Raw genomic sequence first — 114,821 nt, 5'->3', positions numbered from 1 at the left:
ATTTACTTCGTTGGTGCTGGCCTTGCTGCAAGTTGGCGGTCACCCTTCGAAAGCCAGTGCTGAAGTGCTGGAGCAGATTCGCTCGTTGAAGGGCGAATTCAATTTCGAAACCTACTTTTCGCTGTCCTGCCAGAACTGCCCCGACGTGGTCCAGGCACTGAACCTGATGGCGGTGCTGAACCCGAATATCCGCCACGTGGCCATCGACGGCGCGCTGTTCCAGGACGAGGTCGACGAGCGTCAGATCATGGCCGTCCCCAGCGTGTACCTGAACGGCGTGAACTTCGGCCAGGGCCGCATGGGGCTTGAGGAAATCCTCGGCAAGATCGACACCAGCGCGATCGAGAAACAGGCCGAAAAAATCAACGCCAAAGACGCCTTTGACGTGCTGGTGGTCGGCGGTGGCCCGGCGGGCGCCGCAGCAGCAATCTACGCGGCTCGTAAAGGCATCCGCACGGGTGTCGCCGCCGAACGTTTTGGCGGCCAGGTGCTGGACACCATGGCCATTGAAAACTTCATCTCGGTGCAGGAGACCGAAGGCCCGAAACTGGCTGGAGCCCTGGAAGCCCACGTTCGTCAGTACGATGTCGACATCATGAACCTGCAGCGCGCCAGCGCCCTGATCCCGGCAAGCGAAGTGGGCGGGTTGCATGAGGTGCGCTTTGAAAGCGGTGCCAGCCTCAAGGCCAAGTCGCTGATCCTGGCCACCGGTGCCCGCTGGCGTGAAATGGGTGTGCCGGGCGAGCAGGAGTACAAGGCCAAGGGTGTGTGCTTCTGCCCGCACTGCGACGGCCCATTGTTCAAAGGCAAGCGCGTAGCAGTGATCGGCGGTGGCAACTCTGGGGTTGAAGCGGCCATCGACCTGGCGGGTATCGTCAGTCACATGACCTTGCTGGAATTCGACGGCAAGTTGCGCGCCGATGCGGTGCTGCAGCGTAAGCTGCACAGCCTGCCGAACGTCAAGGTCATCACTAGCGCCCTGACCAGCGAAGTGAAGGGCGACGGCCAGAAAGTCACCGGCCTGGTCTACAAGGACCGTGATTCGGGTGAGTTCAACACCGTCGAGCTGGAAGGGATCTTTGTCCAGATCGGCTTGCTGCCCAACACGGACTGGCTCAAAGGCACTGTCGAGTTGTCGCCACGGGGCGAGATCATCGTCGACGCTCGCGGTGAAACGTCTCTGCCCGGGGTGTTCGCTGCCGGTGACGTCACCACGGTGCCGTACAAACAGATCGTGATTGCGGTAGGCGAGGGGGCCAAGGCATCTCTCAGTGCTTTCGACCACTTGATCCGGACCTCGGCTCCGGCGTAAAGCGGTGACGCAAAAAACAAAACCCCATGAGCCAGGCTCATGGGGTTTTTATTTGCCCGTTAAAACGAGTTGCTACAGCGGGGCCGGCTGGATGATTTCGACCCAGTAGCCGTCCGGGTCCTTGATAAAGGCCAGGCTTTTCATGCGGCCATCGGTCAGGCGTTTCTGGAAGTCGCAGCCCAGTGTTTCGAAACGCTCGCAGGCGGCAACGATGTCCGGTACCGAGATGCAAATGTGGCCAAAGCCGCGAGGGTCAGTGTTGCCATTGTGGTAGGCGAAATCCGGGTCGTTTTCGGTGCCGTGGTTATGGGTCAGTTCGAGAATCCCCGGGATCGACTTCATCCATTGGGTACGCGCTGCGGCGTCAGCCGGGATCTGCGCCTTGTCCACCAGGGCCAGGAAGTACAGGCTGAATTCAGCCTCGGGGAAGTCGCGTTTTTCTACCAGCGAGAAGCCCAGGACACGGGTGTAGAAATCCAGGGATTGAGTGATGTCCTTGACCCGCAGCATGGTGTGGTTGAACACAAAGTTGGCGGTGGCGGAGTCAGGCTGGGCGGTAACGCCAGGGAAAGTATCAAGTTCGTGCAGGCTCATGGGCCCTCCGGAAAAAAGTGGGGCAAACGGCGCTCGGGCAAACGAGCGGTGCCTTGGCTTGCGATGATTCAGGCATCCTTGGGATGCGCAATGATACGCAACAGCCGTCCTTGGCGCCAAACCCAAAGCTCCTGATCTATTGCCCAATCCTGGCGTCACCTGCAAACTTTGAGACCCGTTTCTCAGGTATTGCTGACAATGCCCTTTTTCGTAAAAGCCGCCGCCCTCACATGCAGCCTGCTGCTCTGCGCCCTGGCCCAGGCTGCGGAGCCGGTGATTGCCTGGCCCAGCGGGTGGCAAGTGGAGGCGTTGCCCGAACAGCCGGCCGAACCGAGTTCAAAAGTCTCTCGTCAGCGCGCAGTGAAAAATGATGCCGGCGGCACCCCGGTACTGGTTATGGAGTTGACGATGACGGAGGTTGAAAGTGGTCATGCAGTGAATCTTCAAGGTGTGCTGCTGGAGATGCGCAAGTCAGTGCAAAAGGACTTTGCACAAGGTGGCTATCAAAGTGTGTGCAATCGGATTCATGAAGCGCAATTGAGTCGCCTCTCTGCTCTTGAAACCACCTGCACCATTACTCAGAACGGTCGGCATGTGTTGTCGCAAACACTGGTGGCGGCGTTGGATGCCGATAAGGCCTATGTACTTTCTTACGCTGGCCAGGCGACGGCTTATGCAGAGAGTCAGGATGAAATACTCGCTACCCGAAATAGCTTGAAACTTTAACCTTGCTCTTGGCAGGGTATTTCCATTGGCAGAGAATGCTCCGCATCCATGACAACGAATTAAGCACAAAGTTATGGGGTGGCTCTTGTGCAATGCGCGTGATCTGGAACGCAGGTGCCGATTCTCGCCAAACCTTATTGCGGATGCTTGAGGTTGTGAATATTTAGCCTGTTGTAACTAATGCAATTGGCTATAAACGAAACTGCTAAAAAGCAAAGGCCCCGCCAATGCGGGGCCCTGGTGACCGAAGCGTTGTTAACCGCGTAGCCAGGAATCTACAGTGGCAGCGCCATACTCTTCTTTCCAGGCTTTGAGCCCGCGATGATTGCCGCCCTTGGTTTCAATCAGCTCACCGGTGTGTGGATTCTGATAGACCTTGACCACGCGAGCGCGACGTTGTTTCGGGGCAGAGGCTGCTGGCTGGGACTTGCCCGGGTTCGGATCGAGAATCGCGATGATGTCGCGCAGGCTCTTGCCGTAGGTTTTCATCAGGCCCTGAAGTTTTTCCTCGAACTCGATTTCCTTTTTGAGCCCGGCATCGTTCTTCAGGGATTCCAGCTGCGCGAGCTGTTCTTGAAGTGCTTTTTCTGCTGCACGAAATTCAGCGAGTCTGGACAATATCTTTACTCCAATAAGGTATTTGGCTGATACCAAGCACATACAAAACGATGAGGCCAAGAGCCGTGGAACGACTCAATTTAATGACCTATCGGTGAATCTTGTACAGGCCAGAAAAATTGTAGTAGTTAACGGGGCAAGAGTAAATCATGTTGTTCTTGCAAGAATCAATTGCTAATGATGATTCAAATTGGTGCATGACAATGGCAATGCATTGTGTGTTTTTTTGCGCAAATGGCTATTTAGTGGCGCGCCAACTCAGTTAGGAATTCATCCCCCGCCATCGGTCGACCAAACAAGTAACCTTGCAGGAAATCGACGCCTTTCCCCGCCAGATAATCCCGTTGTTCTAGTGTTTCAACACCTTCGGCGACGATGCCCAAGTCCAGCTTCGCCGAGAGCTCGATGACACTGTCGAGTATATGACGCGAAAGGGCGTCAATACCGATCATGGCAACGAAGCTCTGATCAATCTTCAGATAGTCGACATTAAACTGACGCAAGTACGCCAGGCTGGAATGCCCGGTTCCGAAGTCGTCAATGGCGATCATTACCCCCAACTTGTGCAATTCTTCGAACAGTTTGTGGGTCATGGCGGTGGGTTCCACCAACTCGCGTTCGGTCAGTTCCAGCACCAGCACCACCTTGCCGGCGGGGAACTGGGCGAGAAAGTCGCGGCAGTCATCGAGCAGTTGCAGGTCATGGCAGTGGCTGGCGGTGATGTTGATGCCAATGTGAAAGTTATCGCTGAAGCTTGAGGCGTTGGGCGCCAGCAGCTGTGCGGTCTGCTGCATCAGGGAGCGGGTCATGGGTACGATCAGGCCGGAGTGCTCGGCAAACGGAATGAACAAATCCGGGCGCACCAAACCTTCCTTGGGATGCTTCCAGCGCATCAGAACTTCAAGGCCTGCCCACTGCTCGGTATCGCCACGCACCACCGGCTGGAAGTAGGGAATGAACTCCGCGGCGCCCAGGGCCCGCTGCAGCTCGTGACTGGGTGATGACGAGCGCTTTTGCCACCAGTGGCCGGCGAATCCCGAGAGAATTCCAAAGAACAGCAGCAGGCTGAACAGCGGCGGGTACTGGGCCTTCATATAGAGCCAGACATCGCCTTCGGGAAAGCCGGCGCTGACGCGGTAGGGGTAGCGCGCGGAGTCCAACTCCTGGTGGGCCACCGGCGCGGATGGCACAGGTAGCCCATGGACCTTGCCGTCCGCTGACAGCCAACTGTTACCCACTTGCAGTTTCAGGTCGGCGTAACGGCTGATCAGGCGCAGGGCGTTCGTCAGGTGATAGCCGTCGATGGTCGCCAGCGCGGAGCGCTCGCCTTGGCTCAGGCGGTAGATCAGCAGGGCAGTATCGGGTGTGATCGGGTTGCCATTCATCAACCACAACCGACCGTCGACATAGTCTCGTGGGTCCAGGGCGGCTGAAAAACGCCCGAGCAATGAACTGCAGTAGTTGTCGTTCCGCCAGACCAGGTTGGTCGAGCGCACGAACGGACGGCGTGTGACTTGGTCGCGCAACGCCAGTTGCCGGGTCTCATCGCAAGGCTCGCCAACCAGAGGCAGCAACACGCGGGCGGCGATATCGCTGTTGTCGAGCATCAGGTCGAACTGGCGGATCGCTTCCTCGGCGGTTTGCTGGCTGCTCTGGAGCAGCGCCCGCTCAGCCTGCAGGTACAGGATGATCATGCCCAGCAGCACCGGCAGCAAGCCGATGAGCAGCGTGCGCAGGGCACGGGTCGAGCGTTTCTGCGGACCTTTTACGGTCAATGGCATAGACCAAACCTATAACGGGACGGCGCCTGGACACTGGCGCCAGAAGAAGGGGGATCGCAGTGGGTACATATCGAACCCGGGTGAGGGGGAGGATAGACGGGATGCCTATTTTGCGCCCTGGGATCTTGGGTACAGGCGCTGGGCCTGCTCGATAAACGCCAGCGTCGCCGGCGATGACTGGCGCCGATCCAGCACAGCCATGCCGATCTGGCGTTTGGCTGGCTGGGTCAGGGGCCTGCGTACATAGCGCGGATCGTGCATGGTCGGCAGTGCCAGCTCGGCCACCAGGCTCACGGCCTCGGCACGGGCTACGGTTTCCAGGGTGCTGAGCAACTGCGAGTTGCGATAGCGGATGTTGGGGCTGAGGCCGGCCTGATGAAACAGCCGGGTCACCAGCTCGGCTGACCCGGCCTCGGTGAGCACGAAGGGGTCGACGCACAGCTGGGCCAGGCTGACGGCGCTTTCATTTGCCAGTGGGTGTTGAGCCGGCAACAGGGCCACCCATTGATCCTGCAACAAGGCAAAGGTATCGAAGCGCTCCTGGGGCAGCACCACGAAACCCACGTCGATGCGCCGCTCCTCGAGCCATTGCACGACCTGTCGATCCGGGCCTTCGTCGATGTGCACTTCGATGCCGGGGTATCGGCTGCGGTACTCGGCGAGAATGGCCGGCAGCAGTTTCATCGAAGAGGTTGGCCCAAACGAGCCGATGCGCAGGGTGCCGCGCTTCATGCCTCGGGCATCGGCAGCTTCCTGGTGCATGGTTGCGGCCAGGCCCAGCATGGTCCGGGCACGCAGCAATAGTTGCTGGCCAATATCGCTCAGCTCGACCTGTGCCTGATGGCGGCGAATCAGCTCCACACCCAGCTCTTGCTCCAGCGCCTTGATGGCGTGGGACACCGCTGACTGGGTGATTCCCAGGCGGCTGGCGGCCGTCGTGAAACCACGCAATTCGGCGACCAGGGAAAAAATCTCCAATTGAGTCAGGGTCATGAGTGATTGCTCATTTTACGATGATCTTTGATTAGACAAAGAATAAGCCCATCCCAGGTAAGCCGGTGCTGAAATCTTATGAAAACGTTCGACCAAACACCCTCCGGTCCTTCTGACAGAGCGGTCTATTGCAAACTCATCGCGGTCACCATGATCTGGGGCGGAACCTTCGTTGCCGGACGCCTGCTGTCAGGGGCGCTGGAGCCGCTGCTGGCCGCCAGCTTGCGATTTCTGCTGGCGAGCCTTGCGCTGTTGCTGTTTATGGCTTGCAAGCGGATCCCGCTGGTGCGGCCGAACCTGCGCCAGTGCGTGCAACTGCTGATCTTGGGGTTTTTCGGGATTTTCTTTTACAACCTGTGCTTCTTCTACGGCTTGCAGCGGATAAGCGCGTCGCGGGCGTCCTTGATCGTGGCCTTGAACCCGGCGGTGATTGCCTTGGCTTCGTGGCTGCTGTTTCGTGAGCAACTGAGTCGGCGCCAGGTTCTGGGTATCGTTGTTTGCGTACTGGGCGCCGTGCTGGTGATCCTCACTCGAGACCCGCAGGCGTTGCAGGGCACGGCCGACGGTGGGCTCGGCGACCTGCTGATCTTTGGTTGCGTGCTGGGGTGGGGCGTCTACTCGCTGTTTTCCCGAGGGCTCAACCAGAGCCTTGGGCCGCTGCACACCGTGACGTATTCGATTGTTCTGGGGACCCTCATGCTGGGTGCCGCTACCGCCCTGCGCGGCGAGCTGAATCCGCAAGCGTTACTGGACTTGAGTGCGGTGCAGAGCCTGAGTCTGCTGTACCTGGGCCTGATGGGTTCGGCGCTGGCCTACATCTGGTACTACGATGGCCTGCGCCGGATCGGCGCCACGCGCTCTGGCGTTTTCATTGCGCTCAACCCGCTGACGGCGGTGATCCTGGGGGCACTGCTGTTGGGCGAGCAGTTGACCCTGAGCATGGGCCTGGGCGCAGCCTTGATCCTGCTGGGGATCTATCAGTGCAACAAACCCCTTGCGACTTTGGGCAAAAAGCGGATTTTATAGAGATTGCGGACAAAACTATTTACGCTGTGTAGAATCTGGTTACGCATACAAGAATAATGTCTTCTGGCAGCAGAAGCCTCGCCCGCAGCCTGTAAGCAAGTCAGGGTCGAAATGAAGATACTCGGGTTCCAACTGATCTACGGTGATTTCCTCGCCCGCAGCGTGCGTGGCATCTCTTGCGCGCCACCTCCAGCCCTCAGCATTGATAGCAACTAGCAGCCCGCGACCGCGGACGTTAATTCTAAAAATAATGATGAGGCGCCAACCATGGCAGATATCTTCGAAAACCCAATGGGCCTGATGGGCTTTGAATTCATCGAATTCGCATCGCCTACGCCAAACACCCTCGAACCGATCTTCGAGATCATGGGTTTCAGCAAAGTCGCGACCCATCGCTCTAAAGACGTGCATTTGTACCGTCAGGGCGCCATTAACCTGATCCTCAACAATGAGCCCCACAGCGTGGCCTCGTACTTCGCCGCCGAACACGGTCCGTCGGTATGCGGCATGGCCTTTCGCGTCAAGAATGCCCAGCAGGCGTACTCCCGTGCTCTGGAGCTGGGGGCTCAGCCGATCCATATCGCCACCGGCCCGATGGAGCTGAACCTGCCGGCGATCAAGGGCATTGGCGGCGCGCCGCTGTACCTGATCGACCGCTACGGCGAAGGCAGCTCAATCTATGACATCGACTTCGTGTACCTGGACGGCGTCGACCGTAACCCGGAAGGGGCGGGCCTGAAGATCATCGATCACCTGACCCACAACGTGTATCGCGGGCGCATGGCCTACTGGGCCGGTTTCTACGAGAAGCTGTTCAACTTCCGCGAGATTCGTTATTTCGACATCAAGGGCGAATACACCGGCCTGACCTCCAAGGCCATGACCGCGCCGGATGGCATGATCCGTATCCCGCTCAACGAAGAGTCGTCCAAGGGCGCGGGGCAGATCGAAGAGTTCCTCATGCAGTTCAACGGTGAGGGGATTCAGCACGTGGCGTTCCTGACCGACGATCTGGTGGATACCTGGGACCGCCTGAAGAAGATCGGCATGCGCTTCATGACCGCGCCACCGCAAACCTACTACGAGATGCTCGAAGGCCGTTTGCCGAATCACGGCGAGCCGGTGGACGAACTGCAATCGCGGGGCATTCTGCTGGATGGTTCGTCGGAAGCCGGTGACCGCCGCCTGCTGTTGCAGATTTTCTCGGAAACCCTGATGGGCCCGGTGTTCTTCGAATTCATCCAGCGTAAAGGCGACGATGGCTTCGGCGAAGGCAACTTCAAGGCGCTGTTCGAATCGATCGAACGTGATCAGGTTCGTCGTGGCGTACTCGCCACCGAGTAAGCCAGTGACCGCTTGAAAACAGGCCCGATCGAAGGTTCTTCGATCGGGCTTTATTTTGCCCGGGAATTGCTGATAGTGAATGTGTTAATGTTTATTTCCGCGACGCCTAGCGTTGATTCCCAGCCTGTTGACCGACCTTTAGATGACGACGCCAAGACCTTCCCTGACCTTAACGCTGCTCCAAGCCCGTGAAGCGGCCATGGCTTTTTTCCGGCCGTCCCTCAACCAGCATGATTTGACCGAACAGCAGTGGCGGGTGATCCGCATCCTGCGCCAGAACGGCGAACTGGAAAGCCATCAATTGGCCAAGATGGCGTGCATCCTGCCTCCAAGCATGACCGGGGTGCTCACGCGCCTGGAGCGTGACGAGTACGTCAGCCGCCGCAAATCACCCGAGGACCAGCGCCGGCTGTTCATCACCCTGACTGAAAAGGGTCAGGCCTGCTTCGAGTCCATGAGTGGCGACATGGAAATCAACTACCAGAAGATCCAGCAGCAATTCGGCGAGGAGAAGATGCAGGCGTTGCTGGCCTTGCTCAACGAGCTGAAACAAATCAAGCCTTGAGTTCGCTCGGTATGTGAGGCGTTGTCTGTAGCCGCTGCCGTAGGCTGCGCCGGCCCTGACACTCGTCTCAGGGCCAAGCGTACCAAGGGCGTCTCAAGCCCGACGCTGACGCACCAGATGTTTGAACCCTTCAAACACCAACACCAGCACCGCCATCCAGATCGGCACATAGGTCAGCCACTCGCCGGCCTTGATGCTTTCCCCCAGCAGCAGTGACACCCCCAGCAGCAATACCGGCTCGACATAGCTCAGCAGGCCGAACAGGCTGAACGCCAACAGCCGGCTGGCGATGATGTAGCACACCAGTGCCGAGGCGCTGATCACCCCCAGCAACGGAATCAACAGATACAGCCAGGGCCACAGGTCGAACACCGCAAAGCCTTGTTCGCCGCTCTGTACAAACCACAGGGCGACAGGCAACAGCAGCGCCATGTCCAGCCACAGCCCGCCGAGGTTGTCTGCGGCCAGGCGCCTGCGCAGCACGAAGTAGGTTGGATAACCGATGGCCACCAGCAGCGTGGCCCAGGAGAAACTACCCACCTGATACAGCTCGTTGAGCACCCCCAGGCAGGCGAAAAACGCGGCGATCTTCTGCAGGCGCGACAGGCGTTCGCCATACACCAGGCGCCCGGTCAGGACCATGGTCAACGGCAGCAGGAAATACCCCAGGGACACATCCAGGCTGTGGCCATTGAGCGGCGCCCACATAAACAGCCATAACTGCACGCCCAACAGCCCTGACGACAGCAACAGGCCCAGCAGCAACAGCGGCTTGCCCGCCACTCGCAGCAGCACTTCGCGCACCCGGCGCCATTCCCCGGAAACCACCATGAAGACCGTCATGCACGGCACCGTCAGCAACATTCGCCAGCCGAAGATTTCCACCCCGGTCAGCGGCTCCAGCAAGGACGTGTAGAAATACATGACGGCAAACAGCACCGACGCCAGGACCGATAAAACAATACCTTTAGACACACTGTCCTCGTACGACCAGAGTCATTGAGCGAATGGAAAAAGCGGTGATGAACCGTGGGGGGAATATAGAGGGTTTGGCCCGAGAGGTTTACTCGGATTAAGCGTGGGTTACGGGAAAATATCTCGTTTGCCCGCTGCCTTCGACCAATGCCTGCGCAGAAAGAGCGAACAAGGTGGAAAAGACGGTGGCCGCTGTCAGGCAGCAGCCACCGTCGAGTATCAACTTGGGAAAGGCGTACGTCCGGAAACGAAGTGGCTGACATCGTTAAAACCAGGAGTGGAAGCGTGGCCCGGGGTCACCAGCGAATCGATAAAGGCTTCGTCTTCAGCGCTGATGCGCACGCTCAGGGCCTTGGTGTAGGCATCCCACTGTTGCTCGGTCCGTGGGCCGACAATCGCCGAACTGACGGCGGTATTGTTCAGCACCCAGGCGATGGCGAACTCGACCATGCCGACCCCGCGTTGCTGGGTGTACTGCTGAATCTGCTGGGCAATACGCAGGGATTCGACCCGCCACTCGGTTTCGAGGATGCGCTTGTCCTGGCGCCCGGCGCGGCTGGCGCTGTCTGGCGTGACGTCCGGCGCATACTTGCCGCTGAGCACCCCTCGGGCCAGCGGGCTGTAGGGCACCACACCCAGGCCATAGGCCTGGGCGGCGGTGATCTGTTCGGTCTCGGCCTGACGATTGACGATGTTGTACAGCGGCTGGCTGATCACCGGCCGCTCGATACCCAGCTCGTCGGCGAGGCGCACCACTTCGGCGATCCGCCAGCCACGGTAGTTGGACAGCCCCCAGTAGCGGATCTTGCCCTGGCGCAGCAGGTCACCGATGGCCGCCACTGTGACCTGCAACGGCGTGTTGTGGTCTTCGCGGTGCAGGTAATAGATGTCCAGGTAGTCGGTGCCGAGGCGGTTCAGGCTGGCTTCGATTCCGTTGAAAATATGCTTGCGGCTCAAGCCGCTGCGGTTAGGCACGCCGTCGGCCGGACCGAAGCCGACCTTGGTCGCCAGGATCCAGTCGTGGCGATGCCGGGCGATGGCTTCGCCGACGATCTCTTCGGAGCGACCCTGGGTGTAGACATCGGCGGTGTCGATGAAGTTGATGCCCTGGTCCCAGGCCTTGTCGATGATGCGCAGTGACTCTTCGGTACTGGTCTGTTCGCCGAACATCATGGTGCCCAGGGTCAGCGTGGAGACCTGTAGACCGGAGTGGCCGAGGAGGCGATAGCTCATGGACGAATTCCTTGTGCACGGGGTTGGAGCCAGGCGAAAGGCGCCTGGCCAGGCCGTCCATCAAATACCAGAACAATCGGCTTGGGCAAACTGAATCGGCGTTGGGAGGCTGCGGCGTGTTGGCGCGCAGAAGGGGCCAGACGGCGTTAGGGGCCGGGTGCGCGGGCATTATCCGGCCCTGGATTCGCTTGCGAGGGGGGGCGCCGGATTTGAAAAAACCCGGCGCCCCGCGTGCGCAATCAGCTGTTGCGCAGGTTGCGGGTCATGCGCAGGGCCAGCAGGCTGCCGCCAATGATCACGCCTGCCAGCAGGTACAGCGCCAGGTTGGTAGAGCCGGTGGTGTCTTTGACCCAGCCCACCAGGTACGGGCTGAGGAAACCGGCCATCTGACCCATGGAGTTGATCAGCGCGAGGCCACCGGCGGCAGCGCCGGCGCTGAGGAGTGCGGTCGGCACCGGCCAGAACATCGGCAGGCCGGTGAGGGCGCCCATGGTGGCGATGGTCAGGCCGAGGATGGCCAGCACCGGGCTGGCGGCAAAGTTGACAGCAATCAGCAGGCCGACGGCGCCCATCAGCATCGGTACCACCAGGTGCCAGCGGCGTTCTTTACGCAAGTCCGCAGAACGCCCCACCAGCAACATGAACACAGCGGCCAGCAGGTAAGGGATTGCGCTTAGCCAGCCGATGACCAGGTTGTCGCTGAACCCCAGGTTCTTGATGATCGACGGCAGCCAGAAGTTGATCGCATACACCCCGCTCTGGATGCAGAAGTAGATCAGGCCGAACGCCCAGATCGCCGGGTTTCTGAACACCGCGGCCAGTGAATCGGTGGCCGTCCTGGGTTTGCTGGCCGCGTCCTGGGCCTGGTCCGCTTCGAGCACCGCGCGCTCTTTAGGCGTCAGCCACTGGGCACTGGCGAAGTTGTCGCTGAGCAGGAAGAACGCCAGCGCGCCGAGGATCACGGTCGGTATGCCTTGCAGCAGGAACATCCACTGCCAGCCGGCAAGGCCGCCCTGACCGGCGGCGAAGTGGTTGAGGATCCACCCGGAAAACGGGCTGCCCAGCAGGCCCGAGACCGGGATCGCGGACATGAACAGGGCCATGATTCGGCCACGGCGAAAGCTTGGGAACCATTGCGAGAGGTACAGCACCACTCCCGGGAAGAAGCCGGCTTCGGCAGCGCCGGTGAACAGGCGCAGGGTGTAGAAGCCGGTCGGCGTGGTGACGAACAGCAGGCAGGTGGAGAGGGTGCCCCAGGTGATCATCATCAGCGCGATCCAGCGCCGGGGGCCAAACTTGTTCAGCGCCAGGTTGCTCGGCACGCCGCACAGCACATAGCCGATAAAGAAAATCCCGGCACCCAGGCCGTACACGGTTTCGCTGAATTTCAGGGCATCGAGCATCTGCAGCTTGGCGAATCCAACGTTGACCCGGTCGAGGTAGTTGAACAGGTAGCAGATGAAGATGAAGGGGATCAGGCGCAGGGTAATGCGCTTGTAGACGGCATTTTTGTCGTCATCGGTGGCCAGGGTAGCGGCGGCGCTCTGTGACATGGCGGGTCTCTCTTTATTATGATTTTTTGCGATGCAAGGGTAACGTTGATCGCCCTGAGAGTCTCGACCACAGCCCCGGCTGCTGTCTTTGTGCCCACGCACAGGGTTTGCAGGCTAACCCTGTGCTGCTGAACAACCCCACGGGCCTGTTGGTGGCCCGCCTTCAAGGAACACGCTGCTATGTTCGAACTGGACCATGACCTGGCACAGGATATTGTCGACCGGACGATGGCGATTCTGCCGTACAACGTCAATGTCATGGACAGCCAGGGCCTGATCCTCGGCAGTGGCGAGCCCGAGCGCATCAACACTCGCCATGAAGGCGCGCAACTGGTGCTGGCCAACGGTCGGGTGGTGGAAATCGACGCACAGACCGCCAAGCACCTCAAGGGCGTGCAGCCGGGCATCAACTTGCCCTTGCTGCATGACCAGAGGTTGATCGGCGTGCTGGGCATCACCGGCGAACCGGAACTGCTGCGCACCTACGCCGCCCTGGTGCAGATGACCGCCGAAATGCTGGTAGGCCAGCGCCATCAGCAGGCCGAACAGCAATGGCGACGCCAGCGTTGCGATGATTTGCTGGCGCTGTTGCTCAGCGATGAGGGGGATTCGCCACGGCTGGCAGACGAAGCCCAGCAGATGGGCCTCAAACCCCAGCTGGCGCGCACCCCGTATCTGTTCGAACTGGGCCTGGAACACGGTGTCGGGCAAACCGCCGAAGCCTTGAGTGCCTGGCTGATATCGCGTTACCCGGACAGTTGGTGCGTCAGCTCGGCCCAAACGTCGCTGCTCTGGTGCCGGCCCGCCACCTTGACGGTGGACAACCAGCGGCTGCTGGAAAAACTCGACGGCCTGGGTTGGAACATTTTGCGGATTGCCGTGGGTGGCCAAGCGGATGGGTTGGCCGGGTTGCGGCGCTGCTACCGGCGGGTCAGCGATTTGCTGGCTTACGGCCGAGACCTGCTGCCGCATGCCCGGTTGCTGACCCTGAACCGCTTTCGACTGCCGGTCATGCTCTGGCGGCATCGAAACGACGACGCTCTGGATGAGTTGCTCAACCCATTGCGCAAGGTGCTTGCCAAGGACGGCAATGGCCAGTTACTGGCGACCTTGCGCAGTTGGTGCGAACACGACGGCCAGAGCCAGGCCTGCGCCGACGCCCTAGGTATCCACCGCAACAGCCTGCGCTATCGCATGGAGCGCATCGCCGAACTCAGCGGCGTCGACCCCCTGCGCCTGGACGGCATGCTCGCCCTGTACCTGGGCGTGCAACTGCTGCCACACACCACCGCCCCCCAATCCCCGGAATCCCCGTAGCCGTTGCCGAACCCGCGAGGCTGCGCTGGCCAGCATCGGCGCCGCGGGATGTCATGTTTCAAGCCAGTGCTGGCCGCTGTTGTAACAATGAACAATAAAGCCCATGCACTCTTGTGCAGCGGACAGGCGTCAGCACTGTCGCCAAGTGGCAGCATGGGCCGCATAAGAACTGGAGATAGCCTATGAAAATCATCATCGCCCCCGACTCGTTCAAGGACAGCCTGAGTGCCGAAGGGGTCGCCGCGGCCATTGCCGAAGGCCTGACCCGGGTCTGGCCCGAGGCGCAGTTGGTGCTGTGCCCGATGGCCGATGGCGGTGAAGGTACGGTGGAGTCGGTTCTGGCCGCCTGTGAGGGCGAATTGAGGACCACTGCGGTGCAAGGACCGCTGGGTACTTCGGTTGAAGCGCATTGGGGTTGGTTGGCGGCAAGCCACACGGCCATTATCGAAATGGCCGAGGCCAGCGGTTTGCAGTTGGTTCCTGTAGGTCAGCGAGATGCGTGCACCAGCAGCACGTTCGGCACCGGCGAGTTGATCCTGGCCGCGCTGGACGCCGGTGCCCAGCGGATTATCCTGGCGATTGGCGGCAGCGCCACCAATGATGGCGGTGCCGGCGCCTTGCAGGCGCTGGGCTTGAAACTGCTCGACGACCAGGGCCAAACCCTGGCCCGCGGCGGCCTGGCGCTGGACGCATTGGCCCGGATCGATCTTGAAGGCCTGGACCCACGCCTGGCCCAGGTCCGTTTTGAGATAGCCGCAGACGTGAACAATCCTCTGTGTGGCGAGCACGGTGCGTCGGCGATCTTCGGCCCGCAAAAAGGCGCTTCGCCACAACAGGTGCAGCAACTGGACCGGGCCCTGGGGCATTTTGCCGATCACTGCGCGCACGTCTTGCCTCGGGACGTGCGGGACGAACCGGGCAGTGGCGCTGCTGGTGGCCTGGGGTTCGCGGCCAAGGCATTTCTCGGCGCGCAGTTTCGTCCCGGGGTGGAGGTGGTGGCCGAACTGGTAGGCCTGGAGCAGGCGGTGCGTGGCGCCGACCTGGTGATCACCGGCGAAGGCCGGTTCGATGCCCAGACCCTGCGTGGTAAAACGCCTTTCGGCGTAGCTCGGGTGGCCCGGCAGCATGGCGTGCCGGTGATTGTGCTCGCGGGCACTTTGGGCCAAGGGTATGAGCAAATGTACCAGCACGGTGTCGAGGCCGCGTTCGCCCTGGCTTCCGGGCCCATGACCCTGGAGCAGGCTTGCGCCGAGGCTCCACGGCTCTTGAGCGAGCGCGCCGAGGCGATTGCCCGGTTGTGGCGGCTGGCGGCGCAAAAGGTCAACTGAGCTGTCGATTGCGCTGAACCCGAGACAGCTTTCGCGGGTTCAGCGTTGTTTGTCGAGTCAGCGCCCATCGCACCTGGCGGGGAGCGCCAGGAACCTCAGTAAACCCCACCACCACTGGTCGGTGCGACATGGCCCTTGTACTGTCCGGCCAGGCTTTGCAGGCCTTTCATCAGGACAGTGGTGTCCACTCCGACCGCGACAAAGTGTGCCCCCAGCTCGATATAACGTCGCGCCAGTGTCGGGTCGGCACTGAGAATTCCCACTGCCTTGCCGGCCTGGCGAACCCGCCGGATTGCATCTTCTATCGCGGCAGCCACATCGGGATGCCCCGGGTTGCCGCGATGGCCCATGGCGGCCGAGAGGTCCGCCGGACCGATAAACAACCCGTCGACGCCGGCCACGGCGGCAATCGCATCCAGGTTGGCCAGGCCTTCGAGGTTTTCGATCTGCACCAGCAGGCACATCTGTTCATCGGCCTGATCCAGGTAGCCGGGGATGCTGTTCCAGCGCGACGCCCGGGCCAAAGCGCTGCCGACACCGCGCACACCTTGCGGCGGATAGCGCATGGCACGCACCAGTTGCTGCGCCTGGGCGGCAGTCTCGACCATCGGCACCAGCAGGGTCTGGGCGCCGATATCGAGTAACTGCTTGATCAGCGCAGTGTCGCCAATCGGCGGGCGAATGATGGCTTGCGACGGATAGGGCGCAATCGCCTGGAGCTGGGCGAGCAGGCTGCGCAAGTCGTTGGGGGCGTGCTCGGCGTCGAGCAGCAGCCAGTCGAAACCGGCATTGGCCGCCAGTTCGGCACAGTAGGCATTGGCCAGACCAAGCCACAGACCAATCTGTGGCTCGGCCTGGAGCAGGCGTTGTTTGAAGGTGTTGACTGGCAATTGCATGGCAGCGTCCTCAGACAAAACGGCAGGCGATGGAGCCGAGTTGATCGTAGTCGACATGGAAGGTATCGCCGGGGCGCGCTGCCACCGGCCGGGTGAACGAGCCGCCGAGGATGATCTGCCCGGCTTCAAGGCCAACGTCATAGGCCGCCAGTTTGTTGGCCAGCCAGGCCACGCCTTTGGCCGGGTGGTTGAGCACCGCCGCCGAGACCCCGGACTCTTCGATCACCCCGTTGCGGTACAGCACCGCGGGCACTTTGCGCAGGTCAATATCGCCAGGCCGCACTGCGCGGCCGCCCATCACCACCCCGGCGTTGGCCGCATTGTCGGAAATGGTGTCGAACACCTTGCGCGTGACCTGGGTCTGCGGATCAAGCTGCTGGATTCGCGCGTCGATGATCTCCAGCGCCGGAATCACCCATTCAGTGGCATCGAGAACATCGAACAGCGTGCAATTCGGGCCCTTGAGGGGTTTGCCGAGGATAAACGCCAGCTCCACTTCGACCCGCGGCACGATAAAGCGCTCGAAGGGGATGTCGCTGCCTTCATCGAACAGCATGTCGTCGAGCAGCGCGCCGAAGTCCGGCTCGGTGATGTTCGACGACACCTGCATGGCGCGCGAGGTTAGGCCGATCTTGTGCCCGACCAGCTTGCGACCGTCGCGGATCTTCTGCTCGACCCAGCAGCGCTGGATGGCGTAAGCGTCTTCGAGGGTGATGCCGGGGAATTGCAGCGACAGTTGGCCGATCTGTTCCCGGCTGCGCTCGGCCGCGTCGAGGCGGGCGGCGGCCTGTTGAATGTCCGAGGTGCTGAGCATGATTATTTCTCTCGTGGATTGACAATAAGGGCGGGCACCCGCAGCACCAGCCAGGCGCCGCAGGCGATCAGCAGGGCCAGGGCATACAGCGCCAGGCTGGCACTTTGGGTGGCGTCGCGGACAACGCCGATCAGGTACGGCGCGAGGAACGAGGCAATGCTGCCAAACGAGCTGATCATCGCGATGCCGGCCGCCTGGGTGCTGCTGGCCAGAAAGGCCGGGGGCAGTTGCCAGAACATCGGCAGGGCAGCGCTGGCGCCCATGCCGGCGATCATCAGGCCGCCCATGACCAGCCAGGCGTTGTCCGGCGCCAGGCCGGTGAGGACCAAGCCCAGGCTCGACATCAGCAGCGGCACGCTGAGGTGCCAGCGGCGTTCGCGCAGGCGATCCGAAGAGCGCCCGATGCCAATCATGAACAGGCAGCCGGCCAGGTAGGGCAGGGCACTGAGCATGCCGACGCTGCTGTCGCGGGCGATGCCGGCGTGGTGGATCAGGGTCGGCATCCAGAAGGCGATGGTATTCACCGCCAGCATCACCGCGAAGTAGATGCACACCAGCAGCCAGATGTATTTGTCCTTGAGGATCCCGCCGAAGCTGGTGATCGACTTGTGCTGCTCTTCCTGCTTGAGCGCAGCGTGCAATTGTTGCTTCTGTTGCGGGCTGAGCCAGCTGACCTGATCGATGCTTTCCGGCAGGGCCTTGAGTACCACCAAGCCGAGAAACACCACAGGCAGGCCTTCGATCAGGAACATCCATTGCCAGCCCCGCAGGCCGCCGAAATCATGGAAGCCTTCGAGAATCCAGCCCGACAACGGTCCGCCGATGACCCCGGCCATGGGCACGGCAATGGCGAACAGGGCCGTGACCTGCCCGCGTTTACCGGCCGGGAACCAGCGGTTGAGCAAGACCAGGATGCCCGGGAAGAAGCCGGCCTCGGCGACCCCCAGCAGAAAGCGCAGGACATAGAAGCCGAGCGCGCTGTCGATCAACAGCATGCTTGCCGACAGCAGACCCCAGACCACCATCAGGGTTGCGATCCAGCGCCGGGGGCCGACCCGGTCCAGGGCCAGGTTGCTCGGCACGCCAAACAACGCGTAGGCAATGAAAAACAGCCCGGCGCCAAAGCCGTAGACGCTGTCGCTGAACCCCAGGTCCTGGGTCATCTGCAGCTTGGCGAAGCCGATATTGATGCGGTCCAGGTGGGCGAAGATATAACAGGTAAACAGCAGCGGCATCAGGCGCCAGGTGATCTGACGGTAGGTGTCGTTGACTGCTGTTGCGGTGTTCATGGCAAGTGTCGAGCCGGGCATTGGGAGTGATCTCCTTATTGTTATTTTGCTTAAAGCCGGGACAAAGGCTCCCCATACCCACGGCGAGAAGGCTGCGGGCGTATACCTATTGCGCGACAGGTTCAGGCCCGCTGGATGAACATCCGGGGCACCGTCTGCGGTTTGGCTAGGGGGCGCTGTCAGGCCTGGTTCTTGAGAAACTCGTGCACGTTGTTGTGCTTGAAGTTGAGCTCGGCATCCAGCTCGGTCATCTCGAATGACAACGCCAGCAGGCGCTGGGCCTGGAGCTTCGCGAAATGGCCCTTGATGATCTCGAACAGGTCCTCGGCCACCTGGCGTCGGGTGGCCAGGTCGCGCCCGGCACCGACCTGTAAGCGCATATGGACAAAGGCGTAATCGTGCTTGCCATCGGCCATGCGCCAGGTGTCCAGGCGCACGCCACGGCTGCGGATACCGCCCAGTGGGAACACGCCACTGGCGCCCAGGTAGTGATGGACCTTCTCGAACAGGGCCGGCAAGTCGGCGGCCTGTTCGATGTTGTCGGTGTATTCAGCAACGAAATGCGGCATGGAACCTCCTTTGGAGGCAGCTGCAAACTTGAAGCTGCAAGCGGCAGGAGTTTTCCTGCGGCTTGCAGCCTGTGGTTTGGCGCTGCTTCAAACCTCGAAAATGGCGTTGATCTGGCCGGTGCCGGAGCTGCCGAATGGCGGGGTGATGATCTGCGCCGGTTTGTTGTATTCGGGCCCGCCCAGCAGGCCAAGCAACATCGCGGTGTCGTGCATCTTGCCTTCGCCATAGCAGTGTTCGGCGTAATCCGGCAGCATCGCGCAGAACTCGCGAAAGCGCCCTTGCTGCCACAGCTCCACCACCCGCATATCCACCTGTTTGTCGAACTCCCGGGTCCAGCTATGGATATTGGCTTCAGCCACTCGGTCGTCTGAAAAGCGATGGGACAGCGAGCCCGAGGCCAGCACCAGCACCTTGCGATCGCTCTTTTCGATGGCGCGGCGCACAGCGGCGCCGAAGGTGAAGCTGTCCTGGAGGGTGTGCCAGGCGCACCAGGCGGCAATCGACACCACTTTGAAGTGCTGTTCCGGCGGCACGTCCATGTGCATGTAGCGCATCGGGACCAAGGTGCCGTACTCCAGCTCCAGGCTGGGAATGTTGTGGGCCAGGGTGCGTACATCGGCGGCCACGGCTTCGGCCGCGATCAACTCGCCCAGCTCGGTGCAACCCTGGTAGTCATACGTCATGTTCTTGATGAAGTGCGGCAGCTCGTTGCTGGTGTAGGTGCCCTGGAAATGCTCACCGCAATTGACGTGGTAACCGCTGTTGACCAGCCAGTGCACGTCGAACACCACCGCGGTATCGGCCCCCAGCTCCCGCGCGCGGCGGGCGATTTCCTTGTGCCCGGCAATCGCCGCTTCGCGGCAACCGTGGTGCTTGCCCGGCAGTTCGGACAGGTACATCGATGGAACGTGACAGACCTTGGCGGCTAGAACGACTTCGCCCATGGTGCTTCTCCTGAAACATCTTATTGTTCGACCTGTAGCCGGAGCCCCTGGCTGCGCTGGGGCATGCAGCGGCTACAGACTGTGCAAAACCTTACACGCCCCAGCGCGGGATGTGGTGGCTGCCCATGGAAAGGCAGACGTTCTTGATCTCGGCAAAGACTTCGAAGCTGTACTCACCGCCTTCACGGCCGGTGCCTGAGCCCTTGATGCCGCCGAATGGCTGGCGCAGGTCGCGTACGTTCTGGCTGTTGATGAACACCATGCCGGCCTCGATGCCACGGGCCAGGCGGTGGGCCTTGCCGATGTCCTGGGTCCAGATATAGGACGCCAGGCCGTATTCGGTATCGTTGGCCAGTTGCAGCGCCTCGGCTTCGTCCTTGAACGGGATCAGGCACACCACCGGGCCGAAGATTTCCTCCTGGGCGATGCGCATCTTGTTATTGACGTCGGCAAACACCGTCGGCTGGATAAACTGGCCGCGGCTCAGGTGCGCCGGCAGGTTGGCCGGACGCTCCAGGCCGCCGGCGAGGAGGGTGGCGCCTTCTTCGAGACCGATCTTGATGTAGCCGGTGACCTTGTCGTAATGGGCTTGGGTGATCATCGAGCCGACCTGGGTCTTGGGGTCCTGCGGGTCGCCGACGATCAGGCGCTTGGCACGGGCGGCGAACTCCTTGATGAACTCGGGGTAGACGCTTTCCTGGATGAACACCCGGCTCCCGGCGGTGCAACGCTCGCCGTTGAGGGAGAAAATGGTGAACAGTGCAGCGTCCAGCGCACGCTCAAGATCGGCGTCTTCAAAAATCAGCACCGGCGACTTGCCGCCCAGCTCCATGGAGTACTTTTTCAGCCCGGCGGTCTGCATGATCTTCTTGCCGGTGGCGGTGCCGCCGGTAAAGGAAATGGCCCGCACGTCTGGGTGGCGAACCAGGGCGTCGCCAGCGGTGGCGCCATAGCCCTGGACGATGTTCAGCACCCCGGCCGGGATCCCGGCTTCATGGGCCAGGCGCCCCAGCTCATTGGCCGTCAGTGGCGACAACTCTGACATCTTCAGCACCGCAGTATTGCCCAGTGCCAGGCATGGCGCGGTCTTCCAGGTGGCGGTCATGAACGGTACGTTCCACGGCGACACCAGGGCGCATACGCCCACCGGCTGGTACAGGGTGTAGTTGAGCATCTGGTCATCGACCGGATAACTGTGACCGTCCATGCGGGTGCAGACTTCGGCAAAGAAGTCGAAGTTGTGGGAGGCGCGGGGGATCAGCACGTTTTTGGTCTGGTGAATCGGCAAGCCGGTGTCGAGGGTTTCCAGCTCTGCCAGGTGCGGCACGTTTTGTTCGATCAGTTCGCCGAGCTTGCGCATCAGCCGCGCGCGCTCCTTGGCCGGGGTGTTGGCCCATTTCGGAAAGGCTTCCTTGGCCGCCGCGACCGCCTGGGCCACTTCCTCGGCGCCGCCACTGGCGACTTCGCCGATGGCTTCACCGGTAGCCGGGTTGTAGTTGGTGAACACGTCTTGGCTTTCGACCTCACGGCCGTTGATCCAGTGTTTGATCATTTATGCATGCTCCTTGGCCGCGCGAGCCGGGTGATTGAGGGCAAGGCTGGCGAAAAAATCGGTTTCACTGACGATGCGGTTGACCAGGCGCCCAACGCCTTCGACTTCCACCACCACTTCATCGCCGGGTACCACGTCGGACAGGCCTTCGGGGGTGCCGGTGGCGATCATGTCGCCGGGTTGCAGGGTCATGAAGCTGGAGAGGTACTCGATCAGGTAAGGGATGTCGAAAATCATGTCGGCGGTGCTGCCTTCCTGGCGCAGCTCGCCATTGACCCAGGTCCGCAGCTTGAGGTTGGACGGGTCAGGCACGTCGGCCACATCGACGATCCACGGGCCGACCGGGGTGGTGGCGTCGCGGTTTTTTACCCGCAGGTTGGGCCGGTAGTAGTTCTCGAGGTAGTCGCGGATCGCGTAGTCGTTGCACACCGTGTAGCCCGCGAGATAGTCCAGGGCGTCTGCACGCTTGACGTTGCGTGCGGTCTTGCCGATGACCGCCACCAACTCGCACTCGTAGTGCATGTAGGCGACATTGTCCGGGCGCCAGGTCACCTGGTTGTGACCGGTGTAGGTCCCGGGTGACTTGATGAAGGCCAGGGGTTCGGTCGGCGGCTTGAATGCCAGTTCGGCGGCGTGGTCGGCGTAGTTCAGGCCCAGGGCAAACATGCTGCCGGTGGCCGGTGGCAGCCACTCCACCTGGTCCGCGGCGACCACCCGGCCGTCGGCCAGGGTCAGAGAGTCGGTAGCAGTGACCACGGCGTGGTGGACCTGCCCCTGGAAACGGATGCGTGCGTGTTTCATGTCAGTTCCTTATTCGGCAACGATGGTGTTGGACAGCCGGCCCAGGCCGCTGATGTCCACCTCGACCCGGTCACCGGGCCGCACGTCGACGCGGCCTTCGGGGGTGCCGGTGATCAGCACATCGCCCGCATGCAAGGTCATGAACTCGCTGAGTTCGACGATCAACTGCGGGATGCTGCGCACGAAGTTCGCGGTGCTGTTTTCCTGCACCAGTTCGCCGTTGACGAACAGCTTGAGGCTCAAGGCGTGGGGGTCGCTGACCTGATCGGCAGGCACCAGCTCCGGGCCGAGCGGGCAAAAGCCGTCACGGCATTTAGCCTTGACGGCAGGGCGGTAGTAACTGTCTTCCGGCAGGCTGAACTCATTGACGATGGTGTAGCCGGCCACGTGTTGCATGGCGTTTTCCAGGCTGACGCGGCTGGCACTCTTGCCGATCACCACCCCCAGTGCCGGGCCCGGCTGCAGGCGTTCGACCCCCTTGGGGTACACCACGGGCTGGCCGTCGGCGTTGCGGGTATTGGGCGTCTTGATGAACAGCACCGGCTTGACCGGTGGCTTCTGGTAGGGCGGCTGGGTGAAGGATTGCAGGTGGTCTTGCAGCAGGCCCTGGTAGTTCAGCGCCACGCCGAACAGGGTGCCACCGGCGAGGTCGTTCAGTGCACGACTCATTGTTGTTTTCTCCATGAGCGTCGCGGAAAGAGCGTCAGCCGCGAGTCGTTTTCGTTAATGTGTTAACGTTATATTTAATATGTTAACGATCGTCAAGCGTCGGCCATCGTCCGGGTGTCCGGTACTGGTGAACGGGCCATGAATCACGCAGGATGTGGACGCGTCGAAGGTCAGAAAATAAAAATGAGAAGCCGCTCATGAGCGATCGCCAACCGATTCCCAACATCAATATCGGGCAGGTCTACGACCAGCGTTATGCCGACTCCCAGGTGCACTACGACAAGCTGAGCAACCTCGCCGGTTTTTTCGGACGCAATATGCGGGTGCATCGCCATGACCGGTTTTTCCAGGTGCACTACGTGCAAAGTGGTGCGGTGCGGGTCTACCTCGACGACCAGCAGTACCTGGAGTCGGGGCCGATGTTCTTCATCACGCCGCCGACCGTTCCCCATTCCTTCGTGACCGAAGCCGACAGCGAAGGCCATGTGCTGACGGTACGCCAGCAGTTGGTCTGGGAACTGATCGAGGCTGACCGCAGCCTGGCGCCGGCCCCGCAGATACCGCCGGCCTGTGTGGCCCTGGCACGCCTGGGCCCGGAGTTCGGCGCCGAGGCGCGACGCCTGTCCCTGCTGTTCGAGGAACTGCAACGCGAGGCCGCCGAGCAGGCACCCGGGCGCGAGCAGGCCCTGCTGGCCCTGACCCGGCTGATCCTCATCAGCCTGCTCAGGTTGTCCGCCAACTCCCTCGAGGCGCGTCCGGCGCGCCACGAAGACTTGCAGATCTTCCACCGCTTCAATGAGCTGATCGAGGCGCACTACCTGCAACATTGGCCGTTGTCGCGCTACGCCCGGCAGATCGGGGTCACCGAGGCGCGCCTGAATGATGTGTGCCGGCGCATCGCCGACTTGCCGTCCAAGCGCCTGGTGTACGAGCGGCTGATGCAGGAGGCCAAGCGCCTGTTGCTGTTTACCGCCAGCACGGTGAACGAAATCTGCTACCAGCTGGGGTTCAAGGACCCGGCCTATTTCAGTCGTTTTTTCCAGCGCAATGCCAAGCTCGCCCCGGGCGAATATCGTCTGCGCCAGGACCGTGCCGAGCGTTCGGCCTAGCGCGTGCGGGGCTGTTGGTGCAGCGCCGGGCGTGGGAGAATCCGCGCCTTTTCTCGACAAGGAGCGTCGCCATGCTGCGCCTCACGCTGATGACCCTGATGCTGTTCGGCAGCGTCGCCCAAGCCCGGGCGGCAGCGGAGGAGGTGCCGCTGCTGCGCCAGACCCGCGAGTGGCTCACCGCGTGTGACAACCTGCGCAACTGCCATGCCCTCAGCGCGCCCAGCGGCCAGATGGGCTCGGAATACAGTTCCCTGACCTTGCACGTCACACGCCGCAGTGGGCCGCAAGAGTCGCTGCGGCTGCGCCTCGATCATCGCGGGCCGGCGCTGGGCAGCTTCGAACTGTTGCTCGATGGCCAGCCCCTGAGCCTGGAGTTGCAGGCCGGGATGACGTTGGAGCTGGACGACCAGGGCACTGATGCCAACCTGCAAAGCTACGCCGTGATCATGGAGGACGATGGGCGCAAATGGTTGCAGCAACTGCGCAACGCCCAGCGGTTGCAGATGGTCGGCGACCCGCAGGCCAGCGTGTCCCTGAGCGGCTTGTCGGCCGCCTTGCTGCTGATGGACTCGGTGCAGGGCCGGGTGGAGGGCGTGACTGCTCTGATGCGTCCCGGACCGCGCCTGGCCAATGAGCTGCCACCACGTCAGTTGCCGCCAGCGCCGCGTACTTATGCTGCGCCGCCGCCGGCGTTGACCGATCAGGAACGCGCACGCATCACCGCCGCGGTGCTCAAGGACCAGGCCGGCGCCATGGCCGAGGCCGATAAACCCCGGGTCGAGGTCTATCCGCTCACCGCAGAGCGGGCGTTGACGGTGCTTTACAGCGCGTGCGCCGCCTATAACTGCGACTACCAGATCGGCAGTCGTTCCCGCAGCAACCCGGCCAAGGTCCAACCGCTGAAGCGCCAGCCGCCACCGTTCGAGGTGGAGGACTCCGGCGCAGTGTCCTACGACCCCAGGACCGGGCTCCTGCGCACGTTTTACAAGCTGCGCGGCATCGGTGATTGTGGCGACCAGAGCCAGTGGGCGTTCGACGGCCAGGGTTTCCAGCTGACGGATTTTCGCCGCATGCCGCTGTGCAGTGGTCTGCGCAGCGGGGACTGGCCAGCACTGTGGAACAGCCGCGACTAGCCTTCAGCCCGCTATAGATTGGCCTGGTGCTGTTCCCAGCCGGCTGCCTGGCGTTCGACCCACTGCTGCTGAAAGGCCAGGAACGCCGCAGTGGGCTGTTGCATCTGCACGAACTCCAGCATCGGATCGCTGACCACCGTGCGGATGCCCGCCAACTCCTCAATCACCGCCAGCCCGCAGAACGGCACGTAGGCCTCGGAGTAGCCGCCCTCGTGGACCAGCACCAGCCGGCCCTGGCACAGACGTTCGGCGGCCTGGCGCAGCAGGCGGGTCATGGTGCGGAACGAATCACTGTGCAACAGCATGCGCGCCAGAGGGTCGACGGCGTTGGCGTCATAACCGCAAGCGACGATGATCAGCTCCGGTTCGAAGCGCTCCAGTGCCGGGATGACCAGGCGCTGCATGGCCTGAAGATAGGCCTCATGCCCGCTGCCCGGTGGCAGGGGAATATTGAGGTTGGCGCCGAGCCCGGGCCCGCGGCCGCGATCTTCTTCACCGCTGTAGCCCGGCGGGAAGCACCCGTCCTGGTGCAGCGATATCGTCAGCACGTCGCCGCGCGCTTCAAATATCGATTGGGTGCCGTTGCCGTGGTGCACATCCCAGTCGATCACCGCGACCTTGCCCAACCCGCGCCGAGCCTTGGCGGCTTCGATGGCGATGGCGATATTGGCCAGAAAACAAAAACCCATGGCGCCGTCCGCCAGGCAGTGGTGGCCCGGAGGCCGGGACAGCGAGTAGGCGTTGTCGGACTCGCCCGCCAGCACCCGGTCCACCGCCGCCATGGCCAGCCCGGCGGACAGTTTAGCGATCTCGTAGCTGCCCGGGCCGATGGGCGCCTGGGGCCCGAGTTCGCCGCCCCCGGCGTCACTTAAGGCCTTGAAGCGCTGCAGGTAGCCCGGGGTGTGCACCCGCAGCAAATCTTCCTCGCTGGCGGCGCTGGCGCTCTGGACGTGCAGCTGACGGGTCAGCCCGGACACATCCAGCAGGCTTTTCAGCCGGCGTTTGGTTTCCGGTGATTCGGCGTGGCCGGCGGCGGCCGGTGGTTGCACCCAGCCGCCGACCGGCAAGGTCAAGGCGTGCAGCCCGGCGCTGTGCCAGAGGCTGAGTTCATCGAAGAAAAAAGCAGTTTTACGGGTCATTGACGCGGTGCTCCAGTGGGGTAAGGGAAGCATGGGTTATGCCTGGGGGATTGTTTTCACACGGCAAGCCAGCATCAGCCCCAGGGACAGCAAAGTGATGCAGGCCCCGCCCATCAGCAGGGGGGAGAAACTCGCGCTGTTTTCGATCAGGCGCCCGGCGATAGCCGGGCCTATGGCCAGGCCGCCACCGATCACCAGGTTCGAGGCGTTCATCAGTTTTCCCGAGCGATCCAGGTCAGCCAGGCACGCCAGGATCAGCGGCAGGATGAAGGTCCAGGTGAACTTGAACGCCAGCGCGGCCAGGGCAAAACGTGCCAGAGGCGGCTGGCCCAGAAGCAACAGCACCGAGCCGGCCATCAACCCGTACCCCAGCACCAGCAACAGCTGGCGTGGCAGACGATTGCCGATCAACGAGGCGCAGCCGGCCCCAACGATGCCCATCAGGGTGGCGATGGCGAGGATTTCACCGCTGTGTTCCGCCGTGATCCCGGCCTTGGCGCCGATCGAGCCGATAAAGGTCCAGATCCCGCTGAGGCTGATGTAGAAGCTGAGGATCCCGAGAACGCCCAGGGCGGCCTGCCATTTTGAGTGCTGCGGCCCTTGCTCCACGGCCTGGGCGGCGGCCGGCGCAGCCTGGGGGAAATAGCGCGCCAGGGGCAGGAACAGCGCCATCAGTGCGGCGAGGATCAGGTAGCACGCGGCCAGACCGTAGTGCTCGAACAGCCGGGGCAGGATGCTCAAGCCCAGCGCGCCGACCACCAGTTGCCCCATCACCCATAGGCCATAGACACGGCTGGGGTTGGCGCTGGAGGCCGCACTGGAAAGGCAGATGATCATCAGCGAACCGCCTGCCAGGGCGCTGCAAAAACGCAGGGCCAGCAGCGCGCCGTAATCCGTGACGAGCATCGATAGCAGGTTGGCGGCAATAAACAGTACGCCGGCCAGCAGTGCGGCGCGGCGCCAGTCGAAACGTTTGAGCCACCATAGAGCGGGCAGGGTAGCCAGGCTCATGGCGCCCAGCTCGGTGGAGAACAGGTCGCCGATCTGCGTCGGGCTCAGGTGCCACTGGCTGGCCAACTGCGCCGCAATCGCCGGCGCGGTCATGAGGATGGTCGGGACGATGGCGGCGAACAGCACAATCGCCGCCAACCGGGCCAGGGGCGAGACGCTCAAGCCCTGGTCGCTGTTCAAGGTGTGGCTGTGAGTGGTCATGGACAGGCTCCGGGAGGGCGCTTCAGAACACATGAACCAGGCGCAGCAAGGCGTCGGTCCCGTGGTAACCGTTATCGGTGGCAACGTTCTGCGACAGGCTGAACATCAGCTGGTTTTGCTTATCCAGCCAATGGCCGACCTCGAAGCCAACCTGGGTGTAGCGCTTGTGGGTGTCGTCGATGCGCTGGTCATTGATCCGCAGTTCACCGCCGTCGGCGTGGATCAGGCGCAGGGCGCCATAGGTGCTCGGGGTGAAGTCATAGGACGCGAAGGCTTGCAGCCGATAGAGCGGGTCCTGCTTGAGTGAGCTGCCAAAGTAGTCGTCATTCTTGGCGTACAGCTGGGCTTCGAGGTTGGCTTCCAGCACCCACTTTTCGCCGATGCCCTGGGTGTAGTTGTAAACAAAGGTCGCGCCCCAACGGTTGGCCCCCGGCGACACATCGGGGTCCCGGCTGTGGTACTCGCCTATGGGCAGGGTGATCAGCGTCAGCAGGCCGCTGTAGGTACGCGATGCCGGGTCGTTGATGAAAAACAGGGTGCCGCCGACCTGGGGATCGCCGAAGCCGCTTTCACCGGTGTGCTGGCTGGCACCGGGCAGGCGAGCGTTGATGTCGGCAAAGGGCACGATGAATTGCGGGGTGCACAAGGTGCCGCAGATGTCGCTGAAAAACACCTGGCGGTATGCCATGGCGTTGACCCGCAGTTCGGCCTTGCCGGTGCTGTCAGCCGGGCCGTGGAAGTCGCCGGCGCGGGTGGTCGGCAAGTACAGCACGCCCAGGGTGGTGCCCGAGGGCGCGCCAAAAAAATCCCGCGCGTTAAGGTCGGCGGCACCGGCTTGCAGGCTCAACAGCCCCGTGGTCAAGGCCACGGCGGTGGAGCAGGTGGTGAATCTGTGCATGGCGTTACGTCTCTGTTTTAGGTTGTTGTGCGGCGAGCAGCTCGCCATGACGTGGCAGTGGGGGATAAAAAACCGGCAAAAAGGTGCCCGAGGCCGCCAGGGTGGCAGCAAAAAATCAGTCGGGATCAGCGCTGGAGATCAGCTGGGAGGGGCGTGCAGTAACTGGGCGATGCGGGCCTTGTCCTTGACTCCGAGCTTGCTGTAGATGGCGCGGATATGGTGGCGCACGGTGTTGGGCGACATGCCCAGGTCCCGGGCCACTTCCTTGTAGGTCTTGCCGTCGCCGAAGCATTGCGCGACGTCATTTTCTCGCGGGCTCAACTGCGGCAGCACGCTGCGGTTGCGCGCAGCCAACAGATACAGGTCGCCCACGGCCGAGGCTTCGACCTGTAAATGCTTGCCTTCGAAGCCGTCACCATTCAGTGCCACCGGTAACTGCGGACCGCTCCATTGCGGCCATTCGCTGAGCAGCAGGTCGACAAACCCGCGCTCGGCGCAATGCAGGGTGCCGCGCTGATCGCAGACCGCCAGTGCCAGGTTGCGCGGGCGGGTAAGTTTTTCGCGCATGGCCACCAGGGTGCGGATCTGGTTGGCCGACACCGCGGCCACCAGGTGCAGCATGATGTTGTTCAGCAAGTGGCAGTCGTCCTCGCGAAAGCGCGGCGCACCGGGCTTGCGGTACAGCGCCAGGTGATCGCTGAGGTGGGTGTGGGGATCGATGTAGACCACGCACATCAGCTCGCCGATGTCATAGGTCGCGCCCAGCCAGTTCAGGCCGGGGCCATTGGCCGGATTGCGCATGTCGATGATCACTGCCTGCCCGGGGGAGGCGTGCACGCGTCTCACGGTGACGTCGATATGGCGGATCGACTGCCAGTCCGGCAGGTAGCTGGGCGGCAGGTGATACAGGTAGGAACTGTGCTCCTCGGGCAAGCCGTCGATCAGCGCGGCGCGTCCCCACCAGGCGCTGTCAAAGGGCAGCACCTGGCTGATACGGGCCAGGGCGTGCGGGTGCAGGGTTTCGATGTCCTGGTGCTGGGCCAGGCGTTGCAGTTCGAGTGTCAGCGCGCTGAAGGCTGCCAGCAGGCCGGCGTGACCATGATCATGACCGCTCATTGGGGTGTACCTCTGTGCGACTTTCTTATTATTTTCGTCACGAAGTAGTGAAGGACCGGAACGTCGCGAAGACGTGGGCAGGGCCTGAAATCGAGTATCGGCGGGTTGCGGCACCCTCGCCATCCTACAGATGCAGGAGGCTGGCCGAGAGCGTCGCGCTGCCCAACCTGCCGGCCAAGGCGCTGTATGCCCCGGGCCAGAGCGCTCCCGTGAAACCTGCGGTTATGCTCGGCGCCAAGGCAGCAGTCAAGGCCGTTGATTGATTGTGACTACCCGGTCACAACTGGAAATATTTTTTGCCGGGGGACGCATTAAACCTCAAGTCCGGCCGATATCCATTACAGGCTCGCAGACCAACTACAACAGTCGGGCCGACCTGTCACACCTCCAGCACGGCTGGCCGACAGGGCTATTGGCATGGATGCGCGCAACCCCTTATTTCCCGAGAGTCGTCCTATGTCCCTACGTAATATCAATATCGCGCCCCGCGCTTTCCTCGGTTTTGCGTTCATTGCGTTGCTGGTCGTGGTGTTAGGTGTGTTTGCGGTCAACCGCATGTCAATCATTCGCCAGGCGTCCATCGATATGGACACTATCCAACTGCCGAGTGTGAGGTACCTGGGGAACATGACCGAGAACGTCCTGCGCATGCGCATCCTGTCGTTCCGCATCCTGGTCAACCGCGAGGCGGCCGGCCTGGATGAAGCGCAAACCCGCATCGGCGTGCTGGTGGACAAGCTCAAGCAGGCCCAGGCCAGCTACGCAGCGTTGCCGGCGGGCAACGAGGAAGCGGCGCTGTACAAATCCTTTGCCGCCACCCTGGAAAACTACCTGCAAGCCCAGAATCAGATGCTGGAGCTGTCGCGGCAGAACAAGCTGGAGGAGATGCGCAGCCTGATCAACACCCGGATCAAGGACGGCACCGACTTGATGGGTGAACAACTGAACAAGCTGGTGGCGATCAACACCGCCGATGCCACGGCGGCATCAGCCGATGCCGGCAACCATTACGACAGCGCGATCACCTGGATCATCCTGGTCGCCCTGGCGGCGGCATTGATGACGGTGCTCCTGGCGCTGTTGCTGACCCGCAGCATCGTGCAGCCGCTGAACCGGGCCTTGAGCGCCGCGCAAACCATTGCCGGCGGCGACCTGACCAAAGTCATCGAGGTCGACGGCAAGGACGAGTCGTCGCGGCTGCTCAGCGCCCTGGCCGATATGCAGGGCAATCTGCGCCGTACCATCGAGCAGATCTCGGGCTCTGCCACCCAGCTGGCGTCAGCCTCGGAAGAACTCAGCGCGGTCACCGAGGAAGCTTCCCGTGGCCTGCAACAGCAGAACAACGAAATCGAACAGGCCGCCACTGCGGTGAATGAAATGACCGCCGCCGTGGAAGAGGTCGCGCGCAACGCGGTGTCGACTTCGGAGGCCTCGCACCAGTCAACCCAGGCCGCCCGTGAAGGCCGTGATCGCGTGGTCCAGACCGTCGACGCGATCCAGACCATGACCCACGACGTGCAAAACACCTCGGTGATGATCGAAGGCCTGGCCACCCAGGGTCGAGACATCGGCAAGGTGCTGGATGTGATTCGGGCCATTGCCGAGCAGACCAACCTGCTGGCCCTGAACGCCGCGATCGAAGCAGCCCGGGCCGGTGAGGCCGGACGTGGTTTCGCGGTGGTGGCCGATGAGGTACGGGCCTTGGCCCACCGCACTGCGCAGTCGACCCAGGAAATCGAAAAAATGGTCGCCGGGATCCAGAACGGCACCGGCGAGGCGGTGCAGTCGATGCAGCAAAGCAATCAACGCACCCAGAGCACCCTGGAAATGGCCCGCGCCGCCGGTGTGGCCCTGGAGCAGATCGCCGAGTCGATCAACCTGATCAACGAGCGCAACCTGGTCATTGCCAGCGCCTCGGAAGAGCAGGCTCAAGTGTCGCGGGAGGTCGATCGCAACCTGGTGAACATCCGCGACCTGGCTACCCAGTCGGCGGCAGGAGCCAACCAGACCAGCGCTGCAAGCCATGAGCTGTCGCGCCTGGCGGTGGATTTGAACAGCATGGTGGCGCGCTTCGTCATCTGACCAGGCGTGAACCCGGCGCCCGTCACGGCGCCGGAAGCCGGTTTAACCGGCGGCTTGCGGCCACAGCTGTTGATTGACCAGATTGGCCGGGCGTTGTCCGGCCAATGCCGCCAACAGATTGTCGACGGCGCAGCGGGCCATGGCTTCGCGGGTTTCATGGGTGGCCGAACCGATGTGCGGGGTGGCCACCACATTGTCCAGTTGCAACAACGGTGAGTCGTGGTCCAGCGGCTCGCGCTCGAACACATCCAGCCCGGCCGCGCGGATCTTGCGCTGCTGCAACGCCTCGATCATCGCCCCTTCGTCCACCACCTTGCCCCGGGAAATATTGATAAAGATGCTTTCCGGGCGCATCAGCTCGAATTCCTTCGCGCCGATCAAGCCCTGTGTCTGGGCGGTCAGCGGCAGGGTCAGGCAAATGAAATCGGCCTGCTGCAACAGTTGCTCCAGGCTGCAATAGCGGGCGTTGAAGCGCGCCTCCACCGCCGGTTTCGGCGAGTTGCTGTGGTAGATCAGCGGCATGCCGAAGCCAAAGTGCCCGCGCTGGGCCAGGGCCTCGCCAATGCGCCCCATGCCGATGATGCCCAGGGTCTTGCCATGCACGTCGCTGCCAAAGTGCCGCGGGCCGATGTTGCTGTTCCACTGCCCGGCGCGGACCAGGGTGGCCAGTTCCACCACCCGCCGCGCGGTGGCCAGGATCAGCGCAAAACCGGTGTCGGCGGTGGTCTCGGTGAGCACATCCGGGGTATTGCTGAGCAGGATCCTGCGCTGGCTCAGGTAGTCGATGTCGTAGTTGTCGACGCCCACCGAGACGCTGGCGACCGCCTCCAGCTGCGGTGCCAGGTCCAGCAGTTCGGCGTCCAGGCGCAGGCTTGCGCCGAGCAGGCCCTGGGCCCGGGGCAGGGCTTCGCGCAGACGGTCCATGCCGGCGGGGCTCAAGTCTTCGATCAGCGTGACCTCGGCCTGGGCTTGCAGACGCGCCATCAGCTCCGGGGACAGTTTTTTGTAGACAACAACCTGTTTTTTCATCGGGTTCACCACCGTGTTCGGTTCAGGAATGGGCCAGGCGTCGACGGGCAGGCAAGGCCGGCGCCGTGCGGTCACTGGCGCCGGGCTTGAGGAAAATCGTCAGGACCACCGACAGCAGCAACGCGCCGCTCATCAGCAGGTAGGAAGCGCCGGGCGAGCCGGTGGCGCTGTTCAGGTAACCCACCAGGTAAGAGCCGCCGAACGAGCCGAGGGCGCCCATGCTGTTGATCAGCGCCATGGCGCCGCCGGCCACGTTGGCGGGAAGAATCTCCGGCACGATGGCGAAGAACGGCCCATAGGGCGCGTACATGCAGGCCCCGGCGATGACCAGCAAGGTGTAGGACCACCAGAAGTGTTCGGCGCCCAGCAGGTAGGAGCCGTAAAAGGCCACGGAGGCGATCAGCAGCGGCGGCCAGACAAAGCGTTTGCGCTTCTGGATCCGGTCCGAGCCCCAGGACACCCCGAGCATGGCAATCACCGCCGCCAGGTACGGCAGCGCCGACAGCCAGCCGGCCTCGACCATGTCCATCTGCGCGCCGTGCTTGAGAATCGACGGCAGCCACAGCACAAAGCCGTAGACGCCGATGCTCCAGCAGAAAAACTGCAACGCCAGGATGATGACCTTGGGTGAGCGGAAGGCTTCGGCGTAGTTCTTTACCGCTTTCATGCCCACCTGTTCGGCGTCCAGGGTGCTTTGCAGGTCCTGTTTTTCCTGCGAGGTGAGCCATTTGGCTTCGCTTGGGCGGTCATCCGCCAGGCGCCACCAGATAAACGCCCAGAGTACGGCCGGCAGACCTTCGATGATAAACATCCAGCGCCAGCTGAAATGCTCCACCAGGTAGCCCGAGACTACCGACATCCAGAGCATGGTCACCGGGTTGCCGAGAATCAGGAAGGTGTTGGCGCGGGAGCGCTCGGCACGGGTGAACCAATGGCACAGGTAGACCAGCATCGCCGGCATCACGGCGGCCTCGACCACGCCGAGCATGAAGCGGATGACGATCAGCATATAGGCGTTGGAGACGATACCGGTCAGGGTCGCCAGGGCGCCCCAGAGAATCAGGCTGACAAAAATCAGCTTCTTCACGCTGTGCTTTTGCGCGTAGATCGCCCCCGGCACCTGGAAGAAGAAGTAGCCGAGGAAGAACAGGGCGCCCAGCAGCGACGACAGTCCCGGGGTGATCATCAAGTCGGCGGCCATCCCTGAGGCAGCGGCAAACCCGTAGTTGGCGCGGTCCAGATACGCCAGGCTGTAGGTGATAAAGACGATGGGCATGATGTACCACCAGCGGCGGGTGGCGAGTTTTGCGGTGTGCATGATGGAACTCCTGAGCTTGTTGTTTTTGTCGCAGCAGGTAACGCGTCACGGGTCAATCGGGTGCGGCGGTCAGGCGCTGGATCGCAAGCGAACGGCAGCGGGCGGGGGCAGTTCTTCACGGCGCGGCAGGCCTTCCATATCGCCACGGCTCTGCACCGCGCGGCTGCCGATCCAGTTGGCGCGCTGTACGGCCTCGGCCATGCCGAGGTTTTCCAGCAGGCCGCTGATCAGGCCCACGGCAAAGCCGTCGCCGGCGCCTACGGTGTCGACCACCTCGGCCACCGGCACGGCCTCGACAAAGCCTTGATCCAGTTGGGTGCGGTAATAGGCGCCGGCGGCCCCGAGCTTGATCACCACGGCCTCGACCCCCTGGTCCAGGTAAAACGCGGCGATATCGGCCGGGTCTTGCAAGCCGGTCAAAAGGCGACCTTCACTCAGGCCCGGCAGCACCCAATGGGCTTGCACGGCCAGGCGGTTGATCTCGCTGATCATCTGTTTTTCGCTGTCCCACAGGCTGGGGCGCAGGTTGGGGTCGAACGACAGGCTGCGTCCGGCGGCGCGCATCTGGCTCATCAGCACCTGGGACAGCTCCCGGGCCGAGGCCGAGAGAGCCGGCGGGATGCCGGTGGCGTGCAGGTGCCGGGCCTTCAACAAGGCCGGCGCGATGTTGTTGACCGAGAGCCGGCTGGCTGCCGAGCCACGGCGGAAGTACTCGACCCGGGGGTCGGCGCCGTGTTCTTCGAGGGATTTGAGCTGAAACCCGGTGGGGTGCGCGGGGTCGGTCTCGACAAAGCGGCAGTCCAGGCCCTCGGCCTTCAGGGTGTCGACCACAAAACGGCCGAATGAATCGGCGCCGACCCGGCTCAGCCAGGCCACGTTGAACCCCAGGCGAGACAGGCCAATGGCAACATTGCTGTCGGCGCCGGCAATGCGTTTATGGAAATGCCCGACCTGGGCCAGGTCGCCGCTGTGCTCGGCGACGAACATGGCCATGGTTTCACCGAACGACAGGATATCGATCTCAGACATGGGCGTTCTCCAGGCGTGACTGGCCCAGGCGGGCGAGGGTGCCGACGTGGTCACGGGTCAGTTGCACCAGGTCCTCGCCTTGCAGCGGGTATTCCACCGCGCGGTTAATACCTTGGGTCATGTGCCGCAACAGTTGTTCCCACAGATGCAGGTCGGCTGCGCTCGGCGGGATGGCCACCAGCTTGCCGTCGGCGCGGCGCGCCACGGCTTTGCAATGCACATAGCCGACATGCCGCCCCAGCAGGCGCGCGGCGGTGGCGGCCGACTGGTCCTGCCACTGCCAGTTGCCGATGTCGAACGTCATTTGCACCGGCAGTTGCAGGCGCTCGACCTGATCGAAAAAACGCTGGAACGGTTCGATTCGCCCGCCGTGCAGGGTCTGGTCGTTTTCCACCAGCAGCCGCACCGGGTGCCGTGCCAGCAAGGCGCCGAGGCTCTGCAGGTCGTTGTTGTCGGTGAAGTAGCCCAGGGACACTTTCAAACTCGTGGCGCCAAAGGCATGGGCGCGCAACAGGGCCTGTTCCAGCTGCGGATTGGCCTGGGACTGGCCGGCGACCCACAGTTCCAGTGGCGAGGAAAACAGGCTTTCGAGTTGCTGCGCCGCAGTGGCCTGGGCCAGTTCGGCCGGGACTTCGTCGGTGAGCAGCTCTTCACGCCATTCGATTCGCGAGGCCCCGGCGGCGGCCAGCACCTCGATGAAATGGCCTTGGCCCTGGGTGCGGACCAGGTCGGCACCGTAGCTGGAGAGGCTGATGGAAACGGGTGATTTATGCATTGTTCTGACCTCTGAAACCGGTTTCATTTTTGTTCAAAAATTTTTGCTGAAGCGCATCCAACGTCTGGCGGCAGCGACTACCGCGAAATACTGTGTTTCACCGACCCCGGGTCGATCCCCGCACAATCAACTGCGCCGCAAAATCCAGCACCCGCAGCGGCTGGGTGTCACCGCGCAGGCGCTTGAGCAGGCATTCGAACGCGCTCGCGCCTATGGCCTCGGTGGGTTGGGCGAGGGCGGTGATGCCATTGCCCACCAAGGGGTACCAATCCAGGTCATCGAGGGCGATCAGACCGATCTCGTCGAACAGGGGGCAATCCAGTTCGCGCAGGGCCGTGGTGGCCGCCAGCGCAGCGACGCCGTTGGCGCAGAACAGGGCTTTGGGCCCCGGGCCCGGGGCGGCGAGGAAGTGCTTCAGGTGTTGAGTCAGGGCGCTGCCGGTTTCCAGCACCTGGCCGTGCAGGCCCGGGCGCTGGGCGATTTCGTTGTGGAAGCTGGCGACCCGCTCGATCCGCGAGCTGGTGCCGTCATGGGGTTCGCTGACCAGCACGATGTCGCGGTAACCGCGCTCCTGCAGGTGGCTGAGGGCGGCGTTGACGGCCGCGGGGTTGTCCAGGCCCACCAGGTCGCTGTGCAATTGCTCGACCTTGCGGTCCACCAGGACCATGGGCATTTCCTGGTGCAGTTCGCGCAGTTGGTCCAGGTGGTGGCCGAGGGTGTTCACGATCAGGCCTTCGATGTTGTACGAACGCAGGTTGGCCAGATGCTGGCGTTCCTGTTCGTCATCGCGGTCGGTGTTGCACACCACCAGGCTGTAGCCGTGCTGGCGACAGGCGGTTTCCACGCCATGCATCACGGCAATCGAATAGGGGTTGCGGATATCGGCCACCAGCATGCCGATCAGGCGGGTGCGCCCGCGTTTCAGGCCGCGAGCCATCTGGTTCGGGCGGTAGCCCAGTTCCTCGATCGCCTGCTCGATGCGCAGGGCAATGGCATCGGAGAGCAGGGCGCGGTCGTCGCCGATAAAGCGCGAGACACTGGCCTTGGAGACTCCGGCGCGCTCGGCCACATCAAGCATGGTGACGCGGCTGCGCTGGGCGGCGGAAAAACTGTTCACGGGCAACGACCTTATTTTTTTGATTATTGGATTTCACCAAGCTTGAACTTGCACTGAAACCGGTTTCAGGAAACAGCAAAGCGTAATCGGCGTCAAGTCCGATCCACTGCGGCATCTGACCAACGGCGGGCGCCGTGACTCAAGCCCACAGACTCAGCCAGGCCGAAGCCAGCAACAGCAGGGCCATGCCCCGGTTGAAACGCTGCATGGCAATAGGCGAGCGCAGCACCTTGCTCGAACCGGCACCGAGCATGGCCCAGGCTCCCAGGCACGGCAGCGAGATCAGGAAAAACGCCAGGGACAGGTACAGCACATGGCTCTGGCGCTCGGCGCCTTCACCGGCGAATACGCTGACCACCGCCAGCGCCATCATCCAGGTCTTGGGGTTGACCAATTGCAGGCTGGCACCCCCCAGCAGTCCCAGGCGGCGCGGGTTGCCGCTATCAGTTGTGGGGACGAGGGCTGTGGCCGGTGCGCGGTAGATCTGCCAGGCCAGGTAGCTGAGCCAGAGGATGCCGATCCCTTGCATGGCGTGTTGCACCGCAGGCAGGCGAGTCAGGGACTGGCCGAAGCCGCTGCCCACCAGCAGCACGATAGTGGCCGCCGCGGTGCCGGCACCGAGGATGATCGGCAACGCCGCCTTGAAGCCGTAGCGGGCGCTGTTGCTCAGCACCAGGATATTGGTCGGCCCGGGGGTGATGGAGGCGACGAAGGCAAACAGTAAAAACGGCAGCAGGGTGGGGAAAGACGACATGGCAGGCTAGCTCCGGGGAAGATCGAGACGCCATCTTCGCCAAGCAGCGCCTCAGGCGTCTGGAAGCTTTGTGCAGCGCTTGCGGTACAGCGCCGGGGTCAGGCCGTAGGCGCGGACGAACCAGCGCCCCATATGGCTTTGATCGGCAAACCCCAGGGCCACGGCCACCTCGGCGGTGGGTTCGCCACGGGCCAAGAGGCGCCGTGCCCGAGCCAGGCGCAACTGCACCAGATAGGCGTGGGGCGGCAAGCCAAACGCCGCCTTGAACGCGCGGCTCAGGCGAAAACGGTCGACGCCGCAGGCCTGGCTCAGTTCATTGAGGCTGATGTCCAGCTGGCCGTGGGCATGCAGGTACTCCCGAGCACGGTGGGCCACCAGCGGCAGGCGCGGGTCATCGCGATAACGCTGGCGCCAGTGCAGGTGCCCGGTGAGTTGTTCGAGCAGTTGGTCGAGAGCGCTCTGGCGCACGATCCGCAGTTCCCCGCTGTGCAGACTGTGGAAGGCGTTGCAGGTGGCCTGGGCCAGGCGCGGGTCACTGGCCAGAGTGCTGGCGAAGCTCAGTTGACTGTCGGCCGGCGCCTCTTCGAACAGTGCGCCGAGTTCGCGGGTCAGCCATTGCGGGTCGAGGTACAGCATGCGGTAGGTAAAGCCGCCGGCGCTGGGGGCCTCGCCGTCGTGCAACTCGCCGGGTTCAAGCAGGAATACCTTGCCCGGGGTGCTCTGGTGCCGCGCACGGCGGCAGTTGAACTGCTGCACCCCTTGCTCGGTCACGCCCACCAGGTAGCTGTCGTGCCAGTGTGGGTCGTAGGCATGGCCGGTGAAGTGCGCACGCAGGGTTTCAATGCCGGTCTCGGCGTCCTGGGCCAGATCGATCCAGTTGTGCGCAGTCATGGGCGCTCCGCGAAAGGGTCAAGGTCGTCAGTTAGCGCCCGCCGCCCAGGGCGGGTCTAGAAGATTTGTGCGCGGTCAACTGAACAGCCCGGCGGCGATGTTGATCGAGAAGCCGAGGATCGCGGTGTTGAACAGAAAACCGATCAGCGACTGCGCCAGCACGATCTTGCGCAAGCCACGGGTGGCCACGCCGACGTCGGCGGTCTGCACCGCCACGCCGATGGTGAAAGAGAAGTACAGGAAGTCCCAGTAATTGGGGGTGGTCAGGTTTTCGGCAAAGCGCAGGGCCGGTTCCTTGCCATCCCAGGTGTAGTAGAGCCGCGCGTAGTGCACGCTGAAAATCATCCCGATCAACAGCCACGAGCCGACCACGGTCATGCCGGTAAAACCGTAGTGCAACAGGCGCCGGGTGCTTTCCAGGTCCTTGCTGCCGCTGAGCTCGAAGGTGATTGCCGCCAGGCTGGCCAGGGCGGCGATGCACACCATGAACAGCACCAGGCTGGCGTTTTCATCCTCGACTTCGGCGATGCGCTTCACATCGTCGGCCCTGGCCCGCACGGCGAGCCAGAACATCAGCACCAGGTAGCTCCAGACCCCGGCGTTCCAGCCGATGAGGATCTTGCTGATCACCGAGTCGGCCGGGGCCAGGATCCCGACCGCCAGCCCGATCAGGGCACCGGCAGTCAGGCGGGGATGGGTGCGGACGATATGCGGCATGGCGACTCGCTGAGGGTGGCTGGGGGCTGGCGAACTCTAGCATGAACACCCCACGGCGCCCTCAAGGGCAAACCACGCTGGCCATCCGTAACACCACGTATCAGCCTGATAATCCTTGGCGTTCTCGAGGGCCAGCGCAGTCTGCGGCAGCGGCTACAGGCCAGATCCGGGGTTTGGATCACTCGGGGAGGCGAATAAGGCCGGGTTGCAGGCCGAACACTTCCACGCCTTCGGCGGTGGATTTGCCGGCGGTGACCGGCAGGCGCTGCACCGGTTGGTCCGGCCCCTGGCGGTATTCCACGCTCATGCCGTCGGGGCCGCGCTGGATCGCCGCGGGCGGCAGGATGAACGCCTGGTCATTGCGGTAGGTGACGATCGTCAGGCGCGCACTCATGCCCAGGCGCACCCGTTGCAGCTGTTCGCGGGTCAGCTTGGGGATCGACAGGGTCACCGGAAACTGCGCGCTGCCTCCGGCGCTGTCGCCGGAGGTCGCAAGGCTGCTGACGATATCCACCGTGCCATTGAGGCGCTCACCGTCGAAACCGTCGCCGAGAATCTCCACGCTTTGCCCCGGGTGCAACTGGTTGATGTCCAGCTCCGAAACCTTGCTGACGATCTTCAACTGCTCGATGTTGGCCAGGCCGAACAACACTTGCCCCTGGTTGACCCGCGCACCGGCCTGAACCGGCCCCGAGGCCATGGCACTGGAGTTTTGCCCGCCCGTCGAGCCCGGCGCCGGCACCACGATTCCGGCAAAGGGCGCCCGCACATTGCGCCCTTCAAGCAGGGTGCGCAGGGCCTGGTATTTCACGGTGGCGTTGGTCAGTTCCATTTCGGCGATCTGCAGGTACTCGCCTTTGCCCTGGGCCAGGGTCTGCTCCAGCTCGCCCTTGGCCGCCTGCAGGTCGAGGCGCTGGACCTGCAACTGCTGGTTCAGGTCGTCCAGTTCATTGCGCGCGACGATGCCACGACTGAACAGGTTCTGGCTGTCACTGAGCTTGCGTTCCGAGTTGCTCAGGGCCATTTCCGAGGTCCTGACCGCGCGCCGGGCGCGGGTCACTTGCTGGCTGCTGTCCCAGTCCTGCAGTTCCTGCACCGCGCGGCGCGCCTTGAGTTGGGTCGACAAGGCATCGCGCAACTGGATTTCCAGGAGTGCCGGGTCCATCTGCAACAAGGTCTGCCCAGCCTCGACCCGCTGCCCCTGTTCCACCAGGCTGGCCTGGACGTTGCCGTCAAAAGGCGCGGTGAGGGTGATGGTCTGTTGCGGCTCGATCTTGCCCACCAGGCCGATCTGATGGCTCAAGGGTTTTGGTTGCACGGCAATCCACTGCGCGCGGGCCGGCTGTTCGGCAACGGGTGTCTGATAGCGCAGCACGGCAAACCCGGCCACGCCCAGTACCAGCAACAGCGCGCCAACCTGCAACGTGCGCTGGTGACGGCGGATAACACCCGTCTTATCAATAGTCGTTGAGCGCAATGTCCCAGCTCTCCAAAGTCATGCCCAGGGTCAGATCCAGCTGGGTCTGGGCGTTCAGGTAGGCAATCAGTGCATTCAGGCGGGCGTTTTCGGCGTTTCGCAGGTCGCCTTCGAAACTCAGCACCTGGAAGTTGCTGGAGCGTCCGGCGCTGAGTTTTTCCCGTTCGATGTCCAGTTTGCGCCGCGACAGATCCACTGCGCGCTGGGCGATCTCGTATTGCCGCCAGCGCGTGCCGAGGTCACGCACCACATCGTTGACGCTGCGCTCCAGGGCCTGGCGGGCATCGGCCAGCACCAGCTCCTGGTTTTCCACGTCGACCCGCGCATGGACCTCGGCCTGCCGGGTACTCAGATCGCCGATAGGAATCTGCACCTGGACCCCGGCATAGCTGTCCCAGCGGCGCCCGGGGCCGTTGCCGTTATCGTTGTCATAACGGTCGCTGATCTGGTTGGCCCCGGCGACCAGCGACACATCCCAGCGGCTCTGGTCCTTGGCGATCACCAGGTTGAGGTCGGCCTGCTGGCTGCCCAGCAGGGTGGACAAGTATTGCGGCTGCTGCACCTGGGCCAGGCGTAGGGCCTGGCCCTTGTCGATGCTGACTTTGCTGGCCTCCAGGGCCTCGCTGGCGCGAATCGGCGTGGACAGGTCCAGGGCCAGCAAGCGCAGCAGCGACAGGCGATTGATGTCCACCTGGTTCTGCGCCTCTTCCACCCCCAGTTCCTGGGTGGCAATGTCGGCCTCGGTTTGCACGATCTCGAATTCCGCCATGCGCCCGGCGCCAATCAACGCCTTGTTCACCTCCAGCAGGGCCGAGGCGCGCTTGAGGGCTTCCCGGGCAATGGCCAGTTGCTCCTGGGACCTGAGCAGTTCGCGGTAGGTGGTGATCACGTCGGAAATGGTCTGGGCCACGCTGGACTTGAGGTTGAGGCGATTGGCCTGCTCCGAGATCCGCGCCAGGCGCAGCGGGGCGGTGGTCACGTCCCAGCCGGCGCCGCGCAGCAGTGGCTGGATCACGGCCAGGTCCAGGCCATCGCTGCGATAGCGCCCGGCCCGGTCGGCGTTGTTCAGTTGCTGGGTCCAGGCCATGCTCAGGCGCGTGCCGTATTCACCCAGCAGGCTGGTGGTTGGCGCGACCGTGGCGTTGCGGCTGCGGTCGGCGGTGCCTTGGGCAGTGCGGTAGTTGCCATTGAGCAGCAGCTTGGGGTTGAAAGCGTCTTCAGCCACCCGCAGGTCGAACTTCTGTGCCACCCGCTGCAGGTAGGCGCTGCGAATCCCTCGGTTATTGCGCAACCCCAGGTACACCGCATCGCCCAGGGTCAGGTCGGTCATTTGCTGGCTCAGCAGCACACTGCGCGCCTGGGCGTTGCGCAATGAGGGCGCGGCGGCCTGGCTGGCCATGCTGGGCTCGGTGGCCGCGAGCAGGTGGGTGTTGAGCAGGTAGAGGACGCAAACCATCCATGGGCGCCAGTCACTCATCGCGCAGGGCCTCCACCGGTTGCAGGCGAGACGCCGAGACGGCCGGATACAGACCGAAAAACAGCCCCACCAGCAAGGTACTGCCGACACCCAGGGGTAGGGCCGCCGCCGCCAGGGTGAACTGCCAGCCGGACAGCACCGCATAAATGGAAGCCGCCGCGACGCCCAGCACCGCCCCGCACAGCGCGCCGACGGCGGTCAGGGTCACGGCTTCCAGCAGGAATAGATTGCGGATATCCCGGCGGCGCGCGCCCAAGGCCATGCGAATGCCGATTTCCCGCCGGCGCTCGGACACGTTCATCAGCATCACATTCATCACGCCAACCCCGCCGCCAATCAGGGAAATGCCGCCCAGGGCCAGCAGCAGGTAGCTGAAGGTGCGGCTCTGGCGGGTCATGCCGTCGATGATCTGTTGCGGCAGTTGCACGGCGATATCCCTGCCTCGCAGTTGCTGCTTCAAGGCCTGGGTCAGGTCTTCGGCGGCCTGGTTCATGTCCTGGCCCATGGCCGCTCGGGCGATCACATTGCTGATCTGCGGCGCGGGGTAGATGCGGCGCATGCCTTGCAGGGGGATGAAGATCGAATCATTGGCCTGGACCGGAACCATCAGCGACGCCGGTTGTTCCTGAAGGATGCCGATCACCAGGAACAGGTAGTCGTTGACCCTGAGCCGGTCGCCGAGGCGCAGCGGATCCCCGGGGGTACTCAAGGCCTGGGCGACCTTGTGCCCGACCACGGTGTAGGTCTCGCCCTGATCGAAGTCCGAAAGAAAGCGCCCCTCGCGCACATTGAAACGCATGGCCCCGGCCAGTTCTTCGGTACTGCCGACCAGACCGGCGCCGGTGGAGCGGCCGTGGAAGATCAGCGGGCCGCTGGCCAGGGTCACGGGGGCGATAAACATCATGTTTGGCGCGTCCCGGTGCAGTTGCTCGACATCCAGCATCGGCGGCAGCGGTACACGGCTATCGGCAGCGCCGGGGAACTGCACAGACAGGGTATCGGTGCCCATGTCCTTGAAAATCGCCGCGGCTTCCTCGGCCGCGTTGTTGCCGATATTGATCAGCGCCACCACCGAGGAACTGCCGATGACGATGCCCAGCAGCGCCAGGATCGAGCGCTTGCCCAGGGTGCGCAGGCTGACAAAAGCCTCATGCAGCAATTGGCTGGCGCTTTGCTCGACCCTCAGGCTCATGCCGGGCACGCCTCCTGCACCACACCGTTGTGCACGCGGATCTGCCGTTGCAGGCGGCGGGCGATGTGCGGGTCGTGGGTGACGATAATCAGCGTCACGTGACGCTCGCGGTTGAGCGACAACAACAACTCCATGATGTCCTGGGCGGTGTGGCTGTCGAGGTTGCCGGTGGGTTCGTCGGCGAGGATTACCGAGGGCTGGCCGACCAGTGCCCGGGCAATCGCCACCCGTTGCCGCTGGCCGCCGGAGAGGTCGGCGGGACGGTGTTCGGCGCGTTCTGCCAGGCCCACCTGGTCCAGTATGTGCATGGCCCGTTGCAGTGACTCGCGGCGCGCCACGCCGCGATAACTCAAGGGTAGGGCAACGTTGTCCAGGGCACTCAGGCGTGGCAGCAGGTTGAAGCTCTGGAACACAAAACCGATTTTTCGGTTGCGAATGGCCGCCAACTGGTCGGGGCTGGCGCGGAAAATGTCATGGCCGGCGAAGCGGTACTCGCCGCTGTCCGGCAGATCGAGCAGGCCGAGGATATTGAGCAGGGTGCTTTTGCCGGAACCGGAGGCGCCGAGGATGGCGCAGCTTTCGCCGACCTCGATGGTCAGCGAGACGTCCTTGAGAATCTGCAGGTGCTGGTCTGCCAGCCGATAGCTCTTGCCGATGCCTTGCAGGGAGATGAAGCCTTCGTGAGCAATTGTGTCTGTCATTGCTTACCGCGCTGGCAGGCTGGGCGTCGCTGGGCGAATTCCCCAGGGCCGAGAAGGGCAGAGAGGGCATTGCACACAGGATCAGCACTGGTTTTATTTATTATTTTTAAAAATTTGTTTGAATAGTAGCTGTGATCCCAAGGCGACGCTAGCCGTCAAGCTCGGGGAATGGGGCAAATTTCTCCCGTGCTTGCGTGACAATTTGAAACATTTTTTTCGCCCCGGTCGGTGCCAGACTGGCGAGTCGAAAAAAGCCCGGTTTAACCGGCGGCATCCGTCAAAGGCTTGCTTTAAAAGGGCCGCACGGGTATAAAAAATCAAATTTTTTTTTAAAACGCTGTTCGTACGGTCAGTTTTTTACCCCAGCAAAGGTCTCCGCCATGGTCGCAAAGAAACTCAGTGCTCCAAATGTCACCAAGACCCGACTGCTGGAAGCGACGGAAGCATTGTTTATCAAGTTCGGCTATGACGCCGTGCTGCTGCGCCAGATCACCGAGCGGGCCAAGGTCAACCTGGCGGCGGTGAATTACCACTTCGGCGACAAGGACTCACTGATGACCGCGCTGCTGATGCAGCGCCTGGGGCCGCTGAATGACCAGCGCCTGGAACTGCTCGCCAAGTGCGAAGAACAGAGCGACGGTCCGCTGGATTGCGAAACCCTGCTCGGCGTGCTGTTCGCCCCGGCCATGGGCCTGGAGCGCAGTGATGAATCCGGCATTGAAGGGCGTTCGTTCATTCGTTTTCTCGGCCGGGTCTACAGCGACACATCGCCCTTTATCCAGGAATACCTCAAGGAACATTACCAGCCGGTATTCGAGCGCTTCTTCAAGGCGTTCGCCCTGGCATTGCCCGACTTGCCTCGCAATGAACTGGGGGTGCGCTTGCAGTTCGCCCTCAAGGCGATTTCCGGGGTCATGGCCGGTACCGAACTGCGCCTGCTGATGCAGGCCATGAGTCTCGGGCGTCCGGCCACCGATGCCGAGGTCATGGCCAAGCTGATCAGCCTGGTTTCCGCCGCCATCCGCGCGCCGATGCAGGACCCGGAGTCCGAGCAGGCTTTGGAAAAAGTCCTCAATACTCAACGGCTGATCCGTCAGCAAGGCAGCCACGGCGCCAGCTGAGCTGTGCGTTAACGCCAGGGGCCCATCATTCGATCGCCGAATGATGATTCAGAGCCAAGGATGGTTCTGCTAGCGTGCAGAAACCTTACGGCCCATGGACACCCATCGATGATTCCCTACCAAGCGCATCGACTCTCAGTCAACGGCATCGACCTGTGCGTGCAGGTCGCCGGCCCGCAGGACGGGCGCCCGGTCTGGCTGCTGCATGGCTTTCCCGAGTGCTGGTATTCCTGGCGCGAGCAGGTGGGGCCGCTGGTGGCGGCGGGTTACCGGGTATTTGTGCCGCAGATGCGTGGCTATGGTGCCAGCAGCGCACCGCAGGCGGTGGAGGCCTATGACCTGCTGACCCTGTGCGCCGACATTCAGGCGGCCATGGACGCCTTCGGCCATCGCCAGGTGTGCATGGTCGGCCACGATTGGGGCGCGGTGGTGGCCTGGTACCTGGCGCTGCTCGAACCGCAGCGGATACAGGCGCTGGTGACCCTCTCGGTGCCCTTCGCCGGTCGGGCCAAGCGCCCGGCGATCGAGGTTATGCGTGAAGTTTTCGCCGATCGCTTCAATTACATCCTGTATTTCCAGGAGCCTGGCGTCGCCGAGGCCGAACTGGATGCCGACATCGACGCCAGCCTGCGCCTGTTCATGGGCGATGCCGGGGCCTTGCTGCAGCCCCGTCCCTCGGATGCGCGGCTGTTCGATGGGGTGCAGATTCCCGAGGTATTGCCTCCCTGGTGCTCGGAGCAGGACTTCCAGGTCTATCGCCAGACCTTCGCCGAACACGGTTTTCGCGGGGCCTTGAACTGGTACCGCAATTTCGAGCGCAACTGGCAGCGCAGCGAGTTCCTCAGTGGGGCCAAGGTCCAGCAACCGACCCTGTTTCTGATCGGCGACCGCGACCCGGTCGGGGTCCTGGAAGCGCACACCCTCAAGCGCATGCCTGACAGCGTGCCGCACCTGGAGCAGCACCTGCTGGCTGATTGCGGGCACTGGATCCAGAGCGAGCAGGCGCCCGAGGTGAATCGCCTGCTCCTGGACTTTTTGCAGCGCGCCTACGCCTGAAGCAATGGAGCCCGGCTTGGGCTTTCCTGGGGTGCCTCGTGCAACTCCAGGGTGCGCTGGAACAGGCCGGCTACGCTGGCCTGGTGGCTGATGGCGATGACCAGGGTCTGGGGCAACGCTCGGCGCAGCAGTTGCAGCAACTGACAGGCGCTGGCGTCGTCCAATTGATTGGTGGCCTCATCCAGGTACAGCGTGTCCGGTGCGTTCAACAACGCCCGAGCCAGACCCAGGCGCTGTTGTTCACCCCCGGACAGCTCACGACTCCACTCGGCTTCCTCGCCCAGGCGCGACTCCAGTTGTGCCAGCCCAACCTGACGCAGCACCTCGACCAGACGCTGGTCCTCAGGCCAATGGGTCGCCGGGTAAGCCAGCAACTGACGCAGGGGCAGGGTCGGCAGGTACGGCTGTTGCGGCAGCAGCAGGCTGCTGCCCTCGGGTAATTGCCAGGCACCGGTGTAGTAGGGCCACAGCCCTTGCAAGGTACGCAGCAGGGTGGACTTGCCCAGGCCGCTGCGACCGTCGATGCGTAACCACTCGCCCGGCCCGGCACTGACATTGAGCAGCTCGAGCAAGGGCTGGCCATCGGCGCGGCGCACTCGCAGTTGTTGCAGTTGCAGTGTCGCGGCGCGTTCGATCTGCGGCACCTGGCGCCGAGTGGCGTCGATGGCCTGCTGGAACTGCCCGAGGCGCTCCACCGTGGCACTCCAGATGGCCAACCGCACATAGGCGTCGATAAACCAGCTGAGGGACCCCTGCACTGCACTGAAGGCACTGCGGATCTGCATCAGCCCGCCCAGGGTGATGGTCTTGGCCAGGAACGCCGGCAAGGCGGCGAACACAGGAATGATCAGGCTGACGCGGTTGTAGCTGACGGTGAAGAAACCCAGCTTGCGCCCGCGATCCATCAGCTTCCACCAGTTCTGTGCAATGCCTTCGAAGCGCTCGGCCAATTGCCGCTGCTCGGCCGCTTCGCCGTGATACAGGGCGATCTGTTCGGCATGGTCGCGCTTGCGCAGCAGGCTGGCGCGAAAATCCGCTTCGCGCCGCTGGCGTTCGTAGTTCAACGGTTGCAGCGGTCGGCCGATCAGGTGGGTCAGAGCTGTCCCGAGCAGGGTGTAGATCACGGCAATCCATAGCAGGTAGCCGTGCACGGTCACCGGGCAGCCGAGGATCTCGACATTCAGCACACCGGAAAGGTTCCAGAGGATGGTGGCGAACGCCGCGACCTGGGCCAGGTTGATGATGAACGACACCAGCAGCTCGACACTGCGCTCCACCAGCATTTCCACGTCTTCGGCGATGCGCTGGTCGGGGTTGTCCGGCTCGCCGTTGAACCCCAGGCGGTAGTAGGCCTGGCCTTCGAACCAGGCGCTGATGGTGCTCTGGGTCATGGCCCGGCGCCAGCGCAGCACCAGGGCTTTGCGCAGCCAGTCCATGTACACCACGATCAGCACATAGGCCGCGATATACATCGCGTACTGCCCCATCAAGGCATACAGCGCCTCGGTCTTGAACTCGCCGAGGGTGTCGTAGAAGGTCTTGCTCCAGGCGTTGATCAAAACGTTGATCTTGACGATCAGCAGGCCCATGCCAATCACGCTGGCCAGCAGCAGCCATGACTGCCATTGCCGGCGGTCGCGCCAGTAGGGACTGGCCAGGGCGTAGAAGGTTCTGAGGGTTTTCATCGTGCGCCGTCCTCGATCGCCGGGGCTGGCAGCAACCGCAGTTGCACCAGGTTCTGCGGGTTGAACAGGCGTTTTGCCAGGGGCTTGAGCGCGGCGCTGTGGATGGCCTGGGGCAAGTCGTGTTGCTGACTCAGGTAGCGCGGGTCGCCCCATTGACGTTCGCTGAGCACCAGCCGATGCAGTTGGGTCTCAGGGTCGGTGCGGCGTAGCGCTTCCTGGGTCTGCAACTGCTTGCGCGCCTTGGCCACGCTGGCGACGTCGATGCTGTCGGGCAGGTTGGCCAGGGTGCGTCGGGCCAGGCCCCAGAGTTCTTCTACTCGGGCCGGGTCACTGCTGAAACTCAGTTGGCTCTCGATCCGCTGGTTCTGCGGGTTGAGTTCACTGTCGAAGTTCAGCCGATAGACCCCGGACGCCTCGCCGCGCAGTTGCTGTTTCAAGGCACTGCGCGCCAGTTCCCTGAGCACCGCGACCCGTGCGGCGTCCTCGGGGGTCCAGGTTTGTTCGCTGTAGCTGGCAGCCTGCAACAGCGCTCGCGGTTCAAGGCCGATATGGAGTTCGCGCTGGCGTTGCCCGGGAGCCTGCCGGACCCGCTGCGTGGACAACGCCGGGCCCCGGGGAATACTCGCCAACTGGTTTTCCACCAGGGGTTGCAGCCGTTGTGCGTCGACATCTGCCATCAGGTAATAGGTCACCGGCGCCCGGCGCAGGCGCTGCCAATCGGCCTCCAGCTGGGTCGTCTGCAATGTATGGAGTTGCTCCGGGGTGGGTGTTTGCCAGTGATCCTCGCGGTATTGCAGTTGGCGCAGGGTCTGGTCCTGCTGCTCTCGCACATTGTCTCGGGCGCGGGCCAGGCGGCCGAGCATGTCGGCCCGGGTCTTGTCGAAGTCCTGGCGGTCGATCTGCAACGGGCCCTGGCTCAGGCGATAAGCCTGCAATAAGCCTTCGAGGTTGGGCGCCGGCTCGGCAGGCGTGGCCGAGGGCAGGGTGCTGAGCTTGAGTTGCAGGCGCTGCGCTTGCTGGTCAAGGGATAGGCTTACCCGTTGCTCCTTGCGCCAGCGCTGCAACTGCGGCTCGCTCCAGCCCGGGGGCGCGCTCTGGCTCGCCAGTTGCGCGGCCATCTGGTTGCGCCAGCCGAGGCTGCCGAGGGCCATGAACCCGGCGCTGGATTCTGCCAGCAGTACCTGTTGCTCCTGCTTGCCGTTGCGTTTGAGCCATACCAGCCGATCGCCATTGCTCAACTGCCAGTGCTCGACCTGTTGCGCGGCGAACCCTTGGCGTTCGAGCACCCGGCCGGGCGCCAGGGCGACGGGCAGCGGTGGAGGCGTGGTGTCGACCAGGGGCGCGGCGCTGGCGGTGGCCGGTGCGTCCAGGCTGCTGTTGGCGATTTCCAGGCGCAACGCCTGCACCTGATCCACCGTTGGCAGGGTCAGCGGCGTGAGCCCCGGCGCGCTGAGTTGCAGCACCTGGTCCGGGCTGTCGGACCAACGTTTGAAACGCTGGTTGAACTCGGCCAGGGTGATGCCGTCGAGCTCGGCCAGGTGCAGGCGGGCGATTTCGGCCTTGGGCAGCAACGGACGGTTTTGCAGGGTCGCATCATTCAAGTCGTTGACCCACTGCTCGAAGGTCCGGGGGCTGGGTTGGTCGAGCATGCGCCGGGCGATGCCACGAATGGCCTGCTGTTCACGGCTCAGGTCCGACGGCTGAAAGCCATGGCGGCGCAAGCGTTCGATCTCGGTGAGCAACTGGCGCAGTGCCTGGGGATGGGCATCCCCTTCAACGCCGGCGGCCAGCCCCAGAACGCTCGAGTATTCGCCGATCTGGCTTTTCTGCACGGTCAGGCTGCGCACGCCGGGCACCCGGGGTTGCTGGCGCAACTGGGTGAGCAGCGCGGACAAGGTCAGGCGGTCGATCAGGCGTTCACGCAGGCCGGCCTGGGTGTTGGCGCGGCTGGTGGCTTCGTGCAGGCGAAACAACAGCGCCACCTGATTGCCGCCGCTCTGGCTGTCTTGCAACTGGACGATTTTCAACCGCGGGTCGAGTGGCAATTCGCGTTGATCGCGAGTGGCCAGGGCCTGGCTCGGGGCCTGTCCCAGCCATTGCTGGATAAGCCCGGGCAGAGCCTGCGGGTCGATATCGCCGACAATCGACAGCACCATGTTGCCCGGCACGTACCAGCGTTGTTGATAAGCCTTGAGCTGCTCGACGGTGGCCGCACGAATCGCTGCTTCATTGCCAATGGTGCGATGGGCCGGGTAACGCGAACCGATCCGCTGCGAAGCGGTGCGCTGCTGGTTCATGCGCTGGGCCACGCCGAGGCCACCGCGCCACTCTTCGACCACGATCGGCCGCTCGCGCTCCAGGTCGGCAGCACTGTAGTTGGCGGCGAACATCAGGATCGCCAGCGCCTGCAGGGCCTGTTCGGTCTGTTTCGCGCCGGCCGCCGGGCTCAGCAGGTATTGGGTGCGGTCGTAATTGGTCACTGCGTTGTAATGGAGGCCCTGGACCCAGCCCCATTGCTCCATCTGCTGGCGCACGGTGCGAGACTCAGGCCCCTGGCTGTAGAAATTCAAGTGTTCCACCAGGTGCGCCACGCCCACCTGGTCGTCGGTTTCATCCACTGAACCGGCCTTGACCGTTAACCGCACATCGATGCGGCCGACCTGGCTTGCCTCCCGCAGCAACCGGTATTCCAGGCCATTGGCCAGTTGGCCGCGCACCACCTGGGCGTCCCAGGGCAGGGCAGGGCTTGAGCCGGACAGGCTGGCACAGGCACTCAACAGCAACGGGCCCAGCAGGCTCGCAATTATTTTTCTCATCAGGTTTTCTCAAAAAGGCTTTGGCGTGGGCGAATCAGAAGCGGTAGCCGACCTCAAGCCAGTACTGGCGGCCGGTCTCGTAGGTGGTGCGGCCCCGGGAGGAGCTGACAATCGAGTTCACCTGGTCGGCGACGTTGGTCACGTCCACCGCGACGAACAGTGCCTGGTCCTTGGCGGTGGGCAGTTCCCAGTCCAGGCGCATGTCCCAGGTCGGGGCGGCATCGACCCGAGCGGTCTCGTAGACCGGCACCGGCTGATTGTTGACGGTCACTTCCCGGCCGGTGGTGATGATCTGGTTGTAGGCGCCGCGGTAGCGCAGGAAGTTGCTCCAGGTCAGGTGCAACTGCGGGATCTCGGTGATGGTGGTCATGCGTCCGGTCCAAGGACGGTTGAAGTCGGCGGCCGGCAAGTCGCTGTACTTGATCAGGTTGCCATCGAACATCACGTCGTCATCGGCCAGTTCACTGGCGTTGAAGCCTTCCTCGTAGATGCTGTAGGAATCCTGGGTACGGGACCAGTCGAAGGCCAGTTGCAGGCTGGTGCTGCTGCCGAGCAGCTTCAGCTCGCGCAGGGGGGTGATGCTCAGGGTGATGTTGTCGCTGACGCTGGACCCGGCGTTGACATAGGTGAAGTACTCGTTGGCGTAGTTGGCATCCGCATCCAGGCCCTGGGCCCGCGCGGTGGCACGGGCGATCTTGTCCTTGCCCATGCGCCGCACGTACTTCAGGCGAAAATCGGTGTCCAACCAGCGTTGGTCGAGGCCCAAGGTCAGTTCATCGTCGTAGGGGATGTCCAGGCTGCTGAATTTGCTGGTGCTGCGCTGCGGGCGCGCAACCCAGTTGGCAGTCTGCGAGTTGCGGGTGTAGGTGGTGTTGAGCGCACCCCGACCATCGGCCAGGCGATATTTGTAGATGTTGCGCCCGTAGTAGCGGTTGGCACCGAAGATCAGCACCGTGCTGCGGTCGCCGAAGAAGTCGTAATCACCGGAGAAGCGCGGAGCGATGCTCTTTTTCTCCATGTAGTCGTCGCCTTCAAAGCGCAGGCCCGGACGCAGGGTCAGCTTGCCCCAGGTGGCCTTGTCCTGGAGGAACAGGGCGTACTTGTTTTCCGTCAGCTCGATCTTGCCCGCGGCATAGGTCAGGCGCGTGATCGCATATTGGCGGGTAAAACCACCTGGCATCGGGCTCACCGAGCACAGCGGGTCGCTGCTGGCACAGCTGGTGCCGGCGTCGCGGCGAAAAGCCGTGGCCGCGGTGGCGTCATCCGGACGCTCCCAGGTTGCGACCTCATGGCTCAGGTCGATACCGGCGCTCAGGTTGTGCTCCATTTCCCCGAGTTGCATGGGGAACCAGTCGACCTTCACCGCGTAGTCGAGGCCGCGCTGGCTCTGGTTGATCGAGCCGTAGGTCCCTTCGGCGCTGCGCGGGTTGCTGCCGGTGGGGTTGCCCCAGTTCTTGTCCTGGGAGTAGTACCAGTTGATGTAGTCGTTGGATTCCGCGTCCCGAGAGCTGTTGAGGTTGGTCAGCGCCAGCTTGTGGGTCCAGGTGGCGTCGTCGGCTTGCCAGGTCGCCTTGAATGCGCCCTGGTAGCCACCGCTCTTGTTGAGGAATCCGGCGTCCTGGCGGTTGGCCACGAAGTAGTAGTTTTCCTGCGGCGCATAGGTCAGCGAGCCGTCGAGGCTCAACTGATCGTTCACGTTCCAGTAGGTCTTGACCAGGTAGTTGTCGATGCGCCGGGTCTGGTCCCTGGTGTTGTCCTGGGTCGAACTGTTGTAGCCACCGTCATACGCGTTGAGCGGAATGGTCGCGCGCTTTTGCGAGAAGTTGAGCATGGCGCCGAAGTTCTCGGTCACGTGGCCTTCGAGGGTGCCGCGTACCGTGGTCTTCTCGAACTTGGGCTGGTGCTGCTCGTCGGACGCGGTGTCGAAGGCGCTCTCGTCGCTTTCGCTGAGGTGATAGCGGGTCCATTGCGAACGGGTCATGGAGGTCGAGATTTTGCCGTGCAGTTCTTCGGTGGGTTTGCGGGTGATGGCATCGACCACACCGCCGTTGAAGCCGCCGAATTCCGCCGGCACGTTGCTGTCGTAGACCCGCAGTTCCTGAAGCAGGTCGGCGTCCAGGGCAATGCCGTGGGAGCGGCTGGGGGACGAGTCGAACTGGCGGATCGCGTTGTAATCGTGCTCGCCGGGGTCGAGGTCGTTATTGATCGAGACGCCGTCGATCATGAAGTTGTTCTGGTAGTACTTGGCGCCGTTGATGCTGATGTCCGCCGGGTCGATTTCCCCGGCAGTGTTGGAGTTTTGCTGGCTGTTGTTGAACTGCACGCTGGGGTGCATGCGCAACAGGGTGGTGATATCGCCGTTGGCGCCGGGGAAGGCCTGGATTGCCTTGCGATCGATCACCGTCTGCCCCTGGAAACTGTTCTCCGGCGGGTTGCCGAGCACAACCGTGCCTTGCAGTTCCAGCGGCGCATCGAAGGCCTGCTTGTCGCTGCGCTGGAACACCAGGCTGCCGTACTCGTAGCGCCAGCCAATGCCGCTGCCCTGGAGCAGGCGATCGAGGGCTTGTTCGCTGCTCATCTGGCCTTGCACCGGCTGCCCGTAGAGGTTGGTCAGCAGCGCGGGGTCGACGGTGACCTGGAGGCCGCTTTGCTGGCCGAAACTGATCAACGCGGCGGCCAGGCTCTGCACCGAAAGATCGAAGGTGTGACGGGTTTGCAGGATCGGCTCGCGCGCTTGCGTGGCGTCAGTGGCCTGGACAGGCTGGCTGCTGATCACCCAGCACAGACTGAGTGCGCCCAGTTGGCTGGCGTTGGTCAGATGGTTGCGCAGCGCCGTGGCCAAGCGCCGCGACGGCTGAATATTCGGTGTCATCCCGCGTCCCCGTACGGGCCTGAGCCCGCAAATCATTGAATGAGAATTGATCTCAATGTTTGTGCGAAGCAAAGGACGGGACAGCCCGAAGAATTTTCAGAAAAAAACCAAAATAATTTTCAGGTTGTGCAAATCAATGGAAAAAAGCACCGCAAGACCGGCACTGACGACCTCCCTGATCGGTAGCCGCTGCCCAGCCCGCGAGGCTACGCTTGCCCTAACAGATACCGTGAAAATTCAGGCAGATCTGCGGCGCCCTTCAAGGCCACCGCAGCCTCGTGGGCTCGGCAACGGCTACGGTTATTGCGCTTTGGATAACAGCAGCAGGTAAGGCGTCCAGCTCTCGAGTCGACCGCCATAGGGTTGGACCATGGCACGCAGCGCGGCCTGCGGGTTGGCGATGTCGTAGACCCCGGTGATGCGCCGATCCGCCAGTTGTGGATCACGCAGCACCACGGTTCCGGGCAAGTAGCGGCGCAACTGATCGACCATATCCCCAAGCCGGGCGTTGTCTGCCACCAACTGGCCGTTGCGCCAGGCCGTCATGCGTTGCGGCGGCAGGTTCTGTATCAGGGCCTGACCGCTCGCGCGGTCGAACTGCAATTGCTGGCCCAGGGTCAGGCCCGGGCTCAACAGCTGTTGCGACGCCCCCCGGCTGACCTTGACCGAGCCATGCAGCACCGCCACCGCGATGCTGCGTGACGCCAGGTCGACGTTGAATGCGGTGCCGGTGACCGTGACCTCAAGCTCCTGGGCCTGGACATGAAAGGGTTTGCTCGGATCAGGCTTGACCTCGAAGAAGGCCTGCCCCGACAGCAGGCGCACATCGCGGCGCGTCTCGGAAAAGTCCACGGCGATGGCACTGCCGCTGTCGAGCACCACCTGACTGCCGTCGGGTAATTGCAGTTCGCGACGTTCGTTTTGCGCGGTCTGGTAATCCGCTTGCAGCGTCAGGTTCAGGCGCGGGCCCAGGCCCAGCACCAGGCAGGCTGCCAGCGCACTGCCGATGGCCCAACCCAGGACCCGGCGCCGCCGTGGCCGTGATGGCGGGCTGGCCGCAGGTGTCACCGGCGCCGCGACGGACGGGGGCACCACCGGCCATTTGGCTGTGGTGCTGGGGGCCAGTTGCCCGGTCAGGCGCCAGATGCGCTCGGCCTTGCGCAGGGCTTCGGGATTTTCCGGGTCGGCCGCCTGCCACGCGCTGAACGCCGCTTGCAGGCGGGCGTCATCCGGGGCCTGGCGCGTACGCAGCAGCCAATCCAGGGCGACGTCCATGCGGGCTTGGCGAGGATCGGCTTGCGGCATGTCCGGCACGGCTCCAGAGCAGAAAAAGGGCGCAAAGGGTCGCACAGGATATGGACCCTGAGCAAAAGACGTTTGGCCGCCGGTTTTTTTCAGAGGCGGTTGCATGGCGCTGGCGCGGGGCTCAGTCATGATCGCGCTCGAGCCTTGCAGCGCAGTAGCTGAGCGCCTGGTGCACCAACTGATGCGTCAGCCCCAGGGAGATGCCCATGGCCGTGGCTACCTGCTGCAGGGTGTAGCCCCCCAGGCGATGCATCTCAAAGGCGATCCGTGTGCGCTCCGGCAATTGGGTCAGGGCCTCCATCACCTGTTGCAGCTCATCGCAACTGGCGGTTTCCTGCTCGGGGGAGGCCGCACCGGACGGCAGCTCGGCCAGCACCGCATCACTGTCGGGCTGGCGTTTCTCGGTGGCCATGCTGCGGGTCAGGTCCAGTGCCAGGTTGCGCACGATGCGGTAGAGGTAGCCCACCGGGTTGTTGATGGACAGGTTCGGCTGGTCGCGGCCGTTGAAGCGCAGCCAGGCTTCCTGAACCACATCCTCGGCGCGGGAACGACAGCCGACGATAGGGGCGGCGTAGTCCACCAGGGCGGAACGATGGGACAGATACAGGTTGAGTTTGTCAGGTGACGCATCCACGAACGCATGTGCTCAATCGCGCGGGTAGGTGCGACATGTCCTGCCCCAGAGCCGCGAATGCTACCTGTTTTCGATAATCATTATCAATTGTGAGTTGTGCCATTGCCGTGCCATTGGCTGCAAATCCCGTCGCCCAACCCACATCAACGAATAAAGCGCTTCCGTTGGCCAATTTCCCGCACCGCTTCAACCAGCGTCGCTACCGCAGGTGTGTTCTGCTCGGCGAAGGCATAGAAGCGGGCCTGGCTCATGGCTCCCAGGCCGTGCTCGGAGCCCAACTCCTGGAGTCCGTCCAGCCGTTGGCTGCGGGCAATGGGTGTCACCGCAACACCCGCCAGGGCGGCGGCGATACAGCCGGCCATGCTGCTGCTTTCAAAGGCCACACGCCATGGCCGGGCACTGCTGGCCAGTGCCGCAATGGCGGCCTCGCGGTACACGCAGGGTTCGGGAAACACCGCCAGCGGCAGGCTGGCGTCCGGTAGCAGTTTGAGCGTGCTGCTGGAGGCCCAGACCAGCGGCTCCTCCCAAAGCAATTCGCCTTCGTCATCACCCCGCGCGCATTGCTTGCCGAACACCAGGTCCAGTTGACCCAGGCGTTTGTGCTGCAGCAACTCGCTGGTGATGCCCACCTTGAGCTCGATGCTGGCGCAGGGATGGGCGCGGTTGAACGACGTGCAACACGTGTGGCAGCCAGGTACTGGCGAAGTCCTTAGCGGTCGCTATGAACGCCAGGTAGTGCCGGGTGTGGGGCATTTTCCACAGCGCGAAGCCGGGCCGGCCGTGGCCGAGGCGATTCTGCGCTTTATCAGCCACTGAGTCGCCAGGTCGGTGTCACCCCTTCAACCCAACACCTCGCGCAAGCGGTGCCAGAGCATGCCCAATGCCAGCAGCGGCGCGCGCAAGGCCGGGCCACCGGGGAAGGTCATATGCGGCACGGCACTGAAGATATCCAGGCCCTGGCTGTGGCCGGCATGGATGGCCTCGGCCAGCAGCCTGGCGGTCCAGTGGGTGACGTTGAGGCCGTGGCCGGAATAGCCCTGGGCATAAAACACGTTCGGGTACTGCGCCAGGCGCCCGACCTGGGGGAAGCGATTGGCGGTGATACCGATCTTGCCGCCCCATTGATAATCGATGCGCACCCTGGCCAGTTGCGGAAACACCTTGAGCATCTTCGGCCGCATGTACGCCGCAATATCGGCCGGATCGTGCCCTGAATAATGACAGGCACCGCCGAACAGCAGGCGGCGGTCGGCGGACAGCCGGTAATAATCGAGGCCGACCTTCTGGTCGCACAGCGCCAGGTTCTGCGGGATCAACTGCTGCGCCAAGGCCTCGTCCAGTGGCTCGGTGGCGATGATGTAGCTGCCGGCCGGCAGCACCTTGCCGCTCAGGCGTGGTTCCAGGTCATCCAGATGGGCATTGCAGGCCAGCACCAGATTGGCGGCGCGTACCGTGCCCTGGGCACAACGGATTGTCACGGATTCGCCGTGCAGCAGTTGCAGCGCCGGGCTGTTCTCGAAGATCCGCACCCCCAGGGATTCGGCCAGGCGAGCTTCGCCCAGCACCAGGTCGAGCGGGTGCAGATGCCCCGAGCCCATGTCCACCAGGCCACCGGCATACACCGACGAACCCACCACCTGGCCCATGTCCGCGGCACCGACGATGCGTGTCGCGTGGGCATAGCCCATGGCCGCCAGGCTGTCCTGCTCGGCCTGGAAGGCGGCGAACTGCGCCGGGGTGTTGGCCAATTCGCAAAACCCCCAGCGCAGGTCGCAGTCGATGCCGTGTTCGCCGACCCGTTGCCGCACCAGCTCCACCGAGTCGATGCCGGCCCGATTCAGGTAGTTGACTCCCTCTTCGCCGACGTAGCGCGCAAAGCCGCTGACGTCATGGCCGATACCGCGAATCAGCTGGCCGCCATTGCGCCCGCTGGCGCCCCAACCGATCCGCTGGCCCTCGAGCAGGATCACCGACAACCCGCGCTGGGCCAGTTCGATGGCGGTGTTGACCCCGGTAAAGCCGCCGCCGATGACGCAGACGTCGGCCTCCAGGTCCTCATTCAGCACCGGGTAGCCGGCCAAGGCCCTGGCCGAGGCCGCGTAATAGGAGCGGGCGTGCTCGGCAGGCGCCGCCCCGGTGTTTGGCTGATTCATTTGTTGGACTTCACTTTGCTCCAGGACCGGGTCATCAGACGCATGATGGCCGGCGGCTGGGTACTGGAGATGTAGAGCTTGTCCAGCACCTCCTGGGGTGGGTAAACCTCGGGGTTATTCACCAGTTCGGGGTCCATGTACTGCTTCGACGCCGGGTTGGGGTTGGCATAACCGACCGAGGCACTGACCTTGGCGATCACCTGCGGGTCCAGCAGGTAGTTGATAAAGGCGTGGGCCTCCTTGACGTTGCCAGCATCGGCGGGGATGGCCAGCAGGTCAAACCACAGGTTGCTGCCTTCCTTGGGGATCGAGTAAGCGACATTCACCCCGTTTTTCGCCTCTTTGGCCCGGTTCGCCGCCTGGAACACATCCCCCGAATAACCGAAGGCCAGGCAGATATTGCCGTTGGCCAGGTCGGACACGTACTTGGAGGAGTGGAAGTAGGTGATATACGGGCGGATCGCCAGCAGCTTGGCTTCAGCTTTCTTGTAGTCCTCGGGGTTCTCGCTGCGTGGGTCCAGGCCCAGGTAGTTGAGCACCGCCGGGAACACTTCATCGGGCGAGTCCATCATCGACACGCCGCACTGGCTGAGCTTTTTCAGGTTCTCGGGTTCGAAAAACACCGCCCACGAATCGATATGGTCGATCCCCAGCACCTGCTTGACCTTGTCGACGTTGTAGCCGATGCCGTTGGTGCCCCAGAGGTAGGGCACCGAGTGCTGGTTGCCGGGGTCGTTCTTCTCCAGCAGGGCCAGCAGTTTCGGGTCCAGGTTCGACCAGTTCGGCAGTTGTGCGCGATCCAGCTTGAGGAAGGCCCCGGCCTTGATCTGGCGCGCCAGGAAATGGTTCGACGGCACCACCACGTCATACCCGGTGCGCCCGGCCAGCAACTTGCCCTCCAGGGTCTCGTTGGAGTCGAAGACGTCGTAGATCACCTTGATTGCGGTTTTTGCCTGGAAGTCGGCGAGGGTGGTCTCGCCGATGTAGTCGGTCCAGTTGTACACGCTGACGCTCGGCTGAGCCTGGGCGCCGGCGCTGCACAGCAACGCCAGGGCCACGGGAACCACGGATTTCAATAGACGCATGTCGACACCTCTTCGAGTTGTTGTTCGATCGTGATGCAAAGCCCGCTATCAGACGCTGAGCAGCAGGAACTCCCGTTCCCAGGAGCTGATCACACGCTTGAAGTTCTCATGTTCGGCGCGCTTGACCGCGACATAGCCCTGGACGAATTTACGCCCCAGGTACTGCTCGATGGTCGGGCAGCTGTCCATGTGCGCCAGGGCATCTTCAATGGTGATCGGCAGGCGCAGGTTACGCCGCTCATAGGCCCGGCCCTGGACCGGAGCGCTGGGCTCGATGCCCTCGACCATGCCCAGGTAGCCGCACAGCAGGCTGGCGGCAATCGCCAGGTAAGGGTTGGCGTCGGCTCCCGGCAAGCGGTTTTCGACACGCATGGCCTCCGGGGTGGACGTCGGTACCCGCAGGCCGACGGTGCGGTTTTCCTCGCCCCACTCGACGTTGACCGGGGCCGAGGTGTCCGGCAGGAAGCGGCGGAACGAATTGACGTTGGGTGCGAACATCGGCAGCACCTTCGGGATGTACTTCTGCAAGCCGCCGATATGGTGCAGGAACAACGGGCTCATCCGGCCCTGGTCGTCGGCGAAGATCGGCTTGCCGGTGGCGATGTCCACCACACTCTGGTGCAGGTGCATGGCGCTGCCCGGTTCGTCGGCCACCGGCTTGGCCATGAAGGTTGCGGTGACATTGTGCTTGAGCGCCGCCTCGCGCAGGGTGCGCTTGAACACGGTGATCTGGTCGGCCAGGTCCAGGGCATCGCCGTGGCGGAAGTTGATTTCCATCTGCGCCGGGCCGTCTTCGTGGATCAACGTATCGAGGTCCAGGCCCTGAGCTTCGCACCAGTCATAGACGTCTTCGAACAGCGGGTCGAATTCGTTGGCGGCGTCGATGGAGAACGACTGCCGCCCGCTTTCGGCACGCCCCGAACGGCCCAGGGGGGCCTTGAGCGGCAGGTCCGGGTCTTCGCAGCGCTGGGTCAGGTAAAACTCCATCTCTGGCGCGACGATCGGCTGCCAGCCCTTGTCGGTGTAGAGCTGCAGGACCTTTTTCAGCACATTGCGCGGTGACAGTTCGATCGGGTTGCCGAGCTTGTCGAAGGTATCGTGGATGACGATCGCCGTCGGCTCGATCGCCCACGGCACCACATAGGTCGCCGCGGCGTCGGGGCGGCAGACCATGTCGATGTCGGCCGGGTCGAGGAGGGCGTAGTAGATGTCGTCGTCGACAAAATCCCCGGTTACCGTTTGCAACAGCACACTTTCCGGAAGGCGCATCCCGCGCTCGTTCAGGAACTTGTTGGTCGGTGCGATCTTGCCGCGGGCAATACCGGTCAGGTCGCTGACCACGCACTCTACTTCGGTAATCTTGTGATCTTTCAGCCAAGTGGACAGCTGATCGAAAGGGGCATTCATAAAAACCTCGGGGGTGGGTTGATTCGGCGCCAGGGGCTCCGGCAAGGCTTCCCCTGCAGCGCGTTGACGACTATCTTGGTCGACGCTCAAGGTTCCATCTATCCACTTTAAGCAGAACCAAAACGCACCAAACGAGTGCGTAAGGTCCCCCCGATGACAACGTGCAACGCCTTGCAAGTCCAAGCATTCAACTCCGCCGACGTGGCTGAACAGATCCGTGCCACACCCGGCTGGGTCCAGCATTACCAGCAGATGTCACCCGGGCATTTCGCCGGCCAGGTGCGCTACCTCGACCTGCAGGGGGTGGAGATCTACGAGGAATGCATGAACACCCGGGTCGAGCAGAACTTCTGCGCGCCACCGGGGGCACTGGCGTTCTGTTTCGATCGCAGCGACAACGCGCTGTACGTGCTCAATGGCGAAAGCCGCAACATCTGGATCACCCCGGAGAACTACCAGGAAGTGGCGGTGGTGTTCGGTGCCGAGTTCGTCCAGCGCCATGGCCTGAGTGTCGAGCGCCTGGAAGGGTTGTTCATGGCGCCACTCAACTCGGGGCAGAACGCGCTGTTCAGCCGCTGGCTCAGCGGCACTTTGACCCGCCTGTCCCAGACCTTCGATCCGCCGAGCAGGGAAGCCCTGACCCAGCAACTGCTCGAAGACTGCCTGTACATCCTCGACAACGCCTGCGTGCGCCTGGAGCGCGGCGCCATGCAGCGGCGTGCCGAGGAGCGTTCGATCATGAAGCGGGTCGCGGAATGGGCCGCCGATGTGCCCGAAGAGACCCTTAACCTGCTGGAACTGTCCGAGGTTGCCGGGGTTTCCCTGCGTCAGCTGCAACACACCTTCAAGACCTACACCGGCATGGCGCCAAGCCAGTGGCTGCGCTTGCGGCGGCTCAACAGCGCGCACCGCGAACTGCTTGGTCGCAGCACTGCGGACACCACCGTGGCCGAGGTCGCGATGCACTGGTCGTTCTGGCACCTGGGCCGGTTTTCCAGCAGCTACCGGGCCTTGTTCAAGGAGCTGCCGAGCGAGACCTTGAAGCGTCGGCCTGGGGCACGCTGAAAAAATCGCCAGGGCTTGTGGATTTTGGCCCATTTAAACTTCGGTTTCGACGAGTTATAGGACTGGTCTGATTTAGATCCTTTGAACTTAGGTTATATGCTCCGGCTCCCCGACTAAGCGGGGCGTTGTATCCCCATCTGGATGCATTAACTGTTCAGTAATAAGGACGTTTTATGAATGCGCTTTTAAAATGTGTAGCCTTGGCAACCGTTATTGCGGGTGCAAGTGGTTGTGTCAGCTACAACATCAGCCAGCCGTCGGCTCCGATCGACAGCGTAGTAAAAACCGACCTCAAGGCGGACGTGACAGTCGGTGAAGCCATCTCCGGTCAATCCTCGGTCAATATCCTGTTTGGTTTCCTCAAGTTCGGTGGCGACAGCGAATTTGCCGACGGCGTGGCCTATGGCGGCGACGGCGGCGGGGCCCTGGGCGGCCTGGGTTTCGACCCTGTCAGCGCAGTCAAATCGGCTGCGGCCTACAAGGCGGTCAAGGCTTCCGGCGCTGACCTGATCGTCGCTCCGCGTTATGAAGTCAGCGAAGAAAACTACTTCGTGTTCAAGAAAGTCGCGGTCACCGTGAAGGGCAATAAAGGCAATATCCGCAGTATCCGCTAAGGGTATTTGCACACCTGCATACGGCTAAAAGTGAATTGATCTGTATACATGGAACGCTCGAGTTAAATCGAGGGTGAAAAGTTCAAGGCAAGCAGTTAAATGGAATTTCCTGCTTGCTCTCGGTATTAATTTTTTGAATGGAATATAAGTTCAGGAAGAATCTTGTCTCTTGAAGCAGTGGTCTGTTTAGTGTGAATTAATGAGATTCAAACAGTTATTCCAGCCCGCCGACGCCTCCTTCTCAACGCCCAAGGCCGCCCGCAAGCTATTACGCCTTTTCGCCTTGGTGTTGCAGTTCGCTTTATTCAGTGCGCTTTACGCCTACCTCATTTCAAGTTTCGAGGACGAAGTGTCGTTGCGACGGGGTTACCTGAGCGGGTCGATCTCCGTTGCCCAGCGTTTTTTCACCGGCAATGAGGTGCTGCTGCGCAATCTGAGCCTCTCGGCAGTGCGCAATCGAGGTGTGCAAGAAACCATACCTACGGTTTCTGATGAGGAGCTGCATGTACGCCTGGGGCGCGGCGAGGTTTTCTGGAGCCTGTGGCTCACGGAGCGCAAGCTCGATTACCTGCGCCAGAACAAAATCAGCCTGCTATACGTCGAGGCCGGCTCGAAACCGCAGATCCTGCATCTGCCGGGCGCCCTCCAGGAAGAGCGGGTTGTGCCACAGTCGGTGCTGCAAAAACTCGAACAACTGACATCCCAGGGCCTGCCGCCGGAAGGCGAGCTCTGGCTGCATGACACCTCCAGTCGGGCGCCGGAGTCCGGTTCTTCGCTGTACCTGTTCAGCTTGCTCGATGAGCGTGAACCCAGCTCGGGATGGCTCGGGTTGGAGATTGAAGATGGTGATGTGCTGGCAGCCTTGAGCAGTGATCGGGTGGGTGAGTTTCTGGTGCTCAATGCCCAGGGCAACGAGGTATTCGCCAGCGCCTCGTACCCCAGCCTGAGCCAGGCGGTGTCGCAGCTGCAGGGTGACAAATATTTCGGCTTTGTCGGCCAGGGCTGGTTGCCCGACAGCATGATCATGCGCAAGCACCTGGGTTACACCGATCTACAGGTGATCTATGCCATCGATTTTCGCTCTGTATTCCTGGCATTGCGTGGACCCTTGCTGCTGGTCGTACTGTTGGGCATCGCCAGCGTGGCGGCCACCTGGCTGCTGGTGACGCGAATAGAAAAGCGCCTGATTGCCCCGGCGATCTATCGCGACAAGTCGCTGGTGGAAAGCGAAGCCTTCAGCCGCGCGGTGATCCAGACTGCTCCGGTGGCGCTCTGCGTGCTGCGCCGCATGGACGGTGCGGTGGTCCTGCAAAATCACCTGTCCGAGCAGTGGCTGGGGGCTGGAGATGTTCGCGAACAACGTCGTCAGGGGTGGATTGGTCAAGCCTTTGACAGCCCGGCGGGAGAGGGCACGGATGAGTTCGAAACCTGTGGCCGACACCTGATCCTGAGTTATTCCGCGACCCGCTACCGTGGCGAGGATGTGCTGTTTTGCGCCTTCAGCGACATCAGCGCCCATAAACAGGTGGAAGCGGCGCTGGAACATGCTCGGCAATTGGCCGACACGGCGAACGAGGCCAAGACCCAGTTCCTGGCCACCATGAGCCATGAAATCCGCACGCCACTGTATGGCGTGCTCGGCACCTTGGAGCTGCTGGCACGGACCACCCTCAATACCCAGCAGACCAACTACCTGCATGCGATCGAAGGCTCGTCATCGACCTTGCTGCAGTTGATCAGTGATGTGCTGGATGTGGCCAAGATCGAGGCCGGGCAACTGTTTCTGGAAGAGAGCGAGATCTCTACGCTCGATCTGATTCAGGAGGTCATCGAAGGCTTTTCGGCAGCTGCCATCAATAAAGGGCTGCACCTGTATGCCCAGGTCGACCCCCAGCTACCCGAGCGCTTGAAGGGTGACTTGACGCGCATCCGGCAGATTCTGAACAACCTGCTGAGCAATGCCGTGAAGTTCACTGAAAGCGGGCGAATCGTGTTACGGGTCAAGGTCGAAAGTCGCGATGACGAGCGCGTCTGCGTGCTCTGGCAGGTCTCCGATACCGGCGCGGGTATTTCCGCTGAGCACCAGCAACTGCTGTTCGCGCCGTTTTATCAAGTGGGGCACAACACCGGCATGGTCGCCGGTACAGGCCTGGGCCTGTCCATCTGCCAACGCCTGACCTCGCTGATGAATGGCAGCCTGCGTGTGGTCAGCGAGCCAGGGCTGGGCAGCAGTTTTATCTTGAAGCTGCCGCTGGAGCAGGATTTGAGTGGTGATGCTCCGACCGCCCCACGGCTGCTGCTCGAAACGGTTTACGTGGTTTCTCCGTCACGCGAGCTTGCCGAGAACATCTGCGGCTGGCTGCGTCGCTGGGGTGCCCGTGCGCAAATCGGCATTCATTCGGAGCAAGGGCTGGAAGCCTCCGCAGTCCTGGTGCAGGTGCAGGCTGGCGACCTTGAGCAACCCCGACCAGGCTTGAACATTCCGCTGGTCCAGGTGTGCGACAGAGTGAGTGTGAGCAGCGGTGATCGCAAGACCGCGTCGTGGCAGGTCAACCTCAGCAACCTGGTGGACCTGCGCCGCGCAGTCGGCCAGGCGCAAGGCAGTTACAGCCAGGCGGATGGCGCCCAGGCCGGCGCCGTGGTGTTGCCGCAACTGGGGCTGCACCTGCTGGTGGCTGAAGACAACGCAATCAGTCGGCTGATCCTCAAGGACCAGCTGGAGGAACTGGGCTGTACGGCGCAGCTCGCCGCCGACGGCCACGAAGCGCTCGCACTGTGGCACGAAGGCGCATTCGACGCGGTGCTGACCGATATCAACATGCCCAACATGAATGGCTATGAATTGGTCGCCCAACTGCGCCGGCTGGGCTGTGACCTGCCCATTATCGGGGCCACGGCCAATGCACTCAGCGATGAGCGTGAACGCTGCCTGGCGGCCGGCATGGATGAGTGTCTGATCAAGCCGTTTGGCCTGCGTGCGCTGTCCAATAATTTGCAACACAACCGGAGTAAGAGCCGTGCTTTATAACGTCCTGATCGTGGAGGACCACCCTTTCCAGTACGAGTACCTGCTGAACCTGTTCAAGGAATTCGGCGATGTACGAGTTGAAGCCGCTTGCGATGGACAGAGCGCGCTGAAACGCCTGGATGAGGTTGATTTTGACCTGGTCTTGACCGACCTGGTGATGCCCGGCATGGACGGCGTGCAATTCATTCAGCAACTGGCTTCCAGGACGTTGAAGCCGGCATTGGCAATCATGAGCTCGGCTTCCCAACGCATGATTATCAGCGCCAGCCTGGTCGCCCAAAGCCTGGGCCTCAAGGTGATAGGCCAGTTATCGAAACCGGTGCTGTCCGGCTCGGTTCATAAATTGATGAAGGAACTCGACACCTGGCTCGGGGCCAGCCGCACCCTGGATATCAGCCTGCCGGTCTTCAGCCGGGAGATGCTGCAAGAGGCATTGGCTGCCGAAGTATTGCAGGCCTGGTTTCAACCGAAAAAGTCCTTGGCCAATGGCCGCATCATCTCGGCCGAGGCATTGGCCCGCTGGCCTCATCCGCAGCATGGCTTGCTGATGCCGGCAGACTTTCTACCGGCAGTGGTGCGCTTTGGCCTGGAAGAGCCATTGCTGATGCTGTTCGTCAAACAGACGATTCTGGCCCAATCCCGTTGGCGCAAGCAGGGCTATGACATTCCGGTCTCGATCAATCTGCCTACTCATCTGCTAGACAGCGACAACCTGGCTGACCGCCTGTTCGACCTGGTGATCGAGCACGACGGCGTGCCGGGCATGATCGGTTTCGAGCTGATGGAGTGCTCCACCACCGACAACATCAGCAAGTTCTATGCGGGCGCCTGCCGCCTGAGGATGAAGGGCTTCGGCCTGGCCCAGGACGATTTCGGCCAAGGCTACAGCTCCTATTTCAATTTGGTCTCGACCCCTTTTACCGAACTGAAAATCGACCGGGCGCTGGTGCAGGGCTGTGTCGAGAACAAGAGCCTGGCCCTGGCGATTGCCAGCATCGTCGCTCTGGGCCAGCAACTGGGCCTGGAGGTCGTGGCTGAGGGCGTCGAAAGCCAGGATGAGCTGGTGCTGCTGCGCCAGCTCAAATGCGACGCCGTGCAGGGGTTCCTGATTTCCCAGGCCGTGTCATCCGATCAATTCAACACCTTGTTGAGTGAGGACGGACCTCCGGCGAGCCATTGATTACCACCCTGACGCAGAGCGTGCGCTGCCTTGTTCGCGGGGAGTGCTCCAGATGACCTTTTGTACTGCAAAGGGTTGCCGAACAGGGTGTCAGTCGACCGCTCTTCCTTTCCATTCTGGAACCCACCATGACTTCCGATAACGTCTCACCAGGCACTGTTGCCTCAAACTCCGGAATGCGCCGGGCCTCCTTCACCCTAGGAGTCGTCCTGTCGCTCTCGGGAGTCTGCTACTGGGCAGTGGAGCGCTTGTTGGACGAGCAGGTGCACAGGGCCACCCGCCATTTCGAACTGCTGATGGCGCAAGTGGGTGAGAACCAGGCGTTTTTACAGCGCCTGGCGAGAAAAGTGACCGCCCCTCAGGAGTTGCTGGAGCAGAACCTGACGCCGCTGCGCATTACCGAACTGTTTCAAACGCCGCAGCAGGTGATCTACGAAGGCCGGGAGGTTTCGTTCTCACTGCCTTTCAGCGTCATGGTGCCGGCGCACGCTAATCAGGCGATGCCCGATCAGGCGCCGTTCGTATTGGGTATGCACCTGGCCAACGACTACGGCGCGTTCTGGTCCGGCTCGCCTTATTCGCCGCCCCAGGTATTTGTCCTTACCCCGGGAGATGAATTCACCCTGGGCATTCCCGCGCTGGGTGAGAGGCGCGCCGATGGTTCGGTCCTCGACCCTGCCAGTTACCAGAAGGCCAGCGCTGAACTGCGCCTTTTGCTGCAGCAGGCCAGTGCTCCGAAGCTACGCGATGGTGTGCACTGGAGCGGTATGCAAGCGCCGGATAACGCAGCTCGGCAACTACAGGCTTATATCAGTATCGATATGCCGTACAAGCTGCTGCCGTTGGAGGCACGGGGTCGTGAAGTGCTGGTAGTGGCGCAACCCGCGCTGACTCAAGTCAGTGGTTTTGCCCTTAGCCGGGAGGCGGCCTTTTTCGATGGTCTGAGCTTGACGCGACCCGACGGCAGGGTGCTGCTGGGTCCGCAAACGGATGTCCGACCATTGCCCGAAGGCTTGAGTTTTTCCAGCCGCGGCCTGCACATAAAACTGGCCATGACCCAGGGCGAGCATTGGACCGCGGTGTATGACATCAGCTACCAACGCTTTGTGCATGACGCCCGGTGGCAACTGTTGGGGCTGCTTGGCCTGATCGCTGGCAGCCTGGCCCTGGCCTGGCTGGTCAATCGTTGGTACCAGTTGAAGGTCCGCCGGCCCCTGCAGCGCGCTCATGCCCGAGAGATCGAGAGCACACTGTTCAATCACGCGGTGATCGACACGGCACCGATCGGACTGAGTGTGATACGCAAGCGTGATAACCGTTTGCTGTTGGAAAACCACCTGGCGCTGGGCACCTCCCAGTGGCTGCTGCAGGTGCTGGATGAGCTTGGAGACGGTGACATTGGCGAGTCCTGCTTCAAGGTCGATGGGCGTTATTTGCACCTGCGCTTCAGTACGGCCCGCTATCAGGATCAGCAGGTACGGATATGTGCCTTCAGCGATATCAGCCATCACGAGCAAAGTGCCGCCGCCCTGACCCTGGCCAAGCGCCTGGCCGAGGAGGCCAGCCGGGCCAGGACGATCTTCCTGGCAACCATGAGCCACGAGATTCGCACCCCGTTGTATGGCGTGCTCGGCACCCTTGAATTGCTGGAGCGGACCGCCCTTGATCCGCGCCAGCAGGATTACCTGAAGACCATCCAGTGCTCGTCTTCAACCTTGCTGCAGTTGATCAGTGACGTCCTCGACGTGTCGAAGATCGAGTCGGCGCAGATGCCGTTGGAGCTGGGCCGGTTTTGCCCGTTGGACATGGTCGAGGAGGTACTGGAAGCCTGCGCGGCGGCGGCGAATGCCAAAGGGCTGCAGATGTACGCCTGCATCGATGTCCAGGTGCCGGAGCACCTGGAGGGCGATCATGCGCGGATCCGGCAGGTGCTTGGCAACCTGGTGACCAATGCCATCAAATTCACCGATTTCGGGCGGGTAGTGCTGCGTCTCAAGGTGCTGGGGCGCGAGGCAGGCAAGGTCAGCCTGCAATGGCAGATCACTGATACCGGGGTGGGCATTTCCCAGGCTCAGCAGGTGCTGCTGTTTGAACCGTTCTATCAGGTACGCCAGGGCAGTACCGACGGCGGGGCGGGTCTGGGCCTGTCGATCTGCTGGCGTCTGAGTCAATTGATGAACGGGCAGATTCACATGGTCAGCGAGCCAGGGTTGGGCAGCAGTTTCAATTTTTTCGTCGAGTTGGCGGTGTTGCCAGGCAGCGAGATCGATCACGGGGTGCCACTGCTGCGAGCAAGACCGGTGTACGTCCGGGCGCCGATCAAGGAACTGGCGGACAACGTCTGCGAATGGCTGAAACACTGGGGCGCCAACGCGCTGATAGCGCCAAGCCTGGTGGCCGAGCCGTTGCCTGGGGCGGTATTGGTCGACCTGCTGGGCCCACCGGGTAATGACTGTTGTTGGGGTGGCCCCAGGGTGATCGCCAGCAGCCAGGCGCGAGATGCGGTCGAGCCGGAACAGGGGCGATGGCCGGCCCGGATATATGCAATCAGGGACATCGCTCGGGCAGTGGCCGAGGCGCAAACCGGTGCCGGCGTAGCGCCTGCGAACAGAGGGCCTGTCGAGCGCGGCAAGTTGCCGTTACGGGTGCTGGTGGCCGAAGACAATCCGATCAATCAAGCCATCATCAAGGAGCAGCTCGAGGAGCTCGGCTGTCGCGTGGTGCTGGCTGCGGATGGACAGGAAGCCCTGCATCTCTGGTTGCCGGGTGCATTCGACGCGGTGTTGACCGACGTGAACATGCCGCTCATGAATGGTTATGAGCTGGCCATCGCGTTGCGTCAGTTGGACAAGCAGTTTCCCATCATTGGTGTAACGGCCAATGCCATGCGCGAGGAGGGCGAGCGCTGCCTGCAGGTCGGGATGAATGCCTGGATGGTCAAGCCCCTGACCCTGCAGGGGCTCTGGGACGGTTTGATGAGAGTCTGCAACGTGCAATACAACCTCGTCGCGGCGGCTTCGCTGGCACCTGGCTCAATGGCTGACGCCGAACTGGTCGAAGCGCCCGATCAGATCCAGGTCTCAACGAAAATGCGTGCGCTGTTCATCAGCACCATGCGCGAGGACATGGTGCGCGCACGCGACGCCCTGGCCGCACAGGACGCCAGTCAATTACGCAGCAGCCTGCATTGCATTCGTGGCGCCCTGGCAGTGGTGCAGGCCCAGGCCCTGGCTGACGCCTGGGGAGCCGTGGAGCAGGCACTGGAAATCAAGACGCTTGATCAACCGCTGGCACGCAGGAGCGAACTGCTGTTCGCACGCATAGATCGTGCTGTTGCAGCCGTGTGAGAGCGCGGCGGGTGCAGGTCGTGATCTGACGAACTTAATCTTTGGACGAATGACTTCATGAAAAAAATCAAGATAGTTTTAGCTGATGACCATCCGGTGGTGTTGATGGGGGTCAGTGAGTACATCGAACGCGACAATCGCTATGAAGTCGTGGCCCAGGTGCAGAACTCAACGGAGTTGGTGGAAAAACTGCAGCAACTCAAGCCAGATGTGATCATTACCGATTACAACATGCCGGGGGATGAGGCCTATGGCGACGGTATCAAGTTGATTGAGTACCTGATCCGGCACTTTCCGGACATCCAGGTACTGATTCTGACCATGGTTTCCAACAACCTGATTCTGTCGCGGCTCTATGATGTCGGAGTTGCCGGGATCGTACCCAAGAGCAGCGACCTGAAGGAGATTCTGGTAGCGCTCAATACGTTGGCCAGAGGCCAGTCCTACCGCAGACCACTGTTTCATTCCCTACCCAGCGTGGTCGAGTGCACGGAGCCCGTCGAAGACCGGATTTCCAGCCTTTCGGTTCGCGAGTTCGAAGTACTGCGCCAGTTCGCCGCGGGCATGAGTGTCAATGAGATCGCCCATCTGCTCAATCGCAGCAAAAAGACCATCAGTGCCCAGAAGATCTCGGCGATGCGCAAGTTACAGGTCACTACGGATCATGAGTTGTTGAGCTTCTGTATCACGATGCGCTTGATTGTGTGACATGCCTTGCCTGAGTTCGTTTCAGAGCGCCTCCAGTTACGGGGAGGGGACTAAGGCTCTTCGGTCAACGGTTTCGGGCCTTGATCACTTCGGTATAAGACGCCTGTGATCATGCAGCATCGACAGTCAAGCTCATCAGCACGTATCACTTCCTGACGAAAACTCTCGTTCAATCCTGTCGGCTCATCAGGGAAGTTGTAATAGGAAGTTACGGGTCGAACGCTTTAGTACGTGTCCCAAGTCGAATGACGGACCCGTTGAGTATCATCCGCAGACCTATCCAATGCCCATGGCAATCATAAAGAAATGAGGTCCTTCATCTCATGTGGGCCTGTGGCGGGCACTTAAATTTTGCAACTCACCGCTCCTTGGTGTGGCAGGGAGTTACAGAGGGTGCATCTATCCGCCTGGTAGTTTTATACAGCGCTTTGTCAGGCCACCAAAGAAACAATCAACGGTCTGCAAATTAATTTCGGAATAGGGGCGGCTATCCATGATAGTCGGCGAGTTATCCTTTTTTGATCGTAAAGGAGGTGTCTGTTAGCGCATGACTGTTGGCAAAGTGAAGGACTGAACTATGCCCCCTCATGATGGCAACTAACGACAAGCGCTAAAGAATAGAAGCTTATGCGTCATGCCCGTATGACGAACCAATAGTGGTGCTCGCTGTTGTATAGAGGTCGGATTACATCTTCGCAATCTACTTGGGGTTTGGCCTTGGGCGGTATGCTTGAAGGGTAATGACGTAATTGGTATGAGAGCCGCTTAGTGCAAATAGGACTGGTCTCATTAATCTTTGTCGGTTTAATTGGTTAAATGACTACTGCTGCATCCATCAACTATTAAAACTCGGTGTCACTATGAAAAGATTTTTTGCTTTAAGCCTTCTGTCTTCTGTTTTGGCTGTGCCTATGGCAGCGAACGCTGCTCTTAGTGAAGGCGGCGGCGGTAACATCAACTTCACCGGCGCTATCAAACAGGATAGTTGCAGTGTTCAAGGGCAAGGCACCAGTGATATTAACGTCCCGCTGGGTAACGTCCAGGCCTCGACCCTCGGCACTGCAGCTGCACCGGGAGCTATCTCCAGCACTGGCCAAGTCAATATTTCGGTGAAGTGCGATAAAGCGCACACTAAAGTTGCACTGAGCTTTGACCCACTGCCTTCTCAGCTTCAGGGCACTAACGTGTTGCACATTGATAACGCAACCGGTGGCGCCAAAGGTGTAGGTATTGTCCTGGTTGACGCCGCAGGTGCCGCAATGGACCTGAAAACCGACAGCTATACGGGCACTAGCGTTAACGGCACTACCAACCTTCAGGTTCGGGCCACTTACGTCATGACGGGTGACGCTGCAGCGGTCAAGCCGGGTACAGCCAACGCCAGCATGCCGTTTGTTCTGAAATACGAATAAGTTGTTTCTCGTTGTGAGAGGCGCTTGCGCCTCTCACACTTTTAGAGTGTTTTTCATGTCGCCTAAGTTTTTCATAAAAGCCATGAGTCTGGCGCTGATTACATTCAGTTTCGGCGCTCATGCTGCAATATCCCTAAGTGGAACTCGGCTGGTTTTTGCTGAAGGAAAAAAAGAGGAAACCCTCGTCGTACGTAATGACGGCAAGGATATCGTTGTTCAATCCTGGATTGAAAGTGAAGGGGAGGCTGATCTGCCATTTGCAATCACTCCACCTCTGGTCCGCGTAGGTGCCAAGCAACAACAACTATTACGTGTACTGTTCTCCGGATCCAGCTTGCCCAGCGATAGAGAGTCGGTGTTCTGGCTAAGTATTCAGGAAATACCCCAGTCGGCAGGAGAGGAAAACACCCTGCAACTTGCGGTGCGTCAGCGGATCAAGGTGTTTTATCGGCCAAAGGGTTTGTCCGGCACAGCCGGCGCAGCACCCGAACAACTGGAATGGCGACTGCTGAATACGTCTGATGGGCAACAACTGCAAATAAAGAATCCGACACCTTATTACACTACCTTGGTCGATCTGGTGCTTTTCGGCGTGAAGGAAAACAAAGTAACTGACGCGCGCATGCTCTCCCCAGGTGAAATCGTCACTCTGCCTATGAATAAAGTAATAGGCAGCAAACATCGCTTGGATTTTGGCAGTATCAATGATTACGGCGGGCGTGATCTATTTACTGTCGATGTCACCGAAGGCCAGTCCGCAAAAGCCAAGGGGCTATAGCGGATAATTCATAGCAATACCAAATCATGCGTTGGCCCTTGCTCTCGATTGTAAATGCAGAGGCATGACTTGGCCTATGTAACCCAACTACTAAGTGAATCATGATGTCGAAAGGTTATTTGCTTACAGGTTTTGGTCAATCTAGCCTCGTTATTACTCTGGAGAGTCGGCAGTCGTTCTGCTGGGCGCTTTTACTGGTTGCACTTCCAATAGTCGCACATGCTGATTCAGAGCAACTCAATACTGAGCCTAGGGTAAAAATCCCACTGTTGGCATTTAATACCGGGTTCCTGCAGGGTGGTTCGGCTCAACCTGCCGATGTATTGGCCTTGCTTCAAGGTGGTAGCAACGTTCTGCCTGGCAACTATCGGGTGGAAATTTACGTCAACGGCGACCTGAATGGCCGACGTGATATCGAATTCAAGCAAGAAGCAGCAGGGGCGGAGGTACAGCCGTGCCTGACACCGGTCATGTTCAAGGACTTCGGTATCGATCTGCTCAAGTTGCAGAACCCGGAGCTGCTCGCACCCGAGAATGCCAATCGCTGCTACCCGTTGGATACGTTGATCGAGCAGGCCGAAGTCAAGTTCGACTCTGCCCGTTTGCACCTGTTGATTAGCGTGCCCCAGGCGTTTATGCAGGCTGGCGTTCGTGGGTATGTCGACCCGGCGCTCTGGGATGAAGGCGTCACTGCAGCCTTTATCAACTATCAGTTCAACATGCGCCGTAATAGCAGCGGCGGGACCAGAAGCACCTCGAAGTACCTGGGATTGCAAAATGGTTTCAACCTTGGGTCTTGGCGCTTGCGCAACGAGTCCAACCTCACCATGAACGAAGGCCAGCCAACCAGATTCTCCAGTAACCGCAGCTTTGTCCAGCGCGATATCACTGCGCTCAAGGCCCAATTGGCCCTGGGCGAGATCTATACCAACGGCAATATTTTTGACAGCGTGCGTTTTCGCGGCGCCCAGTTGACCTCCGATGATGCAATGCTCGCTGACAGCGAACGAGGCTATGCACCGATCATTCGCGGCGTCGCCGAAACCAACGCCACAGTCGAGGTGCGCCAGAACGGCTATGTCATCTACAGTACCTCGGTATCCGCGGGCGCCTTTGAGTTGACTGATATCTACCCCAGTGGCTCCAACGGTGACCTGGAGGTGACGGTGGTCGAAGCCGATGGTCGTCGCCGGGTTACGCGCCAGGCGTTTTCCAGTCTGCCGGTCATGGTGCGCAAGGGGCGCATGACCTTCAGTGTTGCCGGCGGCCAGTATCAGAGTAATGACAACAGTCAGCAGAGCCCTTCATTCGTCAGCACGGCGCTGGCCTATGGTCTCAGCGACGATATGACGGGGACCTTCGGCCTGCAGGTAGCAGAGAACTTCCAGGCACTGAACTTCGGGATAGGGCGCAATACACCGATCGGCGCTCTATCGGTCGACATCACCCAAAGTGCCAGCAAAATCCCGCAGCAGACTGACAAGGGCCAAAGTATCCGGGTGTTGTATGCCAAGACATTTGCCCAGACCAGCACCGACTTCACCCTGGCGGCCTACCGCTACTCCACTGAGGGCTACCGCAGTTTCAGTGACCATGTGCAGGACCTCAATCGTGACCTCACCTCCACGAGAATGGGGCGCTCTCGAGCGCGCCTGGACCTGACCGTGCAACAGAGCCTGGGAGAAAAGCAGCAGTACGGCAGCATCTACTTGAGCGCCAGCGATCAAAGCTACTGGAATAGCAGCACCCGTTCGCAAAGTATCTCTGCCGGTTACGGCAATTACTGGAAAAGCCTGAACTATTCCGTGAGCCTGACCCATACCCGTAATATCGCCGAGCGCGGTTCGGCCAGCAGCAATGACAGTCAGGTGGCGTTGTCCTTCAGCCTTCCGCTGGGAAGCACCGCCCACTCACCGCGGGCCACGCTGCGCATCCTGCGTGATCGCGAGGGCAACCAGAACACCCAGGCAGGCCTGAACGGCTATCTGGGCCCTGCTACCAACTACTCCTTCCAAGGCGGGCGGGACGGTCAAGGTGGTAACAGCGGCAACGCGAGTATTTCCACCGACACCGCGGTGGGCCGGATGGACCTCGGTTACGGCCAGGGCCCCGATTACAAGAGCTTGAACGTCGGTGCCAGCGGTTCGGTGGTTGCTCACGCCGGTGGTATCAACCTTGGCCAGCAGGTTGGCGAGAGCTTTGTCCTGGCCGAAGTGCCCGACACCCCCGGTGTGGGCATCATCAGCAATGCGGGAGTGACAACCGGGCGCAATGGTTTCGCCATCGTGCCCAATGCCCAGCCCTATCGCTTGAACTGGGTCAGCCTGGACACAGGGAACCTGGGAGCAGATATCGAACTGGAACAGGCAACCCAACAAGTGGTGCCGCGCCGTGGCGCAGTGGTGCTTGCTCGCTATCAGGCGCAGATTGGGCGTCGAGTGCAATTTATCCTGCGTCAGGCCGATGGAAAAAAGATGGGCTTTGGGGCCACCGTCGAGGATCCGGAAGGGAAACAGAGCGCCATCTCGGACCCTTATGGCATGGCGCTGATGCTGCTCAAGCAGGACAAGGGCTTGATGAACGTCACTTGGGACGGCAGCACCTGCCAGGCGCCGTATGACTTGCCCGAGCGCAACAAGGAGCTGAACTACGAACAGGCAGAGCTGAAGTGCAAGGGTAACTGACAGGTGTCGTTGCCCAGTACCTTCAAGTTCTGTGGTGGAAACTCAGGCCTGCGTTCGATATCACGCTGACAGCAATCCTTGGACTTCGCGAGCTGCCAGGGGCCAACGGGTTTTCCTGAACTCAGGGTGATACGGGGTAGGTAGGTTATCTCTGAGCGCGTTACCCGGTCCCTGGGACTGAGAATTCACCCTGAACAATTCAGATTTATCCTAAAGAGCTCATAGCGGATACGGCATTAAGCTATCACCTCAGTCATTCATCGAGGTGTTTCCCATGTCCCAAGAGCGAGACAAATTTGTTATCCGGCTTCCCGATGACATGCATCCACGGATCAAGAGCATTGCCCGACTTAACAACCGCAGCATGAATAATGAAATTGTCGCCCGTATAGAGCGCACCTTCACCTTGGACGAAACCATGGAGCTGGAGGCCAAGATCAAAGGGCTGATGCTGCAACGTATTGAGTCGCTTGAAAGTGAGCTGGCGCAGATGCGTGAAACCGTTGAAGAAAAAAAGACCGATTGACCTGCCCGCGACCGCCGTTGAGCAGGTCAATTGCTTTTACTTGCAATGTGCAACAGCTCTCCGCAAAACAGACGCGCCCCGAACCCGCCATTACGGAGCGGGCTTGGGGCGATGGCAGACAACTCTCAGGCAGAAGCTCAGGCGCTCTGCAATGCGTTGGCGATGGCCTGATTGAACGCCGGCAAGTCGTCGGGAGTACGGGAGGTAATAAGTTTCCAACCATTGGCCGTGCATTCCTTGACTTCACTGTCGACCCAACCCGCGGCGTTGGCATTGAGCAAGTCGGTGCGCACGCTGGTGTAGGAAGTCAGGGTCTTGCCCGGGATTACTCCCGCATCGATCAGTAGCCAAGGGCCATGGCAAATCGCGGCGACCGTCTTCCCCGCGTCGACAAACTCATTGACCAGACGCTGGGCCTCAGGGTCCTGGCGCAGGGTATCAGCGTTCACCGTCCCCCCTGGGATAAGCAGGGCGTCGAAGTCGCGGGCATTCAGGCCTGACAGTTTTCCATCGGACTCCACCTGCCGGTCCTTCTCGGTATCGTGCAGGAAGGTCTGCGTGGAACCGCCTTTGATCGAGCCATGGGTCAACGTTGCCCCCAGGCTGCGCAGCGCTTCAAGTGGCTTGAGCAGTTCGTCGCGTTCGATGCCGGTATTGGCCGTGATGATCAAGATGTTTTTGCCATGCAGTTGCGTGGTCATGTATCCGGTCCTCCAGGGTAAGCAAGCCCCGCGCAGGTATCACGCGGCATATCTTTATCTGAGGACCGGGGGCCAAACGAAGTTCAGCTTGATTGCGCTGCACCTGGTCTCGGAACCTTGCGCATCACCTTTATTGACCCCGGGAGGAGAGCAGGGCGGGTAGAGGGTTATAGCGCTTCCTCCTCTTCGCTGTCCTTGGCGGTTGCGGGACGCGGGTTTTGCGCAGACAAGTCGCCCGTTGGGTCCATACGCTCCTGCGCACCCATGCTGCTGTATTGCTTACGCAGTGTTCGAAGCTCCTTGCTTTCCAGTTGATCCAGGCACAAGGCGGCGTTTTGCGCGTCTTTGGTGGCACGCAATAATTCGTCGATTTTGATGTGCAGGATGTCGTTGTCGCGGTTCTGGGTGTTCTGGATCAGGAACACCATCAGGAAGGTGATGATGGTGGTCGAGGTGTTGATGATCAGCTGCCACGTGTCGTTGTAGTGGAAAAATGGGCCGGTCAGGGCCCAGACCACTATCAGCACGATGGCCACAAGAAACGTCTTGGAGCTACCGGCCCATTTGGAAAGCGTGTGGCAGAAGGTTACGAATTTCATGGCAGTGGGTCCTGGTTGTTGGTCTAACAATGGACAGCAATCAGGCCGTGAAATTCTTTGTTACATTTACCGGTGCGACGTTTTTTTATAACGCTCATAACCCGCCAGTAGCGGTTGGGTGCTGAGACCGTGCAGCAGAATGCTCAATGCCACAATCGACAGTGTCAGGTCGGTGCACAGCGCAGCCGTTACCGGAGGTACGCCGTGGTTGAGGGCATAGAACAGGTAGTAAAGACTGCCGATACCGCGGATCCCGAACCAACCGATCAGCCAGCGTTGGCGGCCGGAGAGCAAGCCGCCCCAGGGAATCAACAGCACGCTCAGGGGGCGGATCAACACAAATAATGCGGCCCCAATTGGCAGTGCACGCCAATCCCAGTGAGCGATCAGTACCACCCCCAGCAAGGTGACCATAAAGACTTCCATCGCCCGCTCGACCAAACCGCCGAAGGCCAGCATGTCGCCCATCATGATTCCAGCGGCCACTTGGGTGCCTTCCAGACTTTGAGTGTCGCCATGCAGGGCTTTGTGCGGTTCGACATCCTGGTGCCCCACCAGGGGTTGCACCAGGTGTTCGGCCGGAACCTGAGGGTTGGCCGCCGAATTGACCTCGGCCTGGCGCAACCCGAGGCCGGCAGCGAATACCGATAAAAAACCATAGCCATGCAGGCTTTCGGCGGCCACATAGGCCAGCGCAATCAGGGCAAGGGTCAGGTAGTCGTTGGGCGAGACGGTGCAGTCATCATTCCGGGTATTCAGCAACAAGGTAATGCGCCCCAGGCCGCGCCCCATCCAGTAGCCGATCAGCAACCCCGCCGGAACCGCCCACAGCACATCCCGCCAAAGCCAGTCGTACAAGGCGCCATTGCCACCATCGGCTTTCACCAGCACCAGCCCGAGGATGACAAATGCAAAGGCCACGCCGTCGTTGAGCCCCGCTTCGCCGGAGAGGCCAAATCGCACCGGATCGTAGTCCTGGGCGTTATTGACCTGCACCATCGACGCCAGCACCGGGTCGGTGGGCGCCAGCACCGCGCCAATCAGTAGCGATGCACCCCACGACATTTGAAGCAGGTAATGCAGGACCAAGGTCACGCCGATAATGCTCAGCAACATCACCGGTCCGGCCAGGCCATAGGCCACGCGCCAGATTTTGTGGCCAAGAGGCAGGCGCAGCTTCAAGCCGCAGACGAACAGGGAAAACAGCACCGCCACTTCACTCAGGTGCTCCATCCATGGCGCTGCGTGTTTCAGGTCGAGTTGCAACAACCCCAGACCCGCAGGGCCGATGGCCACCCCCAGTACCAGGCAAACCGCTGAAGTAGTGACCGGCATCCAACGCAGATAGGAGGAGGTCAGCGCGAGCAACAGCAAGACTGCGCCCAGCACCGCCATCCAGACAATGAAACTCATAGGTATCTCTCGTTCCCGGCACTCGGTCGGTGATCGCGTGCAGACCTGCACAGCTATTCGAGGACGCAAGGCAAGTCAGGTTCAACCGGATTTGCTCTGGCGCCGACTGCACGCCAATTCGGCCCCGCGCTGTGCTCTAGCCGGGGCGTCGCAGAATCGGTTGACCGCACGCCGATGGCTCTGGGGCGCGATAAATTTAATGAACCCTCGCTGGCCACCCCGACCTAAGCCTTTATGAATCGGGAGGTAAATCATGCAAATACAACACTATGTCTGGATCGCCCTGGCAGTAATCCTGTTGCTGGTGGAACTGTGGGCCATCAGGAGTGTGCTGCGCAGTACCAAACCCTGGGACAGCAAGGGCGTGTGGGTGGTGGTCATTGTCTTTGTACCCTTGCTCGGGCTGCTGGCATGGCTGGTGGCCGGACCAAAAGGCAGTGCTCGGACCCTGTCCGAACCTGAGCATCAACAACGCTGAGGATTGTGCCCAGCGACAGACAAGGTGAATTGCTTTGCCCAGAATACTGACGTCCCACATGGAAGAAACCGAGCTCACCGAGCACAACGCCAAAATGTTCGGTTCGCCCAAGGAACGCCTGGATTTCTATCGTCGGGAGATCCAGTACGAAACCAGCATCCTGGCCAACCGCACCGATGCCTATTTATCGGCGCAGTCGTTCCTGGTGATTGCCTTTGCATCCTGCATGGCCAATCTCAATCCGGAATGGGGCAAATTGTTCACCCTGGCGGTGCCACCTTTCCTGGCATTGCTGGGGGTACTCAGCTCCCTCAATGCCTGGCCGGGGATCAAGGCCGCCTACGAGATCATCGACCATTGGCATTTCAAACAAAGCGAACTGCTGCGCAGCGAGCCATTGATGGGGCTGGCGTATGACGAGTCGCCCTTGTTCTGCGAGAGCGAGTCCAGCCATAAGGGCTATCGCAAGTCCTTGCTGTTCTCGGTTCGCACGCCGTGGATCTTCGCCCCATTCTGGATGATGCTCGGCTCCTGGGCGGTGTACATCCAGCTCACCAACCCGGGTTCTTGAGTCGTTATTGCGCTTGCGCGTTGATTGACCGGTGCCTGGCACGTTCTCGGCGATAGCCCTCACAAGGTGCCGCGAATCCGTTCGTTCCGGCGGCGCAGGGCCTCCATGGCCAGCAGTAGCAGTAACGCGCCGAGTACCATCATGGTGGCTGCGGCGGCGATGGTGGGATTGAGGTTCTCCTTGATCCCCGCAAACATTTGCATCGGCAAAGTGCGTTGCGTAGGGCTGGCCAGAAACAGCGTCACGACGACTTCGTCGAATGAAGTGGCGAAGGCGAACAGCGCGCCGCTCAAGACGCCCGGTGCAATCAGTGGCAGGGTCACGCGTTTGAAGCCATACCAGGGTGTTGCGCCGAGGCTGGCGGCAGCCCGTGTGAAATTGCGGTCGTAACCTTGAAGTGTCGCGTTGACGGTGATCACCACGAAGGGCACGCCCAGCACCGCATGGGCGATGACCAGGCCTGGGTAGGTGTTGAGCAGGCCCCAGCTGGCAAAAAAGAAATACAGCCCGACGGCGACGATCACCACCGGCGCCACCATCGGCGAAATCATGATCGCCATGATCAGCGCCTTCCCGCGAAATTCACCCCGAGACAGTCCGACCGCCGCCAAGGTGCCCAGTACCGTGGCGAGCAAGGTTGCGGCGGGGGCGATTTTCAGGCTGTTGAGCAGGGCCGGCATCCAGTCGCTGGAGTTGAAAAACTCGCGATACCAACGCAACGACAGGCCACTCAACGGGTAACTCAGAAAAGAGCCCTCGTTGAATGACAACGGGACGATGACCAGGATCGGAATGATCAGGAACATCAACAGAGCAAGGCTGTAGAGGCTCAAAAACGGGCGCAGCACACGGATCTCAAGCGGTTCGACATGCTTCATTGCAGCCTCCTTATGCAGCTCGGTTGGCAGGGCGCGAGATCCGCGCGTAAACCCAATACAGCACCAGCACGATGATCAGCAGTTGGCTGCCCAGCGCTGTGGCCATGCCCCAATTGATGGTGGTGTTGGTGTAATACGCCACGAAGTAACTCAGCATCTGGTCCCCCGGGCCACCCAGGAGTGCGGGGGTGATGTAGTAACCGATGGCCATGATGAACACCAGCAACGCTCCGGCCGTTACCCCGGCATAGGTCTGCGGCAGGTAGACCCTTTGAAACGCGGTAAAGGGGTGGGCACCCAGGGAAATCGCTGCGCGCTCATAGCGTGAGTCGATACCTTTCATGACCGCATACAGCGGCAGGATCAGAAACGGCAGCAAAATATGCGTCATGGAAATCAGCACGCCCGCGCGGTTGAATACCAGTTGCAGCGGTTTCTCGAGAATGCCCAGGTCAATCAGCGTGTTGTTGATCAAACCGCCCGATTGCAGCAGGACGATCCAGCTTGCCGTGCGCACGATCAGCGAGGTCCAGAACGGCAGCAGCACCAGTATCAACAGCAGATTGGCCCGTCGCGCGGGTTGTCGCGAGAGCCAGTAGGCCAGCGGATAACCCAGCAGCACACAAAGCACAGTGACCAGCCCGGCGATCGTCAGCGAGCGCTTGAGGACGTCCAGGTACAGCGCTTTGTCGGGGGCCACGGCCTGGATCTGGCCGGCGTCCAGTTTCAGGTCGAAGGCCGCCAACCAGTAGAAGCTGGTGTAGGGTTGGCCGAGCTGGCTGAGGGTTGACCAAGTCTTGATGTCGCCCAGTGCCGGCACGCCTTTTATCAGGCTGTCACGGACATTGGCGCCGTCGACCGGCATACGCCCGAGAACAGCCGTCGACAGGCTGCGCAAGCCGGCGCTTTCGTAACCCAGTCGGCGGTTGAGCGCAAACAGCTGCCCATTGCTGCGCGCACTGCGCAAATCCTCACCCAGGGCGCTGAACACGGACTCACCCGGCAGTGCCTTGCCATCCCAACCTTTCAATAAACCCAGGGTCTTTGGCAGGGCGTTGGCGACTTCCGGGTTTTCCACGCTCTTGGTCAGCAGTGACCCTATCGGGGTTAAAAAGCCGACCACCAGCAATGCCAGCAAGGGCAGGATGAGCAGCATCGAGCGGCGGGTGTAAGCACGTTTGGCAGCCTGTAGTTGCCTCTGCAAGCGTTGCGTCTGAACCACTGACGGCGCCGGTTGAAGGGCTAGCGCTTCGGACATGGGAGTTCTCCTATCGTCAACATTGCCCGGATGCGCTGGCGACGAGCGCCGGTACCATTCGGGCAGCTGTGGGGCAGTTGATCAGCGAGCGGCCCAGGCATTGAAACGCTGTTCCAGTTCCTCACCGTGATCGATCCAGAAGTTGGTGTTCACGGGCAGGGCGTTTTCCAGGTTGGCTGGCGCCGTCGGCAGTTGCTCGCGGGTCTTGGCGTCGATCAGCGCCAGGGTGTCCTTGTTGGTTGGGCCGTAGGGGATGTTCTGCGCGAACACCTTCTGGTGCTGCGCTTCGTTGGCAAAGGCAATGAACTGCTCCCCCAGCACCTTGTTCGGTGAGCCTTTGACGATGGCCCAGCTGTCGATGTCATACAGGCTGTGGTTCCAGACCATCTTGAAGTCGTGGCCTTCACCCTGGGCGGCGGACACACGGCCGTTGTAGGCAGACGTCATCACCACATCGCCCGAGACCAGCCACTGCAGGGGTTGAGCCCCGGCTTCCCACCATTGGATATCGGACTTGATCAGGTCGAGTTTCTTGAAGGCCCGGTCGACGCCTTCCGGTGTGCCCAGTACCTGATACAACTCGGCAGGTTTTACCCCGTCAGCCAGAAGGGCGATTTCCAGGGTGAACTTGGCGCTTTTTCGCAGGCCGCGCTTGCCGGGGTAGGTCTTGGTGTCCCAGAACGCTTCCCAGCCTTTGGGGGCTGTCTTGAGCTTGGCGCTGTTGTACGTCAGGTTGGTCGACCAGAGGAAAATCCCGGCACCGCATTCGCTGACGGCGCCGCTGACGAATTTGCTGGCGTCGCCCAGTTTGCTCCAGTCCAGAGGTTCGAACAGGCCCTCGGCGCAGCCGCGGATCAAGTCCGGGCTTTCGACCTCTACCACATCCCAACTCACTTGTCCGGTTTCCACCATGGCCCTGATCTTGGCCATTTCACCGTTGTATTCCCCGGCTTGGACCGCCCCTTTGCCCGAAGCGGTGAAGGGTTGGTAGAACGCCTTGTCCTGGGCGTCCTTGTTCAGGCCGCCGAAGGACACAACAGTCAATGGTTGAGCATTTACCTGGCAACCGAAAGCAGCCAGAACAGTCAGTGCAGCAAGACGCTTGAGCATGGCAAATATCCTGATTTCATTAACAAAAAGGGAGGAGGGGGGTCAAGCAGGCATTGCATCGAGCGCCGAGGCGTCGGCGCTATGCCAACAGACGGGAAGGCTGTGACCTTCACGCCAGTGGGATTGCATCTGGGCGATGGGCACCTTGACGTTGAAGTCGCTATTACCCGCGACGTTCAGGCGGATGCGCACGTGGTCCCCCAGATAGATACATTCCTCGATACACCCGGCGAGGCGGCTGTCATAACGGGCGTCGCCATCCAGGGTCACTCGTTCGGAGCGAATGGACAGCGAAGCACGGCTGCCCATGGCCAGGCCCGGCGTCGTACGTGCGTAAAGCTGTTCACCCTGTTCAAGTTGCACCTGGCATCGGTCGGCGTTGAACGCAGCCAAAACGCCCGGCAGGACATTGGTATCGCCCATGAAAGTGGCCACGAAGGAGTTGGCCGGACGTTCGTAGAGCGCTTGCGGGGTGTCGACTTGCTGGATGACGCCGTCGTTGAAAATCGCAATGCGGTCGGACAGGGTCAGGGCTTCGGCCTGGTCATGGGTGACGAATACCACCGTCAACCCGAGCTCGCGGTGCAAGCGGCGAATTTCCAGCTGCATCTGTTCACGCAATTGTTTATCCAGCGCGCCCAGTGGCTCGTCCATCAGCACCAGCTTGGGTTCGAAGATCAACGCTCGGGCGAGGGCGATCCGCTGCTGTTGACCGCCTGACAGTTGCGCGGGGTAACGATTGGCGAGTTCTCCCAGGCGTACCATTTCCAGGGCTTTCTTGACCCGGGTATCTATCTCGTGGCGCTTGATGCCGCGCACCTGCAGCGGAAACGCCATGTTTTCGGCCACGCTCATGTGCGGGAACAAGGCGTAGTTCTGGAACACCATCCCTATGCCGCGCCGATGAGCCGGGACACTTTCAATGGCCTGTCCTTCGAGAAAGATCTGGCCTTGAGTCGGCGTTTCGAAACCGGCCAGCATCATGAGGCTGGTGGTCTTTCCCGAGCCGGAAGGACCGAGGAGGGTGAGGAACTCGCCCTGAGCAACGTCCAGGTCTAATCGCTTAACAACGGTCTTGAGACCGTCGTAACTTTTCTCCACCCCTTTGAAGCGGACGAAGGCGCTTGTACTGTTACCTGTCATCTCAAACCCTCCCATTGTGTTTCATGGTTAAAACATGATGCATCATGTTTTTTAATAAAGCAGATTCTGTGCCACCCGATCCAGCCGGCCTGATTTCAAGGGTTTTATGGGGGACGGGGCCGGTCTGCGCACCATCGGGGTGCCTGAACATTGGAATTGCCGGTTTATTGCCCCGGCCCAGGAGCGCGGGTGCCGGGGCAGGCCAGGTCTGTCTCGGCGATAGGCAGCGTTCAGCGCAGCTCGGTCAGGGTTTCATCCAGGCGTTCTAGCAGCAGGTCCGCGTGCTCGCGGGCAAACACCAGGGGCGGGCGAATCTTGAGGGTATTGGCCTTTGCCCCCGTCGAGCTGATCAACACCTGACGGCGGCGCATGCCATTGACCACGGCCGCGGCGGCAGTCGTCGCCGGTGCCTGGGTTGCACGGTCGGTCACCAGTTCGACGCCGATAAACAGCCCCTCGCCGCGGATATCGCCAATGACTTCATGGCGCTCGGCCAGTTGGCGCAGCCCAGCCTTGAGGTAATCGCCGACGTTCCGGGCGTTCGCTTGCAAGTCTTCTTCGCGCAACACCCGCAGGACTGCATGCGCGGCCTTGCAGGACACCGGGTTGCCGCCGTAGGTATTGAAGTAACGCTGCTGGCGGCCGAATTGATCGAAAAGCGCAGAGCGCCCAACCACCGCGGCAACCGGATGGCCGTTGCCCATGGGCTTGCCCAGGGTGACCAGATCCGGAATCACCCCATCGCGGGCAAACCCCCAGCGCTGACCGCCTGTACGGCCAAAGCCGGGCTGGACTTCATCGGCGATATACAGCCCGCCGGCGCTACGCACGCATTGCGCCGCAGCCGCCAGTTCGCCGTTGGCCGGGCTGAACACCCCATCACTGGAGAAAATGCTGTCCACCAGCAGCGCTGCAGGCTTGATGCCTTGAGCCTGCATATCCTGAACAGCCGCTTGCACGCTGCCGACGAAATCGGCGGTTCGGCGATAGGAGTCCGGAGCATCGACCAGGCGCACATGGCTTGCGGTTGGCAGGCCGGTGGCCAGCGAGGGCGAGACTTCAGCCAGGGCACTGGTCACCCCATGGTAGGCCCAGCGAGTCACGATGATGCCCGTCCCACCGCTGTGACAACGCGCGATGCGCAGCGCCAGATCATTAGCCTCGCTGCCGGTACAGGTCAGGGTCATGTTGTCGAGCTGCGGGGGGAACTCGCTGAGCAGGTCTTCGGCGTAATCCACGATCGACGGATGTAAATAGCGGGTGTGGGTATTGAGTTGGGCACTTTGCTCGGCGATCGCCGCGACCACGGCAGGGTGGCAGTGTCCGACAGAGGCCACATTGTTGTAGGCATCGAGGAAGGCGGTGTTGTCCTTGTCGTACAGCCACACACCTTCACCTCGCACCGGGGCGAAGGGTTCCTCGTAGAACAATCGATAACTGGCCCCCAGCGCGCGTTGACGACGGGCAAGCAGCTCAGCAGTGGACGAACTCATGAAGCCTCCGGTGTGCAGGCGTTGATCAGGCTTTGGGTCAGCAGCCCTTCGGGCATTGCGCTCAGGCATTGCAGGTTGCGCCAGGTTGAGCGCAGGTTGCGCAGGACATAGACGCGGTTTTCTGGATAAAGGCTGGCGCGCCACTGGGCGATGGTGATGGCCATGGCCATGCGCATGGCGATCAGTTCGCCCAGAACCTCCAGTTCCTCTCGCTGCAATGGGATCCGCGCATGGTAGGCGGCAGCAAAGGCCTTGATCTGCCAAAGCGGATCCGCGGCGTCGGCGTCGAACTGGTAGGACAGTGCTGTTCCCAACTCGTTGATCAACGGCGCGTGGAGCGCATCTCCGAAGTCAATGATGGCGGAGACCCGGGTGCCGGTCTCGCAGTCGAGCATGACGTTGTGCGGATTCAGGTCGTTATGGATCACCTGCGCCCGCAGCTTCGCCAGGCACGGCTTTGCATGGGTTTCGTAGCGATTGAGCAAGCGGGAAACCAGCGGCAATTGATCGCTGGCCAGGTGGTCCAGATACGGCCTGACGCGTTCGGCGTGCCCGACATCCCAGAGCAGGTCGCGGTGGGCGGCGGGGTGATGGAAGTCCCTGAGGGCCAGGTTGACCTCGGCCAGGGACGTACCGAGCTCATGCATCAGCGCGGCGCTGGGTTTGCCAAGATTCTGCGAGATCCCGTCCAGGTAACTGACAGTGCGCAGTGTCAGTTGCTGGTCATTGACCCGCACCGTCGGTTCAACCTCACCGTGGCGCGAGGATAGAACGCGTGGGACTGGCAAATGGGCACCGTGCTGCTCGATGTGCAGCAAGGCCTGGGTCTGAAAGCTGATGACGTTGGGGTCTTCGGCGGGATTGATGAACTTCAGGACAAAGGCACCGCGCGGGGTATCAATGAGAAAGTTGGTATCGCGCTCACCGTTCAGCAGTTTCAGCCTGCCTTTGAGGCCGTACACCCGATTGGCGATATCCAGCGCCTCGGCAGCCTCTACCGCCGGTGCTTGTGTGGTCATCAGGTCGTTGCACAGGGCCTTGTCCATGACCGCTTCAGACATGCTGGCCACCATTGACGTGAATTTCCGCGCCGTTCACGTAGGAAGCGCCGCTGGTGCAGAGAAAATAAATCAGCGAAGCCACTTCCTCGGGCTTGCCCAAACGATTCATCGGCACCAGCCGCTGGACGATATCCGCGGTGCCCGGAGACAGGATCGCGGTATCGATTTCGCCAGGAGCAATGGCATTGACCCGCACTCCGTGTGGGCCGAAGTCGAAGGCCATTTCGCGGGTCAGCGCCGAGAGGGCGGCCTTGGACGTGGCGTAGGCCACGCCGGCGAACGGGTGCACCTTGGAACCGGCGATGGAGGTGACATTGATAATGCTGCCCTGTGCTGCCTTCAGCTCATCGAACAAACCGCGAGCCAGAAGCGCGGTGGAGAACAGGTTGACGTTGAACACCTTGAGCCATGTGGCGTAATCGGTTTCCAGCACGCCGAGTCGACCGCCTTCCGGGCCTTTTGGCGATACACCGGCGTTATCCACCAAGGCATCCAGGCGTCCGCCCAGCTTGTCCTTGATGATCGCCAAGCTGGCGCTGACGCTATCGATATCCTCCAGATCCAGATGGATATGGTTGAGCAAACCTTCCGCCCACGGGCATTCGGCAACCCAGTCCTGGCGGGAGGCGGTGAACACTTCCCAGCCGGCGGCGTTGAAGTGCTTGACCGTCGCATGGCCAATACCGCGACTGGCACCGGTCAAAAGAAGCTTTTTTTTCTCGCTCATGGACGCACCTGACTCAATTGATGTTTGATGCATCATCTTTTCAGGTGCAGTGGCTGTCAATAGCCGTTCGCGGGAAAACCGCCTCTAGGAGACCGCTTCCTGACTGACCGCTATGAATTCCAACATTTTTTGATTGCCGTCGAGGATGTCGGTCTGGATCGCGTGCTTGGCTGCCGCAGCGTCCTGATTGCGCAGGGCATTGAGTATCTCGACATGGTGCTCGATGGCCATGGTCAGGGAAAAGTGCGCGTACGCCTGAGCGATCAATGGACCGGCCCGCATCCACAGACTATCCAGGTAACTGCGCAGCAGAGGCATGCGGGCAGCTTCCGCGATCAGGAAGTGAAACTCACTGTTAAGACGCAGCGCCTCGGGAAGGTCATGGTTATTGATGGCCTCAAGGTTGCGCTGGATGTTGGCGTCGATGCGCGCCAGGTCACTGGAAGTTGCAAGCCGTGCGGCTGTTTCGGCGCCCAAGCCTTCGAGATTCAGCCGCAGCGTGCGGATTTCAAGATAAGCGCCACTGTCGAGCACCGGAACCCGGATGTCCTTGGGGGTTTTGAGTACCAGCGCTTTCTCTTTTGCCAGTTGCAAAATGGCGTCGCGAACGGGCGTGACACTCGTCCCCAACTGACTGGCCAGCTCCCGTATGCGCAATCGATCGTCCGGTTTCAGCCCGCCCGTAATCAGTGCGTTGCGCAGCTGGGAATAGACGTTGCTGCCCAGGTAGGTGTGAGTGATGGCGTCAAGGGGGTAAGACATGGATCACCGAGTGAGATGGAGCTGTTGGCCAATGACTATACAACATGATGCATTAGGGGCTTGGCGAAAATTGGCGGCAGTAAGCGTTCGGCCGCAGGGCAGGGGGCGTGACCCGCTGGGCAGCGGCTAGCGAAATAAATCAAATGAGTGCATCGAGCATTAATGAGACTCTGGCAACCCCATGACCGATGCAACGGCTGGTGTATTGAAATTCTCCCCAAAAGCGCAGACGGAGCAGTCCATTGAATCAAGCGTTGTGTGAAGCATGAAACGCCCGCTGTTTATTTCTCTGGATGGCCCCAAGGGAACCGGCAAAACCACACTGTTGGAGGCCGTTACGAAAGTACTGAGGGCAGACAACAAAAAGGTGATCCGACTTTGCGAGAAAAAAAGCGACCCTTATAGAGGGGAAACGATGACCCTCGTTAATAAGCTCGTCAGAAATCCCACCCGGGAATTGGAGCTGGAGGTTTGTGAACGCCTGGCGGATAGCCGCACCTGGATTTCCCAGCACGTACTGACTAAACAGCCACCCGACAGCATCATCTTGATTGATCGCTGGTATCCGTCTGACGCTGCGTTTCGCCGGCTAGTCCCGTTCGCAGAAATTCTACAGTTGAACATTGACCGAAACGTACGAGTACCAGACTTGCATATCGGGGTGGTCACCGCGCCTGACATTTCATGGACCAGAGCAGCAGCACGCCAGCGCGGGCTGAACAGCACGGTGATCCATAGACTGGAAGAACATGTCGCCTGCACCCAGGCATTCGAGCAAGCGATTGCAGATCACGGCTGGGTCCTATGCCGGAACGAAGGAACGATCGAAGCCGCAACGATGCAGGTGATTTCCGAGATTTATAAAGTCCTATGATCCGGGGTGCGTGTTACGTGACCAAACGAATCGAGCTTTGATTGCTGGAGAGTAAGACGGGAGGAAAGTGGATGGGAGGGAAACTGAAAGAACCAATGGACAGTCATCATCCAGAATACATGATTTAACATAATATACATTATGCGTACTTATGGATTGTTATTCGTGTCCTGGCGTGCTCAGCCTGCGAGCCTGCAATCGGCTGTTTGTCCCCCGATCATTGGCAATCCACTTGAGGCTCATCTTTAATCGATTCATCTCGCGCAACGACCTCCACACCATCCTCGAGGGTTTTGCATGAAGCCATTCATTGCTGCGCTTTTTAGTTTGGTGCTGCTCAGCGGCTGTGATGTCAGCCTCAACAAACCTACGCCCAAGGTCATTGCATCTGACGCAGGCACTGAGCAACAACAGCGCCAGGTGTATGAAGCTGCGGTGGAGTTTCTGCAGTTGCTCGACAACGGTAAAACTTCCGAGACCTGGTCGACAGTCAGCCCAGCGCTCAAGGCAACAACCCATGAGATGGTATGGACCGGCTCACTCAAGGCGCTGCGTCTGGGGCTTGGATCGTTCAAGGAGCGAACGCCTGCCGGGATAGGCTTTACCGATCAGATGCCTGAAGCACCTGCGGGAAATTACGCGGTCATCGAGTTCAATTCGACGTTTGCAGCGAGCACCGTCACAGAGAAAGTGTTGTTCCGTGACGATGACAAGCACTGGTTGGTCGTGGGTTACTTCGTCAACAAGTCGGTGATTTTCGATAAAACTGGCCAACAAGATGGGCAAACAGCCCGCTAGACGCCCTGTTCTTCCGCTCTACAATCATAAAAATTATAACTAAACTAAATAACCATTTAGTTTAGTTATAAAAATACTTAAATATACGAGCCTTTCAATACGGCCTTCCCGCCTGCGAATTGATCCGCCCTCTTCCTTCTCCCTCAGCTCCCAGCACCGCCGTGGGCCTCTTCGAAGAAGTAGTCTTTCCAGCTTTGCGCCTTGTTTTTCAGCACGCCGAGCTCCTGCAGTTTTTCGGCGTAGATAAAGGTGCGCTGCGGCACCACGGTGAAATCGATTTCCGGGTCGGCGACGATCTTCTCGACCAGCGCCAGGGGCAGCTTGGATTGCTCGACACGGATGTAAGTCTTGGCCGCCGCCGGTTTGTCGGCCTTGATGATCTGCTCGGCTTCGGCCAGGGCGGCATAAAAGGCCTTATAGGTTTTCGGGTTCTGGTCGTGGAATTTTTCCGTGGTGTACAGCACGTTGAATGTCCCTGGGCCCCCTAGTACGTCGTAGGAACTGAGCACTTTGTACACGCCCGGTTTCTCCAGTTCCTGGTATTGAAACGGCGGACTGGAGAAGTGCGAATTGATTTCCGAACCGCCGGCAATCAAGGCCGCCGTGGCATCGGGATGGGCCAGGCTGACGGAGATGTTGTCGAACTTCTTGAAATTGTCGTTACCGAACTGCTTGGCGGTTTCGATCTGCAGCGTGCGCGACTGGAAGCCCACACCCGCCGCCGGCACCGCGATACGGTCCTTGTCGCTGAAGTCCTTGAGGCTTTTGACCTCGGGGTTGTTGGTCAGCAGGTAGTTGGGCATCGAGCCCAGCGAGGCGATTGCCTTGACGTTCTGTTTGCCCCGGGTGCGGTCCCAGAGGGTCAGCATCGGCGGTACGCCGGCCGATACCACGTCCAGCGCCCCGGCCAGCAAGGCTTCGTTCATTGCGGTGGCGCCGGAGATGCTGTTCCAGTCGACCTTGATCTCCAGGCCCTGCTCCTTGCCATGTTTCTCGATCAGTTGCTGGTCGCGCACCACATCCAGGATCAGGTAACCGATACCGAACTGCTGGGCGATGCTGATCTTGCCCTCGGCCTGGGCACCAGTGCTGAGCAAGGCGCCCAGGGTGGCGGCCAACAATGTCAGGGTGTTGCGTTTGTACGTGATGGCCATGATTAACCTCGTGGTGATTGAACAATGGGCGGGGTTGGCGCTGTCAACGCTGCATGCCCCAACGCTTTACAGTCAGGCGCTCGACATTGGCGAACAGCAGGTTCTCCACCAGCAGCCCGATCAGAATCACCGCTGCCAACCCGGCGAACACCTTGTCGGTGTACAGCTCGTTCCGGTTCTGGAAGATGTACCAACCCAGCCCGCCCTTGCCCGACGATGCGCCAAACACCAGCTCGGCGGCGATCAGGGTGCGCCAGGCGAAGGCCCAGCCGATTTTCAGGCCGGAAAGAATCGACGGCAGCGCTGCCGGAATCAGGATGTACCAGACCAGGCGCAGGCCCTTGAGCCCGTAATTGCGCCCGGCCATGCGCTGGGTTTCCGACACCCCGCGAAAGCCGGCATAGGTATTGAGCGCCTGCGGCCACAGCACTGAGTGCACCAGGACAAAAATCAAGCTGTTCTGCCCCAGGCCAAACCACAGCAGTGACAGCGGCAGCAAGGCAATGGCCGGCAGCGGGTTGAACATCGCGGTCAGGGTGTCCAGCAGGTCGCGTCCCAGCTGGGTCGAAACCGCAAGGGTGGTCAGCGCAAACGCGAGCACGATGCCGATCACGTATCCCTGGAGCAGCACGGTCAGGGAGATCCAGACCTTGCCCGGCAACTCGCCGCTGAGCATGCCGTCGTAGAAGGCGGCGGCGGTCTGCAGGAAGCTGGGCAGCAACAGGTCGTTGTCCTGCACTCGAGCAGCCACTTCCCAGAGCACCGCCAGGACAATCAGGATCAGGCTCTTGCGCACCCAGCCCAGTTGCCAGATACGCAGTGGCCAGGGGATATCGCGGGTCAGGTCGTGCTGGGTAAATGGCTCCAGCGCGACTTCGTATTCTTCACGCACAGGACGGGTAAGGCTCATGCTGGGATTCTCTTGAGATCGGTAGCGCGTTACGCCGCGCAAGGCCAGGCTTCAGTACGCAATGCGCAGGTCCTGGAAGTTCAGCTCGGACACAGGTGCACTGCCCTCCTCCTCGTTGAACAACAACCGGTGAATACGCTGCGCGGTGTTCTGGAAACCCACGCCACCCAGGCTCTGCAGGTCATATTCGTGGCTGTTGATCTCGGCCCGTACCCGTCCGGGGTGCGGTGACAGCAGGAGAATCCGGTTCCCCACCACCAGCGCCTCTTCTATCGAGTGAGTGACGAACATCAAAGTGAATTGCACCTCGTCCCACAGTTGCAGCAGTTCCTCCTGCATCTTGCGTCGGGTCAGGGCATCGAGGGCGGCAAAGGGCTCATCCATCAACAGGATCTTGGGCTGCATGGCCAGGGCACGGGCGATGGCGACCCGGGCTTTCATGCCACCGGACAGGGTGTGCGGGTAAGCATCGGCGAATGCGCTGAGGCCGACTTTGGCCAGGTAGTAATGGGCCCGTTCCCTGGCCTCCTTGCCCTTCAGGGTGCGAGACGCCAATAACGGAAACATCACGTTTTGGATCACGGTCTTCCACGGTGGCAGTTGGTCGAACTCCTGGAACACCACAATCCGATCCGGCCCGGGTTGGGTCACTTCGGCGCCGGCCAGGCGAATCAGCCCTTCGCTGGGCGTGATAAACCCGGCCACGGCCTTGAGCAGCGTCGACTTGCCACATCCTGAGGGACCGAGCAGCACGAAACGGTCGCCCGGATCGATTTCAAAACTGACTTGGTGGGTGGCGCGCACCACGCGCTTGGCGGTGCGGTATTCGAGGCTGACATTTTGCACCTGCAGCAGCGGCTCGGCTGCCGCTGGATCAAGGTGCCGGGTGACCGGGCTTTTGCTGGCCGTGTGGCCTTGCAGAACAACGTTCATGGAAAAGCTCCCAGGTCAGAACGGCGCATCACCCTGGATGGTGGTGCGAAACAGTTTGCGGCGTAGCTGTGCCGGGCATCCGGCAGCCAGGTGGATCAGCGAGCGGTTGTCCCAGAACACCAGGTCATGGGCCTGCCACTGATGTCGGTAGACATGCTCGGCCCGCACGCTGTGGGCATAGAGTTCGGTCAGCAACTGGCGACTCTCATCGGCCGGCAACCCGACGATATGGGTGGTAAACCCCTCACTGACAAACAGCGCCTTGCGTCCGGTTTCCGGATGCACGCGCACGATCGGATGGCTGACTTCCACCACCTGGGCCAGTTGCTCGGCGGTCAGCGTGGGACGCCAACTCGCGGCGTTATGCCCCTCGCTGTAGCGCGCGGTGTAACTGTGCACCGCTGAGCGGCCCTCGACCGCCTCGCGCAGGTGTTGCGGCAAGGTGTCCCAGGCCAGGTGCATATCGGCAAACAGCGTGTCGCCGCCTTCGCTGGGCAATTCCTGGGCATGCAGCATCGAGCCCAGGCTCGGCAGTTCCTTATAGGAAAGGTCCGAATGCCAGTACTTGCCGGCGTCCCCCAGGCCGATCGGCTGGCCGTCTTCGACGATGTTGGAAACGATCAGGATTTCCGGGTGGTTGTGCAGCAGGAACTGCTTGAGCACATGAATCTGCAACACCCCGAAACGGCGGCTGAAATCGATTTGCTGCTGCGGCGTGATGCGTTGATCGCGAAACACCACCACGTGATGGTCCAGGTGGGCCTGGTGCACGCGGGCAAAATCGAGCTCATTGAGCGGCAAGGACAGGTCCAGCCCCAGGATCTCGGCGCCGACCCGTCCGGAGAACGGGCGTACTTCAAACGATTGGGCGGCAATGGCAGAGGTTGAAACGAGGGAGGCTGCTGGCATGAGAACTCCGACTCCGTAAGCGGCGGCTGACTGAATAGGAGAACTTTAGAGGTATAAGAAACTTAATTTAAATACCTTTATTGCATATCAATAGAGCGCGAATGAGTAGTCAGAGGAGCGCTATCGCCAGGTATCGGGCCTCCTGGACCAGGGAGACGGACACTTTCTCTGCTCGAAGTCCGGTGCTAGAGTTCGCGCCATGGAACGAACCCCCACCGACCGCTCGCTGATTGCCTGGATGCTGTATGCCTGCGTCTTGTTCAATCTATTGGCCTGCGGCATTGCTCACGGACAGATGAGCGGTCTCACGCTCAACGGCCTCGGGGGGCAGTTCTGTTCGGTGTCCACCTCCGGTTCCGGCCTCAGCGACCTCGCCGCTGATCCGGCGACACAGGCCCAGAGCGACTGGGCCAGTACCTTCAACTGCCCGATGTGCAGTTCCATTACCCTCGGTATTGTATTTTTTGTCTGCCTGGCCTGGCTGATGCGCTCGCGTAAAGTCCAGCGCCGTCCCGTTGAAACCCGCAGTAAAGCCCCGCCCCGCTATTCCTGGCCCTCGGCCAACCCTCGCGCCTCCCCCTTGCACTGATCGATCAGGGTCATCGCGGCCTGACTTCGCCTGTGTCCGTGCGTCTTGCCGGGCACCCGGTGCCGTCACGCCGATAGCGCCACTTGCCGGCCCTCGGGCCCGCCTCGGTGCGCGCGCTGCTGACCCTTTCCAACCCTGATCACACCCTCGCCTGCGGCGCCGAGTGCGCCGCAGCTGGAAAGTATCAAGCATCAAACCACTGGCCGGTGCGGCTGCATGGGCATCGGCCCGGGTGCATGACAAGGAACGCAAGGCATGACAAACAAGGCAATTTGCTACGGTTTATCCCTGACGCTATGGGGCGCCAGCGTCGCGGCGAAGGCACAAGACCAGAGCCTGGAACTGCCGGCAACGCCGGTCATCGGTTCCTCGGTGATCGACCAGAACAGCGTCGATTCATTTGCCAGCCTGACCACCGTGGTCGGCCAGCAACAGATCCGCGACCTCAACGCCCTGGACCTGGCATCAGCCCTGCGGCGGACGCCTGGGGTCACGGTTTCACGCTTCAACCCGGTGGGTTCGTTTGGCGGTGCCGAAGGCGGCGCGGTGTATATCCGCGGCATGGGAGCCAGCCGGCCGGGCAGCGAAATCAAGACTTACATCGACGGCGTACCTTTCTACATGGGCGTGTGGGGCCACCCGCTGCTGGACCTGCTGCCGATCAATGCGATGCAGAGCATCAACGTCTACAAGGGCCCGCAGCCGCAGAAGTTCGGCAACACCTTTGCCGCCATCGACCTGACCCCACGCACCGCCGACGCTTTGGACAACCAGCACGGCGAACTGCAACTCAGCGGCGGCAGTTCTCGCACCGCCACCGAGCAGGCATCGCTGATCGGCCGCAGTGGCGACTGGGATTATCTGCTGGCCCAGGGCGCGGCCCATTCCGACGGGGACCGGGCGGATGGCGATGGCCGCCTGAACAATGGCCTGGCGCGGATCGGCTACCGCTTGAACGACAACTGGAGCGCCGGCCTGTTGCTGCTGCACGCCAACAACCAGGCCTCGGACCCGGGACAGAAAGGCCGGCCCGAAACCAAGACCGGCCACTTCAATACCCGTGGCACCCTGGCGTCGGTGTCCCTCGACCATGGCTACGAGTGGGGCGACGGCAGCGTCAAGCTCTACCACAACCAGGGACGGGGCAGTGCGTTGGAGCAACAAGGCCTCGACGGCGACACCATCAGCGATTTCACCCTGCAAGGGCTGCGCTGGGAAGAAACCCTGCGCCCCTGGCGCAACGGCGAAGTGGCGCTGGGCCTGGACATTGATGAGAGCAAGGGCAGCGTGGCCTACAAGCGTGTTGCCCCCGCGCCCCGCGCCGACTTCGATGCGCCGACCCTGCGCGTGATCTCGCCGCACCTGGCCCTGAGCCAGGCTTTCGAGCTGAATCAGGACTGGACCCTGACGCCCTCGGCCGGGGTGCGCACCTACGACCACAACGTGTTCGAAAGCGCGACTGCGCCCCATGCCGGGTTGCTGCTGTCCAGCAGCCAGCTGGAGTTTCGCCTGAACCGGTCGCGGGGCATCAACTACCCGGGCCTGGGGGCGCCGGTGATGGCGAATCTGATTCCAGCCCTGGGCGACACCTGGCGCGAATTGAAGCCGGAGCAACTGGATCACCGGGAGTTCGGGGTCAAGTTCAACCTCTTCGATCGCACGACCCTGGACCTGGCGCTGTTCAAGGACAAACTCCAGGACCGCTACCTGTTCGCCTTCCCGCCGGCGGTTTCACGGCCTTCATTCATCAACCTCGGGGACTACCAGATCAAAGGCGCCGAAGCCACCTGGCAACAGCGCTGGACCGATAGCTGGAGCAGCTTTGTCGGCTACACCTGGCTCCAGCCATCGCTGAAGACCCTGCCCTACGCCCCCCGGCAATCGCTGTCGCTGGGGACCACTTACGAAACCGGCCCCTGGCGCTTCAGCACCGATGCCCAGTACCAGCGCGGCATGTATGTACTGGCCGAAGAACGCACGGCCGGGGCGAACAACTTCTCCCAGGTTTCAAGCTTCACCGTGGTCAACCTGCGGGTCGGGCACGCAGTGCCGGCCCTGGGCAAGGTCGGCGAAGTGTTTGTCGCCGTTGAAAACCTGTTCGACCGTGACTACGCCTACCGCACCGGCTACCCGATGCCCGGCACGTCGGCGCAACTGGGACTGAAACTGGGCTTTTGACCTACCGCTACCCCCTTCGCTGCCGGCCTGTCGCCGGTGGCCTCGACTCGAGGAAACACCCCATGAAATTTGCCCCCTTGTTACTGCTGCTGGGCAGCCTCTCCACTGCGGTCCTGGCCGACAATGCCGCCGACCAGCAAAGCATCGAACACCTGATGCGCCACACCTGGGAACGCCCCGACGCGGCGCTGGATGTCGGGCCGGTGACGGTCGAAGGCGAGCACGCCGTCGCCGGCTGGACCCAGGGCCAGCGCGGCGGCCGGGCACTGCTCAGCAAAAGCGCCAGCGGTTGGCGGGTGGTGCTCTGCGCCGGAGACTCGTTACTCGACCCTGCGACCCTGCGCAGCGCCGGCTTGACGCCTGAGGCTGCAGGCCACATGAGCCAGGCAGTGATCCAGGCCGAAAGCGCCCTGCCCCCGGCCCGGGTCAAGCAACTGGCGCTGTTCAAAGGCGTGATGCAGGTCGAGCAGGATCCGGCTCATCAAGGCCATTGATTGAGCACCCGGTTCATGAACTGAGCCTGTGCTGATCTGCCGCCTGGCCGCCGGCTGGTCGACGCCGCGTCAGGCCCGCTCCGTTGGGAGGATCCCCCAGATCCTCCTTGCGCCCGCAGCGGGCTGTAAATTAGCATTGGGAATACTTCTCACTCTCAAAAATAGCCGTCCATGAGCGATTCCCTGCCCGCAGGCCTCCAGACCCACAGGCGCACTGTCGAGGCGCTTTACAGTGGTCATCACAACTGGTTGTACACGCGCCTGCACAGGAAGCTGGGCAATGCCATGGATGCGGCCGACCTGGTGCACGACACCTTCACCCGGATCCTCGCCTCGCGGGTGGAGATCATCGAGGAACCACGCGCCTACCTGAGCTGTGTCGCGCGCGGGATCCTGGTCAACTGGTATCAACGCAAGGCACTGGAACGAGCCTACCTCAGCGCCCTGGCGCAGTTGCCGGAGCCCGAGGTGCCGTCACCCGAACAGCGTTTGCTGGTACTGGAAACCCTGCATGAAATCGACGCCCTGCTCGACGCCTTGCCGCGCCTGGTCAAGCGTGCGTTTCTGCTGTCGCAGATCGGCGGCTTGAAATACGACGACATCGCCAGCCAGCTCGGGGTGTCGCTGATCACCGTCAAACGCTATATGAAACAGGCCTTCTTGCAGTGCCTGAGCCTGGTGGACTGATGCCCATGGCCAGCAAGGCGTCGATCATCGACCCGCAAGTACTTGAAGAAGCCGCCGAATGGCTGATGCGTCTGCACGAAGGCGAGGTCTCGGCCCAGGACCACGCCGCCTGGGAACGTTGGCGCACCAGCAGCGCCGAATGCCAGCGAGCCTGGGAGCGTGCCGAACAGTTGCTGGGCAAGTTCGGCGGGCTGCCGCCGACGGTGGCGATGTCTTGCCTCGACCGCCCTCAAAACCCGGGCCGCAGGGCGGCGCTGGGCAAACTGGCGGCGCTGCTGGCCCTGGTGCCGGCGGGCTGGAGCGCCTGGCAGCTCGCCGAATGGCAACAATGGACCGCCGATTACCGCTCGCAGGTCGGCCAGCAACGGCACCTGACCCTGGTGGACGGCACCCGGCTGACCCTCAATACAGACTCGGCGGTGGATGTGCGCTTCGACGCCCAGCAACGCCTGGTGCTGTTGCGCCGTGGCGAGATTTTCGTCGACACCGCGGTCGACAACCGCTCCAACCCGCGGCCTTTCCTGGTGGCGACTGCGCAAGGTCGCATGCAGGCCCTGGGCACGCGCTTCAGCGTGCGTGAAGAACCTTCGCGAACCCTGCTGGCGGTGGTCGAAGGTGCAGTCCGCGTGGCCTTGGCCGGCGCCGGAGCAATGCCCCCTCTGATCGTCCAGGCCGGGCAGCGCAGCGCCTTCTCCGCCCTCGCCTTCGAAGGCCTGCAAGCCATCGACAGCGCTGCCCTGGCCTGGACCCAGGGCATGCTCCTGGCCGACAAAATGCGCCTGGCGGACTTTCTCAGCGAACTGGCGCGTTATCGCCGGGGCCTGGTGCGCTGCGACCCGGCCATTGCCGACCTGCCCATCTCCGGCTCCTACCCGCTGAACGATACGGGTCGGACTTTGAACATGCTGGTGCAGACTTACCCGGTGGTGGCCAAGACCCATCTCAATGGCTACTGGGTGCTGTTGTCGCCGAGCTGAATCGCCTTCGAAAAAAATAATCGATCCGGGCTGATACTTTTTTCGATCTCGGCTGGCTAGAGGAGAAAGCACTCCTCAACTCGTCAATAAAGGATCCTCCTTCCATGTCCGTTGCCCGTCCTCCCCTGCTGGACCGCAGGTTGCACCTGGCCATTCGTAGCGCCCTGCTGGGCCTGGCCCTGGCATCGGCCAGCCCGAACCTGTGGGCCGCCGCGCCGGTGCAACTGGACAGCGTCGTCAGCCGCCCCTACGAGATTGCCAGCGGCCCTCTGGGCTCGACCCTGTCGCGCGTTGCCGTCGAAGCCGGCCTGGCGCTGTCGTTCGACCCGGCGTTGACCGAGGGCCTGAACAGCCCCGGGGTCAGCGGCAATTATTCCGCCCGTGAGGTCCTGCAGCAGCTACTGGCCGGCAGCGGCCTGGACCTGGTGGGCCGCAGCGATGGCAGCTACACCCTGGTGCCCCGCCCTCGTGACGGCGCCGACCTGACCCTGGAGCAAACCACCATCAACGCCAGCGCCAACCTGGCCGACACCTTGCCCGAGGTGTATGCCGGCGGCCAGGTGGCACGCGGCGGACGCCTCGGCCTGCTGGGCAACAAAGACCTGATGGACGTGCCATTCAACGTGGCCAACTACACCTCCACCATGATCAAGGACCAGCAGGCGGTCACCGTGGCCGACGTGCTTGAACGCGACTCTTCGGTGCGGGCTACCGGCCAGACCGGCGGCGTGGTCGACTCGTTCTTCATTCGCGGGTTTCCGATCGGTGAAGGCAACCTCGGCGAGCTGGCGTTCGATGGGGTGTATGGCGTGGCGCCCAACTACCGGGTGTTTACCGAGTACGCCGAACGGGTCGAGGTGATCAAGGGCCCCGGCGCCCTGCTCTACGGCATGTCGCCCAACAGCGGCGTCGGTGGCGTGATCAATATCGTGCCCAAGCGCTCGCTGGACCAGGACCTGACCCGCTTCACCGCCAGCTACGCCACCGACAGCCAGCTTGGCGGGCATATCGACCTCAGCCGGCGTTTCGGCGACGAGCGCCAGTTCGGGGTGCGCATCAACGGCAGCACCCAGCAGGGCGATACTTCGATCGACAAACAATCCCGGGAAGTCGATATCGGCGCGATCTCCCTGGACTACCAGGGCGAGCGCCTGCGCACCAGCCTCGACCTGATCAGCCAGCAGGAAGAGTTTGACGCACCCTCGCGGCCATTCCTGATTGCCCAGGGCGTAAACATCCCGTCCGCGGCCAACGGCAGCGCCAATGTCACCCAGGACTGGGGCTGGGCCAAGACCCGGGACAAGGCCGCGCTGCTCAGCGGCGAATATGACCTGAACGATGCCCTGACCCTGTTCGCCCATGCCGGTGGCGGCAAGTCCGAAGTGGCGCGGATGTCCGACCAGACGCCGACTATCACCAACGCTGCCGGCGACACCTCGTCGGTGCCGGGCTACTACAAGTTCGAGGTCGAGCGCTACACCGTGGATGCCGGCGCACGCGCACGGTTCGACACCGGGCCGGTGGCCCACAGCACGTCGCTGCAGGTCAGCCGCTATCGCGACGAGCTGTCACGGGGGATTATTTCCGCGCCGGCCGTGTTGTCCAACATCTACCACCCGGTCGATCGTCCGAAACCGGCGATTCCCACCCCGGATGCGCTGAAAGTGTCCGAAACCGAACTCTCGGGCGTGGCCCTGGCCGACACCTTGTCGGTACTCGATGAGCGCGTGCAGGTGACCCTTGGCCTGCGCAATCAGAACATCCGCTCCGACAACTACAGCCCAGCCGGCGCCGTAACCTCGGCTTACGATGAAAGCGCCACCACCCCGCTGTTCGGCATAGTGATCAAACCCTGGGAACATGTGTCGCTGTACTACAACTACATTGAAGGCCTGAGCAAGGGCGATGTGGCCCCGGCCACGGCGTCCAACTCCGGGGAAATCTTCGCCCCCTATATTTCGCGCCAGCAGGAAGTGGGGCTCAAGGTTGACTACGGCACCTTCACTTCGACCCTGAGCCTGTTCCAGATCAAGAAGCCCAGCGGCGAGCTGGCCGCCGGGGTGTACTCGGTACAAGGCGAACAGCGCAACCGTGGGGTCGAGCTGAACATGTTCGGCGAAGTGGCTGAGGGCACGCGCCTGCTCGGTGGCGTGACCCTGCTGGATGCCGAGCTGACCAAGACCGGCACTCCCGCCAACCGTGGCAACAAGCCGGTGGGCGTGCCCGAGGTCCAGGCCAACCTGTGGGCCGAATGGGACCTGCCCTGGGTGGAAGGCCTGACCCTGACCAGTGGCGCGATCTACACCGGCAGCCAGTACGTCAATCAGTCCAACGCCCAGGAGCTCGACCCCTGGACCCGAATCGACGCCGGGGCCCGCTACAGCACCCAGATCGAAGGCCGTCCGACCACCTTGCGCGCCACGGTGCAGAACCTGTTCGACCGTGAATACTGGTCCGGCGTCGCCTCCTATGGCGCCTTCTCCCAGGGCGCGCCACGCACCCTGCTGCTGTCGGCCTCGGTCGATTTCTAAAGCTGCGGCGCTCTGGGACAACGTGTGTCAGGGGTGTTTGCGCTGTTGGACGGTGCCAGTGCAGCCTGCGGCAGCGGCTACAGCTGTAGCCGCTGCGAGCCCGCGAGGCTGCGCTGGCCCTCACAACCACCGTGCTGGCCCAGAACTGTTGCAACTACAGATCGAACCGGTCGATGGCCCGGCGCCGCTCGTTGTCGTCGCGCACATCGTAATTGGCCGTGGTCTGGATATTGGTGTGGTGCGCCAGCTTCTGGGCAATCGACAGGTCATGTTCTTCGATCACCCGGGTGATGAACGAGCGGCGAAAGTCATGGGGCATGATCCGCACCCCGACCTCGGCCCCACGTTGCCGGGCGATGTAGTAGATCGCGTGTTTAGTCAGGCGCTCGCGGCAGATATGGCTGCCCCGGCGGATGCGGTTGAACAGGAACAGATCGTCCTCCTGCTCCGGTGGTAACTGCGAACGGCGGTAATCGAGCCAGGCCTGGAGCTTGGCGAACGCCCACTGCGGCGCATATTTGATCAACTGCTTATTGCCCTTGGCGATCACCTGCAGGCTGCGTTCGGCGAAATCGACCTGGGCCAGATCCAGGTTCACCGACTCCGACTTGCGCATGCCCGAGCCATACAGCACCGCGATGATCGCCGCATCGCGCAGGCCCTGGGGCCGCGGATCCGCCGCGCAGGCCGCCATCAACTCCTGAATCAGCGTGCGCTTGAGGTTGCGCCCCTGGGACAGCCGCGTCCCGGCCATGGGCTTGACCGAGCGCATGCGCAGCAGATGTTCCTGGCTGATCAGGTTCAGGCGCCAGGCCTCGTTCATCACCCCGCGCAGCGCATTGACGTACAACGACGAGGTGTTGGGCGCGTAACCGTCGCTGCGCAGCGCCGCCACCAACTCGATCACATCGGCGGGCTGCAACCGGTGCCAGGCAAGGTCCTCGATATTGCTCTGGTCGTGGCCCAGGCGGTCGGCGGCATCCTGCAGCACATAGCGCATGGTCAACTGGCTCGATGGCGCCAGTCGGGCGAGGTACAGGGTCAAGGGGTTGGCAGCGTGCAAGGGGTGCTCTTTTGTCCGGGTCATGGCGGTGGGGCGAACGTGAGGCACGTTCAACTTTCAGGCGGTTCACGTTGAGCGGATTCAATCCGGGTTGCAAGGTTTCAAGCGCGAATCCATCGCCGCAAGGGATGTTCAGGCATTTGCCAAAGGGGCTTGGCGTGGGCCTTGGCATCCATTTGAAGTCGGCGCGGGGCAAAGTCTGAACACTAGCTGTCTAGGTCAAAGATAAACGCCGCGTTGGCTTTTTTTTCATATTCGTTTCACATTTTTCCGCTTAACCTGAATCCACTCTCAAGCCTGAAGCGTAATGCAAGTCATTCCTCCAATTGAAAAGATAACACCTTGATCTACATTTACTTTTGGCCTCTATGGTCTTTACTGCAACAGAGCATGAATCCCCACGTCGCACTGACTTATGGATGAGACTGAATGACTGTACATGCCCCTCCTCGCCACACACCGGTTACGGCGCGCACCGCGTCCTCGACTTTGTTTGACTCCTGACACTTTTTCACCCCGAGGTCTGCATGAATCAGGTTTTCCTACCTTTCTCACGCCCGAGTATTGGCGATGAAGAGATCGCCGCTGTAGAGCAGGTTCTGCGCTCTGGCTGGATCACCACCGGCCCGCAAAACCAGGAGCTCGAACACCAATTTGCACAACGGGTCGGCTGCCAGCATGCCGTCGCTCTGTCCTCCGCCACCGGCGCCATGCATATCACCCTGCTGGCGCTGGGCATCGGCCCCGGCGACGAAGTCATCACTCCATCCCAGACCTGGGTCTCGACCGCCAACATGATCTGCCTGCTGGGGGCGACCCCGGTGTTTGTCGACATCGACCGCGACACCCTGATGACCGATGCCCAGCGCATCGAGGCCGCCATCACCCCGCGCACCAAGGCCATCATCCCGGTGCATTACGCCGGTGCCGCCTTTGACCTGGACCCGCTCTACGCCTTGGCGGAAAAGCACGGGATCCCGGTGATCGAAGACGCCGCCCACGCCGCGGGCACTCAGTATCGTGGCCGGGCCATCGGCGCCCAGGGCACGGCGATTTTCTCCTTCCACGCGATCAAGAACATGACCTGCGCCGAAGGCGCGATGTTCACCACCGACAACCAGGTATTGGCTGATCGGGTGCGCATGCTCAAGTTCCACGGCCTCGGTGTGGATGCCTATGACCGCCTGACCCACGGTCGCAAGCCCCAGGCCCAGGTGATCGAGCCCGGCTTCAAGTACAACCTGGCCGATATCAATGCCGCGATCGCCCTGGTCCAGCTCAAGCGCCTGGAGCAGATCAACGCCCAGCGCGAGACCCTGGCCCAGGCGTACCTGGAACGCCTGGCCGGCCTCCCGGTGCAACCGCTGCACCTGCCCGCCTACCCGCAGCAGCACGCCTGGCACCTGTTCATCCTGCGCATCGATGCCGAGCGCTGCGGGATCGACCGCGATGCGTTCATGAAAGGCCTGCAGGAACAGAACATCGGCAGCGGCATCCACTTTATTGCCACCCACCTGCACACCTACTACCGCCAGCGCTTCCCCGACGTGCAACTGCCCAATACCGAATGGAACTCGGCACGCCTGTGTTCGATCCCATTGTTCCCCGACATGACCCTCGACGATGTCGATCGGGTCGTCGGTGCCATTGCCACCCTCCTGGACTGAAGCCTTTGAAACCTTATCCGATTCAGTTCGTGTCGATCGTGATCCCGGTCTACAACGAAGAAGAGAGCCTCCCCGAACTGCTGCGTCGCACTGAAGCAGCCTGTCGCCTGCTCAAGCACGACTTCGAAATCGTGCTGGTCGACGACGGCAGCCGCGACGAGTCGGCGAACATCCTGCAAGCCGCCGCCGAGCGCGAAGGCAGCCCGGTGGTAGCGGTGATCCTCAACCGCAACTACGGGCAGCATGCGGCGATCATGGCCGGTTTCGAACAGGCCCGTGGCGATGTGGTGATTACCCTCGACGCTGACCTGCAGAACCCGCCGGAAGAAATCCCGCGCCTGGTGGCCCAGGCCGAGCTGGGCTACGACGTGGTCGGCACGGTGCGCAACAATCGCCAGGACTCGGCCTTCCGCCGCTGGCCGTCGAAGCTGATCAACCTCGCGGTGCAGCGCTCCACCGGGGTGGCCATGAGCGACTACGGCTGCATGCTGCGCGCCTACCGTCGCACCATCGTCGACGCCATGCTCGCCTGCCGCGAGCGCAGCACCTTTATTCCGATCCTGGCCAACAGCTTTGCCCGCCATACCACCGAGGTCCTGGTGGAGCATGCCGAGCGCGAGCACGGCGATTCGAAATACAGCCCGATGCGTCTGGTCAACCTGATGTTCGACCTGATCACCTGCATGACCACGACCCCCTTGCGCCTGCTGAGCATCATCGGCTTCAGCATGGCGGCGCTGGGCATGCTGTTCGCCTTTGCCCTGATCCTGTTGCGCCTGGTGTTTGGTGCCGAATGGGCGGGCGACGGTACTTTTGTGCTGTTCGCGGTGCTCTTCGTATTCACCGGTGGCCAGTTCATCGGCATGGGCCTGCTGGGTGAATACCTGGGGCGCATGTACAGCGACGTTCGTGCCCGGCCACGCTTCTTCATCGAAAAAGTCTTGCGCAGTCAACCTGCCGCCCCTGCTCCCGTTGTCACTGTCGACGGTCTTACTTCCACTCTCTCTGATCAGGTTTCGCCATGAGCAATAAAGCTGTCGTCTTCGCCTACCACGATATCGGCTGTGCCGGCATCGAAGCCCTGCTCGCCGCGGGTTACGAGATAGCCGCGGTATTCACCCATGCCGACGATCCGAAAGAAAACACCTTCTACGGCTCCGTGGCCCAGTTGTGCTCCCTCAAGGGCATCCCGGTGCATGCGCCGGAAGACGCCAACCACCCGCTGTGGATCGAGCGCATCGCCAAGCTCAACCCCGACTACCTGTTCTCCTTCTATTACCGCAACCTGCTGAGCGAAGCCCTGCTGGCCACCGCCGGCAAAGGTGCGTTCAACCTGCACGGCTCGCTGCTGCCACGCTATCGCGGCCGTGCTCCGGCGAACTGGGTACTGGTCAATGGCGAAACCGAAACCGGCGTGACCCTGCACCGCATGGTCAAGCGCGCCGATGCCGGGGCGATCATTGCCCAGGAGCGCGTGGCCATCGACCGCACCGACACCGCCCTGACCCTGCACGCCAAACTGCGTAACGCCGCTTCCAGCCTGCTGCATGACACCCTGCCGCTGCTGGCCCAGGGCAAAATCAGCGAGACCGCCCAGGACGAGTCCAAGGCCACCACCTTCGGTCGCCGTACCCCGGCTGATGGCAAGCTGCTGTGGAAGAACAGCGCCGAGCAGCTGTTCAACCTGGTTCGCGCCGTGACCAAGCCGTACCCGGGCGCGTTCTGCGCCGTGGGCGAGCACAAGCTGATTGTCTGGAGCGCCGACGTGGTCAAGGGCAATGAAGGCCTGGCCCCGGGCCGGGTGATCAGTGTCGACCCGCTGCGCATCGCCTGCGGCCAGGACTCGTTGGTGATCAACGCCGGCCAGCGCAATGAAAACGGCCTGTACCTGAGCGGCCCGCAACTGGCCAACGAGCTGGGGCTGGTAGACGGCTCGGTGCTGCGCGGTGCGGAATCCGGTCGTGCACCACGCCGGACCCGGGTGCTGATCCTGGGGGTCAACGGTTTTATCGGCAACCACCTGTCCGAGCGCCTGCTGCGTGATGACAAGTACGAAGTCTACGGCCTGGACATCGGCTCCGACGCCATCGAGCGCCTGCGCAGCCACCCCAACTTCCATTTCGTCGAAGGCGACATCAGCATCCACTCGGAGTGGATCGAGTACCACATCAAGAAGTGCGACGTGGTCCTGCCCCTGGTGGCCATCGCCACCCCGATCGAATACACCCGCAACCCGCTGCGTGTGTTCGAGCTCGACTTCGAGGAAAACCTCAAGCTGGTGCGCTACTGCGTCAAGTACAACAAGCGCGTGATCTTCCCCTCGACCTCCGAAGTCTATGGCATGTGCCAGGACAAGAACTTCGACGAAGACACCTCGAACCTGATCGTCGGCCCGATCAACAAGCAGCGCTGGATCTACTCGGTGTCCAAGCAACTGCTGGATCGGGTGATCTGGGCCTACGGCGCCAAGGGCCTGAACTTCACCCTGTTCCGTCCGTTCAACTGGATGGGCCCGCGCCTGGACCGCCTGGATTCGGCGCGTATCGGCAGCTCCCGAGCCATTACCCAACTGATCCTGAACCTGGTGGAAGGCACGCCGATCCGCTTGTTCGACGGCGGCGAGCAGAAACGCTGCTTCACCGACATCGCCGACGGCATCGAAGCCCTGGCGCGGATCATCGACAACGACAATGACGCCTGCAACGGTCAGATCATCAACATCGGCAATCCGGACAACGAAGCCAGCATCCGCCAGCTCGGCGAAGAGCTGCTGCGTCAGTTCGAAGCCCACCCGCTGCGGGCCAACTTCCCGCCGTTCGCCGGCTTCCGCGACGTCGAGAGCAAGGCGTTCTACGGTGCCGGTTACCAGGATGTGGAGCACCGCAAGCCGAGCATCGCCAACGCCAAGCGCCTGCTGAACTGGGAGCCGACCGTGGAGATGAGCGAAACCATCGGCAATACGCTGGATTTCTTCCTGCGTGAAGCCATGCTCGAAATCGCGGACAAACGTTGATGCAGGCAGGTCTGCGCATCGATGTCGACACCTATCGTGGCACCCGTGAGGGGGTGCCGCGGTTGCTCGAACTGCTGGATGAAGCCGGGGTCAAGGCGACCTTCTTCTTCAGCGTCGGTCCGGACAACATGGGGCGCCATTTATGGCGCCTGATTCGTCCGCAGTTCCTGTGGAAGATGCTCCGTTCCAATGCAGCGGGGCTTTACGGCTGGGACATCCTGCTGGCCGGCACCGCGTGGCCGGGCAAACCCATTGGCCGGGACCTGGGGCATCTGATGCGCCAGGCCCTGGCCGCCGGTCATGAAGTCGGCCTGCACGCCTGGGATCACCATGGCTGGCAGGCCAACGCCGGGCGCTGGAGCCAGGCGCAACTGATCGAGCAGATCCGCCAGGGTCTCGACACTCTCAATGACATTCTTGGCCAGCGCGTCGACTGTTCGGCAAGCGCCGGCTGGCGTGCCGACGAGCGTGTGATCGAGGCCAAGCAGACCTTCGGCCTGCGCTACAACAGCGATTGCCGTGGCGATTCGATCTTCCAGCCGCGGCTGGCGGACGGCAGCCTTGGTGCGCCGCAGATCCCGGTGGACCTGCCGACCTTCGATGAAGTGGTCGGGCCGGTGGTGGCAGCGCAGGATTTCAACGCGTTTATTCTGGATCGGTTCAGCCCTGACAAGCTCAACGCCTACACCATTCATGCCGAGGTAGAAGGGATTCTGATGGCCAATGATTTCCGTCAGTTGCTGGCCAGTGCCCAGCAGCGCGACATCCAGTTCCAACCCCTGGGACAGCTGCTCCCCGCGGACCTGTCCAGCCTGCCCCATGGGCAGGTGGTGCGCGGCGCCCTCGAAGGCCGTGAAGGCTGGCTGGGAGTACAGGGCGCATGAGTAGACACTGGGCCCTGCCCTTACTGCTGATTGCCTTTGGCCTGTTCTACCTGGCGCCGCTGGCCACCCATGGCCTGTGGATCCCGGACGAGACCCGCTACGCGCAGATCAGCCAGGAAATGCTCCACAGTGGCAACTGGGCCAGCCCGCACTTCATGGGCATCCGTTACTTCGAGAAGCCGGTGGCCGGTTACTGGATGATCGCCATCGGCCAGGCGCTGTTCGGCGACAACCTGTTTGGCGTGCGCGTGGCCTCGGCCCTGAGCACCGGCCTCAGCGTGGTCTTGGCCTATCTGCTGGCCCGGCGCCTGTGGAACGATCCGCGCAAGAGCCTGGCCAGCGCCCTGCTCTACATGAGCTTTACCGTGGTGGCGGCGCAAGCCGGCTACGCCAACCTCGATCCGCAGTTCACCTTCTGGGTCAACCTGAGCCTGGTGGCGCTGTGGTTTACCTTCGATTGCCGCACCCCACGCGGCCAGGTGCTGGCCTGGGTCGTGCTGGGCCTGGCCTGCGGCATGGGCTTCATGACCAAGGGCTTTCTCGCCTGGCTGCTGCCGGTGCTGGTGGCCCTGCCCTACGCGGTCTGGCAGAAGCGCCTGCGCTCGCTGCTGATCTACGGCGGCATCGGCGTATTGGTCGCGATCCTGATCAGCCTGCCCTGGGCCCTGGCGGTGCACGCCCAGGAGCCGGACTACTGGCGCTTCTTCTTCTGGCACGAGCACATCCGGCGCTTTGCCGGGGACGATGCCCAGCACGCCTCGCCCTGGTGGTACTACTTGCCGTTGCTGGTAGGTTTCAGCGTGCCCTGGGTCCTGCTGCTGCCAGCCAGCCTGAAACAGGCCTGGCAACAGCGGCGCCTGAACAGCAGTGGTTTCCTGCTGCTGTGGCTGGTACTGCCCCTGGCCTTCTTCAGCCTGAGCAAAGGCAAGCTGCCGGCCTATATCCTGCCGTGCCTGCTGCCCCTGGCACTGTTGATGGGCAACACCCTGATGGACCGCCTGGCCGCCGGCAAGACCCGACTCCTGGCCTGCAACGGTGTGCTCAACCTGGTGGCCGGCGTCTTGGGACTGCTGGCCCTGGTGTACTTCCAGCTGAAAAAACCGGTGTATGTGGACGAGCCCCAGCACCTGGTATTGGTGTACGTGGTGCTGCTGGGCTGGATCCTCAGCAATCTGCTGCAGGCCATGCGCCCTTTGTCGCTGTGGGCGGCGCCGGCCCTGGGCAGCTTTCTGCTGGTGGCCCTGGCCCCCGCGGCCCTGCCGAATAAGGTGGTCTACAACAAGATTCCCGACCAGTTCATCATCGACCACGTCGCCGAACTGGGTCAGGCCAAGGCCCTGCTGAGCAACGACCTGGGCGCCGCATCGGCCCTGGCCTGGCGTCTGGGCCGCGCCGACGTGACGCTATACAACACCGAAGGCGAAGTGAAATACGGCCTGGGCTATGCAGACACCGCCGCGCGCAAGGTCGACCTGAATCAGGTCCAGCCATGGATCGCCGAAAACCGCCAGCAAGGCACCATCGGCGTGGTGATGCGGGTCAAGAGCAGTGACGAAGCCCATGAGGTCGAATTGCTGCCCAAGGACGCCAAGCGTTACGAGCAAGGCAATATCGTGATCTTCATCATTCCCCAGAGCCAGCCATGAGCCTGTTGCTTCTACTGCTGGCCTGCGGGCTGACCTGCCTGGGCCAGGTGGCACAGAAGTTTGCCGTTGAAAGCTGGCGTGACTGCCCTTCCAGCGCCCTGAAAAAGCTGCGCTCAGGCTGGCTATGGCTGGCCCTGTTCAGCCTCGGCCTGGGCCTGCTGGTGTGGCTGCTGGTGCTGCAACGCATGGAAGTGGGCGTGGCTTACCCCATGCTCAGCCTGAACTTTGTGTTGATCACCCTGATCGCCCACTTCGTGTTTCGCGAGCACATCGACCGCCGTCACTGGCTGGGCGTGGCGCTGGTGATTGCCGGGGTGCTGCTGTTGAGTCGCCACGCATGAGCCGGTCCCGCGGTTTCGCCTTCGCCATGGGCAGTGTGAGCCTGGTCAGCGCCGCCCAGTTGGGCATGCGCTGGAGCATGACCCGCCTGCCCGAGCCGGCCCAATGGCTGGACGCACTGGGCAGCGGCGGCATTGATTATGTGGCCCTGGGCGTGGTGCTGGCAGGCATCTGTGCCTATGCCCTGTCGATGCTGTGCTGGCTGCTGGCCCTGCGCGACCTGCCCCTGGGCCGCGCCTATTCGCTGCTGAGCATCAGCTACGCCCTGGTGTACCTGCTGGCGGCCGGGCTGCCCTGGTTCCATGAACCCTTCACGCTTTCCAAAAGCCTGGGGGTGGCCTTGGTCATCCTCGGCGTGATTACCATCAACTCTCGATCTGCACCCGCGACAAGTCCCAGGAATACCCCATGAAAATCAGCGTATTTGGAAGTGGTTACGTCGGTCTCGTACAGGCCGCCGTGTTGGCTGAAGTCGGCCACGATGTCATCTGCATGGACATCGACGAGAACAAGGTCAAGCTGCTGCAACAGGGGCATGTGAGCATCTTCGAACCTGGCCTCGCCAGCCTTGTGCGCGACAGCCTGGAAGCCAAGCGCCTGCAGTTCACCAGCGATGAAAAACTCGCGGTGCTGCATGGCCAGGTGCTGTTTATCGCGGTGGGTACGCCCTCCAGCGACGACGGTTCGGCGGACCTGCGCTACGTATTGTCGGTCGGCGACGCGGTGGCTCGCCACCGTCAGCAGCCGGTGATCCTGGTGGAGAAATCCACGGTGCCGGTGGGCACCGGTGACACCCTCAAGGCCCACATCGAGCAGGCCCTGGGCGGGCGTGAACTGGAGTTCGATATCGTCTCCAACCCGGAATTCCTCAAGGAAGGCTCGGCCGTGACCGACTGCCGCCGTCCGGACCGGATCGTGGTCGGTTGCGAACGCGAAGAAGTGCGGGAAGTGATGCGTGACCTGTATGCGCCGTTCAACCGCAACCATGACCGCATCATGTTCATGGACCTGCGCAGCGCCGAGCTCACCAAGTACGCTGCCAACTGCATGCTGGCGACCAAGATCAGTTTCATCAACCAGATCGCCGAACTGGCCGAACACCTGGGGGCCGATATCGAATCGGTGCGCCTGGGGATCGGCGCCGACACCCGCATCGGCTACCACTTCATCTACCCGGGCTGCGGCTACGGCGGCTCGTGCTTTCCCAAGGATATGCGTGCGCTGATCCACAGCGCCCAGGCGGCCAATTGCTCCAGCGATCTGTTGCAAGCGGTGGAAGCAATCAACGAGCGGCAGAAACACAAGCTGTTCGAGCGCATCAATGCCTTCTACAAAGGCGACCTGCGCGGCAAGACCTTCGCCCTCTGGGGCCTGGCCTTCAAGCCCAACACCGACGACATGCGCGATGCGCCGAGCCGCGTCCTGCTCGACTCACTGTTTGCCGCCGGTGCCCAGGTCCGCGCCTTCGACCCGGAAGCCATGCAGGAAACCCAAAAGCTCTACCCCGACGAGTCGAAGCTGATGCTGATGGGCACCCCGGAATCGGTACTCAACGGCGCCGACGCCCTGGTGATCTGCACCGAATGGCAGCAATTCAAGGCGCCGGATTTCGAACTGATCGAACAACGGCTCAAGGCCCCGGTGATTTTCGACGGGCGCAACCTGTACGACGCCGAACGCCTGGCGCGCAATGGTTTCACCTACTTCCCGATCGGTCGTGGCGAGTCGCGCAACCTGCCTATCCCCCATCAACAATGGTCTGCACACACGGTCGATGCCTGAATGAATCCGCTCCCCAGTCCCCCTTCGAAAACTCTTCTCTGGCAATCGTTGGGGCTGGGGCTGCTGGCATTACTGCTGTTCTGCGCCGGCGTCTATCAGCAACCGATCATCGGTTTCGACTCGCGTTTCGTGCTGTTCGCCAAGGAGATGCTGCGCCACGGGCCGGGGTTTTTCCCCACCACCTATGGCCAGCCCTACGCTGACTATTCCAGTGCCTCGACCCTGTTGATCTGGCTGTTTTCCCTGCCCTCGGGCCAGGTCAGCAGCCTGAGCGCCTGGTTGCCCACGGCCATCGCTTCGGCACTGATCGTCAGCCTGATCTACCGCCTGCTGGCGCCCTATTCCAGGACCTGGGCCTTGCTCAGCGTCGCCCTGCTGTTGCTCAGCAACACCTTTATCAGTGAAACCCGTGCCGTGTCCCAGGACCAGTTGCTGGCGGCGGTAGCCCTGGCGGTGTTTTACCTGGGGTATGCCCATGACCACTTCGCCGCGCCACGCCGGCTGTGGCTGATCGTCCTGTTGCTGGGCCTGGGTTTCGCCATTCGCGGGCCGATCGGCCTGGTGATTCCCACCGGTATGCTCTGCAGTTATTACCTGCTCAACGGCCAATGGCGGCGCCTGTTCGGCTTCGGATTCAGCGCCCTGTTGCTGCTGGGCGCCTGCGTTGCCCTGCTGCTGTGGCTGGCCAGGCTCAGCGGTGGGCAAGCCTTTGTCGACGATGTGATCCGCATGCAGTTCATGGGGCGCATGGACGGCAGTGAGGGCGCGAGCGATGCCTTCTACTATTTCACCAGCTCTCTGGGCAACTACGCCCTCGCCTACCCCCTGGCGATCCTGGCGTGGATCGCGGTCCTACTGGGCCGCTCCAGGGAATCGGGCCCGGCATTGAGGCTGCTGCGCCTGTGCACCGCTGCCGGACTGGTGGTGATGATCGGCCTGTCGATCCCCCAGGCGAAAAAGGCGCGTTACCTGCTGCCGATGCTGCCCATGGCGGCGATGGTTGCGGCCTATCCCTTCCAGGTTCAGCAGGGCCGCTGGTTCGCCTGGCTGCGCGGCCTGATCCAGGGCCTGTGGCTGGTATTGCCCGGGCTGTTGCTGATTGGCCTGCTGCTGTTACGGCGTAAGTTTCCCGAGCAACTGGAGCACCTGGCGCCGATGCTGATCCTGCTTGGGCTGTTGCAGGCCGTCGCCCTGGCCTGGCTGCTCAAGCCGCGCTGGCGAGCCGTCGGCCTGGCCTACACCGCCGTGCTGGCGGTGTGGGCCAGCTATATCGGAGTGTTCGAGCCGGTGCAGCGCCAGTTGTACGACACGCAAGCCTTCACCGAGGCGGCGCTGCAGCTGATCCAGCGCGACCCGGCGCCGCTGGTGCTGTACGGCATGGGCAAGGACGCCAAGGCGATCAAGTTCATGGTGCACCTCGAACAGGATATGCAACCGCTGTTCACCGATCAGCCGCAAGCTCTGGCGCAGGTGCCGGGCCCGGCCTGGGTGGTGATCGACCGCAACCTGCTGCCGAGCCTGCATGACTCGCCCCTGGGCCAGCTGAAACCAGCCTTGAGTGGGCGCTTCGATAAAAATGACTACCTGTTGCTGCACATACCGGCAGGCTCGACGCCCCAGCCCTGAGGCTATCGGGGCTGGGTGATTGACCCGGGGCACACGAGCATTTGCGTTACGCCATGCGCCGGATTCTGTAGGCTGCGCACAGAAGGTGCCTGTGATGGGCGCTCCAGGGCGGCTCAACGGATGCTGCCCGTATCCGGCACAAGGACTCTGCACGGTCGTGGCTACTTATTCCCTGGTTATCCGGCGCCTGATGATCTGTTCGCTGACCATCGTGATCAGCCGCGCCATCACCAGCCCGTTGCTCACGCTGTTTCTCAGCGAAAAGCTGCACCTCGACCAACAGGACGTCGGCCTGCTGCTGGGCATCGCGGTGTTTGTCGCCACCCTGCTGGCGCTGTACGGCGGCTACATCATCGACCGCCTGGACAAACGCCGGCTGCTGATCCTGACCATGCTCTCCAGTGCTGTCGGCTTCGTGCTGCTGACCTTTGCCCACAACCTCTACCTGACCACCGTGATTCTGGTGGTCACCGAGACCGCCTCGGCGCTGTTCCTGATCGGCTCCAAGGCGATCCTCAGCGAGAACCTGCCCATCAGCCAACGGGCCAAGGCCTTCTCCCTGCGCTACACCTTGACCAATATCGGCTACGCCACGGGGCCGATGCTGGGCGTGGTGATCGCCGGCGCCTGGCCCTTGGCGCCGTTTCTGATTGCCGGTGTTATCGCCCTGTTCAGCACCCTGCTGATGCGCGGCATTCCTTCGGCGTCGGGCAGCGATACCCTGAGCAAACCGCAAAGTTTTATCCAGACCCTGGTCACCCTGAAAAACGACCGCACGCTGATCATGTTCACTGCCGGTTGCCTGCTCAGCACCATCGTCCATGGCCGCTTCACCCTGTACCTGTCGCAGTACCTGCTGGTCACCTCGGACGCCCAAAGCGCCCTCGACACCATGGCGGCCCTGCTGGCCTGCAACGCCTTGTGCGTGATCCTGTTGCAGTACCAGATCGGCCGCTTCCTCAAGCGTGAGCAACTGCGCTACTGGATTGCGGTCGGCACCGGCCTGTTCATCCTCGGGCTGATCGGCTTCAGCCTGGCCGACAGCCTGCTGGGCTGGTGCCTGGCGATGTTCGTCTTCACCTTGGGCGAAATGATCATTTACCCGGCGGAGTTTCTGTTTATCGACACCCTGGCCCCCGATGCTCTGCGTGGCAGCTACTACGGCGCGCAGAACCTGGCGGCCCTGGGCGGTGCATTGAGCCCGGTGATTTGCGGTTACCTGCTGGTGCACTCACCGGCGCCGACCATGTTTTATGCCTTGAGTGCGCTGACTGCCCTCGGTGGGTTGCTGTGTTTCCTCAGTGCCCGGCGCGTGGCCTTGGCTGACCCAGCTTAAATGCAAAAATAATGCAGTTAAGCAGCATCATTATGAATTTGTGTGCAGCAGCAAGGCGCGGCACACTGTGCCCGTTCCTCCCCCAAATGTTGGAACGTTAAAGGGCTTTCTGGTTATCCAGACAGCCCTTCTTTTTGCCCGTCGATTGGATTGCTCTGCTTATGTTTGCACGCTGGAAACCTGCCGCCATCAATACCCGTCCCGCGGAATGGAGCCGCGCCGCCATTGGCATGGCCCTGGGGACACTGATCAGCGTCTGGCTGTGCGGACAAGTGTTCGGCATGGAAGTCGCGGTGCACCTGATCGGCCCGCTAGGGGCCTCGGCCGTGTTGCTGTTTGCCGTGTCTTCCGGGGCGCTGGCCCAGCCCTGGTCGATTCTGGGTGGCTATCTGTGTGCCGCGGTGGTCGCGCTGTTGGCGGCCCATGTGCTGGGACGCAGCCTGGGCAGTGCCTGTCTCGCCGCCGGCATGGCGCTGGTGCTGATGTGCTGGCTGCGCTGCCTGCATCCACCCGCCGGCGCACTGGCCTTGACCCTGGTTCTGGCTGACCCGGCGACCATTGCCCTGGACTGGCGCGCCTTGGCGCCGACGATGCTCGGGGCGTTGTGCCTGCTGCTGTGCGCCCTGGTCTATAACAACCTGACGCGCATCCGTTACCCCAAGGCGGCCAGCGAACCGACGCCGGCGATCCCTGCC

At 61.8% G+C, this 114,821-nt stretch carries 98 protein-coding genes and 3 pseudogenes (1 of these 101 running past the window's edge); 45 read left to right on the top strand and 56 right to left on the bottom strand.

Features of this window, described 5'->3' with window-relative positions:
* On the top strand, positions 1-1,312 hold the 3' portion of the coding sequence (ahpF, locus tag MF4836_RS27605; protein ID WP_078473005.1) for an alkyl hydroperoxide reductase subunit F. 254 nt of this gene lie to the left of the window's left edge; the window shows 1,312 of its 1,566 coding nt (coding positions 255-1,566); its start codon lies beyond the left edge, outside the window; the stop codon is at positions 1,310-1,312.
* A 72-nt stretch (positions 1,313-1,384) separates the two neighbouring features.
* Here ahpF and gloA read toward each other — a convergent pair whose 3' ends face one another.
* Complete coding sequence (gene gloA, locus MF4836_RS27600; RefSeq protein ID WP_078473004.1) at positions 1,385-1,906, bottom strand: lactoylglutathione lyase; 522 nt, start codon at positions 1,904-1,906, stop codon at positions 1,385-1,387.
* 198 nt (positions 1,907-2,104) lie between these two features.
* Between gloA and MF4836_RS27595 the strand changes: the two genes are divergently transcribed.
* The gene (locus MF4836_RS27595; RefSeq protein ID WP_078473003.1) at positions 2,105-2,632 is read left to right on the top strand and encodes a DUF4946 domain-containing protein; all 528 of its coding nucleotides are present in this window, start codon (positions 2,105-2,107) and stop codon (positions 2,630-2,632) included.
* A 255-nt stretch (positions 2,633-2,887) separates the two neighbouring features.
* Here MF4836_RS27595 and MF4836_RS27590 read toward each other — a convergent pair whose 3' ends face one another.
* The 3 genes from MF4836_RS27590 to MF4836_RS27580 all read right to left on the bottom strand — a co-directional run bounded on the left by MF4836_RS27590 (position 2,888) and on the right by MF4836_RS27580 (position 6,024).
* Positions 2,888-3,250, bottom strand: a complete 363-nt coding sequence (locus tag MF4836_RS27590; RefSeq protein WP_020294647.1) for a histone-like nucleoid-structuring protein, MvaT/MvaU family — start codon at positions 3,248-3,250, stop codon at positions 2,888-2,890.
* A 242-nt stretch (positions 3,251-3,492) separates the two neighbouring features.
* Complete coding sequence (locus MF4836_RS27585) at positions 3,493-5,031, bottom strand: EAL domain-containing protein (protein WP_078473002.1); 1,539 nt, start codon at positions 5,029-5,031, stop codon at positions 3,493-3,495.
* Between the two features lie 105 nt (positions 5,032-5,136).
* Complete coding sequence (locus MF4836_RS27580; protein ID WP_078473001.1) at positions 5,137-6,024, bottom strand: LysR family transcriptional regulator; 888 nt, start codon at positions 6,022-6,024, stop codon at positions 5,137-5,139.
* 78 nt (positions 6,025-6,102) lie between these two features.
* Here MF4836_RS27580 and MF4836_RS27575 point away from each other — a divergent pair, with 78 nt between their 5' ends.
* The 3 genes from MF4836_RS27575 to hpaR all read left to right on the top strand — a co-directional run bounded on the left by MF4836_RS27575 (position 6,103) and on the right by hpaR (position 8,959).
* Positions 6,103-7,050, top strand: coding sequence for a DMT family transporter (locus MF4836_RS27575; RefSeq protein WP_078473000.1), 948 nt, complete (start codon positions 6,103-6,105; stop codon positions 7,048-7,050).
* A gap of 267 nt (positions 7,051-7,317) precedes the next feature.
* A complete protein-coding gene (hppD, locus tag MF4836_RS27570) occupies positions 7,318-8,394 on the top strand; it encodes a 4-hydroxyphenylpyruvate dioxygenase (RefSeq protein WP_078472999.1) in 1,077 nt (358 codons plus the stop codon).
* A gap of 142 nt (positions 8,395-8,536) precedes the next feature.
* Positions 8,537-8,959 carry a homoprotocatechuate degradation operon regulator HpaR gene (gene hpaR / locus MF4836_RS27565; RefSeq protein ID WP_020294642.1) on the top strand — a complete coding sequence of 141 codons (423 nt, stop codon included), beginning with the start codon at positions 8,537-8,539 and terminating at the stop codon, positions 8,957-8,959.
* A gap of 93 nt (positions 8,960-9,052) precedes the next feature.
* Here hpaR and rarD read toward each other — a convergent pair whose 3' ends face one another.
* The 3 genes from rarD to MF4836_RS27550 form a co-directional block, all read right to left on the bottom strand.
* On the bottom strand, positions 9,053-9,934 hold the full coding sequence (gene rarD, locus MF4836_RS27560) for an EamA family transporter RarD (protein WP_078472998.1): 882 nt from the start codon (positions 9,932-9,934) through the stop codon (positions 9,053-9,055).
* A 219-nt stretch (positions 9,935-10,153) separates the two neighbouring features.
* The gene (locus tag MF4836_RS27555) at positions 10,154-11,167 is read right to left on the bottom strand and encodes an aldo/keto reductase (RefSeq protein WP_078472997.1); all 1,014 of its coding nucleotides are present in this window, start codon (positions 11,165-11,167) and stop codon (positions 10,154-10,156) included.
* Between the two features lie 239 nt (positions 11,168-11,406).
* Positions 11,407-12,720, bottom strand: coding sequence for an MFS transporter (locus MF4836_RS27550; protein WP_078472996.1), 1,314 nt, complete (start codon positions 12,718-12,720; stop codon positions 11,407-11,409).
* Positions 12,721-12,900: 180 nt separating this feature from the next.
* Here MF4836_RS27550 and MF4836_RS27545 point away from each other — a divergent pair, with 180 nt between their 5' ends.
* Together MF4836_RS27545 and MF4836_RS27540 are read left to right on the top strand one after the other, a co-directional pair.
* Positions 12,901-14,037: a sugar diacid recognition domain-containing protein gene (locus MF4836_RS27545; protein WP_078472995.1), complete on the top strand. Its 1,137-nt coding sequence runs from the start codon at positions 12,901-12,903 to the stop codon at positions 14,035-14,037.
* A gap of 182 nt (positions 14,038-14,219) precedes the next feature.
* The gene (locus MF4836_RS27540; protein WP_078472994.1) at positions 14,220-15,365 is read left to right on the top strand and encodes a glycerate kinase; all 1,146 of its coding nucleotides are present in this window, start codon (positions 14,220-14,222) and stop codon (positions 15,363-15,365) included.
* A gap of 95 nt (positions 15,366-15,460) precedes the next feature.
* On the opposite strand, the gene hpaI is transcribed toward MF4836_RS27540, so the two are convergent.
* The 8 genes from hpaI to MF4836_RS27500 all read right to left on the bottom strand — a co-directional run bounded on the left by hpaI (position 15,461) and on the right by MF4836_RS27500 (position 22,900).
* Positions 15,461-16,261, bottom strand: a complete 801-nt coding sequence (hpaI, locus tag MF4836_RS27535) for a 4-hydroxy-2-oxoheptanedioate aldolase (protein ID WP_078472993.1) — start codon at positions 16,259-16,261, stop codon at positions 15,461-15,463.
* A gap of 10 nt (positions 16,262-16,271) precedes the next feature.
* Positions 16,272-17,075, bottom strand: a complete 804-nt coding sequence (gene hpaH / locus MF4836_RS27530; RefSeq protein WP_078472992.1) for a 2-oxo-hept-4-ene-1,7-dioate hydratase — start codon at positions 17,073-17,075, stop codon at positions 16,272-16,274.
* 2 nt (positions 17,076-17,077) lie between these two features.
* Positions 17,078-18,385 carry an MFS transporter gene (locus MF4836_RS27525; RefSeq protein WP_078472991.1) on the bottom strand — a complete coding sequence of 436 codons (1,308 nt, stop codon included), beginning with the start codon at positions 18,383-18,385 and terminating at the stop codon, positions 17,078-17,080.
* Between the two features lie 158 nt (positions 18,386-18,543).
* On the bottom strand, positions 18,544-18,933 hold the full coding sequence (locus MF4836_RS27520; protein ID WP_078472990.1) for a 5-carboxymethyl-2-hydroxymuconate Delta-isomerase: 390 nt from the start codon (positions 18,931-18,933) through the stop codon (positions 18,544-18,546).
* 87 nt (positions 18,934-19,020) lie between these two features.
* Positions 19,021-19,878, bottom strand: a complete 858-nt coding sequence (gene hpaD, locus MF4836_RS27515) for a 3,4-dihydroxyphenylacetate 2,3-dioxygenase (protein ID WP_020294632.1) — start codon at positions 19,876-19,878, stop codon at positions 19,021-19,023.
* 91 nt (positions 19,879-19,969) lie between these two features.
* Positions 19,970-21,430, bottom strand: coding sequence for a 5-carboxymethyl-2-hydroxymuconate semialdehyde dehydrogenase (gene hpaE / locus MF4836_RS27510; protein WP_020294631.1), 1,461 nt, complete (start codon positions 21,428-21,430; stop codon positions 19,970-19,972).
* Complete coding sequence (locus MF4836_RS27505) at positions 21,431-22,231, bottom strand: fumarylacetoacetate hydrolase family protein (protein WP_078472989.1); 801 nt, start codon at positions 22,229-22,231, stop codon at positions 21,431-21,433.
* A gap of 9 nt (positions 22,232-22,240) precedes the next feature.
* A complete protein-coding gene (locus MF4836_RS27500; protein ID WP_078472988.1) occupies positions 22,241-22,900 on the bottom strand; it encodes a fumarylacetoacetate hydrolase family protein in 660 nt (219 codons plus the stop codon).
* Positions 22,901-23,097: 197 nt separating this feature from the next.
* Between MF4836_RS27500 and hpaA the strand changes: the two genes are divergently transcribed.
* Entirely contained in the window at positions 23,098-24,009 is a 912-nt protein-coding gene (gene hpaA / locus MF4836_RS27495) for a 4-hydroxyphenylacetate catabolism regulatory protein HpaA (RefSeq protein ID WP_020294628.1), read from the top strand.
* A 71-nt stretch (positions 24,010-24,080) separates the two neighbouring features.
* The gene (locus MF4836_RS27490) at positions 24,081-25,142 is read left to right on the top strand and encodes a DUF1176 domain-containing protein (protein ID WP_078472987.1); all 1,062 of its coding nucleotides are present in this window, start codon (positions 24,081-24,083) and stop codon (positions 25,140-25,142) included.
* A gap of 11 nt (positions 25,143-25,153) precedes the next feature.
* Here the strand turns inward: MF4836_RS27490 and MF4836_RS27485 are convergent, their stop codons facing one another.
* From MF4836_RS27485 to MF4836_RS27470, 4 genes are all read right to left on the bottom strand, one after another.
* Positions 25,154-26,281, bottom strand: coding sequence for a class II histone deacetylase (locus MF4836_RS27485; protein WP_078472986.1), 1,128 nt, complete (start codon positions 26,279-26,281; stop codon positions 25,154-25,156).
* Between the two features lie 36 nt (positions 26,282-26,317).
* Entirely contained in the window at positions 26,318-27,493 is a 1,176-nt protein-coding gene (locus MF4836_RS27480; protein WP_078472985.1) for an MFS transporter, read from the bottom strand.
* 22 nt (positions 27,494-27,515) lie between these two features.
* A complete protein-coding gene (locus MF4836_RS27475; RefSeq protein ID WP_078472984.1) occupies positions 27,516-28,391 on the bottom strand; it encodes a transporter in 876 nt (291 codons plus the stop codon).
* Between the two features lie 138 nt (positions 28,392-28,529).
* Positions 28,530-29,507, bottom strand: coding sequence for a helix-turn-helix transcriptional regulator (locus MF4836_RS27470; RefSeq protein WP_078472983.1), 978 nt, complete (start codon positions 29,505-29,507; stop codon positions 28,530-28,532).
* Between the two features lie 417 nt (positions 29,508-29,924).
* On the opposite strand from MF4836_RS27470, the pseudogene MF4836_RS36250 reads away from it, so the two are divergent.
* Together MF4836_RS36250 and MF4836_RS36245 are read left to right on the top strand one after the other, a co-directional pair.
* Positions 29,925-30,731: pseudogene (locus MF4836_RS36250) on the top strand (MCP four helix bundle domain-containing protein); the annotation flags it as partial.
* The gene (locus tag MF4836_RS36245) at positions 30,726-31,589 is read left to right on the top strand and encodes a methyl-accepting chemotaxis protein (RefSeq protein ID WP_371106491.1); all 864 of its coding nucleotides are present in this window, start codon (positions 30,726-30,728) and stop codon (positions 31,587-31,589) included. The pseudogene MF4836_RS36250 and the gene MF4836_RS36245, both read left to right, overlap by 6 nt.
* Positions 31,590-31,631: 42 nt before the next feature.
* Here the strand turns inward: MF4836_RS36245 and MF4836_RS27460 are convergent, their stop codons facing one another.
* The 12 genes from MF4836_RS27460 to MF4836_RS27405 form a co-directional block, all read right to left on the bottom strand.
* The gene (locus tag MF4836_RS27460) at positions 31,632-32,618 is read right to left on the bottom strand and encodes a 2-hydroxyacid dehydrogenase (protein ID WP_078472981.1); all 987 of its coding nucleotides are present in this window, start codon (positions 32,616-32,618) and stop codon (positions 31,632-31,634) included.
* Between the two features lie 22 nt (positions 32,619-32,640).
* Entirely contained in the window at positions 32,641-33,936 is a 1,296-nt protein-coding gene (locus tag MF4836_RS27455; protein ID WP_078472980.1) for an MFS transporter, read from the bottom strand.
* A 69-nt stretch (positions 33,937-34,005) separates the two neighbouring features.
* On the bottom strand, positions 34,006-34,965 hold the full coding sequence (locus MF4836_RS27450) for a sugar kinase (RefSeq protein ID WP_078472973.1): 960 nt from the start codon (positions 34,963-34,965) through the stop codon (positions 34,006-34,008).
* On the bottom strand, positions 34,958-35,740 hold the full coding sequence (locus MF4836_RS27445) for a sugar phosphate isomerase/epimerase family protein (protein ID WP_078472972.1): 783 nt from the start codon (positions 35,738-35,740) through the stop codon (positions 34,958-34,960). Before MF4836_RS27445 ends, MF4836_RS27450 begins: the two co-directional genes overlap by 8 nt.
* 97 nt (positions 35,741-35,837) lie before the next feature.
* The gene (locus tag MF4836_RS27440; protein WP_078472970.1) at positions 35,838-36,857 is read right to left on the bottom strand and encodes a LacI family DNA-binding transcriptional regulator; all 1,020 of its coding nucleotides are present in this window, start codon (positions 36,855-36,857) and stop codon (positions 35,838-35,840) included.
* A gap of 139 nt (positions 36,858-36,996) precedes the next feature.
* A complete protein-coding gene (locus tag MF4836_RS27435; protein ID WP_078472968.1) occupies positions 36,997-37,611 on the bottom strand; it encodes a LysE family translocator in 615 nt (204 codons plus the stop codon).
* A gap of 51 nt (positions 37,612-37,662) precedes the next feature.
* Positions 37,663-38,502: an AraC family transcriptional regulator gene (locus MF4836_RS27430; RefSeq protein WP_078472967.1), complete on the bottom strand. Its 840-nt coding sequence runs from the start codon at positions 38,500-38,502 to the stop codon at positions 37,663-37,665.
* Between the two features lie 75 nt (positions 38,503-38,577).
* On the bottom strand, positions 38,578-39,219 hold the full coding sequence (locus MF4836_RS27425) for a DUF1345 domain-containing protein (RefSeq protein ID WP_078472965.1): 642 nt from the start codon (positions 39,217-39,219) through the stop codon (positions 38,578-38,580).
* Positions 39,220-39,397: 178 nt separating this feature from the next.
* The gene (locus tag MF4836_RS27420; protein WP_078473101.1) at positions 39,398-40,663 is read right to left on the bottom strand and encodes an efflux RND transporter periplasmic adaptor subunit; all 1,266 of its coding nucleotides are present in this window, start codon (positions 40,661-40,663) and stop codon (positions 39,398-39,400) included.
* Between the two features lie 13 nt (positions 40,664-40,676).
* A complete protein-coding gene (locus tag MF4836_RS27415; protein WP_078472964.1) occupies positions 40,677-42,173 on the bottom strand; it encodes a TolC family protein in 1,497 nt (498 codons plus the stop codon).
* Complete coding sequence (locus tag MF4836_RS27410) at positions 42,166-43,365, bottom strand: ABC transporter permease (protein ID WP_078472963.1); 1,200 nt, start codon at positions 43,363-43,365, stop codon at positions 42,166-42,168. Before MF4836_RS27410 ends, MF4836_RS27415 begins: the two co-directional genes overlap by 8 nt.
* The gene (locus tag MF4836_RS27405) at positions 43,362-44,066 is read right to left on the bottom strand and encodes an ABC transporter ATP-binding protein (RefSeq protein ID WP_078472961.1); all 705 of its coding nucleotides are present in this window, start codon (positions 44,064-44,066) and stop codon (positions 43,362-43,364) included. The genes MF4836_RS27410 and MF4836_RS27405 overlap by 4 nt, the downstream gene beginning before the upstream one ends.
* A 380-nt stretch (positions 44,067-44,446) precedes the next feature.
* On the opposite strand from MF4836_RS27405, the gene MF4836_RS27400 reads away from it, so the two are divergent.
* Together MF4836_RS27400 and MF4836_RS27395 are read left to right on the top strand one after the other, a co-directional pair.
* Positions 44,447-45,187, top strand: a complete 741-nt coding sequence (locus MF4836_RS27400) for a TetR/AcrR family transcriptional regulator (RefSeq protein WP_078472960.1) — start codon at positions 44,447-44,449, stop codon at positions 45,185-45,187.
* A 108-nt stretch (positions 45,188-45,295) separates the two neighbouring features.
* The gene (locus MF4836_RS27395) at positions 45,296-46,243 is read left to right on the top strand and encodes an alpha/beta fold hydrolase (RefSeq protein ID WP_078472958.1); all 948 of its coding nucleotides are present in this window, start codon (positions 45,296-45,298) and stop codon (positions 46,241-46,243) included.
* Here the strand turns inward: MF4836_RS27395 and MF4836_RS27390 are convergent.
* The 6 genes and pseudogenes from MF4836_RS27390 to MF4836_RS27365 all read right to left on the bottom strand — a co-directional run.
* Positions 46,234-47,928 carry an ABC transporter ATP-binding protein/permease gene (locus MF4836_RS27390; protein ID WP_078472956.1) on the bottom strand — a complete coding sequence of 565 codons (1,695 nt, stop codon included), beginning with the start codon at positions 47,926-47,928 and terminating at the stop codon, positions 46,234-46,236. The two genes, MF4836_RS27395 and MF4836_RS27390, sit on opposite strands and share 10 nt — an antisense overlap.
* Complete coding sequence (locus MF4836_RS27385) at positions 47,925-50,744, bottom strand: M16 family metallopeptidase (protein WP_078472954.1); 2,820 nt, start codon at positions 50,742-50,744, stop codon at positions 47,925-47,927. The genes MF4836_RS27390 and MF4836_RS27385 overlap by 4 nt, the downstream gene beginning before the upstream one ends.
* A gap of 34 nt (positions 50,745-50,778) precedes the next feature.
* On the bottom strand, positions 50,779-53,616 hold the full coding sequence (locus MF4836_RS27380; protein WP_078472948.1) for a TonB-dependent receptor: 2,838 nt from the start codon (positions 53,614-53,616) through the stop codon (positions 50,779-50,781).
* Between the two features lie 300 nt (positions 53,617-53,916).
* Entirely contained in the window at positions 53,917-54,921 is a 1,005-nt protein-coding gene (locus MF4836_RS27375) for a FecR family protein (protein WP_078472947.1), read from the bottom strand.
* 121 nt (positions 54,922-55,042) lie between these two features.
* Positions 55,043-55,555 (bottom strand): sigma-70 family RNA polymerase sigma factor, encoded by a 513-nt coding sequence (locus MF4836_RS27370; RefSeq protein ID WP_078472946.1) that lies wholly within the window; start codon positions 55,553-55,555, stop codon positions 55,043-55,045.
* Positions 55,556-55,698: 143 nt separating this feature from the next.
* A pseudogene (locus MF4836_RS27365) lies at positions 55,699-56,278 on the bottom strand (LysR substrate-binding domain-containing protein); the annotation flags it as partial.
* On the opposite strand from MF4836_RS27365, the pseudogene MF4836_RS34790 reads away from it, so the two are divergent.
* Positions 56,264-56,371, top strand: a pseudogene (locus MF4836_RS34790) (alpha/beta fold hydrolase); the annotation flags it as partial. The pseudogenes MF4836_RS27365 and MF4836_RS34790 sit on opposite strands and share 15 nt — an antisense overlap.
* A 23-nt stretch (positions 56,372-56,394) precedes the next feature.
* Here the strand turns inward: MF4836_RS34790 and MF4836_RS27360 are convergent.
* Genes MF4836_RS27360 through MF4836_RS27350 form a run of 3 tightly spaced genes read right to left on the bottom strand, consistent with a single transcriptional unit; the run spans position 56,395 to position 60,200 of the window.
* Complete coding sequence (locus MF4836_RS27360; RefSeq protein WP_078472945.1) at positions 56,395-57,708, bottom strand: NAD(P)/FAD-dependent oxidoreductase; 1,314 nt, start codon at positions 57,706-57,708, stop codon at positions 56,395-56,397.
* Complete coding sequence (locus MF4836_RS27355) at positions 57,705-58,793, bottom strand: polyamine ABC transporter substrate-binding protein (protein ID WP_078472944.1); 1,089 nt, start codon at positions 58,791-58,793, stop codon at positions 57,705-57,707. The genes MF4836_RS27360 and MF4836_RS27355 overlap by 4 nt, the downstream gene beginning before the upstream one ends.
* A gap of 48 nt (positions 58,794-58,841) precedes the next feature.
* Complete coding sequence (locus MF4836_RS27350) at positions 58,842-60,200, bottom strand: glutamine synthetase family protein (RefSeq protein ID WP_078472943.1); 1,359 nt, start codon at positions 60,198-60,200, stop codon at positions 58,842-58,844.
* 153 nt (positions 60,201-60,353) lie between these two features.
* On the opposite strand from MF4836_RS27350, the gene MF4836_RS27345 reads away from it, so the two are divergent.
* From MF4836_RS27345 to MF4836_RS27300, 10 genes are all read left to right on the top strand, one after another.
* On the top strand, positions 60,354-61,265 hold the full coding sequence (locus MF4836_RS27345; RefSeq protein ID WP_078472942.1) for a helix-turn-helix domain-containing protein: 912 nt from the start codon (positions 60,354-60,356) through the stop codon (positions 61,263-61,265).
* 173 nt (positions 61,266-61,438) lie between these two features.
* On the top strand, positions 61,439-61,879 hold the full coding sequence (locus MF4836_RS27340; RefSeq protein ID WP_078472941.1) for a hypothetical protein: 441 nt from the start codon (positions 61,439-61,441) through the stop codon (positions 61,877-61,879).
* A gap of 199 nt (positions 61,880-62,078) precedes the next feature.
* Positions 62,079-64,907 carry an ATP-binding protein gene (locus tag MF4836_RS27335; RefSeq protein WP_078472940.1) on the top strand — a complete coding sequence of 943 codons (2,829 nt, stop codon included), beginning with the start codon at positions 62,079-62,081 and terminating at the stop codon, positions 64,905-64,907.
* Positions 64,897-66,087, top strand: coding sequence for an EAL domain-containing response regulator (locus MF4836_RS27330; RefSeq protein WP_078472939.1), 1,191 nt, complete (start codon positions 64,897-64,899; stop codon positions 66,085-66,087). Before MF4836_RS27335 ends, MF4836_RS27330 begins: the two co-directional genes overlap by 11 nt.
* 128 nt (positions 66,088-66,215) lie before the next feature.
* A complete protein-coding gene (locus MF4836_RS27325; RefSeq protein ID WP_078472938.1) occupies positions 66,216-69,434 on the top strand; it encodes a hybrid sensor histidine kinase/response regulator in 3,219 nt (1,072 codons plus the stop codon).
* 57 nt (positions 69,435-69,491) lie between these two features.
* Complete coding sequence (locus MF4836_RS27320) at positions 69,492-70,142, top strand: response regulator transcription factor (protein ID WP_078472937.1); 651 nt, start codon at positions 69,492-69,494, stop codon at positions 70,140-70,142.
* Between the two features lie 860 nt (positions 70,143-71,002).
* The gene (locus tag MF4836_RS27315) at positions 71,003-71,554 is read left to right on the top strand and encodes a fimbrial protein (RefSeq protein WP_078472936.1); all 552 of its coding nucleotides are present in this window, start codon (positions 71,003-71,005) and stop codon (positions 71,552-71,554) included.
* A 55-nt stretch (positions 71,555-71,609) separates the two neighbouring features.
* The gene (locus tag MF4836_RS27310) at positions 71,610-72,332 is read left to right on the top strand and encodes a fimbrial biogenesis chaperone (RefSeq protein ID WP_153050273.1); all 723 of its coding nucleotides are present in this window, start codon (positions 71,610-71,612) and stop codon (positions 72,330-72,332) included.
* Between the two features lie 269 nt (positions 72,333-72,601).
* On the top strand, positions 72,602-75,016 hold the full coding sequence (locus MF4836_RS27305; protein ID WP_238596215.1) for a fimbria/pilus outer membrane usher protein: 2,415 nt from the start codon (positions 72,602-72,604) through the stop codon (positions 75,014-75,016).
* Between the two features lie 274 nt (positions 75,017-75,290).
* Positions 75,291-75,542, top strand: a complete 252-nt coding sequence (locus tag MF4836_RS27300) for an Arc family DNA-binding protein (protein WP_020294595.1) — start codon at positions 75,291-75,293, stop codon at positions 75,540-75,542.
* Positions 75,543-75,679: 137 nt separating this feature from the next.
* Here the strand turns inward: MF4836_RS27300 and MF4836_RS27295 are convergent, their stop codons facing one another.
* The 3 genes from MF4836_RS27295 to MF4836_RS27285 form a co-directional block, all read right to left on the bottom strand.
* A complete protein-coding gene (locus MF4836_RS27295; protein ID WP_078472935.1) occupies positions 75,680-76,243 on the bottom strand; it encodes a type 1 glutamine amidotransferase domain-containing protein in 564 nt (187 codons plus the stop codon).
* Between the two features lie 167 nt (positions 76,244-76,410).
* Positions 76,411-76,842, bottom strand: coding sequence for a low affinity iron permease family protein (locus MF4836_RS27290; protein WP_078472934.1), 432 nt, complete (start codon positions 76,840-76,842; stop codon positions 76,411-76,413).
* Between the two features lie 66 nt (positions 76,843-76,908).
* On the bottom strand, positions 76,909-78,255 hold the full coding sequence (locus MF4836_RS27285) for a cation:proton antiporter (RefSeq protein WP_078472933.1): 1,347 nt from the start codon (positions 78,253-78,255) through the stop codon (positions 76,909-76,911).
* 253 nt (positions 78,256-78,508) lie between these two features.
* Between MF4836_RS27285 and MF4836_RS27280 the strand changes: the two genes are divergently transcribed.
* Both MF4836_RS27280 and MF4836_RS27275 read left to right on the top strand, forming a co-directional pair.
* On the top strand, positions 78,509-78,733 hold the full coding sequence (locus MF4836_RS27280) for a PLDc N-terminal domain-containing protein (RefSeq protein ID WP_020294591.1): 225 nt from the start codon (positions 78,509-78,511) through the stop codon (positions 78,731-78,733).
* 34 nt (positions 78,734-78,767) lie between these two features.
* Positions 78,768-79,304, top strand: a complete 537-nt coding sequence (locus tag MF4836_RS27275) for a hypothetical protein (RefSeq protein ID WP_043228280.1) — start codon at positions 78,768-78,770, stop codon at positions 79,302-79,304.
* 59 nt (positions 79,305-79,363) lie between these two features.
* On the opposite strand, the gene MF4836_RS27270 is transcribed toward MF4836_RS27275, so the two are convergent.
* From MF4836_RS27270 to MF4836_RS27235, 8 genes are all read right to left on the bottom strand, one after another.
* Entirely contained in the window at positions 79,364-80,182 is an 819-nt protein-coding gene (locus MF4836_RS27270; RefSeq protein WP_020294589.1) for an ABC transporter permease, read from the bottom strand.
* Between the two features lie 10 nt (positions 80,183-80,192).
* Positions 80,193-81,440 carry an ABC transporter permease gene (locus tag MF4836_RS27265; protein ID WP_078472932.1) on the bottom strand — a complete coding sequence of 416 codons (1,248 nt, stop codon included), beginning with the start codon at positions 81,438-81,440 and terminating at the stop codon, positions 80,193-80,195.
* Positions 81,441-81,521: 81 nt separating this feature from the next.
* Positions 81,522-82,550 carry an ABC transporter substrate-binding protein gene (locus MF4836_RS27260; protein WP_078472931.1) on the bottom strand — a complete coding sequence of 343 codons (1,029 nt, stop codon included), beginning with the start codon at positions 82,548-82,550 and terminating at the stop codon, positions 81,522-81,524.
* 42 nt (positions 82,551-82,592) lie between these two features.
* Positions 82,593-83,708 carry an ABC transporter ATP-binding protein gene (locus MF4836_RS27255; RefSeq protein ID WP_443217420.1) on the bottom strand — a complete coding sequence of 372 codons (1,116 nt, stop codon included), beginning with the start codon at positions 83,706-83,708 and terminating at the stop codon, positions 82,593-82,595.
* Positions 83,709-83,923: 215 nt separating this feature from the next.
* Positions 83,924-85,186 carry an aspartate aminotransferase family protein gene (locus MF4836_RS27250; protein ID WP_078472929.1) on the bottom strand — a complete coding sequence of 421 codons (1,263 nt, stop codon included), beginning with the start codon at positions 85,184-85,186 and terminating at the stop codon, positions 83,924-83,926.
* Positions 85,183-86,247 (bottom strand): phosphotransferase, encoded by a 1,065-nt coding sequence (locus MF4836_RS27245; RefSeq protein ID WP_238596214.1) that lies wholly within the window; start codon positions 86,245-86,247, stop codon positions 85,183-85,185. The genes MF4836_RS27250 and MF4836_RS27245 overlap by 4 nt, the downstream gene beginning before the upstream one ends.
* Complete coding sequence (locus tag MF4836_RS27240; protein WP_078472927.1) at positions 86,240-86,974, bottom strand: SDR family NAD(P)-dependent oxidoreductase; 735 nt, start codon at positions 86,972-86,974, stop codon at positions 86,240-86,242. Before MF4836_RS27240 ends, MF4836_RS27245 begins: the two co-directional genes overlap by 8 nt.
* Before the next feature lie 84 nt (positions 86,975-87,058).
* Positions 87,059-87,736 (bottom strand): GntR family transcriptional regulator, encoded by a 678-nt coding sequence (locus tag MF4836_RS27235; RefSeq protein ID WP_020294582.1) that lies wholly within the window; start codon positions 87,734-87,736, stop codon positions 87,059-87,061.
* 265 nt (positions 87,737-88,001) lie between these two features.
* On the opposite strand from MF4836_RS27235, the gene MF4836_RS27230 reads away from it, so the two are divergent.
* Together MF4836_RS27230 and MF4836_RS27225 are read left to right on the top strand one after the other, a co-directional pair.
* Positions 88,002-88,610 (top strand): dTMP kinase, encoded by a 609-nt coding sequence (locus MF4836_RS27230; RefSeq protein ID WP_078472926.1) that lies wholly within the window; start codon positions 88,002-88,004, stop codon positions 88,608-88,610.
* A 297-nt stretch (positions 88,611-88,907) separates the two neighbouring features.
* Positions 88,908-89,408 carry a DUF4019 domain-containing protein gene (locus MF4836_RS27225; protein ID WP_078472925.1) on the top strand — a complete coding sequence of 167 codons (501 nt, stop codon included), beginning with the start codon at positions 88,908-88,910 and terminating at the stop codon, positions 89,406-89,408.
* 143 nt (positions 89,409-89,551) lie between these two features.
* Here the strand turns inward: MF4836_RS27225 and MF4836_RS27220 are convergent, their stop codons facing one another.
* Genes MF4836_RS27220 through MF4836_RS27205 form a run of 4 tightly spaced genes read right to left on the bottom strand, consistent with a single transcriptional unit; the run spans position 89,552 to position 93,314 of the window.
* The gene (locus tag MF4836_RS27220) at positions 89,552-90,562 is read right to left on the bottom strand and encodes an ABC transporter substrate-binding protein (RefSeq protein ID WP_078472924.1); all 1,011 of its coding nucleotides are present in this window, start codon (positions 90,560-90,562) and stop codon (positions 89,552-89,554) included.
* A gap of 43 nt (positions 90,563-90,605) precedes the next feature.
* Entirely contained in the window at positions 90,606-91,472 is an 867-nt protein-coding gene (locus tag MF4836_RS27215; RefSeq protein WP_078472923.1) for an ABC transporter permease, read from the bottom strand.
* Positions 91,473-91,523: 51 nt separating this feature from the next.
* Positions 91,524-92,405, bottom strand: coding sequence for an ABC transporter ATP-binding protein (locus MF4836_RS27210; RefSeq protein ID WP_078472922.1), 882 nt, complete (start codon positions 92,403-92,405; stop codon positions 91,524-91,526).
* 15 nt (positions 92,406-92,420) lie between these two features.
* Complete coding sequence (locus MF4836_RS27205; RefSeq protein ID WP_078472921.1) at positions 92,421-93,314, bottom strand: TauD/TfdA dioxygenase family protein; 894 nt, start codon at positions 93,312-93,314, stop codon at positions 92,421-92,423.
* Between the two features lie 199 nt (positions 93,315-93,513).
* On the opposite strand from MF4836_RS27205, the gene MF4836_RS27200 reads away from it, so the two are divergent.
* The 6 genes from MF4836_RS27200 to MF4836_RS27175 all read left to right on the top strand — a co-directional run bounded on the left by MF4836_RS27200 (position 93,514) and on the right by MF4836_RS27175 (position 100,770).
* Complete coding sequence (locus tag MF4836_RS27200) at positions 93,514-93,903, top strand: DUF2946 domain-containing protein (protein ID WP_078472920.1); 390 nt, start codon at positions 93,514-93,516, stop codon at positions 93,901-93,903.
* Positions 93,904-94,158: 255 nt separating this feature from the next.
* Positions 94,159-96,081 (top strand): TonB-dependent receptor, encoded by a 1,923-nt coding sequence (locus MF4836_RS27195; RefSeq protein WP_078472919.1) that lies wholly within the window; start codon positions 94,159-94,161, stop codon positions 96,079-96,081.
* Between the two features lie 62 nt (positions 96,082-96,143).
* Positions 96,144-96,575 (top strand): copper uptake system-associated protein, encoded by a 432-nt coding sequence (locus MF4836_RS27190; protein ID WP_078472918.1) that lies wholly within the window; start codon positions 96,144-96,146, stop codon positions 96,573-96,575.
* 171 nt (positions 96,576-96,746) lie between these two features.
* Positions 96,747-97,262, top strand: coding sequence for a sigma-70 family RNA polymerase sigma factor (locus tag MF4836_RS27185; protein ID WP_078472917.1), 516 nt, complete (start codon positions 96,747-96,749; stop codon positions 97,260-97,262).
* A 5-nt stretch (positions 97,263-97,267) separates the two neighbouring features.
* Positions 97,268-98,239 (top strand): FecR domain-containing protein, encoded by a 972-nt coding sequence (locus tag MF4836_RS27180; RefSeq protein WP_102047952.1) that lies wholly within the window; start codon positions 97,268-97,270, stop codon positions 98,237-98,239.
* 104 nt (positions 98,240-98,343) lie between these two features.
* Positions 98,344-100,770 carry a TonB-dependent receptor gene (locus MF4836_RS27175; RefSeq protein WP_078472915.1) on the top strand — a complete coding sequence of 809 codons (2,427 nt, stop codon included), beginning with the start codon at positions 98,344-98,346 and terminating at the stop codon, positions 100,768-100,770.
* A 154-nt stretch (positions 100,771-100,924) separates the two neighbouring features.
* Here MF4836_RS27175 and MF4836_RS27170 read toward each other — a convergent pair whose 3' ends face one another.
* The gene (locus tag MF4836_RS27170; protein ID WP_078472914.1) at positions 100,925-101,857 is read right to left on the bottom strand and encodes a site-specific integrase; all 933 of its coding nucleotides are present in this window, start codon (positions 101,855-101,857) and stop codon (positions 100,925-100,927) included.
* A 503-nt stretch (positions 101,858-102,360) separates the two neighbouring features.
* Between MF4836_RS27170 and arnB the strand changes: the two genes are divergently transcribed.
* The 11 genes from arnB to MF4836_RS27115 all read left to right on the top strand — a co-directional run.
* Complete coding sequence (arnB, locus tag MF4836_RS27165) at positions 102,361-103,500, top strand: UDP-4-amino-4-deoxy-L-arabinose aminotransferase (RefSeq protein ID WP_078472913.1); 1,140 nt, start codon at positions 102,361-102,363, stop codon at positions 103,498-103,500.
* Positions 103,501-103,505: 5 nt separating this feature from the next.
* The gene (arnC, locus tag MF4836_RS27160) at positions 103,506-104,525 is read left to right on the top strand and encodes an undecaprenyl-phosphate 4-deoxy-4-formamido-L-arabinose transferase (protein WP_078472912.1); all 1,020 of its coding nucleotides are present in this window, start codon (positions 103,506-103,508) and stop codon (positions 104,523-104,525) included.
* A complete protein-coding gene (gene arnA, locus MF4836_RS27155) occupies positions 104,522-106,513 on the top strand; it encodes a bifunctional UDP-4-amino-4-deoxy-L-arabinose formyltransferase/UDP-glucuronic acid oxidase ArnA (protein ID WP_078472911.1) in 1,992 nt (663 codons plus the stop codon). Before arnC ends, arnA begins: the two co-directional genes overlap by 4 nt.
* Positions 106,513-107,397 (top strand): 4-deoxy-4-formamido-L-arabinose-phosphoundecaprenol deformylase, encoded by an 885-nt coding sequence (gene arnD / locus MF4836_RS27150; protein ID WP_078472910.1) that lies wholly within the window; start codon positions 106,513-106,515, stop codon positions 107,395-107,397. The genes arnA and arnD overlap by 1 nt, the downstream gene beginning before the upstream one ends.
* The gene (gene arnT / locus MF4836_RS27145; RefSeq protein ID WP_078472909.1) at positions 107,394-109,043 is read left to right on the top strand and encodes a lipid IV(A) 4-amino-4-deoxy-L-arabinosyltransferase; all 1,650 of its coding nucleotides are present in this window, start codon (positions 107,394-107,396) and stop codon (positions 109,041-109,043) included. The genes arnD and arnT overlap by 4 nt, the downstream gene beginning before the upstream one ends.
* Positions 109,040-109,384, top strand: a complete 345-nt coding sequence (arnE, locus tag MF4836_RS27140) for a 4-amino-4-deoxy-L-arabinose-phosphoundecaprenol flippase subunit ArnE (RefSeq protein WP_078472908.1) — start codon at positions 109,040-109,042, stop codon at positions 109,382-109,384. The genes arnT and arnE overlap by 4 nt, the downstream gene beginning before the upstream one ends.
* Positions 109,381-109,794, top strand: a complete 414-nt coding sequence (gene arnF / locus MF4836_RS27135; protein WP_078472907.1) for a 4-amino-4-deoxy-L-arabinose-phosphoundecaprenol flippase subunit ArnF — start codon at positions 109,381-109,383, stop codon at positions 109,792-109,794. Before arnE ends, arnF begins: the two co-directional genes overlap by 4 nt.
* Positions 109,791-111,164, top strand: a complete 1,374-nt coding sequence (locus MF4836_RS27130; RefSeq protein WP_078472906.1) for a UDP-glucose dehydrogenase family protein — start codon at positions 109,791-109,793, stop codon at positions 111,162-111,164. The genes arnF and MF4836_RS27130 overlap by 4 nt, the downstream gene beginning before the upstream one ends.
* On the top strand, positions 111,165-112,790 hold the full coding sequence (locus MF4836_RS27125) for an ArnT family glycosyltransferase (RefSeq protein WP_078472905.1): 1,626 nt from the start codon (positions 111,165-111,167) through the stop codon (positions 112,788-112,790).
* A gap of 157 nt (positions 112,791-112,947) precedes the next feature.
* A complete protein-coding gene (locus MF4836_RS27120; protein WP_078472904.1) occupies positions 112,948-114,126 on the top strand; it encodes an MFS transporter in 1,179 nt (392 codons plus the stop codon).
* A 161-nt stretch (positions 114,127-114,287) separates the two neighbouring features.
* Positions 114,288-114,821, top strand: a 534-nt coding sequence (locus MF4836_RS27115; protein ID WP_078472903.1) for an HPP family protein, incomplete at its 3' end; no start/stop codon positions are given.

This window comes from Pseudomonas sp. MF4836, from assembly GCF_002018875.1.
Classification (GTDB): domain Bacteria; phylum Pseudomonadota; class Gammaproteobacteria; order Pseudomonadales; family Pseudomonadaceae; genus Aquipseudomonas.
This window is presented reverse-complemented; position numbering and strand designations above follow the sequence as displayed.

Coding starts and splice junctions, on each gene's coding strand:
- gloA (WP_078473004.1), bottom strand. CDS start 1,906: ATGAGCCTGCACGAACTTGATACTTTCCCTGGCGTTACCGCCCAGCCT.
- MF4836_RS27595 (WP_078473003.1), top strand. CDS start 2,105: ATGCCCTTTTTCGTAAAAGCCGCCGCCCTCACATGCAGCCTGCTGCTC.
- MF4836_RS27585 (WP_078473002.1), bottom strand. CDS start 5,031: ATGCCATTGACCGTAAAAGGTCCGCAGAAACGCTCGACCCGTGCCCTG.
- MF4836_RS27580 (WP_078473001.1), bottom strand. CDS start 6,024: ATGACCCTGACTCAATTGGAGATTTTTTCCCTGGTCGCCGAATTGCGT.
- MF4836_RS27575 (WP_078473000.1), top strand. CDS start 6,103: ATGAAAACGTTCGACCAAACACCCTCCGGTCCTTCTGACAGAGCGGTC.
- hppD (WP_078472999.1), top strand. CDS start 7,318: ATGGCAGATATCTTCGAAAACCCAATGGGCCTGATGGGCTTTGAATTC.
- hpaR (WP_020294642.1), top strand. CDS start 8,537: ATGACGACGCCAAGACCTTCCCTGACCTTAACGCTGCTCCAAGCCCGT.
- MF4836_RS27555 (WP_078472997.1), bottom strand. CDS start 11,167: ATGAGCTATCGCCTCCTCGGCCACTCCGGTCTACAGGTCTCCACGCTG.
- MF4836_RS27550 (WP_078472996.1), bottom strand. CDS start 12,720: ATGTCACAGAGCGCCGCCGCTACCCTGGCCACCGATGACGACAAAAAT.
- MF4836_RS27545 (WP_078472995.1), top strand. CDS start 12,901: ATGTTCGAACTGGACCATGACCTGGCACAGGATATTGTCGACCGGACG.
- MF4836_RS27540 (WP_078472994.1), top strand. CDS start 14,220: ATGAAAATCATCATCGCCCCCGACTCGTTCAAGGACAGCCTGAGTGCC.
- hpaI (WP_078472993.1), bottom strand. CDS start 16,261: ATGCAATTGCCAGTCAACACCTTCAAACAACGCCTGCTCCAGGCCGAG.
- hpaH (WP_078472992.1), bottom strand. CDS start 17,075: ATGCTCAGCACCTCGGACATTCAACAGGCCGCCGCCCGCCTCGACGCG.
- MF4836_RS27525 (WP_078472991.1), bottom strand. CDS start 18,385: ATGCCCGGCTCGACACTTGCCATGAACACCGCAACAGCAGTCAACGAC.
- MF4836_RS27520 (WP_078472990.1), bottom strand. CDS start 18,933: ATGCCGCATTTCGTTGCTGAATACACCGACAACATCGAACAGGCCGCC.
- hpaD (WP_020294632.1), bottom strand. CDS start 19,878: ATGGGCGAAGTCGTTCTAGCCGCCAAGGTCTGTCACGTTCCATCGATG.
- hpaE (WP_020294631.1), bottom strand. CDS start 21,430: ATGATCAAACACTGGATCAACGGCCGTGAGGTCGAAAGCCAAGACGTG.
- MF4836_RS27505 (WP_078472989.1), bottom strand. CDS start 22,231: ATGAAACACGCACGCATCCGTTTCCAGGGGCAGGTCCACCACGCCGTG.
- MF4836_RS27500 (WP_078472988.1), bottom strand. CDS start 22,900: ATGAGTCGTGCACTGAACGACCTCGCCGGTGGCACCCTGTTCGGCGTG.
- hpaA (WP_020294628.1), top strand. CDS start 23,098: ATGAGCGATCGCCAACCGATTCCCAACATCAATATCGGGCAGGTCTAC.
- MF4836_RS27490 (WP_078472987.1), top strand. CDS start 24,081: ATGCTGCGCCTCACGCTGATGACCCTGATGCTGTTCGGCAGCGTCGCC.
- MF4836_RS27485 (WP_078472986.1), bottom strand. CDS start 26,281: ATGACCCGTAAAACTGCTTTTTTCTTCGATGAACTCAGCCTCTGGCAC.
- MF4836_RS27480 (WP_078472985.1), bottom strand. CDS start 27,493: ATGACCACTCACAGCCACACCTTGAACAGCGACCAGGGCTTGAGCGTC.
- MF4836_RS27475 (WP_078472984.1), bottom strand. CDS start 28,391: ATGCACAGATTCACCACCTGCTCCACCGCCGTGGCCTTGACCACGGGG.
- MF4836_RS27470 (WP_078472983.1), bottom strand. CDS start 29,507: ATGAGCGGTCATGATCATGGTCACGCCGGCCTGCTGGCAGCCTTCAGC.
- MF4836_RS36245 (WP_371106491.1), top strand. CDS start 30,726: ATGCAGGGCAATCTGCGCCGTACCATCGAGCAGATCTCGGGCTCTGCC.
- MF4836_RS27460 (WP_078472981.1), bottom strand. CDS start 32,618: ATGAAAAAACAGGTTGTTGTCTACAAAAAACTGTCCCCGGAGCTGATG.
- MF4836_RS27455 (WP_078472980.1), bottom strand. CDS start 33,936: ATGCACACCGCAAAACTCGCCACCCGCCGCTGGTGGTACATCATGCCC.
- MF4836_RS27450 (WP_078472973.1), bottom strand. CDS start 34,965: ATGTCTGAGATCGATATCCTGTCGTTCGGTGAAACCATGGCCATGTTC.
- MF4836_RS27445 (WP_078472972.1), bottom strand. CDS start 35,740: ATGCATAAATCACCCGTTTCCATCAGCCTCTCCAGCTACGGTGCCGAC.
- MF4836_RS27435 (WP_078472968.1), bottom strand. CDS start 37,611: ATGTCGTCTTTCCCCACCCTGCTGCCGTTTTTACTGTTTGCCTTCGTC.
- MF4836_RS27430 (WP_078472967.1), bottom strand. CDS start 38,502: ATGACTGCGCACAACTGGATCGATCTGGCCCAGGACGCCGAGACCGGC.
- MF4836_RS27425 (WP_078472965.1), bottom strand. CDS start 39,219: ATGCCGCATATCGTCCGCACCCATCCCCGCCTGACTGCCGGTGCCCTG.
- MF4836_RS27415 (WP_078472964.1), bottom strand. CDS start 42,173: ATGAGTGACTGGCGCCCATGGATGGTTTGCGTCCTCTACCTGCTCAAC.
- MF4836_RS27410 (WP_078472963.1), bottom strand. CDS start 43,365: ATGAGCCTGAGGGTCGAGCAAAGCGCCAGCCAATTGCTGCATGAGGCT.
- MF4836_RS27405 (WP_078472961.1), bottom strand. CDS start 44,066: ATGACAGACACAATTGCTCACGAAGGCTTCATCTCCCTGCAAGGCATC.
- MF4836_RS27400 (WP_078472960.1), top strand. CDS start 44,447: ATGGTCGCAAAGAAACTCAGTGCTCCAAATGTCACCAAGACCCGACTG.
- MF4836_RS27395 (WP_078472958.1), top strand. CDS start 45,296: ATGATTCCCTACCAAGCGCATCGACTCTCAGTCAACGGCATCGACCTG.
- MF4836_RS27390 (WP_078472956.1), bottom strand. CDS start 47,928: ATGAAAACCCTCAGAACCTTCTACGCCCTGGCCAGTCCCTACTGGCGC.
- MF4836_RS27385 (WP_078472954.1), bottom strand. CDS start 50,744: ATGAGAAAAATAATTGCGAGCCTGCTGGGCCCGTTGCTGTTGAGTGCC.
- MF4836_RS27380 (WP_078472948.1), bottom strand. CDS start 53,616: ATGACACCGAATATTCAGCCGTCGCGGCGCTTGGCCACGGCGCTGCGC.
- MF4836_RS27375 (WP_078472947.1), bottom strand. CDS start 54,921: ATGCCGCAAGCCGATCCTCGCCAAGCCCGCATGGACGTCGCCCTGGAT.
- MF4836_RS27360 (WP_078472945.1), bottom strand. CDS start 57,708: ATGAATCAGCCAAACACCGGGGCGGCGCCTGCCGAGCACGCCCGCTCC.
- MF4836_RS27355 (WP_078472944.1), bottom strand. CDS start 58,793: ATGCGTCTATTGAAATCCGTGGTTCCCGTGGCCCTGGCGTTGCTGTGC.
- MF4836_RS27350 (WP_078472943.1), bottom strand. CDS start 60,200: ATGAATGCCCCTTTCGATCAGCTGTCCACTTGGCTGAAAGATCACAAG.
- MF4836_RS27345 (WP_078472942.1), top strand. CDS start 60,354: ATGACAACGTGCAACGCCTTGCAAGTCCAAGCATTCAACTCCGCCGAC.
- MF4836_RS27340 (WP_078472941.1), top strand. CDS start 61,439: ATGAATGCGCTTTTAAAATGTGTAGCCTTGGCAACCGTTATTGCGGGT.
- MF4836_RS27335 (WP_078472940.1), top strand. CDS start 62,079: ATGAGATTCAAACAGTTATTCCAGCCCGCCGACGCCTCCTTCTCAACG.
- MF4836_RS27325 (WP_078472938.1), top strand. CDS start 66,216: ATGACTTCCGATAACGTCTCACCAGGCACTGTTGCCTCAAACTCCGGA.
- MF4836_RS27320 (WP_078472937.1), top strand. CDS start 69,492: ATGAAAAAAATCAAGATAGTTTTAGCTGATGACCATCCGGTGGTGTTG.
- MF4836_RS27315 (WP_078472936.1), top strand. CDS start 71,003: ATGAAAAGATTTTTTGCTTTAAGCCTTCTGTCTTCTGTTTTGGCTGTG.
- MF4836_RS27310 (WP_153050273.1), top strand. CDS start 71,610: ATGTCGCCTAAGTTTTTCATAAAAGCCATGAGTCTGGCGCTGATTACA.
- MF4836_RS27300 (WP_020294595.1), top strand. CDS start 75,291: ATGTCCCAAGAGCGAGACAAATTTGTTATCCGGCTTCCCGATGACATG.
- MF4836_RS27295 (WP_078472935.1), bottom strand. CDS start 76,243: ATGACCACGCAACTGCATGGCAAAAACATCTTGATCATCACGGCCAAT.
- MF4836_RS27290 (WP_078472934.1), bottom strand. CDS start 76,842: ATGAAATTCGTAACCTTCTGCCACACGCTTTCCAAATGGGCCGGTAGC.
- MF4836_RS27285 (WP_078472933.1), bottom strand. CDS start 78,255: ATGAGTTTCATTGTCTGGATGGCGGTGCTGGGCGCAGTCTTGCTGTTG.
- MF4836_RS27280 (WP_020294591.1), top strand. CDS start 78,509: ATGCAAATACAACACTATGTCTGGATCGCCCTGGCAGTAATCCTGTTG.
- MF4836_RS27270 (WP_020294589.1), bottom strand. CDS start 80,182: ATGAAGCATGTCGAACCGCTTGAGATCCGTGTGCTGCGCCCGTTTTTG.
- MF4836_RS27265 (WP_078472932.1), bottom strand. CDS start 81,440: ATGTCCGAAGCGCTAGCCCTTCAACCGGCGCCGTCAGTGGTTCAGACG.
- MF4836_RS27260 (WP_078472931.1), bottom strand. CDS start 82,550: ATGCTCAAGCGTCTTGCTGCACTGACTGTTCTGGCTGCTTTCGGTTGC.
- MF4836_RS27255 (WP_443217420.1), bottom strand. CDS start 83,708: ATGGGAGGGTTTGAGATGACAGGTAACAGTACAAGCGCCTTCGTCCGC.
- MF4836_RS27250 (WP_078472929.1), bottom strand. CDS start 85,186: ATGAGTTCGTCCACTGCTGAGCTGCTTGCCCGTCGTCAACGCGCGCTG.
- MF4836_RS27245 (WP_238596214.1), bottom strand. CDS start 86,247: ATGTCTGAAGCGGTCATGGACAAGGCCCTGTGCAACGACCTGATGACC.
- MF4836_RS27240 (WP_078472927.1), bottom strand. CDS start 86,974: ATGAGCGAGAAAAAAAAGCTTCTTTTGACCGGTGCCAGTCGCGGTATT.
- MF4836_RS27235 (WP_020294582.1), bottom strand. CDS start 87,736: ATGTCTTACCCCCTTGACGCCATCACTCACACCTACCTGGGCAGCAAC.
- MF4836_RS27230 (WP_078472926.1), top strand. CDS start 88,002: ATGAAACGCCCGCTGTTTATTTCTCTGGATGGCCCCAAGGGAACCGGC.
- MF4836_RS27225 (WP_078472925.1), top strand. CDS start 88,908: ATGAAGCCATTCATTGCTGCGCTTTTTAGTTTGGTGCTGCTCAGCGGC.
- MF4836_RS27220 (WP_078472924.1), bottom strand. CDS start 90,562: ATGGCCATCACGTACAAACGCAACACCCTGACATTGTTGGCCGCCACC.
- MF4836_RS27215 (WP_078472923.1), bottom strand. CDS start 91,472: ATGAGCCTTACCCGTCCTGTGCGTGAAGAATACGAAGTCGCGCTGGAG.
- MF4836_RS27210 (WP_078472922.1), bottom strand. CDS start 92,405: ATGAACGTTGTTCTGCAAGGCCACACGGCCAGCAAAAGCCCGGTCACC.
- MF4836_RS27205 (WP_078472921.1), bottom strand. CDS start 93,314: ATGCCAGCAGCCTCCCTCGTTTCAACCTCTGCCATTGCCGCCCAATCG.
- MF4836_RS27200 (WP_078472920.1), top strand. CDS start 93,514: ATGGAACGAACCCCCACCGACCGCTCGCTGATTGCCTGGATGCTGTAT.
- MF4836_RS27195 (WP_078472919.1), top strand. CDS start 94,159: ATGACAAACAAGGCAATTTGCTACGGTTTATCCCTGACGCTATGGGGC.
- MF4836_RS27190 (WP_078472918.1), top strand. CDS start 96,144: ATGAAATTTGCCCCCTTGTTACTGCTGCTGGGCAGCCTCTCCACTGCG.
- MF4836_RS27185 (WP_078472917.1), top strand. CDS start 96,747: ATGAGCGATTCCCTGCCCGCAGGCCTCCAGACCCACAGGCGCACTGTC.
- MF4836_RS27180 (WP_102047952.1), top strand. CDS start 97,268: ATGGCCAGCAAGGCGTCGATCATCGACCCGCAAGTACTTGAAGAAGCC.
- MF4836_RS27175 (WP_078472915.1), top strand. CDS start 98,344: ATGTCCGTTGCCCGTCCTCCCCTGCTGGACCGCAGGTTGCACCTGGCC.
- MF4836_RS27170 (WP_078472914.1), bottom strand. CDS start 101,857: ATGACCCGGACAAAAGAGCACCCCTTGCACGCTGCCAACCCCTTGACC.
- arnB (WP_078472913.1), top strand. CDS start 102,361: ATGAATCAGGTTTTCCTACCTTTCTCACGCCCGAGTATTGGCGATGAA.
- arnA (WP_078472911.1), top strand. CDS start 104,522: ATGAGCAATAAAGCTGTCGTCTTCGCCTACCACGATATCGGCTGTGCC.
- arnD (WP_078472910.1), top strand. CDS start 106,513: ATGCAGGCAGGTCTGCGCATCGATGTCGACACCTATCGTGGCACCCGT.
- arnT (WP_078472909.1), top strand. CDS start 107,394: ATGAGTAGACACTGGGCCCTGCCCTTACTGCTGATTGCCTTTGGCCTG.
- arnE (WP_078472908.1), top strand. CDS start 109,040: ATGAGCCTGTTGCTTCTACTGCTGGCCTGCGGGCTGACCTGCCTGGGC.
- arnF (WP_078472907.1), top strand. CDS start 109,381: ATGAGCCGGTCCCGCGGTTTCGCCTTCGCCATGGGCAGTGTGAGCCTG.
- MF4836_RS27130 (WP_078472906.1), top strand. CDS start 109,791: ATGAAAATCAGCGTATTTGGAAGTGGTTACGTCGGTCTCGTACAGGCC.
- MF4836_RS27125 (WP_078472905.1), top strand. CDS start 111,165: ATGAATCCGCTCCCCAGTCCCCCTTCGAAAACTCTTCTCTGGCAATCG.